We start from the raw sequence: 114,065 nt of genomic DNA, 5'->3' as shown, positions 1-114,065 counted from the left end.
GTATTGCCCCAGAACACTGGTGAACGACCAACGATCAGACGGGAAAGCCGAGATGGACGAGAGAGCAGTCAAGCCGACCACGAACCGAAAAGTCATCGGATTGGCCGTCGCCGGCGCCTTCGGCGGCTTTCTCTTCGGCTACGACTCCTCGGTGATCAACGGGGCGGTCGAGGCGATCCAGGGGGAGTTCGACCTCACCGCAGCGGTCACCGGTTTTGCCGTTGCCAGCGCCCTGCTGGGTGCCGCGACCGGCGCCTACCTCGGCGGTCGGCTGGCCGACAGGTTCGGCCGCATCCCGGTGATGATGATCGGCGCGATCGTGTTCTTCGCCAGCTCGGTCGGTTCCGGCTTCGCCTTCAGCGTCGTCGACCTGGTCGTCTGGCGAGTTCTGGGCGGCATCGGCATCGGGCTGGCATCTGTCGTGGCGCCCGCCTACATTGCCGAAATCTCGCCCCGCTTGATCCGCGGCCGGCTGGGCTCCCTGCAGCAGCTGGCCATCACCATCGGTATCTTCGCCGCGCTGCTCTCGGACGCGATCTTCGCCACGTCCGCCGGTGGCGCGAGCGAGGAGTTCTGGTTCGGTCTCGAAGCCTGGCGCTGGATGTTCCTGGTCAGCGCCGTACCCGCCCTGATCTACGGCGTGATCGCGCTGGTGCTGCCGGAGTCGCCGCGTTACCTGGTGCTCCACGACAAGGAGGACAAGGCCCGCGCCGTGCTCACCACGGTGTCGCCGGAGGGTGACATCGACCGGGAGATCCGGGACATGAAGGCCTCGATCGACGAAGATATCAAGGCCAAGCGCACCGGAACCCTGCGTGGCCCGGCCTTCGGCTTCAAGCCCATCGTCTGGATCGGCATCACCCTGTCGGTGTTCCAGCAATTCGTGGGCATCAACGTGATCTTCTACTACTCGACCACCCTGTGGAGCGCGGTGGGCTTTCCGGAATCCGCCTCGCTGGCGATCTCGGTGGCGACCTCGGTGACAAACATCCTGGTCACCCTCGTGGCCATCGCCCTGGTCGACCGGGTCGGCCGCCGGCCGATCCTGCTCACCGGCTCCGTGGGCATGACGGTGTCGCTGGCGACCATGGCAATAGCGTTCGGCCAGTCCACCACCGTCGACGGTGAACTCAGCCTGCCCGGCGCCTGGGGGCCGATCGCGCTGGTCGCGGCGAACATCTTCGTGATCTCGTTCGGCGCATCCTGGGGCCCGGTGGTCTGGGTGCTCCTCGGTGAGATCTTCCCCAACACGATCAGGGCCAAGGCGCTCGGCCTGGCCGCGGCCGCGCAGTGGACCGCGAACTTCCTGATCACGGTGTCGTTCCCACCGATGGCGGCCTGGTCGCTGCCGCTCACCTACGGCATGTACGCCCTGTTCGCGGCGCTGTCGTTCCTGTTCGTGTTCACCAAGGTGCCCGAAACCAACGGCATGTCGCTCGACGAGGCCAACACCCTGCTGCCGAACAAGGGCTCGGCCAAGAAGAAAGCGGCGAGGGCCTGATCAGATCAAGCCGCGGAGCAGCTCCTCCGGGCTGACTCCGCTGCCCGTCGCCCGCCGCGTGAGCCGGGCGAGCTCGTCGGAGCTCAGCGCCAGCTGCACGGTGTGCGGGCGGTCCTCTTCGAAGTCGAACAGACCCAGGTCGGCGGATGCCTTCGGCGCCTTCCGCACGGCAGGCGCCGACGCTGCTGCCTTCACCGGAGCGGCTGCCGCGGGTGTCTTTCGCGCCGGCACGGCCGGCGCCGGCCCGCCGGCCACGAAGCCGGGCCCGGACGGGATGGCCGCGTTCCGCTGGTAGGCCTCGGAGACCGCCCGGGCACGGGAATCCGCGGCCTCGTTGAGCGGGTGGTTGGCGTGTCCCTTGACCCATTCGAAACGGTATGTGCGGCCGACCAAGGCCTCGTCGATCTCCTGCAGCAGTTCGAGGTTCATCACGGCCTTGCCGTCGGCCTTGCGCCAGCCTTTGGCCTTCCAGCCGCGCATCCACTTGGTCACGGAGTTGATCACGTACTGGCTGTCGCAGAGCACGAGCAGATCGTCGTCCACGTGCGCGGTGGCCCGGAAGAGCTCGAGCACGGCCTTCAGTTCGCCCTGGTTGTTAGTGGCGTGCTTCCACCCGCCGGCGGCCCAGTTGTTGTCGTCGATGTACCAGGCCCAACCGGCCGGTCCGGGATTGCCGAGGGCGGAACCGTCTGCGGCAGCGGTGATAGTCATGCGCTCCAGTCTGCCAGCTAGCCCTGGATGCACTCGCCCGATGAGACCTGCCCGGTGAGGGCGCCGGCCTGGTCCACGACCGGAGTGACCTCTTCCATCGCCAGTGCGTAGCCCACGTTCTCAGTGGTCGCGGCCTTGGCGAAGATCACACCGGCGACTTGGCCGTCGACGCTGAGCAGCGGGCCGCCCGATTCACCCTGCTGCACATCGGCCGCGAGGGTGTAGACCGACCGCGGCGAGGGCGACTGGCCGTAGATGTCCGCGACGAGCTGGGTGCTCACCGACATCACCCGGGCCGGGTCGGAGTCGAAGGGGCCACCGAACGGGTAGCCGAGGCTCACGGCCTCGCTGTCGACGGCGAGGTTGCCCTGCAGAGCCAGCGGGGCGGCGTCCAGACCGGGCACGTTGATCACGGCGAGGTCGTCGATGGGGTCGAAGTACACGATTTCGCCGGTGAGCGCGCCGGCGCCGGGCACCTCGACCACCGCTTCGGACACGCCGGCGACCACGTGGGCGTTGGTCATCACCCGCTCAGGCGCAATCACAAAGCCCGAACCGGACTGGCTCTGTCCGCACGCCACCGCGTTGCCGGTGATGCGCAGCACGGATGCGGCGGCGGTGTCGAGCGCGGCGCTGTCGAGTTGGGCGTCGGGCAGGGTGGGACTCTGGCCGCCGAACGCATCCGCGATCAGGGGCAAGCCGTCGTCGACGACGGTGGAGCGCAGCTGGGCGAGGAAGCTCTTGACCGGTACCGGGGTGACCGAATCGATGGTGCGCACGACCCCGGAGGACGCGATCGCCGAGCTGAGCAGGGGGATGCCGAGCGCGCCGACGCTGAACGCGACCATCGACATCACGGCGGCGGCCGCGGCCACGCCGATGGCGGCGCCGAAGAGCCTGTCAACGCCGCGCAGCTTGCGCGGGGTGCGGCGGCGCAGGGCGAGCCCGATCGACTCGCCGATGGTGAGGCCGGCGATCACGAGCAGCAGCGCGGCGGCGATGGACGCCGGGGTGCGCCATTCGGCGGCGGGCACCCAGGTGGGCACCTGCGGAACCAGGAAGTAGGCGGCGACAGCGCCGGCCACCAGGCCCAGGATTCCGCTGATGCTGCCGATCAGGCCGCTGCGATAGCCCGCGCCGAGGCTCGCCAGCAGCAACACGACCAGAATCACGTCAAGGACGACCGATCCCTGCATGCACACCCCCGCTCGATGGGCGGACGCCCGCCGATTCTCAGCCTAGGTGGGCGGATGCGGCTTTAGCTGGGAACGTCGTTCGGGCGCCGCAGTTGCACGAAGCTCATGCCGTGCAGGTCGAGGCACACGCTGTCGCCGGTATCCACGAGTCGTAGCAGGATCTCGGTGCAGCCGGGGCAGCGCAGCAGCAGCCCGTGCGAGTTCGGGTAGAGCCGGGCGGTGGCCAGCGCCGCGGTACGGCCGCAATGCGCGCAGCGACCGGTGGCGTCGGTCACGTCGACGGTGAAGAACTCACTGAGCGGGCCGGCGGCAGCGTTGCCATCGAGATAGTCACCGTCCTGCACGTCGCCGACCAGGTCGGCGCCGCCCGGCTGTCCACCGCCCGGGGGGATGGTCATGGTGTCGTCCCCGTGCCGCCGTAGCGTTCGGTTTTGATCCGGTCGGGGGAGTATCCGGCGCGCACCAGCCAGTCGGCCACGGTTTCGACGAAGGCGGTGGCCCCACAGATGAACATGGCCGGGTTGTCCTCGGGCGGCAGCACCGTGGCCAGCAGGGTCGCCGCATCCAGCCGGTGCGGCGGGATGCTGCTGCCCGGGGCCTCGCGGGTGTACACGTAATTCACCGCGAGCAGGGGCGCGGTGGCGAGCTCTTCGAGTTCGGTTGCGTAGTAGGCGGAGCCGGGGCTGCGCACTGAGTAGAGCAGCCGGAACGGCGCGGCATAACCGGGAGCGGTGCCAGTGTCGGTGCCGGTGGCCACGCCGGAGCCGGCAGCGTGCGCCCGGATCATGGCCATTAGCGGTACCACGCCGGAACCGCCGGCAATGAGCTGCACCGGCGACGGGTCGGCCGGGTCCCAGACGAACCACCCGCCGACGGGCCCCCGCACCTCCAGCTGGTCGCCAGCGGAAACAGCGCGCACCAGGTACGGCGACACCTCCCCGTCGGCGAGTTCTTCCACGGTGAGTTCGAGTTCATCGCCGGGGAGCGCGGAGGCCACCGAATAGGAGCGCACGGCGGTGTAGCCATCCGGCGCGGTCAGGCGCACGTCGACGTGCTGGCCGGCCTTGTGGCCGGTGAGGCCGGGCAGGCGCAGACGCAGGGTGCGGGCGGTGCCGGTCTCCTGTCTCACGCTGATCACGTCCGCAATGTTCCAGCCGGTTCTCACCAGTAGCGCTCTTCGCGCCATGGGTCGCCGTACATGTGATAACCGTTGCTCTCCCAGAACCCGGGCTCGTCCTGGCGCAGCATTTCCAGGCCGCGCACCCATTTGGCGCTCTTCCAGAAGTACAGGTGCGGCACCAGCAGGCGAGCGGGGCCGCCGTGCGCCGGCTCGAGAGCCTCACCGTCGAACTCGTGGGCGATCCAGGCCTTGCCGCCGAGCAGGTCGTCGAGCGGAACGTTGGTGGTGTATCCGCCGTAGGAGTGCGCCATGGTGAATTCGAGGTCGGATTCGACGGACTCGAACAGCGTGTCAAGCGAGACGCCGCGCCAGCTGGTGCCCAGCTTCGACCAGCTGGTGACGCAGTGGATGTCGGTGCTCACGTCGTCTTGTTTGAGAGCGAGGAATTCATCCCAGCTCCAGCGGTGCACAGTGCCGGTCTCGGTGGTGATGGTGAATTCCCACTGCTCCGGGGTGATGCGCGGCGTGGGACCGGCGGAGAGCACGGGGAAGCTCTCGGTGAGGTACTGGCCGGGCGGGAGAGCTGGGTCGTCGCGGCGGCGGCGACCGAAAAAGCCGGGGGACACGATTCCCATGGGGTTCCTTTCGGTTGGAGGCAGCCTATTGGAGCCGGAGGCCGGGGTCTACGGTTCACGCCCCGTTCAGCCTGCCAGGCTCGTTCAGTCGGTGTCGGGGGAGTGGGCCTGGTCCATCCACCACTCGGTGAATTCGCGAGCCCGGCCGTCGGGCGCGAAACGGATCAGCCAGAGGTTGCTGTAGACGGGACCCGCGGCGTAAGTGGTGACCCCCTGCACCGCCGATAGCTCGGCGGTGAGTACGACGGGCGCCCACTCGAAGGTGTAGCTCTCGGGCCCGTCGGCGTGTTCCAGCCAGCCATCCACGATGGCCTGATGGCCCACCCACGGGTCCGCGTACGGTTCGGTGAAGTAGGACGCGTCCTCGGTGAAGAGCGCGCTGATGTCCTCCGCCTTGTTCGAAGACCACGCCGTCAGGTAAGCGGTGACCCACCGTTCGGTCATCTGGACGACATCGCCGGGCGCGGTGGAATCGGCGTTCGACGGGTTTGTCTTCTGCTCGGTCATCAACCCGTTCTAGCCTCATCCTCCGGATCCGGCCAGTGCGAACAGCGCAGATTCTCAGAACGGTGGTGGGTCTTCTCTCGTCGGCGACGGAGGTGACGGAGGCGCCGCCGGCGCTCGCCGAGGCGGCGGGCCGATGGGGTTGGCGGGTTCGCGGGTGTAGGTCTTGCCGCCGGGGCTGGTCCAGGTGAGCGCGCCGGTCGGAGATTGTCTCGTGCTGAAGCTGGACTGGTGTTTCAACCGGTGGCAGGCCTTGCACAAATGCACGAGGTTCCCGGTCGCAGTTGGTCCGCCCTTGTTCCACGGGACGGTGTGGTCAATCTCGCTGTTCGTCGCTTTACGGTTGCACCCGATGCCCTGACAGGTTTGATCCCGAATCTCGGTGTACCGCTTCATGTCCGCCGGCGGCGTGTACGAGTCCCGGCCGACGGAGAGCATGCACCCGGTCTCCGGATGGGTGAGGATCCGGTCCCACCTGGGTGCCGTGCCCGCCAGCCGTCGGGCGGTTTCCGGGTCGATGGGCCCGTACCCTTCCAACATGCCGGGTTCGAAGCTCTTCCCCATCAGAGTGAGCACGGGAACGGTGACGTGCACAGTCCCACGGATGCCCCGGCCCAACCCGCCGACGCATTCACCGTCCAGCAGCAGGTCCCGAAATGCGTCAGCCCGGCGTTGATCCATCGTGCGCAGCACCACGTCGCCGGCGGGAGCGGCGCCGTCGGCACCATCGTTGGTGTCGGCGTCGTTGAGGCTCTTCGCGATGCGGGTCAACCGGTCATACCCCGCCTGGGCTTCATCGGCTTTGAGGTACGCGTTCAACCAGGCCATGCCGTCCACGTCCGGCTGCAGCACCACCCGCCGCAGGGTTGCACCGACGTCGGCGCGCTCCTGCAGCGACACGGGATGCAACCGCTCCAGTTCCCGGGCGGCGACCCTGCCGAACTGCGTCGCCGTCAGCTTCTCCGCCTTCGGGAGCACCGCGGCTTCGAGGGCGGTTAGTACGTCGTCGGGGGCGCCGGTGGTGACATCCTGCATTCGCAGCACATGCGCCCAACTGATCCGGCCCTGCGCCAACGCCGTGTGGAAGCCGGGCAGCTTCTCGACCAGGTGGGCGGCGTTGAAGATCATCATCCGCGCGGTCGTGGAGTGCAGTCGCAACGCCCCGGCAACCTCGGTCGCGAGGGTGCGCTCGGCCAGTTCCACGTCGTCCCAGGCCGGGCCGTGTGCGTGGGTGTCGGGGTCGTCCGCGCCGGTCTCGACGGGGTCACCACGCAGCCCGGCGATAATGGCCGGCTGCTCGCCGAGCCGGTGCAGCTCGGCGAGCAGCCGGGCGCGTTCGGCGAACCCGGCCGCGATCACCTTCTCGTTCTCGATCAGCGGATCGATGATCGCAGCGATCGCTGTCGTGGTCGCATCGACGCCCTCAGATCGAGCCGAATCGGGCTCGCCTGGGGCGTCTTCGGGTGTGGCGTTTGAGGTGGCCATGGCTCTATAGAACCACCACCCACCGACACTGCCGATCCCAGTGAATCAGCGGTGTACAAGCCCACAAACAGGCCGCCTGTGGAGGAGCGCCGAATGCGAAAATCAGGCGGCCCTGCCCGGCCTCGCTTCGCGGCCAGCTGCGTCCGAGAGTGCGTCAGTGCCGAGGGTCGGTCAGGCGGTTTCCCGAGCGCAGTCGATGCAGAGTTCGGCAGCGGGGCGGGCCTCCAGCCGATCGCGCCCGATCGGCTCGCCTCGGCGCAGGCACCGGCCGTAACTCCCATCCGCGATACGCAGCAGGGCGGCGTCGATCGCAGCGACGGATGCGGCGAGTTCGGCATGCACTCCCGCCCGCAGCGACCACTCGTCCGAGAGTGTCGGCCCCTCAGGGTCGTGCTCGTCGTCGGCATCCGCTCCGCTCCGGGCGGCGCGCACCTCGGCCAGGGTGGCGCCCTGCCGGCGGAGATCCTGCTCGAGGGCGGCCCGCTGGGCGCGCAGGACCGTCCTGAAATGTGCCAGGTCGGCCTCCGTGAGCGTCGGCTCGAATGCGCCCACGATCAGGACACCGAGACGCCGATCGAGTGCAGCCCGGTCGCACCATCCGGAACCACGTCGGCGGTCTTGCTCGTCTGCACCTCACCGTTGGCGTCGGTCGCGCGCACCCGAAGGGTGTGCGAGCCGCTCGTCGCCGGCCACTCCCAGCGCCACTGCCGCCAGGTGTCGACCGAGATCGCGTCGGCCAGGGTCGCGGTGTTCCAGGTTCCGTCGTCGACCTGCACCTCGACGGCGGAAATGCCCACATGCTGGCTCCAGGCGACCCCGGCAACGGTCACGGTGTCTGCCGCCACCGTTGCGTTCTCCCGCGGCACATCGATGCGGGACGACAGCTTGACCGGGCCTTTCTCCGACCAGCCGCGACTGGTCCAGTAGGCGGTCTCCCGGTCGAACCGGGTGACCACCAGCTCGGTGACCCACTTCGTCGCCGACACATAGCCGTAGAGACCGGGCACCACCATCCGCACCGGGTAGCCGTGCTCCAGGGGCAAGGGCTCGCCGTTCATGCCCACCGCGAGGATCGCGTTGCGCTCGTCGGTGAGAGCCTCGATCGGGGTGCTTGCCGTCCAGCCGTCCTGACTGCGGGAGAGCACCATATCGGCCTCGCTGGTGGGCTTGGCCCGCGCCAGCAGCTCGCGAATCGGGTACCCCAGCCACACGGCATTGCCGATCAGGTCGCCGCCCACGTAGTTGGAGACGCAGGTGAGTGTTGTCGTGCTCTCCTCCAACGGCAGGGCGAGCAGGTCTGCATAACTGATCTGCACCTCGTTCTCGACCAGGCCGCTGATTTTCAGCGTCCAGGTGGACGGGTCGATGCGCGGCACCGAGAGTGCGGTGTCGATGCGGTAGAAGTCGGCGTTGGGGGTGATGATCGGCGAGAGGCCGTCGATGTCGAAGGACGCGCCGGCCGGGATGGCAGTGCCCGGAACGGCCGCGGCGGGCAGGGTGAACAACGCGCGGGCCGCATCCGCTGCCCGGCTGCCGGCCGCCAACAGCTGACCGCCGATGGCCGCGAGCACACCGGCACCCGCCGTCGCCCCGGTGTAGACGAGAAACCGGCGGCGGTCCAGGGCGGCCCGGGCCGCGGCGGCCGGTGTGACGGATGTGGCGCGGCCGGACTGCAGAGACGCCGCGGCCGCCTGCGCTGCCGGTGCGGCGCTCGCTCTCAACCTCTTGATGAGCATGGTGAGCACCAGCGCGGCGACCACCATGGCCAGCACCGGGGGCACGGCGTCGAACGGAGACGCGTCGGCGCGGGTGAGGGCCGCGACGAGGGCCACCAGGCCGGCGGCCACGATCACGAACCGGCCCAGCGGTGCCCGGCGGTATTCGAGGATGCCCGCCAACGCGGCCAGCACGGCCGCTACCAGGGCAATGAACACGATCAGGGCCAGCTTGTCGCCGGTACCGAAGAGGGAGATCACCAGCTCTTTCACCCAGGCGGGTGCCAGGTCGATCAGCAGGGCCCCCACCACGAGCACCGGGCTGGCCCCGGGCGCGATCAGACCGGCCACAAGTTCAGCCAATCCGAATCCGGCCAACACGGCGGCCAGGCCGGCCAGCGCGGCGAGCCCGGTGGGCCGGCCGGCCGGGGAGGGTGTGATGCGCGCGCCGCCGGCCGGTGCCGGTGCCGACGGGGGAGACAGCGGGCTGGACATGGCCCCAGCATAGGTTCGTGCACTGGGAGACGTGCTGGAAAAGCCGATGGATCGGCTTACGAAACCCTTACGGCACGTCGCCCGCCGCCGCCGGTGCGCCGTCCGACCGCCCGGATTACAGCTGTGTTACGAACGGGAGAACGTTAGGGGAACCGCTAGGCCGGTCGGCGGCGCCGGCCGTACGGTGGGAACTTACCTGCCACGACGAACGGTCGAACCCGACCTCCCCGTTCATCGTCTTCGCCGCTCCCTATGGCACCTCGCCGCTCCATCCCCGTCCCGATCCGTTACGGATCCCGATCTCGATAGAACCCGCGACCCACGGACGACGAAGCCCGCTGCCCCTCCGCCAGAGCGCATCCGCTGCCTGCCCGGACGGTCTCCTTCGTGCGCTCCCGGGCCCTGTTGACCTGCTCTTCGAACCAGCTCCTCGGCCCCATCAGTGACCGTTCCCGGCCACGCCAGCGTTCCGCACTAGCACCGCGAACCTCGCCCGAGATCCCGTTCGCGAACCCCGGACCCCAGAATCCGGCACCGAAAAGAGAGACGGATGCCCTCCCTTCACCCCAGCCTCGGCGACCCCACCACCTCCGCATCCCCCACGGAATCCGTGGTGCCGCCCGAGGCCATGCACCGAGTTCCCACCCACAAATTGGCCGCAGCCCAGCCTCCGGTGCGGTCGGCCCCGACGGGGCATGCCCACTCGCCATCCCTGGTGATGCTGGTGTTGATCGCCACGGTCGGCATCCTGGCCTACGCGAATTTTCTGCTCAACCCGGCCAGCCGGGGAGACTGGCTGCCGTACTCGCTGGTGATCGTGGCCGAATCGGTATTGATCTTCCAGGCACTGTTGTCGATGTGGACGATCCTGTCCGGCTCGACCGACCCGCGGGAGTTCAACTTCCACCGGGCCCAGGCGACGCTGGTGCACAGCAGATCCGTGGCCAGGGACGGTCTGGAGAACCAGCCGGAGCGGTGGCCGCTGTACCTGGGCGACCACCCGGCCACCGTTGACGTGTTCGTCACCACGTACGGTGAGGACCTCGACGTGATCCGCACCACGGTCACGGCGGTGCGTCAGATGCACGGCGAGCACCTCACCTGGGTACTCGACGACGGCCGCTCCGATGCGGTGCGGGACCTCGCCGCCGAGCTGGGTGTGCGGTACCTGCGCCGGCTGAGCTCCAACGGCGCCAAGGCGGGGAACGTCAACCACGCGCTCACAGTGAGCACGGCGGAGTACTTCGTGATCTTCGACGCCGACTTCGTGCCCAAACCCGAATTCCTGCTGGAGACCCTGCCGTTCTTCATCGACGACAAGGTCGCCTTCGTGCAGACCCCGCAGGCGTACAGCAACCTGCACAACGTGATCTCCCGGGGCGCCGGCTATATGCAGGCCGTGTTCTACCGGTTCATCCAGCCCGGCCGCAATCGGTTCAACGCCGCCTTCTGTGTCGGCACCAATGTGATCTTCCGCCGGGATGCGATCAACGACATCGACGGCATGTACACCGACTCCAAGTCAGAGGATGTCTGGACCTCGCTCAAGCTGCACGAACGGGGGTGGAAGACCATCTACATCCCCACGGTTCTGGCCACCGGCCACGCGCCAGACACCGTGGAGGCGTACACCAAACAGCAGTTGCGCTGGGCCACCGGCGGCTTCGAGATCCTGCTGCAGAGCAACCCGCTCAGCCCGCGCCGCCGCCTCACCTTCGACCAGCGCCTGCAGTACCTGGTCACGGCATCCTTCTATCTCACCGGGATCGCGCCGTTGCTGCTGCTGCTGGTGCCGCCGCTCGAGATCTACTTCGACCTGCGGCCGATGAACATCTCCACCACGGTGGTCACCTGGCTGCTCTACTACGCGGGCTTCTACCTGATGCAGGTTCTGTTGGCGTTCTACACGATGGGCTCGTTCCGCTGGGAGACGCTGATGCTCGCCACGGCGTCGTTCCCGATCTACGTGGCGGCGTTGATCAATGTGCTGGTCGGAAAGGAACAGCACTGGAGTGCCACCGGTAACCGGTCGAAGGTGCGCTCGCCGTTCAACTTCATGATTCCGCAGGTGCTGTTCTTCGTGTTCCTGCTATTGACCTCGGTCGTGGCGGTGTGGCGAGACGTGACGATCGGCACTCTCACCCTGGCCACCGCGTGGAACGTCACGAACACGCTCATCTTGGGAACGTTCGTGGGCACGGCCCTGCACGAGCAACACGCCACCCGCCGGGCGCGCGTGCTGGCCCGTCGCGCCGCGCTGCGCAGTGCGGCGGAGGCGAGCCCCGCGGCCCTCTCCTCCGCCCCGACCCGAGAGGTGGTGCCCTCATGACCTGGGCCAATCGATTCAAGCTCTTCTTCGGACTCGTCATGGTCCTCGGCATCGTCGCCGTGCTCACCGTCGTCTTCAACCAACGGCAGGCGCAGGTGATGAGCGCCTCGGCGTCGATCCAGGCGGCGGAGTACCCGGTGGGCTCCGACTACGGCGGAACCGTACTGGACCGGCTTGTCGACGAGGGGGAGCAGGTGAAAGCGGGCCAGGCCCTGTTCACCCTGCAGAGCCCGACCCTGCAGGCAGACCTCGCCGAAGGCCTCATCACCGCCGACAACGTGGCGTACTCGGTCGCCGACGACGGTGTGCTCACCCTCACCGCATCCGTCGACGGAACCCTCACCGACATCACTACCGAGCGGGGCTCGTTCGTGCAGGCCGGCCAGGTGCTCGCCGTGATCGACAAGACCGGTTCGCTGTTCGTGTCGGCGGACTTCGTGCTCACCAGCGGCGACTACGCCCGGATCGAACCGGGTGCGGCCGTTGACATCGTGCTGCCCAACCAGACCCGGGTGGCCGGCACCATGGAGACGCTCGACGTGCAGACGGCCGACGGTCAGGCCGAGACCACCGCCAAGGTGGTGAGCCCCGACCTGGTCGACGGCGCCGCGAACGGGCTCATGGCTCCCGGCACACCGGTGACGGCCACCATCGAGCTGCGCGACGACGGCCTGCTCGCCGGCGCCAGCGACGGCCTGTTCGGCTTCCTGCGCACGATTGGCCTGTGAGGGTGCGAGAACAGATGCAGAGAAGACGGAGCACCCTCACCGTGACAGCCGCCCTGGTGCTGGTGACCGCGCTCGCCGCGTGCACCAGCGCGGATGCCGGCACCCCCGCCGGGAACGAGCCGATACCGGGTGCGGCCGTCTTCCCCAGCGCGGAGGTCGCTGAGCTGCTCGATGCTCTGCCGCAACAGACCGTGAAACCGCTGCCCCCGGCGCGCCTTGCCGACGGGTTGATCCCACCGACGAACCGGTGGTTCTCCGGGCTGGTCTTCGGCGACGAGTCGATGCCAGTCTTCCCGCTGCCGCTGACCTTCCAGCTCACCGACACCGGGTTCGCTTTCGGGCTGCCGACGGTGACGGCCGACAGCGCCGTGATCATGGGCGGCTACGCCGGGCAGATCGCGGTGCAGGTCGGGACCACGGATGCCGTACTCGAGCAGCGGGTGACGGCCTACGACGACGCGTCGGTCACCATCGGCCAGTTCGTCGACGAGGCCCTGGTCGGCCGCACCGTGATCGCGGAGGGGTCACCGTTCGTGTCGTTCACCGCGACGGCGGACGTGGCCCTGGCACTGCCCACGGCCTTCACCAGCGCGGACACCGAGGATGACAGTGACGCCTGGACCGTCGAGGTGGCCGGCGACAGCTACGGGCTGGTCAGCAGCGGCACCGTCGACACCGACAACGGTTCGGCCGGTACCGACCTGTCGCTGGCGGCGGGCCAATCCGCCACCTGGTTCGCCCTCCCGGAGGGCGGCGAGCTCGCCGACTTCACGGCTGCCGCCGCCCACCCGGTCAGCGGCACCAGCGTCGAGTACACCTCGGACGCCGACACGGCCGGCACGACCATCTCCTACCAGACCAGTGACGGCGGCGACACCCTGATCGCCGCGCTGCCGCACCAGCAGGCGGGTCTGCCCGCGAACGCGGACTGCACCGCGGGGGAGTACCGCAGCATCTACGGCACTCTCACGGTGTGCCGGGGCCCGGCGCTGAGCTGGTCGGTGCCCAGCGTCGCCCCGAGCGGGGCGCTGGATCTCGGGGCCCTCGCCGACGATCAGCGCGCCCGGCTGGCCGACCAGGTTCGGGCGGATGTCGCGGCCACCCCCACTTTCGCCGCCGACACCTACTTCGGCGGCAAGTCGCTCTACCGGGCGGCCAACCTGCTCGACATCGCCCGGCAGGTGGGCGCCGACGATGCCGTAGCCGCGCTGACCGACCGGCTGAGCAGTGCGTTGGATGACTGGCTGGACCCCGCCGGCTGCGTCGCGCGCACCGAGCGGTGCTTCGTCTACGACCCCGCGGCGAAGGGCATCGTGGGCCTGGCCACCTCGTTCGGCTCCGAGGAATTCAACGACCACCACTTCCACTACGGCTACTTCTTCTACGCCGCCGCGGTGGTGGCGGCGGAGGATCCGGAGCTGGCCGCGCGCTGGGCGCCGGTGCTCAACCTGCTCGCGGCCGACCTGGCCACCAGCGGCGGCAGCGAGTACTTCCCCGATCGACGGGTGTTCGACGCCTACGCCGGGCACTCCTGGGCCAGCGGCACCTCCCCGTTCGGCGACGGCAACAACCAGGAATCCAGCTCAGAGGCCGTGACCGCCTGGAACGGCCTGGCCCTGTGGGCCGGCGTGAGCGAGCAGCCTGCCCTGGCCACCGAAGCCGAGTGGATGCTCTCCAGTGAGGCGGCCTCCTCCCGCGCCTATTGGACCGACTTCGACCTGAGCGACCCGGTGTACGACGGCTTCGACCACACCATCACCTCACTGGTCTGGGGCGGGAAGCGGGACTACGCCACCTGGTTCAGCGCCGAGCCGAGCGCCATGCTCGGCATCCTGGTGTTGCCGATGAGCCCGGTCGCCGACTATCTCGGCGGTGACCCCGACCGGGTGCAGGCCAACCTGGCCGACGCCCTGCCCGCCGGCGGCGACGGAACTCCGAGCTATGACGTCTTGTTCGGCGACTACCTGCTGATGTACTCCGCGCTGGCCGGCCGGGACGCCCCATCCGCCGCCCTCGACGCCGCCAAGGGGCTGCCGGAAGACCGGATCGACGACGGCAACAGCCGCGCCTACCTGCTGGCCTGGCTGATGCAGCACGCCGGCTGAGCGGGCGTCGTCGGTCACCTCCGGCTGGTCGGTGCAGGTGCCGGCCAGTCGGATAGGGCAGGATCGAAGGATCATGGCAACCCTCACCGCCCTTCCGCACGTCACCGATCCCGATGTCCTCTTCGAGGCCTTCGAACTCTGGGCGGCGGATGCGGGCCTCAGCCTCTACCCGGCCCAGGAGGAAGCGGTCATCGAGATCGTCTCCGGGGCGAATCTGATCCTCTCCACCCCCACCGGCACCGGTAAGTCGCTGGTGGCGGTCGGTGCGCACTTCGCAGCGCTCTCCGCCGGCAAGCGCAGCTTCTACACTGCCCCGATCAAGGCGCTGGTGAGCGAGAAGTTCTTCGCCCTGGTGGAGATCTTCGGTGCCGAGAACGTGGGCATGATGACCGGCGACTCCTCGGTGAACTCCGACGCCCCGATCATCTGCTGCACCGCCGAGATCCTGGCCAACCTGGCTCTCCGCAACGGCGAGGACACCCCGGTCGACCAGGTCGTGATGGACGAGTTCCACTTCTACTCCGACCCCGACCGCGGTTGGGCCTGGCAGGTGCCGCTGCTTCTTCTGCCGCGGGTGCAGTTCATCCTGATGTCGGCCACTCTCGGCGACGTCACCGACATCGCTGACGACCTGAGCCGCCGCACCAACCGCGACACCGCCGTGGTCACCGGTGTCGAACGGCCCGTGCCGCTGCACTACTTCTACGAGACCACGCCGGTGCACGAGACCGTGGAGGACCTTCTCAAGACCGGCCAGGCGCCCGTGTACATCGTGCACTTCGCTCAGGCCGCCGCGCTGGAGCGCGCGCAGGCGCTGTCCAGCGTGAAGGTGGTCACCAAGGAACAGAAGGAAGCCATCGCCGAGCTGATCGGCGAATTCAGGTTCACCACCAGCTTCGGCAAGACCTTGTCCCGGCTGATCCGCATGGGCATCGGCGTGCACCACGCCGGCATGCTGCCCAAGTACCGGCGGTTGGTGGAGCAGCTCGCCCAGCGCGGCCTGCTCCGGGTGATCTGCGGAACCGACACCCTCGGCGTCGGCATCAACGTGCCCATCCGCACCGTGCTTTTCACCGCGCTGACCAAGTACGACGGCGTCAAGATGCGCCAGCTCAACGCCCGGGAGTTCCATCAGATCGCCGGCCGCGCCGGCCGGGCCGGCTTCGACACCGCCGGCACCGTGATGATCCAGGCGCCCGACCACGAGACCGAGAACCTCAAGGCCATCGAGAAGGCCGGCGACGACCCGAAGAAACGGCGCAAGATCGTGCGCAAACGGGCTCCGGAGGGCTTCGTCTCCTGGGGCGAACCGTCCTTCCGCCGGTTGGTGGACGCCGAACCGGAAACGCTCACCTCGAGCATGCAGATGACCAGCGCCATGCTGATCAACGTGATCGCCCGCGGTGGCGACGCCTTCGCCAACGTGTATTCACTGGTGTTCGACAACCACGAACCGTGGAAGCGCCAGCTCGCCCACGCCCGCCGGGCCCTGGGCATTTACAAGACCCTGCGCGCGGCCGGCATCGTGGAGCAGGGTGCGGATGGCAGCATCCGTCTGACCGTTGATCTGCAGGCCAACTTCGCGCTCAACCAGCCGCTGTCGCCGTTCGCGCTGGCCGCGTTCGACCTGCTCGACATCGAAGCTCCCACCTACGCGCTCGACATGATCTCGATCCTCGAGTCCACGCTCGACGACCCGCGCCCGGTGCTGATGGGCCAGCAGTTCGCGGCCCGCGGCGAGGCCGTCAACGCCATGAAGAGCGAGGGCATCGAGTACGACCAGCGCATGGAGCTGCTCGAGGAGATCACCTGGCCCAAGCCCCTCGACGAACTGCTCAGCTATGCGTTCGAGACGTACAAGCAGTCCCAGCCCTGGATCGCGGACTTCCCCTTGCGCCCCAAGACCGTGGTGCGCGACATGTACGAGCGGGCGATGTCGTTCGGCGAGTTCGTGGCTTACTACAAGCTCGCGCGCAGCGAGGGCGTGGTGCTGCGGTACCTCTCGGATGCCTACCGGGCCGCCCGGCAGACCATTCCGGATGAAGCCAAGACCGAGGACCTCCTCGACCTGATCGAGTGGCTCGGCGAACTCGTGCGCCAGGTGGACTCCAGCCTGCTCGACGAGTGGGAAGAACTCATCCACCCCGACCTGGCCGCACACGAGGCCACCGCGCACGCCGTGGTGCCGCCCGCGCCGCACCGGCTCACCACCAACACCCGTGCGTTCCGCATCCTGGTGCGCAACGAACTCTTCCGCCGGGTGCAGCTGGCCGCGCTGGAGAACTACGACGCGCTCGGCGACCTCGACCGCGACAGCGGCTTCGGGGCGGATGCCTGGGCCGATGCCATGGACGGCTACTACGAGGAACACGACGAGCTGCTGGCCGGGGCGAACGCCCGTGGCGCCGGGCTGCTCATCTTGGAGGAGGGCCCCATGCTCTGGACCGCCCGGCAGATCTTCGACGACCCGGCCGGCGACCACGACTGGGGCATCAGCGCCACCATCGACCTCGCCGAATCCGACGAGCTCGGCGTGCCCGCCCTCACCGTGACGGGCATCAATCGGCTCTGAAACGTCGGACAGACCTGGATCCCGTCGAATATATTGAGACCAATCGGCGCTTCGTCCGACCAACCTTCGGCGGACAGGACCTTCACGCATGGCGGCACCCAAGAACCGGCTGGCGGTCCCGACCGACACCCTCGACGCCGTCGACCAGGGATAGCTGACCCTGCTCCGCAGCAACGCACGGCTCTCCAACGCCGCCCTCGCGTCCGCGGTCGGCATCGCCGCCTCCACCTGCCTCGAGCGGGTGCGGTCGCTGGTCAGCCGCGGCGTGATCCGGCGGTTCACGGTGGATGTCGACCCGGCCGCGTTGGGCCTGGGCGTGCAGGCGCTGATCAGCATCAACATCCACTCCGGCGCCCGGTCGCAGATCACCCCATTCGCCACCCGCATCCGGGAACTGCCCGAGGTGGTGCAGTTCTTCTTCCTGGGCGGCAACGAGGACTTCCTCGTGCACGTGGCGGTGCGGGACACCGCGGGCCTGCGCCGGTTCGTGGTCGACCACCTCTCGGCTGACCCGGTGGTGGCCGCCACCCGCACGAGCATCATCTTCGACCACGTGGCCCCTGCGCTCTAGTTGTTCTAGCCGCTCCGCCCGCCGCTCGGCCCGGGAAGCGGGAGGGAGGTGGGCGGGGAGGTCAGCGAACCGGCGTAACCTCGGAGCCATGGCCTCTTCAGACATTCAGCCGGAATCCCCGATCAACACGCCGAAGCCGGCACCCAAGCCGGGCCCACGCCCCGGCCCCGGCCCGCAGCACGGCGTCACCGCCGATGCGGCGCCGGTGGCGAGACCGGCTTCGGCCGAGTCGGCGGCTCGGAGCCCCAGGCTGACCGGCCCCATCCGTGCTGCCGTCATCGGCTACGGGCTCTCCGGCCGGGTCTTCCACGCGCCCTTCCTCGCCGCCAACCCCGACTTCGCCCTCACGGCGATCGTGACCGGCGACGCCGAGCGGGGCGCTCGCGCCACCGAGACCTACCCGGGCGTGCGCATCGTTCCCACCGCCGAGGCACTGTTCGCGCAGGCCCTCGACCTCGACCTGGTCGTCATCGGCACCCCGCCGGAAACCCACGTCGCGCTGGCCAACGCCGCTCTCGACGCAGGGCTCGCCGTCGTGATCGACAAGCCGTTCTCGGTCGACTCCGAGCAGGGCTGGGCGCTGCTCAACCGCGCCGACAGCCTGGGGCTGCCGCTCACCGTGTTCCAGAACCGTCGCTGGGACGGCGACTTCCTCACCCTGCAGGCGCTGCTGGCCGAGGGCTCCCTCGGCGAGGTGTACCGGTTCGAGTCCCGATTCGAGTTCTTCAAGCCCGGGCCGCCGCGCAGCTGGAAGGCCGGTGCCACCCCGGCTGACGGCGGCGGTGTGCTGTACGACCTCGGCGCTCACCTGATCGACCAGGCCGTGTTGCTGTTCGGCCCGGTCGACGACTTCACCGCCGAGTTGTCTACCCGCCGGCCCGGCGGCGCGGCCGATGACGACTCGTTCGTCTCGCTGCACCATGGTTCCGGCGTGCGCTCGCACCTCTGGATGAGCTCATTCGCCGCGCAGGCCGGCCCCCGGTTCCGGGTGCTCGGCTCCGCCGCGGGCTACACCAAGTGGGGAGTCGACGGTCAGGAGGCCGCCATCCAGGCCGGCAACCTGCCCAGCGACGCCGACTTCGGCCTCGAACCCGAAGTCACCTGGGGCAGGCTCGGCGCCGACGGCGCCAGCCACGTGGTGCCCACCCAGCGTGGTCGGTACACCGGGTTCTACGAGAGCCTGGCGGATGCGCTGCTGCGCGGGGCGCCGCTGCCGGTCAGTGCCGTCGACTCCGCCCACACCATCGAACTGATCGAACGCATCCACGCGTCGGTGCGCTGAGCGCGCCCGTGGGGCCCGGCGGGAGCTAGTTCGTCTTCGTCCAGTCCAGGTTGATGACCTGACGCAGGTAGATGTCCTCGCCGAGCCCCGTCACTTTGGGGTTCATGCGCAGTAGCTGCTGCATCGGCAGGTCGAAGCGCTGGGCGATGTCGAAGAAGGTGTCGCCCTCGATCACGGTGTAGCTGATCGGGTTGCCGGCTCCGTCGTATCCCGGTGCGGCCTGGGCGCCGGGCCCGGCACCCAGGTCCACAGCGGGGCCCTCCACAACGGCTTCGGCCGGAGGATTCGGGTCGATCGGCACCTCGACCACCGGCGCCTCGGCGACCGGCGGGGGTGTGGGCGTCGGCGTGGGCGTCGGGGTGGGCGTGGGTGTGGGCGTCGGCGTCTGGGTGATCACGACGGTTGCCGTCACCACCGGGGCCGGCTCAGTCGCGCAGCCGGTGAGCGCGAGCGTTCCCAGCAGCAGTGCGGCCGCTCCGAGGCGCATCGCGGCGCGCCGTCGGCCGGCACGCGGCTCCGCTCCGGTGGTTGATGCGGACAGCGGCTGTGAAGACGTGGACTCGTTGATGGTGTACCCCCGAGAACACAGCTTAGGTCAGGGATTCCGTCGGCGCAGCATCCTCCCTGTGCCTAGATCAGGGGGCGGGTCAGCATTCGATGACGTTGACCGCGAGGCCGCCCTCGCTGGTCTCCTTGTACTTCGTCATCATGTCCAGGCCGGTCTGGCGCATGGTCTCGATCACGGTGTCCAGCGACACGAGGTGGGTGCCGTCGCCGTGCAGGGCGAGGCGTGCGGCCGACACCGCGGTGGACGCGGCTATGGCATTGCGTTCGATGCAGGGTACCTGAACGAGGCCGCCGACGGGGTCGCAGGTGAGGCCGAGGTGGTGTTCCATGGCGATCTCGGCCGCGTTCTCCACCTGCCGCGGGGTGCCACCGAGCACGGCGCAGAGCGCGCCGGCGGCCATCGCGCAGGCCGAACCGACCTCGGCCTGGCAGCCGCCCTCCGCGCCGGAGATCGAGGCGTTCGCCTTGACCAGTGATCCGATCGCCACGGCGGTGAGCAGGAACCGGCGGATGCCGGCGGCGCTCGCCCCCGGAACGAAGCGCAGGTAGTAGTGCGCCACGGCCGGGATGATACCGGCGGCGCCGTTGGTGGGCGCGGTGACGACCCGACCGCCAGAGGCGTTCTCTTCGTTCACGGCGAGGGCGAAGGCGTGCAGCCATTCGGTGGAGGTATCACGTTCGCGCTGGTGCTGCCCGTCGTATTCTTCCAGCTGCATACGAATAGCGGAGGCGCGGCGTTTGACGCCGAGGCCACCGGGGAGGGTGCCGTCCACCCGCAGGCCGGCCTCGACGCAGGCGTGCATGGCGGACCAGATCGCGTCCAGCCCGGCATCCAGTCGATCGGCACCGTGAATGGCTTCCTCGTTGGCGCGGGCGACGTCGCAGATGCCGATGCCGTGGGTGTCGCAGAGGTCGAGCAGGGCGGCGCTCGAGGCGTACGGCATCGGCTGGGCCACCATCGTGGCGGGACGAATCGGGTCGCCGTCGCGGCGGATGAATCCGCCCCCGATCGAGTAGAAGGTCTCCTCGAGCAGGGCAGGAGCCGCAGGGTCGTCGCCCCAGGCGGAGAGCGTCATGGCATTGGGGTGGCCGGGCAGCCGGGTGCGCGGTTCGAAGACCACGTCGCTCTTCTGCACCGCCACCGGGTGCGTGCCGCCCAGCTGCAGGGTGGCACCGGGGGCGAGGTCTGCCCAGCGATTGCGCACGTCGTCGGGATCGCAGGCTTCGGGGCGGAGGCCGGCCAATCCGGCCAGGATCGCATCCGGCGTGCCGTGGCCGAGCCCCGTGGAACCGAGCGAACCGTAGAGCGAACAGCGGATGCGGGTCACATCCGGCAGCCGGCCGCTGCCGGCCAGGTGCTCGGCGAAGACCAGGGCGGCCCGCATCGGGCCGACCGTGTGGGAACTGGATGGACCGATTCCGATGGAGAAGAGGTCGAGAGCCGATACATACGCTGTCACTCGCTCCATCGTACGCTGGCCGCTACCGCGCGGCGGCGCGCACCCGATCGGCCTGCGCGCGGAGGAAGGCGAGCACCTCTGCTGGCGCCTCGACGGTGTAGTTCACATCATGGGGAATCCAGAGCAGCGCGGCAGCCAGCCCGGCCAGGTGGTCACTGGCCAGCGGCCACTCGGTCTGGTCGGCACCGCGTGCGGTCGCCTCCTTCGCCCACCAACCGAGAGCCGCCCTGGCGTCGGCCAGCGTCAGGTCGAGCACCACCGTCGCCGTGTAGCTGGTTTCGGTCCAGCTGACGGCTCCCGACACCAGGTCGGCGGCCGCGCGTGGCGAGAGATCCCGCGGCGGGAACATCACCCGGGTCTGCTGCAGGGTGGAGATGCGGTCGAGCCGGAAGGTGCGCCAGTCGGCGCGGTCCCGATCCCAGGCCACGAGGTACCACCGGCGACCGTGCGGCACGAGCATGTGCGGCTCGGTGCTGCGGGTGGATTCCCGGCCGGATGCGGCGGTGTAGCCGAACCGTATGCGTTCACTGTCGCGGCAGCTCAACGCGAGCTGGGCCAGCAGGTCGGCATCGACGGCCGGGCCTTCGCCGGGCGCGACGGTGGTGTGCGACTGCAGCGCCTCGATGCGACGCCGCAGGGTCGGCGGCAGCACCTGCTCGATCTTGGCCAGCGCGCTCAGGGTGGTGTGCTCCGAGCCGCGCAGCCCGGCGGCGGCCTGGGAGCGCAGGCCGACGGCGATCGCCACTCCTTCGTCGTCGGTGAGCAGCAGCGGCGGCAGGCCGGTGCCGGCGACGAGCCGGTAGCCGCCGACAGCTCCGCGCGCCGCGTCGATCTCGTAGCCGAGCTCGCGCAACCGCTCGATGTCGCGGCGCAACGTGCGATCCGTCACCCCGAGCCGGTCGGCCAGCTCCCGGCTCGACCAGTGCCGGTGGCTCTGCAACAGAGACAGCAGATCGAGGGCCCGGGTGGTGGTGTCCGACATGGTTTCAGTATGCCGCGCCATGAGGACAAGAGGTGTCCTAATGGACTTCTAGCATCGGGGCATGACAACCACACAGAACACCCACACCCTGATTCGGGCGCGAGGACTCGGCAAGTCCTTCGCGGCCAAAGGCGGCGACGTCGAGGCCGTGACAGGCCTCGACCTCGACGTGCAGCGCGGCGAGTTGGTGGCATTCCTCGGGCCGAACGGCGCCGGCAAGTCCACCACCCTGCGACTGCTGACCACCTTGCTGGCACCCACCAGCGGAGAAGCCACCGTGGCCGGTTGCGACATCCGCCGCGACCCGGCGGGAGTGCGCCGCCGTATCGGCTACATCGGCCAGGGCAGCTCGGCCGGTCACAACCAGCGGGTGCGCGATGAGCTCCTCAGCCAGGGCGCGTTCTACGGCCTGAGCCGCCGGGAGACCGCGGCCAGGGCCGACGAACTGCTCGAGTCGCTCGACCTCGCGGCTCTCGCCCGCCGGCAGGTGATCGGCCTCTCCGGCGGCCAGAAGCGCCGGCTCGATATCGCGCTCGGCCTGATCCACCGGCCGGAGCTGCTCTTCCTCGACGAACCGTCCACCGGGCTCGACCCGCAGAGCCGGGCCAACCTCTGGCAACACATCGTCGACCTGCGCGATACCGTCGGCACCACCATCTTCCTCACCACCCACTACCTCGACGAAGCCGATCAACTGGCCGAGCGGGTGATGGTGATGGACCACGGCGTCGTGATCGCCGACGACACCCCGACGGCCCTGAAATCCCGGCTGGCCGGTGACCGCATCACGCTGACCTTCGGCTCGGCAGCGGATGCCAGTGCTGCGGCCAGCCACATCGGCGGCGAGTCATCCGGCGCGCTTGTCACTCTCACGGCTGAGGCCGCTTCGGCCGGCGAGAGGGCGGTGCCGGGGTTGGTGCGCTCGCTCGACGCCGCCGGGCTGCCGCCCGTGGCCGTCACCCACCGTCAGCCCACCCTGGACGATGTCTTCCTCGCACTCACCGGCCGGAGCCTGCGTGAGGAAGGCCAGTCCGCATCCGTTTCGACCACTCAGGAGGTGGCAGCATGACCACGCAGACCCCGACCCAGACCCACGCCCCGATCGATACCGCCCACGCACCGCAACGCACCGGCGTGCTCACCGACACCTGGAACGTGCTCGTGCGGGAGCTGCGCCCGGTGCTGCGCGACCCGTTCAGCGCCCTGTTCAGCCTGGTGCAACCGTTGGTGTTCCTCGGCCTGTTCGGTCCACTGCTGGTGGCCTCGTCCGGGCTGCCGGCGGGGGAGACCCTGCAGTGGTTCGTGCCGGGCATCCTGGTGATGGTGGCTCTGTTCGGCACCGCGTCCACCGGGGCGAACCTGCTCGGCGAGATGCAGACCGGATCGCACGAGCGCACCCTGGTGGCCCCGTTGTCGCGGAGCGCTCTACTGATGGGTCGGGCGCTCAAGGAAGTGGTGCCGCTGATCGTGCAGGGCCTGGTGATCTGCCTCGTCGCACTGCCGTTCGGCTTCACGGTGAGCCTGCCGGGTCTCGCGCTCGGATTCGTCTTGCTGGCCGTGTTCGGCATCGGCTTCGGCGCGCTGAGCTACAGCGTCGCGCTTGCCTGTCGCAATCGGGACTGGATGTTCTGGCTCATCCACCAGACCCTGATCTTTCCGCTGATGATTCTCTCGGGCATGCTGCTGCCACTCGACGACGCCCCTGGCTGGATGAAGGTCGGCGCGGCGGTCAACCCGCTCAGCTATGTGGTGCAGGCCGAGCGTGACCTGTTCGCCGGCAGCCTGGGCACACCCGCCGTGCTCGGCGGATTCGCGGCGGCCGCCGTCACCGCGGTGATCGGCCTGTGGGTCGGCATCCGCGCCATGCGCCGAGCCTGACCTCGCTGATCAGTCGCTGATCAGCGGATGGTCTTGCGGGCTGTGATCTGCCCGGTGTCGAAGCCGAGCAGGTGCAGCCCGCCGTGGAACCGGGCGTGCTCGATCTTGATGCATCGATCCATCACGATCGTGAGCCCCTTCGACTCGCCGTATTCCGCGGCCTCCTGGTTCCAGATGCCCAGTTGCACCCACACCGTCTTGGCGCCGACGGCGATCGCGTCGTCGATCACGGACGGGATGTCGGAGGCCTTGCGGAAGACATCCACGATGTCGGGCACCTCCGGCAACGACGCGAGGTCGGGGTAGGCCTTCTCGCCGAGGATGGTGTCGGCGCGCGGGTTGACGAAGTAGACCCGGTAGTCGCTCGACTGCTGCAGGTAGGTGCCCACGAAGTAGCTTGACCGGGCGGGGTTGGGCGAGGCGCCCACGATCGCGATGGACTTGGCCTTACGCAGGATGCCCAGCCGAGCCTTGGCATCGGGGCCCTCCCAGGTGCGCTGGGTGCGCAGCAGCTTGGCCAGCGGGGAGTCGGCGGGAACGCTGCAGCTCAGACCGTTGGTGAGCTGAACGGTCTCGGTGGTCGCAGCGGTGTCGACGGTCTCGGTGCTCATGATGCTCCTCCGGTGCCGGCGGCCTGGGCCAGCGCCTGGTCGAGATCGTAAATGATGTCGTCGACATCCTCAATGCCCACGCTGATGCGCACCAGCCCGGCCAGCACGCCGGCGTCGATGAGCTGCTGCTCGCTGAGCTGGGCGTGCGTGGTGGAGGCGGGATGGATCACCAGGGTCTTGGCGTCGCCGATGTTGGCGAGGTGGCTGGCCAGGTCGACCGATTCGATGAAGGTGCGGCCGGCGTCGCGGCCGCCCTTGACACCGAAGCTGAAGACCGAGCCGGGGCCCTTGGGCAGGTACTTGAGTCCCCGCTCGTAGTGCGGGTGGCTGGGCAGGCCGGCCCAGTTGACGAAGTCGACGCGCGGGTCGGCGTCCAGCCATTCCGCCACGATGCGGGCGTTGTTCACGTGGGCCTGCAGCCGGTAGGGCAGCGTCTCCACACCCTGGGCGAGCAGGAAGGCGGAGTGCGGCGCGAGCACGGGGCCGATGTCGCGCAGCTGTTCGGCGCGGAGGCGGGTGAGGAACGCGTACTCGCCGAAGTTGCCCGACCATTCCAGGCCGCCGTAGCTGGGCACCGGCTGCGCGAACAGCGGGAACTTGTCGCTGTGCCAGTTGAACCGGCCGCTCTCCACGACCACGCCGCCGAGGGTGGTGCCGTGCCCGCCGAGGAACTTGGTGGCCGAGTGGATGACGATGTCGGCGCCCCATTCGATCGGGCGGCAGAGGTAGGGCGTGGCGATGGTGGAGTCGATGATCAGCGGGATGCCGGCGGCGTGCGCGACGGCGGCGAGGCCCTCGATGTCGGCGACCTCACCGGACGGGTTCGCGACGGTCTCGGCGAAGATCAGCTTGGTCTTGTCGGTGATCGCCGCGGCGTAGTCGGCCGGGTCGGCGGACTGCACGAACGTGGTCTCCACCCCGAAGCGGCGCAGCGTGACGTCGAGCTGGGTGATCGAACCGCCGTAGAGATTGGCGCTGGAGACGATGTGGTCGCCCGCGCCGGCCAGGCTGGCGAAGGTGATGTACTGCGCGGCCAGGCCGGAGGCGGTGGCGACGGCGCCCAGGCCGCCCTCGAGGCTGGCGATGCGCTCTTCGAACGCCGCCACGGTGGGGTTCGACAGCCGGGAGTAGACATTGCCGTACTTCTGCAGGGCGAACCGGGCGGCGGCATCCGCGGTGTCATCGAAGACGAACGCGCTGGTCTGGTAGATGGGCAGGGCCCGTGCTCCCGTGACGGCGTCGGGGATATTCCCGGCGTGGATTGCCCTGGTCGTGAAGCCGTACTCGCGATCTGCCATGGGAGTACGCTACCGGCCCGTTTCTCGCTGCCGGGTGCACCGGCGTAACAGAGCGCCACATGGCACCCGCCGGATGCCGGGTTCGGCCGACCAGCTGCTACGGGCTCAGCTGACGAACACGGCGGCCAGCGCCAGCGCGGCGATCAGCAGCCAGGAGGCCAGGCCGACGCCCAGGGCCCGCCCGCCGGTGCGCAGCAGCTCGGTGAGTCGCACCGCGGTGCCGAGCCCGAACAGCGCCATGGCCAGCAGGATGGTCTGCACGAGGTCCGCCGCGTCGAGCAACGCCGCCGGCAGCGGAACGAACGTGCGCACGAGCACCATGGCCAGGAACCCGGCCACGAACAGGGGGAGCACCGGCGGGCGGCGGGCGGCAGCCGGAGTGCCGGGCGTGGCATCGGGGGAGTCGGCCGCGCCGCCGACCGGCCCGACCGCCACGGCTACCCGGCGGCGTTCGTAGAGCGCCACACTCGCCACGATCGGGGCGAGCATCAGCACCCGGGTGAGTTTGACCACCACGGCCACCGCCAGGGCGGCCGTGCCGGCGATCTGGGCGGTGGCGACGACCTGGCCCACGTCGTGCACACCGGCGCCCACCCAGTGCCCGAACTGCAGGTCGGTGAGGCCCAGCGGATGCCAGAGGAGCGGCAGCACGCCGATAGCGAGGGTGCCGCACAGGGTCACCAGCGCCACCGGAGTGGCGGTCTCCTGGTCTTTGGCCTTCACCACTCCGCTCATGGCGCCGATGGCGGAGGCGCCGCAGATGGCGAAGCCGGTGGCGATGAGCAGCGGCTGGTGTCCGGGCAGGCCCACCAGCCGGCCGAGCCACAGGGTGCCGACGAAGGTGAGCAGCACGATCAGCACTGTCGTGGTGATGGTGACCCAACCCAGCCCCGCGATGTCGACCAGGCTGAGCTTCAGGCCGAGCAGAACCACGCCCAGCCGCATCAGCCGTTTGGCGGCCAGGGAGAGACCGGGCTTCAGCGGGCCGGTGACCGCGGGGCGCAGCACGGGGAGTTGCCCGACGACGATGCCGAGCACCACGGCCACGGTGAGCAGCGGGATGCCGGGCACGAGGGTGTGCACGGCCCAGGCCGCGGCTGTCGCGCCGGCGGCAGCCGCAACTCCCCACATCCACATTCCTCCCACCCTACGGCTCGCGAGCCGTGAGAAAAGCCCCAAGAATCTCGGATTCTTGGGGCTTAGCTCACAGTTCGCGGGGCGGGCTAGCGGTGGTGGAAGCGCTGCACCATCGGGCAGTCGAACGGGTCGCGGGCGGCTAGGCCCACCTTGTTGAGGTAGGCGATCACGATGCCGTAGGACTCGAACAGACCGGTCTCGGTGTAGAGGATCTTGTTCGACTCGCAGTATTCCTTGGTGATCTCCTGCGCCTTCTTGAGGTGCGGGCGGGCCATGTTCGGGAACAGGTGGTGCTCGACCTGGTAGTTCAGGCCGCCCATGAAGGTGTCCATGAAGGTGCCGCCGCGGATGTTGCGCGAGGTGAGCACCTGGCGACGCAGGAAGTCGACCTTGCTCTCGTGCGGAAGCTGGGGCATGCCCTTGTGGTTCGGGGCGAAGGAGGCGCCCATGTAGACGCCGAACACGGCCATCTGCACGCCGATGAAGGCGAACGCCATGCCGAGCGGCAGGAAGTAGAAGATCACGGCGAAGTAGACCGCGATGCGGGTGGTGAGCATGGTGATCTCGAGCCAGCGCTTGTCGACCTTGCCCTTGCCGAACACGGTCTTGAAACCGTGGATGTGCAGGTTGAGGCCTTCGAGCGTGAGGAGCGGGAAGAAGAGGTAGCCCTGCTTGCGCGTGATGAAGGAGGTGAGCCAGTTGACCTCTGACGCATCCTTCTCGTTGAAGCGGATCACGTCGGGCTCGATGTCGGGGTCTTTGCCCACGACGTTCGGGTTTGCGTGGTGGCGGCTGTGCTTGGTCATCCACCAGGCGTAGCTGATGCCCACGAAGAGATTGGCGAGGACCCGGCCGGCCCGGTCGTTCGCCGGTCCGGATTCGAAGACCTGGCGGTGCGAGGCCTCGTGCGCCAGGAACGCGAACTGGGTGAGGATGATGCCAAGCACGCCGGCGATGATCAGCTGGTACCAGGAGTCGCCCAGCAGCACGAAGCCGACGCCGAGGCCGACGGTGATGAGGACCAGCGCGGCGAAGACGCCCCAGTAGAAGCCCGTGCGGCGGCCGAGCAGACCGAGGTTCCGCACCGTATGCAGCAGAGCGGAGTACTCGGTGGTGGGGTTCTTGGAGTCGCCACCCTTGCGAGTGCGGACAATACGCACCGTGGGTGCGGCAGATGCTTCCGACATTAGGCCTTTGGTTTGTATCTGGACTTCTCAGTCGGTAATAGAGCAAACACTCGTCAAGCAGATACCGGATATCCTACGGGTCGCACCCCTGAAATCGGCCCGAATTCACACGCAGTTAACAGGGGATGTATTCCAATTTCGGCATACGTCGGAAGATATGCAGAGGGTGCAATGCATGCGGATGTGCCGATCAGCGCCAGCTGGGCAGCCAGATGTGCAGTTGCCAGAAGGCGAACGGCACCTGGGAGCCGGTCCAAAGCGGGTAGAAGAAGGCACTCACCACCGTGGCCAGTACCAGGAAGACCAGCACGATGACGCTGCCAACGGTGGTGTCCCGGTCGGTGACCGTGCCGGCCGTGACCGTGCCAGCCGGAACCGTGCCCGCTGTCGCGGCGTCGGCATCCGGGCCGTAGGGCAGCACCGGGGGAGTACGAACGACGGGCCGCGCACCGACCGTGCCGACTCCCAGCAGCAGGCCGATCGCCAGGGTGAGACCGAGCAGCAGGTAGGGCTCGAACGCGATCGTGTAGAACTGGAACACCGTGCGGTTCAGGTACATCAGCCAAGGCAGGTAGCCGGCGACCATGCCCATCAGGATCAGGCCCACCCGCCACTCCCGGTATCGCGCCAACCGGTAGACCAGGTAGAGGATCGCGGCGCTGCCCGCCCACCAGATCAGCGGGTTGGCGATGCCGGTGATCGCCTCCGAGCACGTGCCGTAGCCGCAGCCGTTCTGGCCCAGTTCGCTGCCCTGGTAGTACATGCTCGTCGGCCGGGTCATGAACAACCATGTCAGCGGGTTGGCCTGGTACGGATGCGGCGTGACGAGGCCCACATGGTAGGAGTACGCGGCCGTCTGGTAGTGCCAGAAACTCTGCACCGCGTGCGGCACCCAGGCGAAGGCGCCCGTCCACGCCTGACCGGCCTGGTCGGCGTAGTCGCGGTAGTAGCCGCCGCGGGTGACGAACCAGCCGGTCCAGGAGAGCAGGAAGGTGAGCACGGCGACGGGCACCATCAGCAGGAAGGTGACCGGGCCCTGCTTGAGGATCGCGCCGCTGATCCAGAACGGCAGCCCGGCGCGGCGTCGGGCGAGGGCATCCACCACCACCAGATAGATGCCGAACGCGGCGAGGAAGTAGGCGCCGGACCACTTCACCGAACAGGCCAGCCCGAAGGCGAGGCCGGCGGCGAACACCCACGGCCGCCACCAGAGCGCCGGGCCCCAGGTAGGTTCGACCTCGTTGTCACGGCGCTCATTCAGCCACGCCGCGAGCCGCACCCGGTGGTGGTCCCGGTCCATCAGCACGGCACCGAAGCCGAGCAGGGCGAAGAACATCACGTAGTTGTCGAGCAGCGCCACCCGGCTCATCACGATGGCGTTGCCGTCGATGGCGAACAGGAAACCGCCGATGGAGGCCAACAGGAGCGAGCCGAACAGCTTGCGGATGATGAGCATCAGCAGCACGACGGCGACCACGCCGATCAGCGCGGTGACGACCCGCCAGGCGAACGGGTTGTCGGCGCCGAAGACCGCCATGCCGAGCGCGATCAGCCACTTGCCCAGCGGAGGGTGCACCACGAACGACGCTCCGGTGCCGAAGATGTTGCTCTGCCCGGCGGCGAAGAGAGCGTCGGCGCCCTCCGGCCAGGTCGACTCGTAGCCGTTGTTGTACAGGCTCCAGGCATCCTTCACATAGAAGGTCTCGTCGAAGACGAGGGTGCCGGGGTGCCCGAGGTTCCAGAGCCGCAGAACGGCGGCCAGAAGCACGACCAGTGCGGGGCCGATGAGTCGGAGCCACCGGTTGGTCAGCAGGGCGGGCCAACGCTGGGTGGCACGGCGGGTGAGGAGCACCTGACCATCGTAGTGAGCCGCTGTGGAGGAGCGGTGATGCGAGACTGGGACCATGATCATTCTGGCTGCCACTCCCATCGGAAACCTCGGGGATGCCTCGACTCGGCTGGTGGAGGCGCTCACCACGAGTACGGTCATCGCGGCCGAGGACACTCGGGTGACCGTGCACCTGCTCAAGGCGCTGGGCATCGAGAACCGGCCACGCCTGATCGCCCTGCACGACCACAATGAGCGCGGCAAGGCCGCCGAACTGGTGGAGCTGGCCCGCGACACCGACCTGCTGGTGCTCAGCGACGCGGGCATGCCCACGGTCTCCGACCCCGGCTTCCACCTGGTGGACGCCGCCGTCGCCGCCGGGGTCGTCGTCACCGCTATTCCCGGCCCGTCGGCCGTGCTCACCGCCCTGGCCGTGTCCGGCCTGCCCACCGACAGGTTCACCTTCGAGGGGTTCCTGCCCCGCAAGCACGGCGAGCGGATGCACGCCCTGCGTGAGGTGGCCGCCGAACGCCGCACCATGGTCTTCTTCGAGTCGCCCAACCGGTTGGCCGCGTCGCTGACCGACCTGGCCGAGGTGCTCGGCGCCGACCGCCGGGTGGTGGTGTGCCGCGAGCTGACCAAGTTCTATGAAGAGGTCAAGCGCGGCACCGCGGCCGAACTTGCCGAGTGGGCCGCCGCCGGGGTGCGCGGCGAGATTTGCATCGTGGTCGCCGGAGCCACGCCCCAGGTGCTCGACCTGGCCACCGGGGTCGACGAGGTGCTCAAGCTGGTCGCGGCCGGAGCGAGGCTCAAGGACGCCGCCGCGGATGTCTCCGCCGCCTCCGGCCTGGGCAAGCGGGATCTCTATGAAGCCGCGCTCACCGGTAAGTCGGCCGGCACCGGGGCGACCCGTACCAAGGCCACTCCGCAGCCGGAATTGCCGCTGCTCTAGACCGCATCCTGCCGCCGGAAGAGGCCGCGCGGCGTAACAGGGTCGGACGTTCGGGCAGGTCCCCATAAGATGTGAGCATGTCCGACGGCTCTTCTTTCTACATCACCACGCCTATTTTCTATGTGAATGATGTCCCGCACATCGGGCACGCCTACACGGAGGTGGCCGCGGATGTCCTTGCCCGCTGGCACCGCCAGCGGGGGGAGGACACCTGGCTGCTCACCGGCACCGACGAGCACGGCCAGAAGATCCTGCGCACCGCCACCGCGAACGGCGTCACCCCCAAGCAGTGGGCCGACCGTCTGGTCGAGACCGCGTGGAAGCCGTTGCTGGCGACCGTCGACATCCGTAATGACGACTTCATCCGCACCACCGACGAGCGCCACGAGGTGAACGCGCAGAAGTTCCTGCAGCACCTCTTCGACGCCGGGCACATCTACACCGGTGAGTACGAGGGCTTCTACTGTGTGGGCTGTGAGGAGTACAAGCAGCCCAGCGACCTCGTCGACGGCACCGGCGAGTACGCCGGCCAGCAGGTCTGCGCCATCCACTCGATCCCGGTCGAACTGCTGCACGAGAAGAACTACTTCTTCCGCATGAGCACCTTCACCGACCAGCTGCTGGCGATGTACGAGGCCAACCCCACCTTCATCCAGCCCGAATCGGCTCGCAACGAGGTCATCTCGTTCGTCAAGCAGGGCCTCTCCGACCTCTCCATCTCCCGGTCGAGCTTCGACTGGGGTATCAAGGTGCCCTGGGACGACAGCCACGTGGTCTACGTCTGGTTCGACGCGCTGCTCAACTACATCACCGCGGCCGGCTACGGCCAGGACGACGAGAAGTTCAGCCGGCTCTGGCCCGCCACGCACATCGTCGGCAAGGACATCCTGCGTTTCCACGCCGTGATCTGGCCCGCCATGCTGCTCGCCGCCGGCCTGCCGGTTCCCACCCAGGTGTTCGGTCACGGCTGGCTGCTGGTGGGCGGCGAGAAGATGAGCAAGTCCAAGCTCACCGGCATCGCCCCGAACCAGATCACCGACACCTTCGGCTCCGACACCTTCCGGTACTACTTCATGCGCGCCATCAGCTTCGGACAGGACGGCTCGTTCTCCTGGGAGGACCTCTCGGCCCGCTACCAGTCCGAGCTCGCGAACGGTTTCGGCAACCTCGCCTCCCGCGTCATCGCCATGGTGGTGCGCTACTGCGACGGGGAGATCCCGGCCGGCGGCGCACCGACCGACGCGGATGCGGCCATCCGCGCCACCGAGATCCGGGTCACCGAAGCCGCCGGCGAGGCCATTAACCGGCTCGCCCTGCACGAGGCACTGGCCTCGGTCTGGGAACTCGTCGACGAACTGAACGGGTACATCACCGCGCAGGAACCGTGGGCGCTGGCCAAGAACCCCGACGACCGCGAACGCCTGGAGACCGTGCTGCACACCGTGGTGCGCGGACTCGGCACGCTCGCCGTGCTGCTCTCCCCGGTGACCCCGCAGGCCACCGCGACGCTGTGGACCGCCCTCGGCGGCACCGGCTCGGTGCAGGACGCGCGCATCGACCGGGCCTGGGAATGGACCGGTGGCACGCATGTCTCCCCGCTCACCGCCCTGTTCCCGCGCATCGAGGCCACGGTTGGCTAACCTGCCACCCGACAGCACCCACATCCGGGCCCGCGAGGCGGGAACCGGACGCGATCTGGTCTACCCGCCCGCTCCCGTGCCCCTGGTCGTCGGCGTGTACGACAACCACACCCACCTCGAAATCTCGGACGGCATCACCCCGCTTTCCGTGGCCGAACAGCTCGACCTGGCCTCCAGCGTGGGCGTGCGTGGCGTGATCCAGGTGGGCACGGATGTCGCCACCTCCCGCTGGTCGGCCGAGCTGGCCGCCCGTGAGCCGCGGATGCTCGCTGCCGTCGCCATCCACCCCAATGACGCGCCAGAGCTCGAAGCGGCCGGCACCCTCGACGAGGGGCTGGCCGTGATCGACGAGCTCGCCGCCCGCCCCCGGGTGGTCGCCGTCGGCGAGACCGGACTGGACTTCTTCCGCACGGGCCCCGAGGGACGCGCGGCGCAGTTCAGGTCGTTCGAGGCGCACATCGAGATCGCGAAACGGCACGGCCTGGCGCTGCAGATCCACGACCGCGACGCCCACGACGAGGTCGTCGAGACCCTGTTGCGGGTGGGAGCCCCCGAACGCACCGTCTTCCACTGCTTCTCCGGCGGCGCCGACCTGGCCCGGCTCTGCGCCGAGCACGGTTGGTACATGTCGTTCGCCGGCCCGGTGAGCTTCAAGAACGCCGCCAGCCTGCGCGAAGCGCTCGACGTGGCGCCGCGTGCGCTGCTGCTGGTGGAAACCGACGCGCCGTACCTCACCCCGACCCCGCACCGGGGCCGCCCCAATGCCCCCTACCTGTTGCCGCACACGCTGCGCGCCATGGCCGACCACCTGCAGACCGACGTCTCGGTGCTCGCCGCCCAGATCACCTCGAACACCGAACTCGTCTACGGCCGGTGGGACGCGGAACCCGTGTCCCTTTCCGAGAGCCACCGTGGCCCAGACACCCGCCCCTCCGGAGGCCTCGCATGACCGAGTACAGCAAATGACCGAGCACGCCAAGGACACCCCGGCGCCCACGCTGCTCGGGCCCGCCGAGATCCGCGACCTGGCCGAGATGCTCGGGGTGAACCCCACCAAGAAGCTCGGCCAGAACTTCGTCATCGACGGCAACACCGTGCGGCGCATCGTCAAGGTCGCCGCCGTGCAGCCCGGCGAGACCGTCGTCGAGGTCGGGCCTGGTCTCGGCTCGCTCACCCTGGGCATCCTCGAAGTGGGCGCTGAGGTCGTGGCCGTCGAAATCGACGACCGCCTCGCCGAACAACTCCCGCTGACCGTGCGGCTCATGCAACCGGCCGCCAAGCTCACGGTCATCCGCGCGGATGCGTTGAAGATCGCCGAGCTCCCCGGCGACCCCACCCGGCTGGTGGCGAACCTGCCCTACAACGTGTCGGTGCCCGTGCTGCTGCACCTGCTCGAACACTTCGCCTCCATCCGCGCCGGCGTTGTGATGGTGCAGGCCGAGGTGGGCGAGCGCCTCGCCGCCCTGCCGGGATCGAAGATCTACGGCAGCCCCAGCGTCAAGGCCGCCTGGTACGGGCATTTCCGCACCGCGGGCAAGGTGAGCCGGCAGGTGTTCTGGCCGGTGCCGAATGTGGACTCGATCCTGATTGCCTTCGAACGGCGCGCCGAGCCGCTCGAATCCGAGGAACTCCGTCTGGCCACTTTCGCGCTGGTCGACGGAGCATTCCAGCAGCGTCGCAAGATGCTGCGCCAGTCGCTGTCCACGGTGCTCGGCGACTCCGCGCAGGCCACTGTCGTGCTCCAGTCCGCCGGGATCGACCCCACCGAACGCGGTGAGCAGCTCACCGTGCACGACTTCCTGGCGATTGCCCGGGCCTGGCTGGCCTAGGTTAGAAACATGACCCACACGGCGACCTCACCGGTTGTGCATGCGCGAGCACCGGGCAAGATCAACGTCTTCCTCAAAGTGGGCGCCGTGATGGACGACGGATACCACGACCTGGCCACCGCGTTCCAGGCCGTCTCCCTCTACGAAGACGTGCGAGCCCGCGCAGCGGACGACTTCCGGGTGGAGTTCACCGGATCTGTCGATTCCTCCGGTCTCGCCGTCGACGGCAGCAACCTCGCCATCAAGGCCGCCAGGGCTCTGGCCCGGGCCACCGGCTATCGCGGTGGAGTGCACCTCACGATCGACAAGAACGTGCCCATCGCCGGCGGCATGGGCGGCGGGTCGGCGGATGCCGCGGCCACGCTGCTCGCCTGCGACGCGCTCTGGGGAACGGAACTGAGCAAGGAGGAGCTGCTGAAGATCGCGGCCACCCTCGGTGCCGACGTTCCCTTCGCGTTCACCGGCGGAACCGCCATCGGCACCGGCCGCGGCGACCAGCTCAGCCCCGCCCTGGCCAAGGGCACGTTCCACTGGGTGCTCGCCCTGGCCGAATTCGGCATGTCGACCCCGTCGGTCTATAGCGAACTCGACCGGCACCGCACCCGCCATGCCCAGGACATCTTTCCCGCCCAGACCCAGCCCACCGTGGATGCCGACGTGTTGCAGGCCCTGCGCGCCGGCGACCCGGCGATGCTCGCGGACACCATGCACAACGACCTGCAGGCGCCGGCCCTCCAGCTGGCCCCTGGGCTCGGCCGGGTGCTCGAACTCGGCGAGGCGAACGGCGCCCTGGCCGGAATCCTCTCCGGCTCCGGACCCACCGTGGCGTTCCTCGTGCCCGACGTCGACAGCGGCCTCGAGCTGCAGGTGGCGCTGAGCGCCGCCCGCCTGCACGTGGTGCGCGCCACCGGCCCGGTGCACGGCGCCCGCATCCTCACCTCCTAGCCGCCCGGGCCCCGCCCGCCCCGCCCCGGCCCCGCGCCCGCCCGACCCGGATGCCGATTCGCGGGTCAGGCGCCGGTGCGCAGGATGCGCGCCACCCGCGAAGCGGCGCCGTACCCGCGTCGCTCCGAGAGGGGCGCCCGGGCAGGGCCTGGGGGAGCGCGGTTCCGGCTCTCAGCTGTGACGGCTAGGCTCGAACCCTATGGCACATTTGCTCGGGGCCGAGTCCCTGCACCTTGAATTTCCCACCCGCGTCATCTTCGACAGCGTCACCGCCGGACTGAACGAGGGTGACCGCATTGGCATCGTCGGCCGTAACGGCGACGGCAAGTCCACCCTCCTGCGCCTGCTCGCCGGCCGCATGGAGCCCGATTCCGGCCGGGTGACCCGCCGACGTGGCGTCACCATCGGCGTGCTCGACCAGTCCGACGACCTCGTCAACGGCCAGACCGTTGGGCACACCATCGTCGGCGGCATCGACGAGCACGTCTGGGCCGGCGACGCGAAGGTCCGCGACGTGATCGCGGGACTCGTGCGCGACATCCCCTGGGACACCCTCGTCGACGACCTCTCCGGTGGCCAGCGCCGCCGGGTGGCCCTCGCCCAGGTGCTCATCGGCGACCACGACGTGGTCTTCCTCGATGAGCCCACCAACCACCTCGACGTGGAAGGCATCGCCTGGCTGGCCGGGCACCTCAAGAACCGGTGGGCACAGAACTCCGGCGGCCTGGTGGTCGTCACCCACGACCGGTGGTTCCTCGACGAGGTCTGCAACATGACCTGGGAGGTGCACGACCGCCTGATCGAACCGTTCGAGGGTGGCTACGCCGCCTACATCCTGCAGCGCGTCGAGCGCGACCGGATGAGCGCCGTGATGGAGGGCAAGCGCCAGAACCTGATGAAGAAGGAACTGGCGTGGCTGCGCCGCGGCGCCCCGGCCCGCACCGCCAAGCCCAAGTTCCGCATCGACGCCGCCAACGAACTGATCGAGAACGAGCCGCCGCCCCGCGACACCGTGTCGATGCAGTCGATGGCCATGCAGCGCCTCGGCAAGGATGTCGTCGACCTGGTCGACGTCTCCGTCAGCTTCGGCGAGAAGACCGTGCTCAACAACATCACCTGGCTGATCGCGCCGGGCGAGCGCACGGGCATCCTGGGTGTCAACGGCGCCGGCAAGTCGACCCTGCTCAACCTGGTCGCCGGCACCCTCGCCCCCGACACCGGCAAGGTCAAGCGCGGCAAGACCATCAAGGTGGCCGTGCTGACCCAGCAGCTGTTCGAACTCGACGACATCCGCAACGACCGGGTGAGCGACGTCATCGCCCGCCAGCGCACCTCGTACATGGCCGGCGGCAAGGAGATCACCCCCGGCCAGATGCTCGAGCGCATGGGGTTCATGAGCGCCCAGCTCTCCACCCAGGTCAAGGACCTCTCCGGTGGCCAGAAGCGCCGCCTGCAGTTGCTGCTGATCGTGCTGGACGAGCCGAACGTGCTCATCCTCGACGAGCCCACCAACGACCTGGACACCGACATGCTCGCGGCCATGGAAGACCTGCTCGACTCCTTCCCCGGCACGCTGCTCGTGGTCTCGCACGACCGGTACCTGATCGAGCGCGTGACCGACAACCAGTACGCGGTGTCAGAGGGCGGCTTCCACCACCTGCCCGGCGGCGTCGACCAGTACCTCGAACTGCGCAAGCGCCAGGTCGCCGGCGGCTCCTTCACGGCGGATGCGGCCTCGCCGACGTCGGCCACCGTCAAGGGCTCCGGCAAGCCGGCCCTCGGCGGCGCTGAGCTGCGCAACGCGCAGAAGGAACTCGCCTCGATCGACCGCAAGGTGGCCAAGCAGCAGGCCAAGATCAAGGAACTGCACAACACCCTCGCGGCGCACGACCAGAGCGACTACGCGGGTCTGGGCAAGCTCACCGCCGAGGTCTCCGCGGCTGAGGATGCCGTGGCCGGCTTCGAAACCCGGTGGGTGGAACTTTCGGTGCTGCTCGAAAAGTGAGTCAGCTGTTTCACCGGTGAACACGCGTTCATCCGACCCGCCGCTCAGTTCGCAGATTCTGTGACTGGGCGGCGGTTCTCGCATTTCCTGTGACGTTCTGTGTCCGCACGGCTGACGCGCCGCGTTAACTGCGGCTACCGTAGGAGAGTGCCACGCGATGCAGCGGCGCAGACCCCCACCTGTTGTGACCCGTGGATACGTTGCGCCTGAAACATTTGTGCCGGGTGGCGCACTTCGCTTGCACCGAAGTACACATACAGCAAACACAACGTGGAGATCATCATGACGCGCACCCTCACATCCAAGAAGAACCTCTGGGCGGCCCTGGCCGTCGTTCCGATCGTTGCCCTACTTGCCGGCTGCGCCGGGGGAGCCGGAGACGCCGAAGACGAGACCGTGAAGATCGGCGTCGTCGGGGCCAGCGACCCGTACTGGGCCGAGTACACCGCCGCGGCTGCCGAAGAGGGCATCACCGTCGAGGTCGTCGACTTCGCCGAGTACACCCAGCCCAACCCGGCCCTCACCAACGGTGACATCGACATCAACCAGTTCCAGCACCTGGTCTACCTCGCCGACTACAACGTCTCCTCCGGCGAAGACCTCACGCCCATCGGCGCCACCGCGATCTACCCGCTCGGCCTCTACTCCACCAAAGTCACCGACCTGGCCGACCTGAAGAAGGGCGACACCGTCGCCATTCCGAACGACGCCAGCAACCTGGCCCGCGCCCTGCTCGTGCTGCAGAGCGCCGACCTGGTCGTGCTCAAGGACGGCGGCTCGATCTTCACCACCCTCGACGACGTCGACACCGACAAGTCCAAGGTCACCGTCACCGCGCTCGAGGCCTCGCTCACCGCGACCTCCCTGCCCGACGTTGACGCCGCGGTCATCAACAACGACTTCGTCGAGAAGGCCGGACTCAAGTTCGAAGACGCCCTGACCAAGGACGACGCCTCCGACGAATCCGCCCTGCCGTACGTGAACGTGTTCGCGGTGCGCGCAGAGGACAAGGACAACAAGACCTACGCCAAGCTCGTCGACATCTTCCAGAACACCAAGGCCGTCACCGACGGTGTGCTCGAGGTCTCCGGCGGATCGGCCGTGCTCGCGACCACGCCGCCGGCAGACCTGCAGGCCGCCCTCGCCACCGTCGAGGAAGACACCGCAGCACAGAAGTAAGCAGCACCGCACGGCCGGTCGGAACGCACCTCGCGTTCCGACCGGCTTTCCCCGTTTCAACCGAAGGATCTGCATGTCCGCACCCACCCCCCTCGTCGAGCTGAGAAACGTCAGCAAGGTGTACCCGGCAACCGTCAAGGGCGCACCGGATGTCACCGCCATCGACGACGTCAGCCTCACCATCGACGCCGGCGACGTGTACGGCATTATCGGCTACTCCGGTGCGGGCAAGAGCACCCTGGTGCGCCTGGTCAACGTGCTCGAGCGTTCCACCGCCGGTGAGATCTTCATCGACGGCCGCGACGTGGCCCGCCTGCCCGAGCGCGAACTGCGACCCGTGCGGCTGGGCATCGGCATGATCTTCCAGCAGTTCAACCTGCTGAACTCCCGCACCGTCGCGCGGAACGTGGCCTACCCACTTGAGGTCGCCGGCCGCGACAAGCCCGGCCGTGCCACCCGCGTAGCCGAGATGCTCGACTTCGTCGGTCTGGCCGACAAGGCCGGCGCCTACCCCGACCAGCTCTCCGGCGGCCAGAAGCAGCGCGTGGGCATCGCCCGCGCCCTGGCGACCTCACCCGCGATCCTGCTGGCCGATGAGGCCACCAGCGCGCTGGACCCCGAGACCACCCACGAGGTCCTCGACCTGCTGGGCAGGGTCAACAAGGAGTTCGGCGTCACCATCATCGTCATCACCCACGAGATGGATGTCATCCAGACGCTCGCGACCAAGGTGGCCGTGATGGACCAGGGCCGGGTGATCGAACGCGGCGATGTCTTCGACGTGTTCTCCAACCCGCAGCAGGCGGCATCCGCCAAGTTCGTCTCGACCGTGGTCAAGGGCGTGCCGTCGGCACCCGAACTAGCGGTGCTGCGCGCCAGGCACCGCGGCCGCATCGTCACCCTCGGCTTCCGCGACGACAGCGTCGATCAGTCCCAGGTGTTCGGCGACCTGTCCCGCGACGGGGTCGCGTTCCAGGTCGTCTACGGCGGCATCAACGAAATCCAGGGCCGCCCCTTCGGCCACCTCACCCTCGCGCTGACCGGAGAGGACGCGACCATCGACGCCGCGCTCGACCGGGTACGTGCGTTCACGACCGTCACCGAGGTGCGCTGATGTTCGACTCTCTCATCGACCTGCTGCCCGAGTTCTGGAAGGCCGCCTTCGAGACTCTCTACATCGTGGGCCTCACCCTGTTCTTCGGCGGACTCGGCGGCCTGATCGTCGGGCTGGGCCTCTACCTCACCCGGGCCGGCAGCATCCTCGCCAACCGGGGCGTGTTCGGGGTTCTGAACGTGCTCGTCAACACCATTCGGCCCATCCCGTTCATCATCTTCCTGGCGGCCGTGCAACCCCTCACCCGCGCTGTGGTGGGCACCGGTATCGGCAACAACGCGATGATCTTCACCATCGCCCTGGCGGCGATGTTCGCGATGGCGCGCATCGTGGAGCAGAATCTGCTCACGGTGACACCCGGCGTGATCGAAGCGGCGCGCAGCGTGGGCGCTGGGCCCGTGCGGATCATCTTCACGGTGCTGCTGCCCGAGGCGCTCGGCCCGCTGATCCTGGGCTTCACGTTCATCTTCGTGGCGCTGGTGGACATGTCGGCCGTGGCCGGGTACGTCGGCGGTGGCGGCCTGGGCGCGTTCGCGCTGCTCTACGGCTGGCGCCAATTCGACCCGGTCGTCACCTGGGCGGCGGTGCTGCTGATCATCGTCTTTGTGCAGCTCGTCCAGTTCCTCGGCAACTGGCTCGCCCGCAAGGCCCTGCGCCGCTGACCCGCGAACCGTGAGTAAAGCCCCAGAAGTCGCGGATTTTGGGTGCTCAGGTCACAGCTCGCGAGGGGGAAGTCAGTCGAAGTCCAGGCTGAGCTTGCGCAGCAGCGCGGCGAGGTGTTCCTGGTCGGCCACGGGCAGGCTCTCCAGCAGGGCGGCCTCGGCGTCGACCAGACGGGTGATGGCGGCATCCACCCGGGTGAGGCCGCCGGCGGTCATGCCCACGAAGATGCCGCGGCCGTCGTTGGGGTCGGTGCGCCGGGTGACCAGGCCGCGTTCCACCAGCCGGTCGATGCGATTGGTCATGGTGCCGCTGGAGACCAGGGTCTGCTGCAACAACAGCTTCGGGCTCAGTTCGTAGGGTGCGCCGGCGCGACGAAGGGCAGACAACACGTCGAATTCCCAGGAGTCCAGCTCAGACCGGGAGAATGCCGTGCGCCTTGCGCGGTCGAGATGCTTGCTCAGCCGGGCCACGCGGGAGAACACCTGCAGTGGCGCGAAGTCCAGGTCGGGACGCTCGCGCAGCCAGGCATCAACGATCCGGTCGACTTCGTCATTCGCAGGCATCCCTCCATTATCCGGTTTCCGGCCCGGCGTTTGCGCGGGCGACGCAGGAAGGCTGCGCATCTGGCAGACTTGTGTGCGTTGCCCGGCCCCGAGCCGGAGCAATCCGCCGTGGTGTAATGGCAGCACGACAGCCTTTGGAGCTGTTAGGTCTAGGTTCGAGTCCTGGCGGCGGAGCGTGCACAGTGCTCGCAGTTGAGAGGAAACCCGTGACCGATTCCCGTCTGGCCATCATCGTTCTCGCCGCAGGGCAGGGCACCCGCATGAAGTCCAGCCTGCCCAAGCTCATGCATCCGCTGGCCGGCCTGCCCATCATCAGCCACGTGCTCGCCACCGCGCGGGCATTGGATGCCGCGCACGTGATCACGGTGCTGCGGCACGAACGGGAGCGCCTGGCCGAGCTCGTGGCCCTGGACCTGCCGGAGAGCCTGCTCGTGGAGCAGGACGAGATCCCCGGCACCGGCCGCGCCGTGGAGCAGGCCGTCGCCGCACTGCCCGCCGACTTCGACGGTGACGTGCTCGTGGTCAGCGGCGACGTGCCGCTGCTGAACGCGGCCACCCTCACCAACTTCATCGCCGCGCACCGCGAACGCGCCGCAGCCGCCACCGTGCTCTCCGCCTTCCCGACCGATGTGACCGGCTACGGCCGCATCATCCGCTCGGAGGACGGCACCTTCGACCGCATCGTGGAGCACAAGGACGCCTCCGACGACGAGCTGGCCGTGGATGAGACCAACGCCGGCGTCTACCTCTTCGGCCTGAACGAGCTGCGTGACCAGCTCGCCCAGGTGACCACGGACAACGTGCAGGGCGAGAAGTACCTCACCGACGTGATCGGGCTGCTGCGTGCCGCGGGTTCAGAGGTGCGTGCCGTACCGGTGGCGGATGCCTGGCTGGTCGCCGGCATCAACGACCGGGCGCAGCTCAGCGACACCGCCGCCAAGCTCAACGCGGTGATCGTGCGCGGCTGGCAGCTGGCCGGCGTGACCGTGCAGGACCCGGCCACCACTTGGATCGACCTCAAGGCCACCCTCGCCAGCGACGTGACGGTGCTGCCGGGCACGCAGATTCTCGGCTCCACCACCATCGCCACCGGAGCGATCATCGGGCCGGACACCACCCTGCTCGATTGCGAGATCGGCGAGGGCGCCACCGTCAAGCGCAGCGACGCGACCCTCGCGGTGATCGGCGACGGCGCCACCGTCGGCCCGTTCTCGTACCTGCGGCCGGGCACCTGGCTGGGCGCCGACGGCAAGATCGGCACCTTCGTCGAGACCAAGAACGCGGTCATCGGCGAGGGCAGCAAGGTGCCGCACCTGAGCTATGTGGGGGATGCCACCGTCGGTGTGCACTCCAACATCGGCGCCGGCACGATCTTCGCCAATTACGACGGAGTCAACAAGAACCCGTCCGTGATCGGGTCGCATGTGCGCACTGGGTCGCACAACGTGTTCGTCGCGCCGATTAGAATTGGCGACGGAGCCTACACGGGCGCCGGCACGGTCGTCCGGAAAGACGTTCCCGCCGGTGCGCTCGCGATCAACGTGGCTCCGCAACGCAATATGGTCGGTTGGGTAGAGACCAACCGACCGGGAACAGATGCGGCGACAGCCGCGTCACAGAGCGGAGACTAGGTGCCTGGAATCAAGAGCAGCGGCGAGAAGAAATTGGTGCTCATCTCGGGGCGAGCGCACCCTCAACTCGCGATCGACATCGCTGCGGAGCTTGATTCGGAGCTGATCCCCACCGACGCACGCACCTTCGCGAACGGCGAGATCTACGCCCGTTTCGACGAGAGCGTGCGCGGAGCGGATGCCTTCGTCATTCAGTCGCACACCAACCCGATCAACGAGTGGCTGATGGAACAGCTCATCATGGTCGACGCCCTCAAGCGGGCCTCCGCCAAGCGGATCACCGTGGTCGCCCCGTTCTACCCGTACGCGCGTCAGGACAAGAAGGGCCGCGGTCGCGAGCCGATCTCCGCCCGTCTCGTCGCCGACCTGTTCAAGGTGGCCGGCGCCGACCGCATCATGTCGGTCGACCTGCACGCCGCTCAGATCCAGGGTTTCTTCGACGGCCCCGTCGACCACCTCTTCGCCATGCCCGTGCTCCTCGAGCACTTCCGCGCCAAGCTCGACCCGTCGACCCTCACCATCGTGTCGCCCGACATGGGCCGCGTGCGCGTCGCCGACATCTGGAGCGACAAGCTCGGCGCGCCGCTGGCGATCATCCACAAGCGCCGCGACCCGCTGGTGCCCAACCAGATCACCGTCCACGAGATCGTCGGTGAGGTCAAGGGCCGCGTCTGCCTGATCGTCGACGACCTGATCGACACCGGCCGCACCATCGTGCAGGCCGCCGAGGCGCTGCGCGCCGCCGGCGCCATCGGCGTTGTCGTGGCCGCCACGCACGCCGTGTTCAGCCCGCCCGCGCTCGACCTGCTGCAGAACGAGGCCATCCAGGAGGTCGTCGTCACCGACACCCTGCCGATCCCCGCCGACAAGCGCTTCCCCACCCTGACCGTGCTGCCGATCGCCCCGCTGCTGGCTCGCGCCATCCACGAGGTCTTCGACGAGGGCTCCGTCACCTCGATGTTCGAGGGCGCTGCGTAAGCATCCGCTCGTCTGCTCCGCCGGCCGGTCCCGTTCTCGGGACCGGCCGGCGCTGTTTCACAGCACCAACTCGATGGTGACCGCGACCGTGTCGCCCACCTCGATGCCCTCGGCCTGGCGAATGGCCTTCTTCACCGGCAGCAGGAACCGACCAGTGGCGCTCTCCGGGAAAATCGACGTGGCCCAGGCGGAGTCGTTGATACTCACGCGCACCCGAACGGAACCGAAACCGCGCCGCAGGCCCTCGGTGAGCTCCCGGATGACCTCCGACTCATCGACCGGTACCGAGACGAACACGTACGCGTTCATGCTCTCGGGGTGGAAGAGCGTCGACGTGAAAATAAGGTGGGCCCCATCGGTTGCCTCTCTGCTCGCCCGGCTAGGACACGCTGGTGGCCGGCGGCCGGAACGGTCCGGGGATGATGCCGAGCGGCAGCACGAAGGTCTGGCGCTCGTTCTGGTCGATCGCGTAGCACTGCCAACCGAAGCCGCCGGCTCCGCTCAGTTCGAACCGGGCGTCGATGCCCTCGGAGAGCGGGTAGTAGCGGGCCACGGCCTGGGTGCACGCCCGTACCGCGGTGGCCGAGGCGATGCTCAGGCTGGTCAGCACCCCGGGCACCACCAACGCCACGAGGCCCAGGACCACCACGATGCGCATGAGCAGCACCATCCGCCGGCCGCGCAGGGGACGGGAGGAGTCGTACGGCTCGTAGCCGGAGAGTTCGGGGTGTTCGTTGCTCATGGGTGCCATCCAGTAAATCAGAACCGCGCGCCGGGAACTGTTTCCCGTGCGGACATTTGCGGCCGGTGCGCCGGACGCAGAAGTCCGCAGCGGCGACAGTTGTGGCGCGCAGATGGCGCGCATTCGATGGATGCCTGCCGTTCACCTGGCCTGCCTACGCTGGTGGGGTGAGCGGCCGAAACGAACCGGAGAACACGCCTGCGCTTCGGCGGCACCTGGGCACGGGGAGCGCGATCGTCGTCGGCCTGGCCGCGATGATCGGCGCCGGGGTCTTCTACGTCTGGGTGCCGGCGGCGGCCGCGGCCGGATCCGGCGTGCTCATCGGGCTTGTGCTGGCCGGGCTCATCGCGTCGCTGAATGCCCTGAGCTCCGCGCAACTGGCGATGAGCCATCCGGTCTCGGGCGGGGCGTACGCCTTCGGCCGGGCGACCCTCGGTCCGTGGTGGGGGTTCTCGGCCGGTTGGTTGTTCCTGGCCGGCAAGACGGCCTCGGCCGGCGCCATCGCCCTGATCCTGGGCGGCTACCTGTGGCCGGAGCAGGCCAGGCTCGTGGCCGTGCTCGCCCTGCTCGTGCTGGGCGCCGTGAACCTGGCCGGCATCCGCAGCACGGCCAGGCTCAGCGCCGTGGTGGTCTTCCTGGTGCTCGGCGGCCTGGCCGTGTTGGTGCTCGTGGTCGGCGCCGGCCTCGTCGGCGGATCCCGCCCGGCCGTCTTCGACCCCGGCACGCTGCTCGATGCCGGCTGGTCGGGCATCCTGCAGTCGGCCGGCCTGCTGTTCTTCGCCTTCGCGGGTTACGCGCGCATGGCCACGCTGGGGGAGGAGGTGCGTGATCCCCGCCGCAGTCTGCCCCGGGCGATCGTGATTGCACTGGGCCTCGCCCTGCTGGTGTACGGGGTGATCGGCTGGCTCTGCATCATCGTGCTCGGACCGGCCGCCCTCGCCACCTCCGCCTCGCCGCTGGCCGATCTGGTCGGTGGGGCCGAGCCGTGGAGCAGTATCATCAGGATGCTCGCCGCCCTGGCCTGCCTGGGCTCGCTCGCCGGCATCCTGGCCGGGCTCAGCCGCACCGGGCTGGCGATGGCGCGGGAGGGCGACCTGCCCGGCGCGCTCAGCCGCATCTCGCCGACCCGGCAGACACCGGTGGCGGCCGAGGTGAGCGTGGGCCTCGTCGCGATCCTCGGCGTGCTGGTGCTCGACCCGGCTCAGCTGGTGGGCTTCTCGGCCTGCGCCGTGCTCGTTTACTACGCGATCGCGCACCTGGCCGCCCTGCGCCAGCCGCGTGAGGAGCGCTGGTTGCCCCGGCTGCTGCAGTGGCTGGGCATCACCGGCTGCCTGCTCCTCGCGGTGACCCTGCCCTGGCCCGGCGTGCTCGCCGCGGTGGCCTGGCTCGCCCTCGGCCTGCTCGGCCGCGCCCTGCGCCTGGCCCGCGCCGCCCGCCGCCCCTGAGGGCGCCTGCGGTCTCGGCGAGCTATCTGTTCCCCGGGCGGACTTCTGCGTCCCGCGCACCGGGCGCAAAAGTCCGCTTCGGCAACAGGAGTGGGCTCTACCGAGCGCGTGGGCAGGTCCTCGGCGGAGGCGACGCTCGACCGCCACACGAGGATGGCCTGGCCTCCACACTGGTGTCGGCGGCGCGGTTGTGCACAGCCTGCAGGTGCTTCCGTAGGTCTTGGGCGGCGGATGCCACGTTTCCGTCATGACTGTCAACCGGTTGGACCCAGAGACGGGGTTGTTCCTCGTGAAGAAGATCGGCGTGAGCGACACCGATGCCAGGCAGGTGCGGCGAGAGGTCGACCTCGGCGCAGCCACACGGCTGCGGCGGGGTGTGTTCACCACGGCGGAGCGCTGGGGCAGGCTCGACCCTGATCAGAAGTACTTGGACCGCATCCGGGCGGTGGTCGAGACCAGGAAGCACGACCCGGTGATCAGCCATGAATCTGCTGCCGCGCTCTGGGGCATCCCCCTCGGCGGCGGCACGCCACGGGCCGTGCACGTTCTTGCGCGGCCGGCGTCACATGCGCGCAGTAAGAACGGGGTCTTCGTGCACCGCACCGAATTCGACTGGGCAGAGATCGTGGAACTCGACGGTGTGCTCGTCACCAGCCCGGCACGCACCCTGATCGACCTCGCCAGGACAGTGCCGTTCGGGGATGCCGTTGTGGCGCTCGACCACGCGCTCAACCCGGATCGAGTGGGTCCTCGAGCGCTCGTATACGCTGACGAACTGTCCGAGGCGCTGGCGAGGGTGGGCTCGGCACGTGGGCTGGCCCGGGCGCAGCGGGCCATCGAATTCGCGCGCCCGAACGCAGCCAACCCGGGGGAGTCACTGAGCCGGGTGACGATCTTCGAGTTGGGCTTTCCCGACCCTGAGCTGCAGTGCCGGCACCGGAATCCTCGCGGCGGCTCATATTTCACTGACCACGAGTGGGAGGAGTACCTGGTGATCGGTGAGTTCGACGGCAAGGGAAAGTATCTGAAGGAGGAGTACCTGCGCGGGAGAACCCCCGGGGACGTCGTCTACGAGGAGAAGATCCGCGAGGACCACCTGCGCGCAGAGGGCTTCACGGTGGTGCGCTGGGGATGGGCCGAGCTGGCCGATCGGGCGATGTTGCGGCGCATCCTCGTTGGTGCCGGGTTGCCGGTCATCCGTTGATCGGCACCACGCCCGGATGCCCAGACAACTGTTGCCCGTTCGGACTTCTGCGGCCGGCGTACCGGGCGCAAATGTCCGCACGGGCAACAGTTGCCGGGCGGGTGGTGCGGGCGAGGAACCTCCGGGCGAGGAACCTCTAGTGCGAGGAGCCCTCGGTGGCGATCTCGGAACGGTCGCCGGACCACAGGGTGTGGAAGACGCCCTCCATGTCGACGCGCTTGTAGGTGTGTGCGCCGAAGAAGTCGCGCTGGCCCTGGGTGAGGGCCGCGGGGAGGCGGTCGGCACGCAGGCTGTCGTAGTACGCCAGCGACGACGCGAACACCGGCGCGGGGATGCCGGCGTGGGCGGCGTCGGCGACCACGTTGCGCCAGGAGTCCTGGGCGGTGGCGACGACATCCGTGAAGAACGGGGCGGTGACGAGCGAGACGAGTCCCGGGTTCTCGGCGTAGGCCTCGGTGATGCGGTTGAGGAAGCGGGCGCGGATGATGCAGCCGCCGCGCCAGATCTTCGCGATGTCACCCTTCTTGATGTCCCAGTTGTACTGCTCGGCGCCGGCGACGATGGCGTCGAAGCCCTGCGAGTACGCGATGATCTTCGAGGCGTAGAGCGCCTGGCGCACACCCTCGATGAAGCCGTCCACGTCTTCGACCGGGCTCGCGGTCGGGCCGGGAAGGGCGGCGGCCGCTGCGCGCTGCGCGGGCTTGGAGGAGACGGAGCGGGCGAACACGGCCTCGGCGATGCCGGACACGGGGATGCCGAGGTCCAGTGCGGTCTGCACGGTCCAGACGCCGGTGCCCTTGCTGCCGGCCTGGTCGAGGATGACGTCGACGAGCGGGAGCCCGGTCTTGGCGTCCACCTGCTTGAGGACCTCAGCGGTGATCTCGATGAGGTAGCTCTCGAGGTCGCCCTTGTTCCACTCGGTGAAGATCTCGGAGATCTCGGCCGGGGTCTTGCCGGTTCCGCGGCGGATAAGGTCGTAGGCCTCGCCAATGAGCTGCATGTCGGCGTACTCGATGCCGTTGTGGATCATCTTGACGAAGTGGCCGGCGCCGTCGGTGCCGACGTGGGTGACGCAAGGCACACCGTCGACGACGGCGGCGATGGATTCGAGGATCGGGCCGAGCGTGACGTACGCCTCGGCGGAGCCGCCGGGCATGATGCTCGGGCCCTTGAGCGCGCCCTCTTCACCACCGGAGATACCGGCGCCGACGAAGTTGATGCCGGTCTCGCGCACGGCCTTTTCCCGACGGATGGTGTCGGTGAACAGGGCGTTGCCGCCGTCGACGATGATGTCGCCGGGTTCGAAGAGCTCGGTCAGCTGGCTGATCACGGCGTCGGTGCCGCGGCCGGCCTGCACCATGATGATCGCGGTGCGCGGGGTCTTCAGCGACGCGACGAAGTCTTCGATCGCCTCGGAGGCGACGAATCCAGCCTCGGGGTGCTCATCGAGAAGCAGGCGGGTGCGCTCGGGGGAGCGGTTGTAGACGGCAACGGTGTTGCCCTCACGGCTGGCGAGGTTGCGGGCCAGATTGGAGCCCATCACCGCCAGTCCGACCACGCCGATGTTTGCTGAACCGATTACTGACACGTGTTCTCCTTCGGGTCTGGAAAAAGCGACCAAGATCAAGATTAGTGGCTCGCGGTGCCAATGTAATCATCTTTATTGGTCTCGTCGGTATTCGTCCAGGTTGGCTGCACCTCGGCGTAGGTGCGGCGCATGATGAGTTCCATCGCCTCCCGGGCGCCGGCGGGACGCCCGGCCGCCACGGCCTCGGCGACGTCGGCGTGCAGCTGCAGGGTGTTCTGGTGCGGGTGGTCCGGCATCAGGCCCAGGTCGGTGCGGCCGGCCAGAACCGCGGCGATCGGCTCGTCGAGCTTGGCGAACATCTCGTTGCCCGAACCCTGCAGCACCAGCCGGTGAAAGCGGATGTCGAGCTCGAGGAACTGGGACAGGTCGCCGGACTGCCCGGCCGTGCGCATCAACAGCGCCACGTCGGTCAGCTCGGCCGAGACCTCCGGCGCCGCATGCCGCGCAGCGAGGTCGGCGGCCATCGGCTCCACCGCCGAACGCAGCTCGGTGAGCGAGCGCAGCTGGTCGCCCTTGCCGGGCCCCAGCAGGCGCCAGCGGATGAGGGTGGGGTCGTACACGTTCCACCGGCTCGGCGGTAGAACCCGGATGCCCACCCGCTTGACCGCTTCCACGAGTCCCATCGAGCCCAGTACCCGGATGGCCTCCCGGATGACGGACCGGCTGACCCCCTGGCGGCGTTCGATCTCATCGGAGAGCAGTACGGTGCCCGCCGGAACGGTTTTGTCGACGATGGAGCGGCCGACGTCTTCGGTCACTCTGGTGTGCAGGCTGGGCGGCATGAGGGTCACTGTATCGCCCCGTGGGACAGCGGTCGTGCGCCGGCCCGGCGCACCCGCTAGACTCTTGAGTTGAACTTCGGCGAGGGATTCGCCGCCACCGGGAAACCGGCGGCAACGAAATCCGTAATCGACGCGGCGAAAAGTCCACCCCGGCCTTTCCTCACGCTGACATGCGTTCGAGTTGAACCAGCATCCGTACCGCGGGCTTTCTGCCCGCGACACCAATCCGGGCACACCAGGCCCGCAAGGAGACATCATGGCCGAGGCCAAGAACAACAACAACAAGATTTCCGCTGACGCCCGCGTCAGCTTCGGCAAGGGCGCTGCCCGCAAGCTGCGCGTGCTGGGCAAGATCCCCGCCGTCATCTACGGCCACGGCACCGACCCCGTGCACGTCGCCCTGCCGGCCCACGAGATCGCCCTGCTGCTGCGCCGCGCGAACGCCGTGCTCGAGCTCGACGTCGAAGGCACGACCCACCTGACCCTGGTCAAGGACGTGCAGAAGGACCCGGTACGCCAGATCATCGAGCACCTCGACCTCATCGTCATCCGCAAGGGTGAGAAGGTCCAGGTCGAGGTCGCCGTGCACGTCACCGGTGAGCCCGCCGCCGGCACCACCGCGGACCTGGACGCCAAGACCCTGCTGCTCGAGGTCGAAGCCACCAACATCCCGCAGAGCGTCAGCGTCGATGTCGAGGGCCTGGAAGACGGCACCCTCATCCACGCCAGCGAGATCACCCTGCCCGAGGGCGCATCGCTCATCTCCGACCCCGAGATGGTTGTCATCGGCGTGCACCTGCCGGCCGAGGAAGAGGAAGAGGAGACCGCCGCCGAGGAGGCTCCCGCCGAAGACGCTGCCGCCGAGTAGCACTTCTTCACCCGCTTCACCCATCCGGACAGATTGACTGCGTAAAGGAACCCCCTGGACGAGAATCTCTGGCTCGTAGTCGGGCTCGGTAACCCCGGGCCCGGCTACGCCGGTAACCGCCACAACGTCGGCCACATGGTCACCGCCGTGCTCGCCGACCGGATGCGCGCGAACTTCAAGAACCACAAGGCGAACGCCTCCGTCGCCGAAGGCCGGAGCTTTCCCGGCGGCCCCAAGCTGATCCTGGCCAAGCCGAACAGCTTCATGAACCTCTCCGGCGGCCCCGTCGCCGGCCTGCTGCGGTTCTACTCGATCGACGTCTCCCGCCTGATCGTCGTCCATGACGAACTCGACCTGCCGTTCGACACCTTGAAGATCAAGGTGGGCGGCGGCCACGGCGGCCACAACGGCGTGCGCGACATCATCTCCGCAGCAGGCAGCAACGAGTTCACCCGCATCCGCATGGGCATCGGTCGGCCGCCCGGCCGGCAGAACGCCGCCGACTTCGTGCTGCACGACTTCTCCAGCACCGAGCGCACCACCCTGCCGATCATGCTCGAGGATGCCGCCGACGCGATCGAGATGATCGCCGCTGAGGGCGTCACCGCCGCCCAGCAGAAGTTCCACGCCCCGCCCGCCTAGCGTGTCGGTGGAAACCCGTAGACTTGTGCGGTGATTCTTCAGGGCTTGATTCCGGCGCTTTCCCGCGCCTCCACGTTCGACAACGCCCTCGCCTTCGCGGCCCGTGACGCCGACTTCTCACTCACCGAGGGCCTGCGCGCCCCGCTGCTGGCCGCCCTCATTGAGCAGCGGAACCGGCTGGACAAGGGCCGGGCACTGCTCGTCATCACGGCGACCGGCCGCGAGTCCGAGGCGCTGCGGGAGAACCTGGGCTGCTTCTCCGACGACGCCGAGATCGTCGAGTTCCCGGCCTGGGAGACCCTGCCGCACGAGCGGCTCAGCCCCAGCGCCGAGATCGTGGGCCGCCGGCTCTACGCGCTCCGCCGCATGCGCGACTGGGAGAACGCGGATGCCGCCACTCGCCGCCCGCTCATCGTGGTCGCCTCGGTGCGTGCCGCCCTGCAGCCCGTCGCCGACAACCTCACCGACTTCGACCCGCTCGAACTCACCGCCGGCGCCCGCGGCCACGACCTGGCCGCCATCGCGGTCGACCTCGTCAACGTGGCCTACGCCCGGGTGGACATGGTCACCCGGCGTGGTGAGTTCGCTGTGCGCGGCGGCATCCTGGACGTGTTCCCGCCGATGGCGGCGCATCCGTACCGGATCGAGTTCTTCGGCGACGAGGTCGAGCAGATTCGCGCCTTCGCGGTCTCCGACCAGCGCTCGATGCCCGAACCGGTCGAGTCGGTGAGCCTGCCGCCGAGCCGGGAACTGCTGCTCAGTCCCGCCGTGCGGCAACGCGCCCGCGAGATGCAGCACGAGTTCCCCAGCCTCGCCGGCCTCCTCGCCAAGGTGGCGGAGGGCATCCCGGTCGAGGGCATGGAGAGCCTCGCGCCCGCCCTGGTCGACCGGCTCGTGCCCGTCACCCACTACCTGCCCCGGCAGGCCGCCGTCGCCGTGATCTCGCCCGAACGGGTCGCCTCCCGCGCGATCAGCCTGGCCGAGACCAACCGGGAGTTCCTCTCCGCCGCCTGGAACGCCGCCACCGCCGGCGCCGAGGCGCCGATCGACCTGGCCAGCGGTGACTTCCTCACCCTGGGCACGCTGCGCGACGCCGTGCGCTACAGCGCCCCCGGCGCGCCCGCCACCGAACGGGTGTGGTGGACGATGAGCTCGTTCCAGGCCGCGCCGACCGACATCGAGGTGTTGCCGGAGCACCGCGAGATCGACGAACTGCTCACCATCCGCATCGAGGGCGACGCCGTGCCGAGCTTCGCCGGCAGCGTCGAGGGCGCCGTCGGCCACCTCGGCAGCCGGATGAAGGCCGGCTGGACCGTCGCGGTCGTCGCCCAGGGCGCCGGTCTCGTCGACCGCGCCGCCGACGTGCTCGCCGGCGCCGAACTGCCCGCCCGCATCGTCGAGGAATTCCCGGCGAACCCCGAACCCGGCATCGCCTACCTGCTCAAGGCCTCGATCGCCCACGGCTTCGAGATCCCCGAGATCAAGCTGACCCTGGTGAGCGAGAGCGAGTTCTACGGCCGCACCGTCGGCTACGACGCCCGCCAGATCAAGAAGCTCGCCAGCCGGCGGAAGAACGTCGTCGACCCGCTGCAGCTCAAGACCGGCGACCACGTCGTGCACCAGACCCACGGCATCGGCCGGTTCCTCGAACTCACCCAGCGTGAGGTGTCCAGCGGCGGCCGCAACCCAGTCAAGACCACCCGCGAATACCTGGTGCTGGAGTACGCCGCGTCCAAGCGCGGCCACGGCGGCGACAAGCTCTACGTGCCCACCGACCAGCTCGACCTGGTCTCCCGCTACGTCGGCGGCGAGGCGCCGGCCCTCTCCAAGATGGGCGGCAGCGACTGGTCGGCCGCGAAGACCAAGGCCCGCCGTGCGGTGCGGGACATCGCCGTCGAACTCGTCAAGCTGTACTCGGCCCGGATGGCCAGCAAGGGTCACGCCTTCGGCCCCGACACCCCGTGGCAGCGCGAGCTCGAGGAGGCGTTCCCGTTCGCGGAGACACCCGACCAGCTCACCACCATCGAAGAGGTCAAGGCCGACATGGAGCGGCCCATCCCGATGGACCGGCTGCTCTCCGGCGACGTCGGCTTCGGCAAGACCGAGGTGGCGGTGCGCGCCGCGTTCAAGGCCATCCAGGACGGCAAGCAGGTGGCCATGCTCGTGCCCACCACCCTGCTCGTGCGCCAGCACATGGAGACCTTCCAGGAACGCTTCGCCGGTTTCCCCATCCACCTGCGCGCTCTCAGCCGGTTCCAGACCGACAAGGAATCCCGTGAGACCGTGGCCGGCATGCTCGACGGCACCGTCGACATGGTGATCGGCACGCACCGGCTGCTCTCGGAGAACACCATCTTCAAGGACCTCGGCCTGGTGATCATCGACGAGGAACAGCGCTTCGGTGTGGAGCACAAGGACGCGCTGAAGAAGCTCAAGACCAACGTCGACATCCTCGCGATGAGCGCAACGCCCATCCCGCGCACGCTGGAGATGGCCGTGACCGGCATCCGGGAGATGTCCACCCTGGCGACCCCGCCAGAGGACCGGCACCCGATCCTCACCTTCGTCGGGCCGTATTCCGACCGCCAGGTGGCCGCCGCCATCCGCCGGGAACTGCTGCGCGAGGGCCAGATCTTCTTCGTGCACAACCGGGTGTCCAGCATCAACCGGGTGGCCGCACAGCTGGCCGAGCTGGTGCCGGAGGCCCGGGTCGCCGTGGCCCACGGGCAGCTGCCCGAGGCGCAGCTGGAGCAGGTGGTGGTGGACTTCTGGGAGAACAAGTTCGACATCCTGGTCTCCACCACCATCATCGAGACCGGCCTCGACATCGCCAACGCGAACACCATCATCATCGACCGGGCCGACAAGTACGGCCTCAGCCAGCTGCACCAGCTGCGCGGCCGGGTCGGCCGGGCCCGCGAACGCGCCTACGCATACTTCCTCTACGACGAGAACAAGCCGCTCAGCGAGATCGCACACGACCGGTTGGCCACCATCGCGGCCAACAACGAGCTCGGCGCCGGCATGCAGGTGGCGCTGAAAGACCTGGAGATCCGCGGTGCGGGCAACCTGCTCGGCGGCGAGCAGGCCGGCCATATCGCCGGCGTCGGCTTCGACCTGTACCTGCGCATGATCGGCGAGGCGGTGTCGACCTTCCGTGGTGACGTCGCCGAGGGGCAGACCGAGCTGCGGCTCGAACTGCCCGTCGACGCCCACATCCCCGAGGAATACGTCGACAGCGAGCGGCTGCGCCTGGAGGCCTACCAGAAGCTCTCCGGTGCGAGCTCGCTCGCGGCCGCCGACGATCAGATCGGGCTGGTGCTCGAGGAGCTCACCGACCGCTACGGTGAACCGCCGGAGGCCGTCACCAACCTCATCGCCGTCTCCCGGCTGCGCCGCCACGCCCAGCAGGCCGGGCTCGGCGAGGTCGTGGCGATGGGCTCGAACTTGCGGGTCGCGCCGGTCGACCTGGCCGACTCGATGCAGGTGCGGGTGCAGCGGATGTACCCGGGCGCGAAATATTCGGCCGCGGCCGGCTCGATGATCGTGCCGCTCCCGCGCTTGAACGGCGAGCCGCTGGCCGACGCCGCGCTTATCGCGTGGACGGGTGCGCTACTGGATGCCGTGTTCCCGCGGCCCGTCGATACTGCCGTGCCCGCACGCTGACGACGGCCGCCGAGACGACGATCGCGACCCCCGAGCCGAGCAACACGGCGAGGGTCGCTTCGTCGACCACCTCGACGTCACCGGCGAAGGCGAGCGCGCCCATCAGCAGCGACACCGTGAAGCCGATGCCGCCCAGGCACGCGACCATCACGATGTCGGCAAGCTTGAGACCCGTCTTCGAGCCGCCCGGCCGCCGGGAGATCAGGCTGCCGAGCGCTCCGGCCAGGGTGATGCCCAGGAGTTTGCCCACCGGCAGGGCCACGAGGATGCCCCAGAACGCCGGGCTGAGTTCGCTGAGCCGCACCTGGGGGATCGCGACCAGCGCCGCGGTGAAGGCGAAAAGCGGCAGCACGATGGCATTCGAGTAGGGCTCGAGCATGTGGTGGGTGCGGCCCGCGGGGATGCGGGCCATCACCAGGCCGAGGATGACGCCGGCGATGGTGGCGTGCACACCGGACAGATAGGTGAAGTACCAGGTGGCCAGTCCGAGCACGATCAGGGCGATCGCGACCGGCCAGGTGGGCTTGCGGCCCAGTATCCACGGCGAGCGGGGCTTGAGCAGCCGGCTGGTCACCCCGAACAGGGTCGCGGTGATGGCGGCGAAGCCGATGAACTGCAGCTGCGGGTCCGAGGTGAAGAAGAACGCGATGATCAGGATCGCCACGAGGTCGTCGAGCACCGCCAGGGCGAGCAGGAACACGCGCACCCGGGTGGGAATGCCCCGCCCGAAGACGGCCAGCACCCCGAGGGCGAAGGCGATGTCGGTGGCCGTGGGCACGGGCCAGCCGGCTGCCAGGCCGGAGCCCTGGGTGAGCAGCAGGTAGATACCGGCCGGCACGACGACCCCGCCGAGGGCGGCGAGGGCCGGCAGGGCGGCCTTGCCGAAACTGTTGAGGTCACCGATCACGAGTTCGCGTTTGAGTTCGATAGCGATGAGGAAGAAGAACACCGCCAGCAGGCCGTCGCTGATCCAGTGCTTGGCCGACAGGTCGAGCCCGAAGATGCCGGTGTTCAGATGTTCATTCGCGGCCGTGATCAGGTCGGGGCCGACCGGGAGGTTCGCGATGAGCAGGCCGAGGACTCCCGCGAGGAGGAGGAACCCGGCGGCGTAACGCTCGGAGCGGATAAAGGTCATGTCAGTCCTGTCCACCCCCGGCTGCACATGCGCCAGGGGTCGGTCAAAAGTCGAGAGCGAAACACTTCGCCCGCCGACCAGACTTCCCGGCACACCTGCAACGAGTTTAGCCGGGAGCCTACGATGGGGTGTGACCGATTCCCCGCAGCCCAGCCCCTCTTCCGTCGACGACCTCGTGGCCACGGTCGCCCGGCTGCGTGCGCCCGGCGGCTGCCCCTGGGACGCCGAGCAGACCCACGAGTCGCTCGTGCAGTACCTCACCGAGGAAACCCACGAACTGATCGAAGCCATCGAGAGCGGAAGCAGCGACGACCTGCTCGAGGAACTCGGCGACGTGCTCTACCAGGTGGTGTTCCACGCGTCGATCGCCGCCGAGACCCCGGGGGAGGGGTTCGATATCCAGGATGTCGCGGCCCGGATGACCCAGAAGATGGTCGGCCGGCATCCGCACGTCTTCGGCGACGCGGCCGAGCAGAGCCTCGAGGCGGTCGTGGCCGGCTGGGACGACGTGAAGGCGGTCGAGAAGCCGCACCGCACGAGCGTGCTCGACGGCATCCCACAGGGCATGCCGGCGCTGGCGCTGGCCGACAAGGTGCTCGGCCGGGCCCAGAAGATCGGCCTACTCGAGACCGACGCACCCGCCCTGCTGCCGATCGACAGCGAGGCCGAGCTCGGCCCGATCCTGCTGGCGATCGTGTCGGCGGCCAAGGCGCAGGGGCTCGACTCCGAGCGGGCGCTGCGCACCGCGCTCCGCGACCTGCAGAAGGAGATCCGGGCCGCCGAGCAGGGCGAGGCAGACGGCTCATTCACCGAGGGCGACCAGCCGTGGGATGACGACGCGTCCGACGCCGGAATCATCGGTCTGCCCCGCGTTTAGGTGTCGTCTGGCGCGTCGCCCGCACTGTTCGCTAACGTCGGATCATGACCGAAACATCTTTCAACGCCCTCCTGACCCAGCAAATCGGCAACGAGTTCGGGGCGTCGCAGCAGTACATCGCAATCGCCACCTGGTTCGACAGCCAGGACCTGCCTCAGCTGGCCGCCCATTTCTACCGCCAGTCCGTTGAAGAGCGTAACCACGCCATGATGCTCATCCAGTACCGGCTCGACCGCGGCCTCGAGGTCGTCATTCCCGGTGTGCCGCCGGTGATCAACGGCTTCGCCAACATCGTGGAGCCGATCGCCCTGGCGCTCGCCCAGGAACAGCAGGTCACCGGCCAGATCGAGGCCCTGTTCCGCGCGGCTCGGCAGGACGGCGACGCCCTCGGCGAGCAGGCCATGCTCTGGTTCCTCAAGGAGCAGGTCGAGGAGGTCGCCTCGATGTCGACCCTGCTGACCATCGCCAAGCGGGCCAAAGACAACCTCTTCGACATCGAGAACTTCATCGCCCGCGAGCAGGTCGGCGACGCCGGCGTCGACGCGGATGCGCCCGGCGCGGCCGGCGGCGCGCTGTAACGGCAGGGCGGGTGCGGGGGACCTGACAGAATTGGGCACATGGCAACAGCAGTGACCCCTCCCCGCGGCATGCGCGACTTCCTCCCGGCCGACAAGGCCACCCGCGAGAGGGCGCTGGGCATCATCCGGGGCAGCTTCGCCGCACACGGCTTCGACGAGATCGAAACCCCCGTGATGGAAGACACCGCGCGGCTGCACTCCGGCCTCGGCGGCGACAACGAGAAGCTCGGCTTCGCGGTGCTCAAGCGCGGCCTCGCCCCGGCCGACCTCACCGCGGCCGCGGAGGCCGACGACCTGCTCTCCCTGGCCGACCTCGGCCTGCGCTTCGACCTCACCGTGCCGCTGGCCCGGTTCTACGCCAGCCACCGCGCCGAACTGCCCGCCGTGTTCCGGTCCATCCAGATCGCCCCCGTCTGGCGCGCCGAACGCCCGCAGAAGGGCCGTTACCGCCAGTTCGTGCAGTGTGACATCGACATCATCGGCGAGGCCGGCCCGCTGGCCGAGATCGAGCTGATCACTGCCACCGCGGCGGCGCTGGACAACCTCGGCCTCACCGGCTGCACCGTGCGCATCAACGACCGGCGCATCCTGAGCACGATGCTGGCCACCTGGGGAGTGGAGGCGAGCCTCACCGAACGCGCCCTGATCACCCTCGACAAGCTCGACAAGATCGGCGTCGACGGCGTCGTGGCCGAACTCGGCGACCTGGGCATCACCACCGAGGGACTGGCCGACACCCTCACCGGGTTCGCCGGCTTGGCCTGGCCAGACCCTGCGGATGCGCCGGCCTGGCTCGACCCCGCCGCCTACACCGACCTGCTCGCGCTCCGCGCCGCCCTGCCCGGTGTTCCGCTCGAGTTCGACCCCACCCTGGTGCGCGGCATGGGCTATTACACCGGCACCATCTTCGAGATCGCGCACCCCGACCTGGGCTACTCGCTCGGCGGCGGCGGCCGCTACGACGGCATGATCGGCCGGTTCCTCGGCACCGACGTGCCCGCCTGCGGGTTCTCGATCGGCTTCGAACGCATCGTCGACCTCCTCGCCGGCGCCGACGACGACGCCTCCAGCGCCGTCGTGCTGGTGCACGAGAAAGACGCGAACCCCGCCGCCCTGGTGGCGCTGAAGACCGCGCTCGTGGGCCAGGGCCTGCGGGTGCGGTTGGACAAGCGCACCAAGAACCTCAAGGCGCTCCTGGAGCGGGCCGGTGCCGCCGGCTACGGCCGGTTCGCCTTCGTGACCGACGACACCGACCCGGCCGACCTCGTCTTCAAACCGCTGGGCGACTGAACGATCGGTGAACGCTGGGGCGACGGGACTTCAGTCCTAAAGCGGCCCGCGCGCTCGATCACTAGACTGTTCTCGGACTGGAACACAGCGACGTCTTCCTCAAAATCCACTCGGACTAAGAAATCCAAAAATAGATCGACAGACAAACAGGAGATAGTTGTGGCTCTTATTGACGCAGTTGTTGCACGCGAAATCCTCGACTCTCGGGGCAACCCGACCGTCGAGGTCGAGGTTCTTCTCGAGGACGGCACGCTGAGCCGTGCCGCCGTTCCCTCAGGCGCCTCGACCGGTGCCTTCGAGGCCTACGAGCTGCACGACGGTGACAAGAAGCGTTACCTCGGCAAGGGCGTGCTCAAGGCCGTCGGTTCCGTCACCGACGAGCTCGGCCCGGCCGTTGAAGACCTCGACGCCGCTGACCAGCGCATCATCGACATGGTCCTCAACGAGACCGACGGCACCGTCAACAAGGAGCGCGTCGGCGCGAACGCCATCCTCGGCGTGAGCCTGGCCGTCGCCAAGGCCGCAGCCGCCTCGGCCGACCTGCCCCTCTTCCGCTACCTCGGTGGCCCGAACGCCCACACCCTGCCGGTGCCGATGATGAACATCATCAACGGCGGCTCGCACGCTGACAACGACGTCGACATCCAGGAATTCATGGTTGTCCCGCTCGGCGCACCGTCCTTCAGCGAGGGCCTGCGCTGGGGCGTTGAGGTCTACCACGCCCTCAAGGGCCTGCTGAAGAGCAAGGGCCTGGCAACCGGCCTCGGCGACGAGGGTGGCTTCGCCCCCAACCTGCCCAGCAACCGTGCGGCCCTCGACCTCATCGTCGAAGCCATCACGCTGGCCGGTTACACCCCCGGCACCGACATCGGCCTGGCGCTCGACTGTGCCGCCACCGAGTTCTTCAAGGATGGCGTCTACCACTTCGAGGGCAAGGAACTCACCTCCACCGAGATCGTCGCGTACTACGCCGAGCTCCTCGAGGCGTACCCGCTCGTCTCCATCGAAGACCCGCTGGAAGAAGAGGACTGGGACGGCTACGTCCACCTCACCGCTCAGCTCGGGGATCGGGTGCAGATCGTCGGAGACGACCTGTTCGTCACCAACCCGATCCGCCTGGCCAAGGGCCTGGAGCTCGGCGCCGCCAACTCCATCCTGATCAAGGTCAACCAGATCGGCACCCTGACCGAGACGATGGATGCCGTCGCCCTCGCCCAGCGCGCCGGCTACAAGGCCGTCATCTCCCACCGCTCCGGTGAGACCGAAGACACCTTCATCGCCGACCTCGCCGTCGCGACCGACGCCGGACAGATCAAGACCGGTGCCCCGGCCCGCAGCGAGCGCGTTGCCAAGTACAACCAGCTCCTGCGCATCGAAGAAGAGCTCGGCGAGGCCGCGGTTTACGCCGGCCGCTCCGCGTTCCCGCGCTTCAAGGCGTAATCGCTCACCCGAGCAGAACACGAGAGGACCCCAGCCCTGCGGCTGGGGTCCTTTTGCATGGCAAGGATGCGCGGTCCGGGCCTGCGGATCTGCTCAGGATCCAGGGCTGACCGCCCGTGTCGACCTGTGGGTGAGAAAAGATCTGGCAGTCTAGAAGAGGCGTGGTCTGCGTATCAGGCACGTCGCCAGCGGAGAGGAAGCATCGTGACCACTCACGGTTCGGGAATGACCCCGCCCCGCCTGCCGGGGCCGCGCAAGCCCGCCGCCCGTGCCACCACGCCGACGGGCAGCACCAAGGCTGCCAGCAGCAAGCCGTCGAGCACCAAGTCGTCGAGCAGCAAGGCCAAGCCCGCCGGCAGCACGACCACGCTGCCCGCCCGCAAACCGCGCACCGACACCCGCCCTGCCCAATTCCCGACCGACGAGACTGCCGTCGGCAGCTGGCTGCGCGGCCTGCGCCTGTCGGGGTTCTCCTTCGTGATGCTGGGCATCCTCGTGCTCGCCGTGGTCGTGCTGGCCCCGAGCGTGCGCACCTACGCCGAACAACGCCAGCAGATCGACGCGCTCAGTGCCACCGTCGCCGAGCAGGAAGCCGCCGTCGACGCCCAGAAGGCCGAACGGGAACGCTGGAACGACCGCACCTTCGTAACCACCCAGGCCAGGGAACGGCTCTCCTACGTCATGCCCGGCGACATCAGCTTCCTCGTGATCAACGACACCGGAACCGCCGTCGACGCCGACGCCGACACGGCACCGATCAGCACAGCCATCCAGGACACCGAGATCGACTGGGTCGACTCGGTGTTCCGATCGGTGATGACCGCAGGACTCGCCCCACAGGAGGCAGCACAATGACCCGACCGCCCTTCGACCCCGCCACCGAGGCCGACGTCGCCACAGTCACCGCCCAGCTCGGCCGACCCGCCCGCAACGTGATCGGCATCGCCGCCCGGTGCGTCTGCGGCGCACCCACCGTGGTGGCCACCGCACCGCGGTTGGAGGACGGCACCCCGTTCCCCACCCTGTACTACCTTTCCCACCCTGCCGCCACCGCCGCGCTCTCCTTCCTCGAGGCCACCCAGGTGATGAACGAGTACAACCAGATGCTCGCCGACGACGACGACCTGCGTGCCCACTACCAGGCCGCGCACGAGAGCTTCCTCGCCGACCGCGAGCTGGTCGGCAGTGTTCCCGAGATCGCCGGCATCTCTTCGGGCGGAATGCCCGTGCGGGTGAAGTGCCTGCACGCCCTCGCCGCGCACTCCCTGGCCGCCGGCCCGGGGGTCAACCCGATCGGCGACCTGGCCCTGCTGCGGGCGGCCTGGTCGCCCCAGGTCTGCGAGTGCCTGGACTACGCCCCGCCGGCGGTTCCGCCGGCCGAAGCGTGACCGGCTCCGGCCGCCGCATCCTCACCGGCTTCGCGGTTCTCGTCGCTGCCGTGCTCGCGGTCGGCGGTGTTGTCGTCGACACCCCCGGCGCGCGCGCCGACCAGGTGCGCGACCTGGAGTACTGGCTGAACGACTATGGCTTCAGCCAGGCCTGGACCACCAGCAGGGGCGCCGGCGTGACGGTGGCCGTGATCGACACCGGCGTCGACGGCACCGTCGCCGAACTCAGCGGCGCCGTCGTGGGTGGTACGGATGTCTCCGGGCTGGGTTCGTCCGACGGCCAGACCCCGGTCGGCGCCGAGAACGAGCACGGCACCCTGGTGGCATCCCTCCTGGCCGGCCGGGGCACGCCAGCCGGTGGCGGCCTGATCGGGGTGGCCCCGGCCGCGTCGATCCTCAGCGTCTCGGTGGCCTTCGGCACCAGCGACGCGGAGTTGAGCAACGACGACCAGATCGCGGAGGCCATCCGTTGGGCCGTCGACAACGGCGCCGACGTGATCAACATGTCGCTCACCCGCAACACCCTGGACTGGCCCACCAGCTGGGACGACGCGTTCATGTACGCGTTCGAGAACGACGTCGTCGTTGTCGCCGCGGCCGGCAACCGGGGCAGCGGCACGACGGAGGTCGGAGCGCCGGCCACCATCCCCGGCGTGCTCACCGTCGCCGGCGTCGACCGCACCAAGGAAGCCAGCTTCGACGCCTCCTCCCAGGGCATCACCATCGCCGTCGCCGCACCCAGCGAGAAGCTCGTCGGGGTGGCACCCGGCGGCGGGTACCTGCAGTGGGACGGTACCAGTGCCGCCGCGCCGATCGTGTCCGGCCTGGTCGCGCTGGTGCGGAGCGCCTATCCGAAGCTGGATGCCGCGGAGGTCATCAACCGGGTGATCGAGACCGCGAACCCGAACGGCCACACCGTGCCGAGCCCGATCTACGGCAACGGCCTGATCGACGCGGCCGCGGCCGTGTCGGCCTACGTGCCCAAACCCACGACGGCCACCCCCGCCGAACTGCTGCAGGCCTGGATCACGCTGCACCGCCGCGCCGACACGGCGCCGGTCACCCCCACGGAGCCGAGCACGATGGCGCCCGTCGTACCCGATGCCGACCCGGCCCTGCCCGAGCGGGATACCGCCGCGGCCTGGCTGCCCAGCCCGCTCACCCTCACCTATGTCAGCCTGCCGCTCGCCGTGCTGATTGGGTTTGGTATCCTTGTAACGCTGTTCGGCATTGGGGCCACGCGGCATTTCAAGCGAATTCGTTCCAAGCTCTAAATTTCGCGCATCCAAATCCTGTAGGAGGCCTTCTAATCGTGCCCAAAATTCTCATCGTCGGTGGTGGCTACGCGGGGTTCTATACCGCCTGGAAGCTCGAGAAGTGGTTGCGTCCCGGCGAAGCCGAGGTCACCATGGTCGACCCGCTGCCGTACATGACGTACCAGCCGTTCCTCCCGGAGGTGGCGGCCGGGTCGATCGACCCCCGTCACTCCGTTGTTGCGCACCGTCGTCACCTGAAGAAGACCAACGTGCTCACCGCGAAGGTCACCAACGTGAACCACGCCGAGAAGAAGGCCACCATCACGCCGCCCGTCGGCGAGCCGTGGGTGTTCGACTACGACATCGTCGTGGTCACCGCCGGCGCCGTGTCGCGCACCTTCCCGATCCCGGGTGTCGCCGACCAGGCCATCGGCCTCAAGACCGTCGAAGAAGCCGTCGCCATCCGCGACAAGGTGCTCACTAACTTCGACAAGGCAGCCCAGCTGCCCGCCGGCCCCGAGCGCGACCGCCTGTTGACCTTCGTGGTCGTCGGTGGCGGGTTCGCCGGTATCGAGGTGTTCGCCGAGCTGCGTTCGTTCGCCAGCTCGCTGCTGCCGAAGTACCCGCAGATCGCCTTCGAGGACACCCACTTCCACCTCATCGAGGCGATGGGTCGCATCATGCCCGAGGTCTCCGAGAAGACCGCTGGCTGGGTCATCAAGAACCTCGCCTCGCGCGGCGCCGAGGTGCACCTCAACACGCAGCTCACCTCCGCCGTCGACGGCAAGATCGAGCTGTCCACCGGTGAGTCCTTCGAGACCGACCTGATCGTCTGGACCGCCGGCGTGATGGCGAACCCCGGCATCGTGCGCAACACCGACCTGCCGATCGAAGAGCGTGGCCGCCTGAAGGTGCGCACCGACCTGCGCGTCGGCACTGAAGACGAGATCATCGCGGATGCCTGGGGCGCCGGTGACATCACCGCCGTTCCCGACCTGTCCGGTGGCGGCGTCGGCGGCTTCTGCGTTCCGAACGCCCAGCACGCTGTGCGCCAGGGCAAGCTCATGGCCAAGAACATCGTCGCGGTCCTCCGCGGCGAAGGCACGACGGAATACAACCACAAGAACCTCGGAGCCGTCGCCGGTCTCGGTGTCGGCGTCGGTGCGTTCCAGTCCGGCAAGTTCGGCCTCACCGGCCCCCTCGCCTGGATCGCGCACCGTGGCTACCACGGCCTGGCGATGCCGAGCTGGGAGCGCAAGATCCGCGTCGTCGCCGGCTGGGTGCTGAACTTCTTCCTGGGCCGGGACATCGTCTCGCTCGAGGCCGTGCAGACGCCCCGCGCCGTGTTCGAAGAGTTCGCCTCCCGCCCGAAGCCGCCGGCAGCTGCACCCGCAGCCGCCCCGGCCGAGGCCGTCAAGCCGCCGCGTGCCCCGCGCAAGGCACCGGTCAAGAAGCCCGTCGTCGCGCCCACCGAATCGGCTGCCGCCCCGGCCGCCGCGGTCGTATCCGACGCTGAAACCGTCGCAGCACCGTAAGCAGCACCGTAGAGTCACAGGTGGATGCCGCTCTGGCGGCATCCACTCGTGACGCCCGGCTTGCCGGGCGTGCCCCCGTAGCCCAACCGGCAGAGGCAGGCGACTTAAAATCGTCACAGTCTGGGTTCGAATCCCAGCGGGGGCACCACAGAACGACCCGTGGCATCATGTAGGCATCATGGGCACCGTCGAAGCGAACATCTCGATGTCGTTGGACGGGTTCGTCACCGGACCCGACCTCGAGCGTTACCCGGGCCTGGGCCGGGGCGGCGAAATCCTGCACGCCTGGACCGGAGAGCGGCGGGCGATGGATCTCGCGATGGGGGAGGAACGCCAGATCGCCGGATCGGTCATCACCAGCCGCCGGATCTTCGACGACACCGACGGGTGGGCGGCGGAGAACGGTTTCTTCAAACTGCCCGTTTTCGTGCTCACCCACCGCGCCCATCCGGTGGTCGTCACCGGCGAGACCACGTTCACCTTCGTCACCGGGGGCATCCGGGAGGCCGTCGATGCGGCCCAGGCCGCCGCAGGGCACCGGGTGGTGCACATCATGGGCGGGGCCGGGGTCATCCAGCAGGCCCTCGCGGCGGGGCTGGTCGACGAGCTGTTCCTGCACGTCGCCCCGGTGCTCCTGGGCGGGGGCACCAGGCTGTTCGAGCACCTCGACCGGGTGATCTCCCTCGAGCGGGCCGAGGTGGTGGAGTCACGGTACTCCACCCATCTGCGCTACCGGGTCTTGCGCTAGCTGCACAGCAGAGCGGGCTAGCGGGTCAGCGGAGCGCGGGCACCACCCAGCGCTGCCACGCCCACACCGCCACGCTCACCGCGGCGAAGGCGGCCGCGACCAGCCAGAGCAGCGTCACGGTGCCGTCGCCCTGCCAGCGGGGCAGCATCGGCGAGAGCAGCACGAACAGGGTGAGGAACGCGGGCACGGCCAAGGCCGCCCAGATCGGCGGTGACCAGGCCAGGATGCTGCGCCCGCTGGTGCTGCCGACCGGAATGAGTACGAGCACGGCCGAGCCGATCGACGCCAGCACGATGGTGTTGGCGAACTCGGCAGCCAAGGCGCTCACGAAGGTGTCCGCCGGCGGGAGCACTCCCACCAGCAGCAGGGCCACCAGCCCGAGCGCGAGCAGACTGCCGGCACGGATGGCAGCGAGGCGGCCGCGCTGACCCGCCACCGGTCCCTGAGTCACCACCACGCTGCCGAGCAGGCCGAAGAGCAGCGCCGGGTGCAGGTCGAACGCGCGCGAGCCCAGCGCCGTGACCGCGACGAGCAGCAGGTACCGCGGCAGGAAAGTGACATCGACCTCGACGTGCAGCGCCCGGGATCCCCACCATTGCGGCAGCAGGGTCGCCACAGCGTTCACCACACTGAGCGCGAGCACCACGGCCAGAAACAGCCGCAGGTAGGCCGGGGCGCTGGTGACGGGTCCGGAGAGGAGCACCAGTGCCGCGGCGGCCAAGATGGCGCCGCCACCCACCACCCACCTGTTCAGGCGTACCGTCGGTGCCACCTCGAATTCTTCGCCGGCCCGGTTGCGGCCGGAGAACCGGTGCCGGTTGAACAGCGGCCTTCCGTTCCGGGCGCGAGCGACGGTGCCGGCGAGCAGACGGGCGGGCACCACCAGCAACCCGAGCGCCCCGAGGGTGAGCAGCGACGCCTGTAGCCAGGGGAATTGCGCCACGGTCCAGGGCACGATCACGGCGGTGCTGAACGGGGTGGGGTCATTCCAGCCGCCCGGCACGGTCAGCTCCGGCGGCAGCGCCGTGGCCGGGTCATCGGGATCGGTCGGTGCCGGTACGGCCGGAGTAGGCGTCGCCGACGGGGTTCCCGGGGCGGCGGGCGTCGGGGTGGCGCTCGGCTGGGGTGTTTTGGTCGGCGACGGCGTCGGTGTCGGGGTGGCCGTGGGGGTGGGGCTTGGGGTACCGGTGCCGTAAGCCACCCGGATAGCGGCGCTGCCGGCACTGACGTTGCCCGCCGCATCCTGCTGCACGGCGCGCAGATCGTAGGCGCCGTCGGCGACCGCGCCACCGGCGCACGACCAGGTTCCGCCGGAGACGACGGTGCTGCAGAGCGAGTAGGCGCCGGCGAAGACCGTGACGGTGGCGCCGTTCTCACCAGAGCCGAAGTACTGCGAGCCCGACAGTGCCAGGGTCGCGCCGGCGACCGGCCCGGCCACGACCGGGGCCGGTGGTGCGTCGACGTCGATCACGAGGGTGACCGGGTTGCTGGCCGGGGAGGACTCCGGCTTGCTGAAACCGGTCTGCTGGGAAGCGGTGATCTGCTCAGAGCCGCTGGTCAGGCCCTGCATCAGGCAGGCCCAGGCGCCGGAGCCATCCACCGTGAACGAGCAGCGCTGGCCGCTGGACAGAGTGGCGGTGACTGTCGCTCCGGGGTAGCCGGTGCCGCGCACCAGGCCGTTCGAGGAGGGCTGGCCGGTGTTGCCGCCCGTGACCGTCGGCGCCTGCAGCACCCGGACGGTGACGGATGCGGCCAGATCGGCGTTTCCGGTGACCACCGCGCGCAGGGTGACGGCCGGGCCGCTCGGCAGGCTCAGGCCGATGCACTTCCAGCTGTTCGTGCCGTTGGGGGCGACGATACAGAGCGGGTCACCGCCGGTGGGGGAGAGCACCTGGATCTCCTGGTCGGGGTCCCGGCTGCCACCAACCGTGGCCGATCCGCTGATGAAGGCATCGGGCGACGGTCCGTCGATCGTGGGCGCGGAGGGCTCCGGGGTCGGCGTGGGCGTCGGGGTGTCGGTGGGCGTGGGCGTCGGTGTCGGCGTTGGCGTTGGCGTGGGCGTCGGGGTCGGGGCGGCCGACGGGGTCGGGGTGGGCGACGGCGTGGCGGACGGCGCGGCAGACGGGGAGGGCGTGACGGACTGTTCAGGAGCGGCGCTCGGCGCGGGAGCGTCGGTCGCCCGGGGCACCGTCGTGCCGGTCGGCGTGGGGGTTGGACTGGGCGTCGGCGTGGGGGTGGGGCTCGGCGTGGCGGTGGCTGCCGCTGCCGGTGCGGCCAGGGCCGGCGCGGGAACGGCCAGGAGCGGCCCGGCAACGAGCAGGCCGGTGAGCACGGCGAAGAGTATCGAGGCGCGCCAGGGACGCCGACGGGATCGTTGGTTCGGCCCGTGCGCGCAGATCTGGTCGTGCGTTTCCATGAACCCCCTCTCACCATTTCAGAGGCCTCGCGGCCGAAAGTCAACGTGACGCGCCTTCGCCCGGCGAATGCGCGGATTCGGCCACGGCGCCGAAATCCGAGCGAGACGGTGCCGTCTGCGGCATACTGGCGACTGGGTCATCTGCCCCACTGCACCGGTGCCCCACACCTGTTTCTGCCAGTCCGAGCGAGGTGACCATGACCAGGATGACGGCCGCAGACCGGCGCAGCGCCCTCGTGCTCGCAGCGCTCAGGGTCGTCGCCGACCGGGGAGTGGCGCAGGCCACCACCCGCGCGATCGTCGCCGAGGCGGGCATGTCACTGGCAAGCTTCCACTACGCCTTCGCGAGCCGCGACGAGCTGATGACCGAGCTGATCCGGCACGTCATGCGCGCCGAGACCACCGCCATCCTGCCCGACCCGGCCGAGGAGTTGGATGGCCCGACCGGCCCGGCGGCGCTGCGCGTGCTGCTGCGGCACGGCCTCGGCCGGTACGCCGAGCACCTGCGCCAGGACCCGTTACGGGAGAAGGCGATGCTCGAACTCACCCAGTACGCCCTGCGCTCGGCCGAGATGCAGCCGCTGGCGCGGGAGCAATACGAGGGCTACCACGCCCTCGCGGCGCTCGCCCTGACCAGCGCGGCCGAACAGAGCGGGTCGGTCTGGCTCCGGCCCGTCGACGAGGTGGCGCGGCTGCTCATTGCCCTCACCGACGGCCTCACCATCGCCTGGCTGGTCGATCGCGACGACCCGGCCACCGAGGCCCTGCTCGACACCATCGCCGACGCGGTGGCCGCCCTGGGGCGGCCGGCGTGAGCGCCCCAGCGGTTCCGGCCGTCTTCGCCGAGCCCACCCGCCGGGTGCCCGCCCGCTGGATCGCCGCGTTCGCGACGGCCTGGCTGGGCATCTGGATGGCGCAACTCACGCCGGTGCAGTTGCTGCTGCCCGCCCAGATCGACCGGCGCCTGCAGCCGGAGAACTGGGTCGACAGTGTGGTCGCGTTCGGCATCATCTCCGGCATCGCCGGCCTCTGCGCGATCGTGGCCTATCCGCTCACCGGCGCCCTCTCCGACCGCACCACGTCACGGTTCGGGCGGCGCCGGCCGTGGATCGCCGGCGGGGCCGTGCTCTTCGCCGCCGCGCTGGTGCTGCTCGGCGCGCAAACCAGCCTGCTGGGCATCGGCGTCTTCTGGTCGTTGGCCCTCACCGGCTTCTGCGTGCTCACGGCCGCGCTCACCGCCACCATCTCCGACCAGGTGCCCACCGGCCAGCGCGGGTACGTCTCCGGCTGGCTGTCCGCGCCGCAGGCGATCGGCACCATCCTCGGCTTGCTGCTGGTGACCCTGCTGTTCACCGGCCAGTTCGCCGGCTACGCCGCGGTGGCGGTGCTGCTCCTGGTGCTCTGCCTGCCCTTCCTGCTGTTGCCGGATGCCGTGCTCTCGCCGGAACAGCGCCAACCGATGTCCCTGGCCGGGGTGATCGACAGCCTGTGGATCAGCCCGCGGGAGAACCCGGACTTCGCCTGGACCCTCACCAGCCGGGTCCTGGTGAGCTTCGGCAACGCCTTCGGCACCACCCTGCTGCTGTACTTCCTGATGTTCGGCCTGAACGACGCCAACGCCGAAGACGACCTGATCCTGCTCACCCTGGTGTACATGGTGTTCGTGATCGTTGCGGCACTCGGCTTCGGCCGGCTCAGCGACAGGCTCGCCCGGCGCAAGGTCTTCGTTTTCGTCGCCTCGGCCCTGCAGGGTGTGGCGGCCCTGATGCTGGCCTTTCTGCCCGACCTCACGGTGGCCATGGTGGCCGCCGGCATCCTCGGCCTCGGCTACGGGTGTTTCCTCTCGGTCGACCAGGCCCTGGCCACCCAGGTGCTGCCGGATCCGGCCTCCCGCGGCAAGGACCTGGGCATCATGAACATCGCCACGGCAGTGCCCCAGGCGATCGCACCACTGATCGGTGCGGGCGTCGTCGCCCTCGCCGGCGGCTTCCAGGGCCTGTTCCTGACGGCCGGACTGTTTGCCTTCACCGGGGCCCTCGCGGTGACACGAGTGAAAGCTGTGCGCTCATGAGCCTCAACCTCGCCCACGACCTGGCCGTTCAGACGGCTGCGACCCATCCGGATGCGGCGCCGTGGCTCACCCCCGCGAGCTACTGGCCCGCGCTCACCGCGGCCACCGCCGATCTGCCCACCCCGGTCGGTGCCCTGCACCTCGGCGCCCTGCGGCACAACACCCACGACATGCTCGCCCGGGCCGCGGGCACGCCCATTCGGGTGGCCAGCAAGTCCCTGCGGGTGCGCGGGGTGCTCGAGGCCGTCCTCGCCCTGCCGGGCTACAGCGGCGTGCTCGCCTATACCCTGGCTGAGGCCCTGTGGCTGGCCGAGACCATCGACGACATCGTGGTCGGCTACCCGACGGCAGACTGGGACGCGATCCGCACCCTGGCCGGCTCCGCCGCTGCCGCCCGCCAGGTGACCCTCATGGTCGACTCGCTCGACCAACTGGACTTCATCGACTCTGTGGTCGCGCCCGGCCGGCGGGAGACCATCCGGCTCTGCCTCGAACTGGACGCGTCCTGGAACGCCCCGGTGCTCGGGCACCTGGGCGTGTGGCGCTCACCGGTGCACTCGGTCGATCAGGCGCGGGCGCTGGCGCTGGCCATCGTCTCCCGGCCCGGCTTCGCCCTGGTGGGCATGATGGCCTACGAGGCGCAGGTCGCGGGCCTCGGCGACCGGCCCGCCGGACATCCGGTGCAGGGCGGCCTGAACCGGTGGGTGCGGAATCGGTCGATCGTCGACATCAGCGCGAGGCGCGCGGCCGCGGTGGCCGCGGTGCGGCAGGTCGCCGAGCTCGAGTTCGTGAACGGCGGCGGGACCGGGTCGTTGGAGAGCACGCACGCCGATCCCTCTGTGACCGATATCGCGGCCGGCAGCGGTTTCTTCGGCGGCCACCTGTTCGACACCTACTCCGGGTTCACCCCGGCGCCGGCGGCCGCGTTCGCGCTGTCGGTGGTGCGGAAGCCCACCCCGGCCTCCGCCACCCTGCTCGGCGGCGGCTGGATCGCCTCGGGCCCGCCCGGGGCCGACCGGTCGCCGAGGCTGGTCTGGCCGGAGGGTCTCCGCCTGGTGCCCCGGGAGATGGCCGGCGAGGTGCAGTCGCCCGTCACCGGCGCCGCGGCCCAGACGCTTGGGGTCGGTGACCGGGTGTGGCTGCGGCACACCAAGTCCGGTGAGCTCAGCGAGCACCTGAATGAATTCGCCGTCGTCGACAACGGGCAGGTGGTGGACATGCTGCCCACCTACCGCGGCGAGGGGAAGGCGTTCCTGTGACGGCCTCCGGTGCCCGCTGGCAGAACTGGTCCCGCAGCGAATCGGTGGTGCCCGCCCGGGTGGAGCGGCCCACCAGCGCCGGCGCCGTGCAGCGCGCCGTGCTCGCCGCGGGTCGCGCCGGCATGCGCATCAAGGCCGTCGGCGCCGGCCATAGCTTCTCGGGCATCGCCCTGAGCCCCGGCGTGCAACTCGACCTGGCGTTCAGCGGCGTGATCGACGTCGACGAAGCCCGCGGCCGGGTCACCCTGGCCGCCGGCACCCACCTGCACCAGCTGCCGTCGCTGCTGAAACCATACGGTCTGGCGCTGGAGAACATGGGCGACGTCGACCGGCAGACTCTCGCCGGTGCCACCTCCACCGGCACGCACGGCACCGGGGCCGCCTTCCGCGGCCTGACCGACCAGATCGTGGGGGTCACCCTCGTCACCGGCGACGGCAGCCTGCTCCGCGTCTCCGCGACCGAGAACGCCGAGTTGCTGCCCGCTGTGCGGCTCGGCCTCGGCGCGCTCGGCATCCTGGTCGACCTCACCCTGCAGTGCGTGCCCGCCTACCTGCTGCACGCCGTGGAGACCCCCGAACCGCTCGATGCCGTGCTGGCCGCGTTCGGCGAACGCAGCGCCGCCGTCGACCACTTCGAGTTCTACTGGTTTCCACACACCGACACCGCCCTGACCAAGACCAACACCCGGTTGCCCGCCGACGCCGCCCGGCAGCCTCTCGGCCGGTTCAGCCGATGGGTCGACGACGAACTGCTCGCCAACGGTGTCTACCGGGTCACCTGCGCCGCCGGCACCGTGCTGCGGCCGCTGGTGCCGCCGGTGAACCGCCTCGCCGACAGGCTGACCAGCCACCGCGACTTCACCGACCTCTCCCACCGGGTGTTCGTCACGCACCGCACGGTGCGGTTCCACGAGATGGAATATGCCCTGCCGCTGGAGCAGGTGCCGGAAGCCCTCCGCGAGGTGCGCGCACTGATCGACAAACGCGGCTGGCGCATCTCCTTCCCGCTCGAGGTGCGCTCGGCCGCGGCCGACGACATCTGGCTCTCCACCGGCCAGGGCCGCGCCACCGGGTACATCGCCGTGCACAAGTACTACCGGGAGAACCCGCGCGAGTACTTCGCCGCCGTGGAGGCGATTATGCGTGCGCACGACGGTCGCCCACACTGGGGGAAGATGCACAATCTCGACGCCGACTCCCTCCGGGCGGTCTACCCGCACTTCGACGACTTCCTCGCCGTGCGGGACCGGCTCGATCCCGAGCGTCGCTTCGCCAACCGTTACCTGGAAAGAGTCCTCGGCCGATGAGCAGCAACACCCCAGCGTCCCGCGCCTGGCAGCACCGGGCGGGGGAGCTGGGCGACCGGCTGCCCACCGGATTCCGGATCGGCACCGCCACCTCGGCCTTCCAGATCGAGGGCGGCGCTCGCGACGGCGGCCGCGGTGAATCGACGTGGGATGCCTTCACCCGGCAGAAGGGCCGCATCCTGGACGGCCAGAACGCCTCGGTGTCGACCGACCACGTCGGCAAGCTGAGCGAAGACGTCACCCTGCTCCGCGAACTCGGCGCCGACATCTACCGGTTCTCCTTCGCCTGGCCGCGCCTGCAGCCCGACGGTCGCGGTTCGCTCAACCGCGCCGGGGTGGCCTTCTACGATCGGTTGCTCGACGAGTTGCTCGGCAACGGCATCAGCCCGATGGCGACCCTGCACCACTGGGACACCCCGGTGGCGCTGCGCGGCCAGTGGCTGAACCGCGACACCGCGCAACGGTTCGGCGATTACGCGAACCAGATGGGCGAGGTCTTCGGCGACCGTATCGACGCCTGGGTCACCGTGAACGAACCGGCCACGGTCACCTTCAACGGATACGCCCTCGGCATCCACGCGCCGGGGGAGACCCTTTTGTTCGACGCGCTGCCGGCGGCGCACCACCAACTCCTCGGCCACGGCCTGGCCGTGCAGGCCCTGCGAGCGGCGGATGTGCGCGGCCAGATCGGCCTGGCGAACGTGCACTCCCCGGTGCAGCCGGCCACCGACCGGGAGGCCGACCGAGACGCGGCCGCCCTCTACGACCTGCTGCACAACCGGCTCTTCGCCGACCCGGTGCTGCTCGGCCGGTACCCGGACCCGGCAGGCGTGTTCGAGAACGAGTTGCGCTTCCTGCACGAGATCGAACCCGACGACCTCCGCACCATCCACCAGAGCCTGGACTTCTACGGCCTGAACTACTACCAGCCCACCCGCGTGGCGGCAGGTGCCGGCGGCCCGGTCAGCCCGGATGGGAGCAGCCCGGCCATGAACCGGCTCCCGTTCCACTTCGAGCCGTTCCGCGAACATCCGGTGACCGGGTTCGGCTGGCCGAACGCACCGGAATACCTGCTCGTGGTGCTGACCGAGCTGCGGGACCGCTACGCCGAGGCCCTGCCGCCGGTGTACATCACCGAGGGCGGCGCCAGCTTCCCCGACCGGGCCGACCGGGACGGCACCGTCACCGACCTCGCCCGGATCGACTACCTCGCCGAACACCTGCTCGCCGCTGTGGAGGCCGTCGCCCCCGGCGGCCCGGCCGAGGGCGTCGACCTGCGCGGCTACATCATCTGGTCCCTGCTGGACAACTTCGAGTGGGCCGCCGGCTACACCCAGCGCTTCGGCCTGGTGTACGTCGACTTCACCGACCCGTCCCGCCCGCGCACCCCCAAGCAAAGTTTCTCCTGGCTCCAGCACGTCCTGAGCTCCCGGTAGACCCGCGACCCGTGACCTAAGCCCCGAAAACGTGCCCGGATGGGTGCTTTACTCACGGCTCGCGGGCCGGATCAGGGGGTGCGGCGGCGCAACGTGATCGAGCCCAGGATGACCGCGCCCACGATCCAGGCCAGGATGATCGAGAGTTCGCCGAGAACGTAGGCCGCGTCCTCGCTGCCGGTGGCGACGGCGTTCAGCGCGTCGACGGCGTGCGAGAGCGGCAACCAGTCGCTGATCACCCGCAGCACCTCAGGCAGCTGGTCGCGGGGCAGGAAGATGCCGCCGAGCAGGATCTGCGGGAACACGATCACCGGCATGAACTGCACCACCTGGAATTCGGTGCGAGCGAACGCGCTGGCCAGGAGGCCCAGGGTGGTGCCGAGGACCGCGTCGGCCACCGCCACGGTCACCAGCAGCCACACCGACCCCTCCACCTCGAGGCCGCAGACCGTCACCGCGAAGAGCACCGCGATGCTGGACTGCAGTACCGCGAGCAGTCCGAACGCCAGCGTGTAGCCCAGGATCAGGTCGCCCCGGCCCAGCGGCATCGACAACAGCCGCTCCAGGGTGCCGGTGCGCCGTTCCCGCAGCGTGGTGATGCTGGTGACCAGGAACATCACGATGAACGGGAACAACGCGATCATCGCCGGGCCGACTGAGTCGAACACCGTGGTGTCGGAGAAGATCCAGGCGACCAGCCCGATGAGGAGGCTCGGCACCAGCAGCAGCAGCGCCACCGTGCGCGGGTCGTGCCGCACCTGGCTGAGCACGCGGCCGGTGGTGGCGAGGGTGCGGGACGGTTTCATCGCGCATCCCCCTGGCCGGTGCCGATGAGGCCGAGGAACGCGGTCTCGATGTCGGTCGTGCCCGTCACCTGGAGCAACCCGGCCGGGGTGTCGTCGGCGAGGATCTCGCCGGCGCGCATCAGCAGCAGCCGGTCGCAGCGGGCGGCCTCGTCCATCACGTGGCTGGAGACCAGGATGCTGGTGCCGGCGGCCGCCAGACGGTGGAAGAGCGCCCACAGGTCGCGCCGCAGCACCGGATCCAGGCCCACCGTGGGCTCATCGAGCACCAACAGCTCCGGCCGGCCCAGCAGGGCCACGGCCAGTGACACCCGGCTGCGCTGACCGCCGGAGAGCGAGCCGACCAGTTGTCGGGCGTTGGCACCGAGATCGGTCTCCTCGATCACCCGGTCCACATCCGCCCGGGTCACACCCAGCACGGCCCGGAAGTAGTCCAGGTTCTGCCGCACACTCAGGTCGGTGTACACGCTCGCATCCTGGGTGACGTAACCCACCCGGCGGCGGAGCGAGTCGGTGCCGGCCGGTTCGCCCAGCACGGTGACGGTGCCGGACTGCACCACCTGAACTCCGACGATGGCGCGCATCAGGGTGGTCTTGCCCGACCCGCTCGGACCGATCAGTCCCACCACGATGCCACGCGGCACGGTGAGGTCGAGCCCGTGCAGCACGGACTGCGGCCCCCGCCGCACGCGCAGGCCCCGCACCTCGACCGCCTGCACGGCACCGATCCCGGTCTGTTGCTCCATGCCTTGAATTATTCGCCGGTCAGCCCGCAAAGTCACGCCCCCGGAACGGCCGGTCCGAAGCGCACTTCCTTGGAGTGTGATGGGAAGAGCATGGGAGCCCCAGCGGGCTTCGTTATGATTGCTGCAATCGCACACATGCTGCGGGGGGCCGCCACGTGCGGCCCGTCGCGCGCAGGTTCAATCGCAAGGAGACGCTGCCATGGAATGGCTCATCCCGGTCCTCATCGTTGTCGTACTCGTTGCGATCGCGGGTATCTACCTGTGGGCGACCTACAACTCGCTCATCACCCTCAAGGTGCGGGTGGATGAAGCGTGGAGCGACATCACGGTGCAGCTGAAGCGTCGTGCCGACCTGATCCCCAACCTGATCGAAACGGTCAAGGGCTATGCGGCACACGAGAAGGCCGTCTTCGAGAACGTCACCAAGGCCCGCGCCGAGACTCTCTCCGCTCAGGGCCCGGTTGACGCCGCTGCCGCCGAGAACCACATGCAGACCGCGCTGAAGAGCATCTTCGCCGTCGCCGAGGCGTACCCGCAGCTGCAGGCCAGCCAGAACTACCTGCAGTTGCAGGGCGAGCTGGTCGACACCGAAGACAAGATCCAGGCGTCCCGCCGGTTCTACAACGGTGGCGTGCGCGAACTGAACACCAAGATCCAGGTCTTCCCGAACCACCTGTTCGCCAAGAACCTCGGCTTCACCCAGCGCGACTTCTTCGAGGTCACCGACTCGGCGGCCATCGCCGAGCCGCCGCGCGTGCAGTTCTAACCGTCACTGGCTTCCGGCCCCACCCCGTGCTCCACGTCCCCGTGCTCGCAGTACTGAAGAGGATCCATGTATAGCGCGATTGCGCGAAACAAGCGCAACACCGTCATTATCATCGTGTTGTTCCTGCTGATCATTTCAGCACTCGGCTGGCTGGCCGGCCTGGCCTACGGTGTGCAGGGCCCCGGCGTGCTCATCATGACCCTCGTGATCGCCGGCGGCTACGCGCTGATCCAGTACTTCGCCGCCGGGCGGCAGTCGATCGCGATGAGCGGCGGCATCCGGGTGAACAGCGTCACCGACCACCCCCGGCTCTGGCGCATCGTGGAGAACCTCTCGATCACAACCGGCACGCCCATGCCAGAGGTCTACATCATCAACGACCCGGCTCCGAACGCCTTCGCCACCGGGCGTGACCCCAAGCACGCCATCGTCGCGGCCACCACGGGCCTGCTCGACATCATGGACGACGCCGAACTCGAGGGCGTCATGGCGCACGAGATCGGGCACGTTCGTAACTACGACATCCGGGTGTCGATGATCGTCTTCGGCCTCGTCGTGGCCGTCGGCTTCATTTCCGACATCTTCCTGCGGATGGCGTTCTTCGGCCGTAACAACAACAGCAACGGCAACCCGGTGGTGCTGGTCTTCGGCCTGGTGGCCATGATCGTGGCCCCGCTGATCGCCTCGATCGTTCAGCTCGCGGTCTCCCGGCAGCGCGAATACCTCGCCGACGCCACCGGCGCCCTCACCACCCGGCAGCCGGATGCGCTCGCCAGCGCCCTGGCCAAGCTCGGCGAATACGGCCGCCCGATGCGCAAGCAGAACACCTCGATGGCGCACCTCTGGATCGCCGACCCGCTCAAGCCCGGCGTGATGGACAAGCTCTTCGCCACCCACCCGCCGCTGAACGAGCGCATCGAGCGCCTGCACGCGATGGGCAGCAAGTTCTAACGAACTGACCCGCGGGGAGCTAGGCGAGCTCGGCGGCTAGTGCGGGCGCGAGGGTGCCGCGCGGCACCACCTCGATCTCGGCCAGGCCCTGCCAGGCGGCGGTGCTCCGCAGCACGTCGGCCAAGCGCTCGGCGGTATCGGCGGGCGCGCCGGGTTCCGCCCAGCTGGCCTGCACCCGCAGCACCCCGTTCTGGCGGTCGTTCTTCAGGTCGACCCGGCCCACGATGGCATCGCCCAGCAGCACCGGCAGCACGTAGTACCCGAACTGCCGCTTCTCCTTGGGCGTGTAGATCTCGATCCGGTAGTGGAAGCCGAACATCCGCTCGGCGCGGGCCCGCTCCCAGACCACCGGGTCGAACGGGCTGAGCACCGCCGCCGCGTCCAACCGGCGCGGCAGACGGGCGTCCCGGTGCAACCAGGCGGCCCCGGGTGCGCCGTTCCGGCCCCAGCCGGGCACCTGTACCGGAATCAGCTCGCCGGACTCCTCGAGCTCGGTGATGGCGACCCGCGTGGGCGCGGTGGCCAGCCGGAAGTAGTCGGCCAGGTCGCTGACGGTGCCGATGCCGTGCGCCCGGGCGGACTGTGCGATCAGCGCGCGATGGGCGTCGCCGGCCGGCACGTGGCGGTCCAGCAGCTCGCTGCTGAAGACCTGCTCGGGCAACGCGTAGACCCGTTCGAACCGCTCCCGGCCGCCGCTGACCACGTCGCCCCAGCGGAACAGGGTCTCCAGGCCGATCTTCACGTCGGACCAGCCCCACCAGGGGCCGCTGCGCTTGTTGGCGTCGTGCTCGATGGCGCTCGCGCGCATCGGGCCGTTCGCGGCCAGTTCGTCGAGCAGCCAGGCCAGCATCGGGGCGTTCTGCTGCGACCAGTGCGCGTCGTCGGTGGCGGCGCGGTCTCGGAAGGCCTGCATCCGCCAGCGGAACAGCGGCCAGTCGTCGACCGGGATCAGCGACGCCTCGTGTACCCAGTACTCGGTCAGCCGGGGTTTCGCTCCGCTGCTCAGCCGGTCGAGCTGCGCCTTGTCGTAAGGGCCGAGCCGGCTGAAGGCCGGCACGTAGTGGCTGCGTTCGAAGACATTCACCGAGTCGATCTGCAACAGCCCGAGCCTTTCCACCAGCGCCCCGAGCTGGCGGATGCCCGGTGCGGCCGGGAGCAAACCCGCGGGCGCGGCCGGGCGGCCGAAGCCCTGAGCGGCGAGGGCGATGCGGCGGGCAAGGGCGGGGGAGATCGTCTGGACCACGACTCGACCCTACCGATGCCCGGTGACACACGACGTTCACGCGCCGTTCAGGAGCTGGGCGGCACCAGGACATTCCCCGCTTCTAGCCTCTCAGCGACCGGTTATCCGGCACCCGAATTGTTCACAACGGAGGAACCCTTGCCTACCACCCGCACCCTGGCAGCCACCATCGCGGCGACCGCAATCGTCGCGCTCACCCTCACCGGATGCTCCGGCGCCGCTGACGCGTCCGGCACCGCCGGCGCCGTCGACGCCGCCACCGCCACCGACGTCTCCGCCTTCGGCGACCTGGCCGGCCTCGAGGCCGCCGCGATCGAGGAGGGTGCCCTGAACGTCATCGCCCTGCCGCGCGACTGGGCCAACTACGGCGCCGTGCTCGACCTCTTTGCCGAGAAGTACCCCGAGATCACCATCACCGAGGCCGCGCCCGACGGCTCCAGCGCCGAGGAGATCCAGGCGGCTGAGAACCTGGCCGGCCAGGACACCGCCCCCGACGTCTTCGACCTCGGCCTGGCCGTGGCGCTGTCCAGCACCGACCAGTTCGCCCCGTACCAGGTCGCCAGCTGGTCCGACATCCCCGACGCCCTGAAGGAAGAGAGCGGCCTGTTCGTGGGCGACTACGGCGGATACATGGCCGTCGGTTACGACCCCGACGCCGTGCCGGCCCCGAAGGAGCTCAGCGACCTGCTCGGCGACGAGTACAAGGGCAAGGTCGCCATCAACGGTGACCCGACCCAGGCCGGCGCTGCCTTCGCCGCGGTCGGCATGGCCGCCGTGCAGAACGACGGCTCCGTGGACGACTTCCAGGCCGGCATCGACTTCTTCAGCGAGCTCAACGCCGCCGGTAACTTCGTGAAGATCGACCCGACACCCGCCACCATCGCCTCCGGTGAGACGCCCGTCGTCTTCGACTGGGACTACCTCAACGTGGGCTACGGCACCCAGCTGGAGGGTGAGCGCAACTGGGAGGTCGTGGTCTTCCCCGGCACCGGCTACGCCGGTTACTACAACCAGGCGATCAACAAGGACGCGCCGCACCCCGCGGCCGCCCGCCTCTGGCAGGAGTTCCTCTACAGCGACGACGCCCAGAACCTGTGGCTCGCCGGTGGCGCCCGCCCCGTGCTCGCCGAGGCCATGGCCGAGGCCGGCACCATCGACACCGACCTGTTCGATGCCCTGCCCGTCGTGCCCGACGAGACCGTCGTTCCCACGGCCGACCAGAGCGAAGCCGCCGCGACGCTCCTCGGCGAGAAGTGGGCAGCGGCTGTCCAGTAGGTTCCGTGTTCCGGCAGCAGCCTTCGGGCTGCTGCCGTTCGCGGTCTACGTGCTGCTCTTCCTCGCCCTGCCCACCCTGATCGCCGTCGGCACCGGGTTCGTCGGCGCGGACGGCGGATTCACCCTCGACACCGTCGGCGCCCTCGCCGACCCGGTTGTGCTCTCCGCCTTCGGCAGCTCGATCTGGTTGTCGGCGCTGACCGCGGTGATCGGCGCCATCGTCGGCGCCCTGGTCTGTTATGCCCTCCTCGGCGCACCCGCCGACGGTCCGCTCCGCTCCACCATCGACTCGCTCAGCAGTGTGCTGGCCCAGTTCGGCGGCGTGATGCTGGCGTTCGCGTTCGTCGCGACCATCGGCATCCAGGGCATGATCACGGTGCTGCTGCGCGACAGCTTCGGCATCGACATCTACGCGGATGGCGTGTGGCTCTACGAGCTGCCGGGCCTTGTGCTGCCCTACATCTACTTTCAGGTGCCCCTCATGGTGATCACGTTCATGCCCGCCCTGGTCTCGTTGAAGACCACCTGGGCCGAAGCCAACGCCACCCTCGGAGGCACTGCCCGCAGCTACTGGCTGCGGATCGCGCTGCCGGTGCTGGCGCCGTCGTTCCTCGGCAGCCTGCTGCTCCTGTTCGCCAACGCGTTCTCGTCGTACGCGACCGCGGCCGCCCTCACCAGCCAGGGTTCGCAGATCGTGCCGCTGCAGATCCGGTCGGCGCTGACCAGCGAGACCATGCTCGGCCGGGAGAACCTGGCCGGGGCGCTGGCGCTGGGCATGATCCTGGTGATGGCCGTCGTGATGGTCGGGTACTCGGTGCTGCAGTCCCGTGCGGCGAGGTGGCAGCGATGAGCGGCGACATCAGGGTCGCGCACGCGCCCAACCGTCTCACCCGCGGCCTGATCCTCGGCGTCGTCGGGCTGGTGTTCGCGGTACCGATCCTGGCCATGGTCGAGTTCACCCTGCGCCGCGGACTCGAGGGCGGTTACGACCTGCACCGCTGGACCGACCTGTTCCAGGGCGGCCTGACCGGCGAATACAAGCCCGTTCTGGTGGCACTGGGCAACTCCGTGGGCCTGGCGATCGGCACCGTCGCGATCATCCTGCTGCTGCTGGTGCCCACCATGCTGCTCGTGCACATCCGGTTCCCGCAGCTGCGCCGGGTACTCGAGATTCTCTGCATCCTGCCGATCTCCATTCCGGCCATCGTGCTCGTGGTCGGCCTGGCGCCGGTGTTCTCCGTCGTCGCCCAGCTCGTGGGCAGCGGCGTGTGGACCCTCGCGTTCGCGTACGGCATCACCGTGCTGCCGTTCGCTTACCGGGCCATCCAGTCCAATCTCGATGGCGTCGACGTGCGCACCCTGAGCGAAGCGGCCCGCACCCTCGGCGCCGGTTGGGGCAGCGTGTTGCTGCGCGTGCTGGTGCCGAACCTGCGCCGCGGCATCCTGGCCGGGGCGTTCATCGCCGTGGCCGTGGTGCTCGGCGAATTCACCATCGCGTCGCTGCTCAACCGGGTGAACCTGCAGACCGCCCTGGTGGTGGTGAGCAAGAACGACCCGTACACCGCCGTCATCCTGTCGCTGATCGCCCTGTCCGTGGCGTTCCTGCTGCTGCTGGCGATCGGCCGGCTCGGCACGGTGCGCCGCCCCCGCGCACAGACCGCCCGCACGCCGGTTTCCGCGGCATCCCCGACCTCCACCCCGACCCCGACCGGAGCCCGACCGTGAGCCAGAAGACCGTGAGCCCAAAGACCACCAGCCCCACGACAACCAGCCCGGCCCGGACCGGTTCCGTGGTCGAATTCGCCGGGGTGGTCAAGCGGTTCGGCACCCACCTGGCCCTGTCCGAGTTCGCCCTGACCCTGCACGCCGGCGAGCTCGTGGCCCTGCTCGGCCCGAGCGGCAGCGGCAAGACCACGGCACTCCGCGTACTCGCCGGCCTGGAATCGACCGACGGCGGCCGCATCCTGATCAACGGCGACGACGTCTCCGGCGTCCCCACCAGCCGCCGCGACATGGGCATGGTCTTCCAGTCCTACTCGCTCTTCCCGCACCTGAGTGCGGGGGAGAACGTCGAGTTCGGCCTGCGGATGCGCCGCGTGCCGGCCGCCGAGCGCCGCAGTCGCGCGGCGGAGGCGCTGGACCTCGTGGGCCTGGACACCCACTACGACAGGTTCGCGCACCAGCTCTCCGGCGGCCAGCAGCAGAGGGTGGCGCTGGCCCGGGCCCTGGTCACCCGTCCGCGGGTACTCCTGCTCGACGAACCGCTCTCCGCCCTCGACGCCAAGGTACGGGTGTCGCTGCGGGAACAGATCCGGCGCATCCAGACCGAGCTGGGCATCACCACGCTGTTCGTCACCCACGACCAGGACGAGGCCCTCGCCGTGGCCGACCGGGTCGCCGTGATGCAGGGCGGCCGGATCGAGCAGGTCGGCACGCCCGAGGAGCTCTACACCCGGCCGGCCACACCGTTCATCGCCGACTTCGTTGGCCTCTCCAACCGTCTTCCCGGGCTGGTGCGGCACGGCTTCGCCGAGGTGCACGGGGTGACCCTGCCGTTGGTGGACCCGTCGCAGCCGGATGGCCCCGTTCGGGTGTTCGTGCGGCCGGAAGACCTGACGCTCGGCACCATCGACGACCAGCCCGGCACCGGACTGCCGGGAACCGTGCTGCTGTCGAGCTTCCTGGGCTCGCTGCGGCGCACCAGCGTACGGCTCGATGTGGGCGGCACGGTGGTGCTGCAGCACGATGTGCGGCTGCATCCCACGGTGGGGGAGTCCGTGCTGGTGCGCTTCTCCGGGGCACCGGTTCCGGTCGAGGCGCACATTCCGGTAGAGGCACAGACCCCGTCCTAGACTGTTCCGGTGAGCACATCCACGGGAAGATCCGGTTGGTTCGGCCGAAAGCGGCAACAGCGCACAGACCCGGGCACGGTCACCGCCGTGCTCGCTCCGGTGGAGCCGGTGCCGAACGGGGTCGATGAGAATGTGCCGGCCGGCATCCGCCTGGCCGGCGCCTGGTCCTGGCGGCTGCTCGTGATCGCCGCGGCGATCGCGGTGGTGCTTTTCCTGATCGTGCAGCTGCGCCTGATCGTCATCCCGGTGCTCGTGGCCGTGCTGGTCTCCGCCCTGCTGGTGCCGCTGGTCTCCTTCCTGGTGCGACACCGCTGGCCCAAGGGCCTGGCCGTCACCTTCGCGCTGATCGGCACCCTGGCCGTGGTGGCCGGCCTGGTCACCCTGGCCGTCACCCAGATCGCGGCGGGTTCGGTGGGACTCAGCGACCGGTTCGCCGCGTCGTACGCCAACCTCAAAGAGGTTCTGGCCGCCTCGCCCCTGGCACTCAGCGACGCCGAGATCAACGGTTACCTCAGCCAGGCGGCGGATGCCCTGCAGGCCGACAGTCAGATCTTCATCACCGGCGCGCTCTCGGTCGGCTCCTCGCTCGGCCACCTGGCCACGGGCCTGCTGCTCACCCTGTTCAGCCTGCTGTTCATCCTGATCGACGGCACCGGCATCTGGAACTGGATCGTGAAGATCTTTCCTCGCCGGGCCCGCCCGGCGATCGCCGGTGCGGGTGCGGCCGGCTGGACCACGCTCGGCAACTTCGCCCGGGTGCAGATCCTGGTCGCCACCATCGACGCCATCGGCATCGGCGCCGGTGCGGCCATCCTGGGCGTGCCCATGGCCATCCCGATCGGCGTCCTGGTGTTCCTGGGCTCCTTCATCCCGATCGTGGGCGCCGTGGCCACCGGCGCCGTCGCCGTGCTGATCGCGCTCGTGTTCAACGACTGGTGGGTCGCCCTGCTGATGCTCGGGGTGGTGCTGCTGGTGCAGCAGATCGAGGGGCACGTACTGCAGCCGCTGATCATGGGCACCGCCGTGAAGGTGCACCCGCTCGGCGTCGTGCTCGTCGTGGCCGCCGGCGCGCTGCTGGCCGGCATCCCCGGCGCCCTGTTCGCCGTACCCGTCGCCGCCGTCCTGAACGTTATGATCAGCTACATCCATAGCGGCGCCTGGCGGGGGGATGTGCCACCAGCGGGCGTGACAGGCGGATCCGTGCTGTGGCAAACCATCCCGCAGCGCCCGGGTTTCCGCCCGTCGCGGCGCCTCGACACCGTAGAGACCGACCGAGCCCGAGAGACCCGTCCATGACAGACACCCACACCGATCAGACGGCGCCGGTAGCGGCCGCGCCCGTGCTGGCAGGCCCCACCCTGGCCGATTTCGAAGCGGCCCGCGCCGTCGTCTCCCGGGTGGCCGACGTCACCCCGATGGAGAGCTCGCGCTACCTGGCCACCATTCTGGGCGCCCCGGTCTTCCTCAAGTGCGAGAACCTGCAGCGCACCGGGTCGTACAAGATCCGGGGGGCCTACAACCGGCTGTCCAAGCTCACCGACGAGGAGAAGGCCCGCGGCGTCGTGGCCGCCTCGGCCGGCAACCATGCCCAGGGCGTGGCCTTCGCCGCGCGGGAGCTCGGCATCGACGCCACCATCTTCATGCCCATCGGCGTCGCCCTGCCCAAGCTCCAGGCCACGCGCGACTACGGCGCACAGGTGATCCTGCGCGGCCACACCGTGGCAGAGCCGCTGCTGGCCGCCGCCGAGTATGCCCGCGAGACCGGTGCGATCCTGATCCCGCCGTTCGACCACCCGGATGTGGTCGCCGGCGCCGGCACCCTCGGCCTGGAGATCCTCGACCAGGTGCCCGACCTCGAGACGGTGATCGTGCCCATCGGCGGCGGCGGTCTCACCGCCGGCATGGCCAGTGTGCTCAAGCAGTACGCCGCCCGCGAGGGCCGCAGCATCCGGGTGATCGGGGTGCAGTCGGAGAACGCCGCGGCCTACCCGCCCTCCATCGCAGCCGGTGAGGTGCTCGCGATCGACATCACACCCACCATGGCCGACGGCATCGCCGTGGCCAAGCCGGGTCTGCTGAACTTCGAGATCATCCGCGACGCCGTCGACGAGATCGTCACGGTGAGTGAAGACGACATGGCCCGGGCGCTGCTGGTGCTGCTCGAACGGGCCAAGCTCGTCGTCGAACCCGCCGGCGCCGTCTCGGTGGCCGCCATCCTGGCCGGCAAGATCACCGCCACCGGACCCACGGTGGCAATGCTCTCCGGCGGCAACATCGACCCGTTGCTGATGCAGCGGGTGATCAGCCATGGCCTCTCCGCCAGCGGCCGGTACCTCACCCTGCGCATCATGCTGCCCGACCGCCCCGGCCAGCTCGCCCGCATCTCCGAACTGCTCGCCGAGGCGCACGCCAACGTGATCGAGGTGCTGCACACCCGGCACGGGGTGGGCATCCAGATCAGTGAGGTCGAGATCGACATCAGCGTCGAGACCCGTGGCCCCGAGCACCGCCAGCACGTGGTCGACACCCTGCGCGCGGCCGGTTACGACCCGCGCACCGACTAAACCCGCACACGAAAAACGGCCGGCTGCATCCGCAGTCGGCCGTTTCGTCGTTCGGGGGCAGTTAGCCGGTGAAGGTTTCCACGCTGTGGATCTCGACCGCGATCTGCTTGCCGTTGGGGGTCTCGTAGCTGGTCGTCGCGCCGACCTTGAGGCCGATGATGGCCTCGCCCAGGGGGCTCTTCTCGCTGTAGACGTCGAGGTCGCTGTCGCCGGCGATCTCGCGGCTGCCGATCAGGAACCGGGTCTCGTCACCGGCGATGGTGGCCGTGATGACGGTGCCGGGCTCGACGACGCCCTTGCTCTCGGGTGCGTGGCCCACCTCGGCGGTGCGCAGCAGCAGGGTGAGGGTGCGGATGCGCGCCTCCATCTTGCCCTGCTCTTCCTTGGCCGCGTGGTAGCCGGCGTTCTCCTTGAGGTCGCCCTCGGAGCGTGCGGATTCGATCTTGTTGGCGATATCCACCCGGGCAGCGCCGCTGAGAGTCTCCAACTCCAGAGCGAGGCGGTCGTAGGCCTCCTGGGTCAGCCAGGTGACCGAAGTTTCGGTAGTCATGGTTCTCTCCTTCTCGTGCTGATCGGTGATGCGCCGGCAGATAGTGCGCCGATGGTGCCGCCACGGTGGCGGCCGTTCGTCGCTGAGACGGCCGGAGGCCGGGTGCAGCGCTGTGGTACTGAGGTGGCCGCTCTCCAGATACCCGGAAGGAGCCACGTCATACAGCGGACGCCCCGACTATTGCCAGGGCGAATACGTCAGTCTAGGTCAACCAACAACGGTAAATCAATCCGGTGTTGCTCAGCTCGGTTGTGTGCACGACCTCGGTGAACGACCTGGTGTACTCGGGCGACGGCGGCAGGTCGACGATCTTCCAGCCCACCACGGTGAAGGTCTCGTTGAGGGCCTGCACCGCGCAACTGGACGCCGTGTCGGTGGGCAGCGACACCTCGAACGTGACGCTGATGCTGTTGTCGTCGATGATCTGGTGCCGGGTGTCCCTGGCCTCGATCGATGGCCCGGCGCCATCCAGGCCTGCCCAGACCACCCAGCCGGTGAGGATCAGCGCGAACACGCCGGCGACGATCCACTGCACCCGACGGTCACGCAATCGGCTGCTGGAGGTTCGCCCATAGCGTTCGTCGAGGTTGCTGCTGAGCGCCACTGAGACTCCACACTTGATATTCAACGATTAGGCTTGACCCAAGGTTAGCTGGCATTTCTGAGGAGTTTCATGACGCTGCGGCTCTTGGCAGTGCACGCCCATCCCGACGACGAGTCGAGCAAGGGTGCGGCAACGTACGCGTACTACCGGAGCCTCGGCGCCGAGGTCATGGTGGTCAGTTGCACCGGCGGTGAGCGCGGCAGCATCCTCAACGAAGACCTTGCGAACAAGTCCATGGCCGAGCGGGATCTCTCCGGGCTCCGCCGGCTCGAGATGAAGGCGGCCCAGGAGGCCCTCGGCATCCAGCACCGGTGGCTGGGTTATCAGGACTCCGGCATGCAGGACGACGGCGGGGTGCCCAAGAACTCCTTCGCCGACGTTCCGCTGGAGATCTCGGCGGAGCCGCTGGTGCGGATCGTGCGCGAGTTCCGCCCGCAGGTGCTCATCACCTACGACGAGAACGGCGGCTACCCTCACCCCGACCACATCCGTTGCCACGAGGTCTCCCTCGAGGCGTTCCGCGCCGCCGCCGACGCCGACAGGTACCCGGATGCCGGCGAGCCGTGGCAGATCGACAAGCTCTACTACGACCGCATCTTCAACCTCGAACGCATGGACGCCATGTACCTCGAGCTGAGCGTCGCCGAACCCGATTCCGACCTGCTCGAGCCCCTCGCCGGCGCCCGCGAACGCCTCAGCGAATACCCCAACCTCGCCACCACCCACGTGCCCATCGGCGACTTCCTCGAGGTGCGGGACACCGCCCTCAAGTCCCACGCCAGCCAGGTGTCGCCCACCAGCAGCTTCTTCTTCTGGCCCAACGACATGGTGCGGAAGGCCTGGCCCTACGAGGACTTCCAGCTCGTCGAATCGAAAGTTGACTCCGTCATGCCCGAATCAGATCTCTTCGCCGGCGTCACCGAGTCAGTGCGAGACGACGCATGAATGTCGTTCACTTCATCCTGTCGAACACCCCGCCGCCGGAGTTCAACCCCGACACCGTGACCCCGGGCCCGTGGGGTTTCTTCGCGATCTTCTTCGTCGCCGCGGTCACGCTGCTGCTCGGCATGGACCTGGCCCGGCGCATCCGCCGCACCAACTACCGCGCCGAGATGCAGGAACGCCTGCAGGCCGAGGTCGCCGCACGAGACGCCGCTGCCGCCGAAGCCGAGCAGAAGAAGCCCGACGCGAGCTGACTCACGGCGACCTGAGTCACGGCGAGCTGAGTCACGGGTAGAGCGGATGCGTCGCGATGATCAGGATCGCGACCCAGTGGCAGAGGAACGCCACCACGGTGAGCGCGTGGAAGATCTCGTGGAAGCCGAACACCCCGGGTACCGGGTTCGGTTTCTTGAGCCCGTAGACCACGGCACCCACTGAGTAGCACAGCCCGCCGACCATGATCAGGGTCATCATCACGGCATTGGCCTGGAAGAAGTCGACGATGAACATCAGCGCGCCCCAGCCCAACGCCAGGTAGAGCGGCACGTACAGCCAGCGCGGGGCGTTGATCCAGAACACCCGGAACGCGATGCCCAGCAGCGCGCCGCCCCAGACCAGCGACAAAAGCAGCACCGACTTGTCCGGCGGCAGGGCCAGCACCGCGATGGGCGTGTACGAGCCGGCGATGAGCAGGAAGATGTTGGCGTGGTCGATGCGCTTGAAGATCATCTTGGTGCGCGGCTGCCAGTTGATGCGGTGGTACAGCGCCGAATTGCCGAACAGGAGCATGGAACTGGCCACGAAGACAGCCGAACTCCAGGTGGCGGCCGGTCCGTCGGCGGCCACCAGCAGGATGATGCCGGCCACGATCGTGACCGGGAACGTGCCCGCGTGGATCCAGCCCCGCCAGAGCGGTTTCTCGGGGATGACCTGCTCGATTTCGTCTTCGAGCAGGGGCAGATTCGGGATGTCGTCCTCGGGGGCCATGCTGTCAGGATACGGCAGCGCCGGTCGGTCGCGGCGCGGACGCCAGCCGGATTGGGCTAGCGTAACTGTGTGCAGAAGCGGAAGTTTTCCCTCGGACGCGGGCTCCTTTACCGGGTCTACCAGCGTCGGCTTCGTCGCGGGCTGTCCGCGGCAGTCCTCCCCAACCACGTCGCCATGATCATCGACGGCAACCGCCGCTGGGCCAAGCAGCTCGGCTACGATTCCGCCGCGCACGGCCACCGGGCCGGGGCCGCCAAGATGCGCGAATTCCTGGAGTGGTGCGACGACCTCGGCATCTCGGTGGTCACCCTGTACCTGCTGTCGGCCGACAACCTGACCCAACGGCCCACCGAAGAACTCAACGCCCTGTTCGAGATCATCGCCGATCTGGCCGAGGATCTCTCGCACTACCGCGACTGGAAGGTGCAGCAGGTCGGCTCGAAGAAGTGCCTGCCCGGGCCGCTGGAAGCCGCCCTGGGTGCCGCGGAGGCCCGCACGATGGCCAACCAAGGCCTGCACGTGAACCTCGCCGTCGGCTACGGCGGTCGCACCGAGATCACCGACGCCATGCGCAGCATCGTCGCCACCCACCACGCCCACGGCGGCACCCTCGAAGACCTCGCCGAGACCCTCACCCCCGAGCTGATCGGCCAGCACCTCTACACCGGCGGCCAGCCGGACCCCGACCTGGTCATCCGCACCTCGGGGGAGCAGCGGCTGAGTGACTTCATGCTCTGGCAGAGCGCGCACAGCGAGTTCTACTTCGTCGAGGCGCTCGGCCCCGACCTCCGCCAGGTCGACTTCCTGCGGGCGCTGCGCGACTTCGCCAAGCGGCACCGCAGGTTCGGCGGATGAGCGTGCTGCCGAGCGCTGTTACCGGCGCCCTGGCCGACTACCTGGCCGGTTTCACCGAAGACCCCGGTTACCTCGACTACGGCCGGATCGGCCCGGTGTCCGCCGCCGTCGCCGCCGAGACCCTCGGCCAGACCGAGATCCTCGGCCGGGCCAGGTTCGGCAGCCTCGACCATTTCGGCCAGCAGGACCAGCGCATGCGCGAGGCCGTGGCCGCCGTCACCGGGTTCGCCCCAGACCAGATCGCCGCGCAGCCGAACACCAGCATGGGCCTCATGCACGCCATGTTCGGCCTGACCGGAGACGTGCTGCTCTCGCCGGCCGACTTCCCCAGTGTTCCGTTCGCCGCCATGCGCGCCGCCGAGGCCCTGCACGTGGCCACCCCGCAGTGGCTGGTGGCCGCCGAAAGCTCCGACACCGTCGGCCAGGTCACCCCAGGCCAGGTGCGCGACCAGCTGACACCGTCCACCGTCGCGGTGGCGGTCAGCCTGGTCGACTCCCGCACGGGCTTCCGCGCCGACCTCGACGGCATCCGCCAGGTGATCGGCGACAGGCTCCTGCTCGTCGACGCCATCCAGGGCTTCGGCGTGCTGGATGCCGACTACACGGCGGCGGATGTCGTCGCCACCGGCGGCCAGAAGTGGGTGCGGGCGGGTTGGGGCACCGGCTTCCTCGCCCTGAGCGACCGGGCGATCGAACGGCTCACCCCGGTGGTGTCAGGGTTCGTCGGCACGGGCGCCGACGACGTCGTGCCGTGGGATGACGTGCCGCCGCCCGTGCGCGCCGCCTCGGCGTTCCGGGTGAGCAACGCCGATGGAGTGGCCCAGGCCCGCTTCGCCACCGCGCTCGAGGAAATCGGCCGGGTGGGTGTGGCCGCCATCGAATCGTTCGTCACCACCAACACCGACCGGGTGATCGACCTGGCCGACGAGTTCGCCCTTCCGGTGGTGTCGGCGCGGGATCCCAGGGACCGCGCGGGGCTGATTGTGCTGCAGCCGCCCGCGGAGCGTTTGACCGCACTCACCGCCGCGCTGCACAACCACGGAATCACCGCCACGATCAGGCAAAACGAGGTGCGGTTGAGCGTGCACGCAGCGCTGGCCGACGAGACGGTTGACATGCTGCGTGGTGCGTTCAGCACCTACGCGGCCTCCGCCCGCTACTGAGCCGCATCCGCTGCTCGACCGGGTGCCGTGCGTTCTGCCACTCGGATTAACGTCTGATGTCGCCCGGCGTGTCGTTTTTCCTATTCCCAGCCAATCGACGTACGTTCAACTCATCAGGTACGGCACCTGATCGAGACGGCCACATAAGTACGGCTCGAGAAAAAAGCTTGTGGTCGCTCGCCAAAGAATCCGCACCCGGAAGGGTGTGGGGTGGGAGTGGTTGTGACCGCTAATCGAACCGACTACCTGGACTCGTCTGCAGAGAAGACAGGGGTCGACCAATCCGAGCGCACCTTCGTACTGGACACTTCGGTACTGCTCTCTGATCCAAAGGCCATCTTCCGGTTCGCCGAACATTCGGTCGTTCTTCCGGTAGTGGTGATCACCGAACTCGAGTCCAAGCGCAATGACCCTGAGATCGGCTACTTCGCCCGGCAAGCGCTGCGCTATCTCGACGAGTTGCGGGTGAAGCACGAACGGCTCGACTTCGCCATCCCGGTGGGGGAGGGCGGGAGCCTTCGGGTCGAACTCAACCACTCCAACATGTCGGTGCTGCCCAGCGGGCTGCAGCTGGGAGACAATGACTCGCGCATTCTCGCCGTGGCCATGAACCTCGCCAACGACGGGCTCGCGGTCACCGTGGTGTCCAAGGACCTGCCGTTGCGCGTCAAGGCCGCCTCGATCGGCCTGGCTGCCGACGAGTACCGGCACGAACTCGCCGTGGACTCCGGCTGGACCGGCATGGACGAGATCACCCTGAGCGCCGAGCAGGTGAACGACCTCTACGACAAGGAGTCGCTGCAGACCCGCCTGGTGCAGGACATGCCGGTGAACACCGGCCTGGTGATCCACTCCGATCGCGGTTCGGCGCTCGGCCGGGTCACCGGTCGGGGTGAGCTGCGCCTGGTGCGCGGCGATCGCGACCTGTTCGGCCTGCACGGCCGGTCGGCCGAGCAGCGCCTGGCGATCGACCTGCTGCTCGACCCGGAAATCGGGATCCTGTCGTTGGGAGGTCGAGCGGGGACGGGGAAGTCGGCGCTCGCCCTCTGCGCGGGCCTGGAAGCCGTGCTGGAGCGTCAGCAGCACCGCAAGATCATGGTGTTCCGGCCGCTCTACGCGGTGGGCGGCCAGGAGCTCGGCTACCTGCCCGGTGACGCGCAGGAGAAGATGGGCCCCTGGGGCCAGGCGGTCTTCGACACCCTCGGTGCCCTGGTCAGCGAGAACGTGCTCGAGGAGGTGGTGGAACGCGGCATCCTCGAGGTGCTGCCGCTCACCCACATCCGCGGCCGGAGCCTGCACGACGCCTTCGTGATCGTGGACGAGGCGCAGTCGCTGGAGCGGAACGTGCTGCTGACGGTGCTGAGCCGCATCGGGCAGAACTCCCGCGTGGTGCTCACCCACGATGTTGCCCAGCGCGACAACCTGCGGGTGGGCCGGTTCGACGGGGTCGCCTCGGTCATCGAGACCCTCAAGGGTCACCCGCTGTTCGCGCACATGACCCTCACCCGGTCCGAGCGCAGCGCCATCGCCGCCCTGGTCACCGAGATGCTGGAGGGCAACGAGCTGGCCTAAACCTGCGAAAGCGGCGAAACGGTTGCCTCAGCCCAGCTGAAGCAACCGTTTCGCCGCTTTCGCGTGACGGGTTAGCGCGCTTGCGGCGGCCTCGTCATGCTCAGCACGTCGAGCGCCACATCGAGCTGCTCGAGCGTGACCTCGCCGCGCTCCACGAAGCCGAGGTCGATCACCGACTCCCGCACCGTGAGGCCCTGGGCCACGGAGTGCTTGGCTACCTTGGCGGCGGCCTCGTAGCCGATCACCCGGTTGAGCGGGGTGACGATCGACGGCGACGACTCGGCCAGCGCGCGGGCACGGTCGAGGTTGGCTTCCAGGCCGTCCACGGTCTTGTCGGCCAGCACCCGGGCGCCGTTGGTGAGCAGGCGGATCGATTCGAGCAGCGCGGTGCCCATCACCGGGATGGCCACGTTGAGCTCGAAGGCACCGGAGGCGCCGGACCAGGCGATGGTGGCGTCGTTGCCGATCACCCGGGAGCAGACCATGAGCACGGCCTCGGGGATCACCGGGTTGACCTTGCCGGGCATGATCGAGGAGCCGGGCTGCAGGTCGGGGATGCTGAGCTCGCCGATGCCGGTGTTCGGGCCGGATCCCATCCAGCGCAGGTCGTTGCAGATCTTGGTGAGGCCGACGGCGATGGTGCGGAGCGCCCCGGAGGCGTCGACCAGCCCGTCGCGGTTGGCCTGCGCCTCGAAGTGGTCGACGGCCTCGGTGATCGGCAGCTCGGTCTCGAGGGTGAGCAGTTCGATCACCAGCTGCGGGAACCCGGCCGGGGTGTTGATGCCGGTGCCCACGGCGGTGCCGCCGAGCGGGACTTCGGCCACGCGGGGGAGGGCGGTGCGGATGCGTTCGATGCCGAGCCGCATCTGCCGGGCGTACCCGCCGAATTCCTGGCCGAGGGTGACCGGGGTGGCATCCATCAGGTGGGTGCGGCCGGCCTTGACCGCGGTGGCCCAGAGTTCGGCCTTGGCCTCGAAGGCCACGGCGAGGTGGTCGAGGGCCGGGATGAGGTCGTCGATCAGCGCGCTGGTGACGGCGATGTGCACCGACGTGGGGAAGACGTCGTTGGAGGACTGCGACGCGTTGACGTGGTCGTTCGGGTGCACCGGGCTGCCCAGCCGCCGGGTGGCGAGGGTGGCGAGCACCTCGTTCATGTTCATGTTCGAGGAGGTGCCGCTGCCGGTCTGGTACACGTCGATCGGGAATTCACTGTCGTACCGGCCGGTGATGACCTCGTCGGCAGCGGCGGCGATGGCATCGGCGATGGCGGCATCCAGCACCCCGAGCCGGGCGTTGGCGAGGGCGGCGGACTTCTTGATGCGGGCGAGCGCGGCGATCTGGGCGGACTCCAGCACCGACCCTGAGATCGGGAAGTTCTCGACCGCCCGCTGCGTCTGGGCGCCGTACAGGGCGGCGGCGGGAACCCGCACCTCGCCCATCGTGTCGTGCTCGATGCGGAAATCGGTCTCAGTTGAAATGTCCACCACGGTGTGTCATACCTTTCGATTCAAAGCGGGTAACGGGTCTGACGGCACCTAGACGATGCCGACGACGATGTCGGGGTCGGCGCGGCCCTCGAGGAGCCGGTAGTTCGCGCCGACGATAGCCAATGTACCTTCTGCGATGGCGGCGCTGATCATCTCGGAGCGCTGCACCAGCTCGGCCACCGTGTCGCGCAGGTGTTCCCGGCCAACGGCGGATGCGTCGACGGTCTGCGGGTCGAGCGGGCCCGTCGTCGGGCCGCCCACGCGGCGTACCGCTGGCACGATCTTCTCGATGATGTTGTTGATGTGCGGCGGCAGCGGCACGGCGTCTTCGGCCTGCGAGTCGATGGCGGCCAGGACGGCGCCGCAGCGGTCGTGGCCGAGCACCAGGATCAGCGGCACCTTCAGCACGGCCACGGCGTATTCGAGCGAGCCGAGCACGGAGTCGGAGATGACCTGGCCGGCGTTGCGCACCACGAACAGGTCGCCGAGGCCCTTGTCGAAGATGATCTCGGCAGCGAGCCTGGAGTCGCTGCAGCCGAACAGGGCGGCCATCGGGGTCTGCTCGAACGCGGTCTCGGCGCGACGGTCGACATCCTGGCGCGGATGTTGCGGCGTACCGTTGACGAAACGTTCGTTGCCTTCGGCGAGGTCGTTCCAGACGGTGGCCGGAGAGAGTTCTGTGGTCATGTGTTGTCCTCGGCCTGGTTGGCGGTGATTTGGTCGGAGAGCGCGCCGGCGAGCACGGTGAGTTCCTGATCGGAGGCCGTGCCGATGAGCAGATAGGTGCTGTCGCCGGCATCGGTGACGAGAGCGGATTCGAAGTTGCCCTGGTCGGCGGCGGGCGCGGGGTTGCGGTAGACGTCCCACTCCACGCCATCGATGGTGATGGTGTCGCTGGCGGCCACCTTGTCCAGCTGTTCGGCCAGCCAGGTGGGGTTGGCGTCGACGGCCTGAGTAAGCCCGATGAATTCGTTCTCAGGGGTGATCAAGCCGATGTACCAGCTGGAGACGCCGTCGCTGCCGCCCGCGCGCCACTCGGCGGCGTTGGCGCTCCAGCCCGGCGGCAGGGTCGGGGCAACGAGCGGCTCGTCGACGCCCTGCTGCACCTGTTCGGCGACCGAGCCGAAGTCCACGGCGCGGTCGAGCGGGGTGTCGCTGCGGGGCACGATGAGCACCAGCACGATGACCGCTCCCACCGTGGCCAGCAGGGAGTAGACGAGGTTGTTGATGGTCTTGCGGGAGCGATAGTTGCGGGAGTTCGTGGCCAGCCGGGTGGCCCGCTCTTCCGCCGTTTCCGGCCGGCCCAGCTCCGCGACGACTCGCGGTGGGCGCGGGGCGCGGCTCATTCCGCTGTGGCCGCGCCGCGAGCGGCATCCAGGCGCGCCTTGGCGCCGATCAGCCATTCTTCGCAGCGGGTCGCGAGGGCTTCGCCCCGCTCCCAGAGTGCGAGTGATTCTTCGAGCGTGGCTGCGCCCTGTTCGAGCACCGACACCACCCGGATCAGTTCGTCCCTGGCCTGCTCGTAGCTGAGCGAGTCGACGGCCGGGACGGCTCCGGGGGCGTGCGTGGGCGTTGCAGCGGACGAAGTCATGGGTCCTATTCTATTTCTTCTATTTCGATCTATTTCGAGACGGCGGGCACGGTGCCGACGGCCACGGTGATGCGCAGCTCGGTGCCGGCCGGGGCCTGGTCGCTGGAGCGCATCACGTGTCCGTCGGGCAACTGCACGATGGCGTAGCCGCGATCGAGGGTGCCCTGCGGTGAGAGTGCCCGCAGTTGGCTGCGGAGTTCGGTGACGCCGGAGCCCGCGCGCTCGAGGGCGCGGTGCATCAGCTCGGTGCCGCGGGCGACGTATCGGGTGAGGTCCTGCGAACGGTTGTCGATGATCCAGTCCGAGCCGGCGAGCACCGGCCGGCTGCGCAGCTGTTCGAGCCGGTGGACCTCGGTGGAGAGGATGCCGGTGAGCCGGTTGCTCAGCCGCGCCCGGGCCTGCTGCACCCGGTTGAGTTCGTCGGAGACGTCGGGCACCACCCGTTTGGCGGCGTCGGTGGGGGTGGAGGCGCGCAGGTCGGCGACGTCGTCGAGCAGCGGCCGGTCGGCCTCGTGGCCGATGGCGCTCACCACCGGGGTGGTGCAGGCGGCGACGGCGCGCACGAGCCCCTCGTCGCTGAAGCCGAGCAGATTCTGGAAGTCGCCGCCGCCGCGGGCGACGATGATCACGTCGACCGACGGGTCGGCATCCAGTTTCTTGACGGCGGCGGTGACCTCGCTCACCATGCGGTCGCCCTGAACGGCGGCGTGCACCACACTGAACTCCACGGCCGGCCAACGCAGCTGGGCGTTGCGCAGCACGTCTTTCTCGGCGTCAGAGTCCTTGCCGGTGACCAGGCCGATGCGGTGCGGAAGGAATGGCAGCGCGCGTTTGCGGGAGGCGTCGAAGAGGCCCTCTGCCTTGAGCTGGGCGCGCAGGCGCTCCAGGCGCTCGAGCAGGTCGCCCAGGCCCACGTGCCGCAGCTCATAGACCTGCATGGTCAGCGTGCCGCCCTTGACCCAGTAGTTCGGCTTCACCAGGGCGATCACCCGGTCGCCCTGCTTGAAGTCGCTGGTGAGGCGGGCCTTGACCGACGACCACACGGTGAAGCTCACGGAGGCGTCCACCGTGAGGTCCTTGAGCTTGCCGTAGACGTTGCCGCCGCTGGTGCCCCACTGCACGATCTCACCCTCGACCCAGGCGGTGCCGAGGCGTTCGATGTAGCCGCGGATCTTGTTCGACAGCACTGCCACGGGCCAGGGCGCGTCGAGAGTGGGCGGCTCGTCGCCTGCTGCGGGCATGCTGACTGCGTTCATCGCTCTCCTACCTCGGGGTGTTGCACCGGCCGGCCCGGGAATGTGCGGGGTGTCTGTACAGATACGCCCGCTTAGACTGTTCAGGTGAGTACCAGTACCCCCGCGCCCGTGATCGGCCTTGGCATGCCTAGAATTCCGAGCCTGCGCAACAGGCTCAAGGATACCCCGGTGGATGGCCTGAAACGGGTGCTGCTGGCAGCCCCGCGCGGCTACTGCGCCGGCGTCGACCGGGCTGTCATCGCGGTGGAGAAGGCGCTCGAACTGTACGGCGCCCCGGTGTATGTGCGCAAGCAGATCGTGCACAACACCCACGTCGTGAGCGAACTGGAGAAGCTCGGCGCCATCTTCGTCGAAGAAGTGGATGAGGTTCCCAGCGGTTCGCACATCGTCTTCAGCGCGCACGGCGTGTCTCCGGCCGTCGTGAACGCCGCCGCCGACCGTGGCCTCATGGCCATCGACGCCACCTGCCCACTGGTGACCAAGGTGCACCGCGAAGCCGTGCGCTTCGCCCGGGACGACTTCGAGATCTTGCTGATCGGCCACGAGGGCCACGAAGAGGTCGAGGGCACCGCCGGCGAGGCGCCGGAGCACACCACGCTCGTCGGCAGCCCCGACGAAGCCGACACCATCGTGGTGAAGGACCCGAACAAGGTGGTCTGGCTGTCACAGACCACGCTGAGCGTCGACGAGACCATGGAGACCGTGCGGCGCCTCCGCGCCCGGTTCCCGAACCTGCAGGATCCGCCCAGCGACGACATCTGCTACGCCACCCAGAACCGTCAGGTGGCCATCAAGAAGGTCGCCCGCGACTCCGACCTGGTGATCGTGGTGGGTTCGGCGAACTCGTCCAACTCGGTGCGCCTGGTCGAGGTCGCCCTGGAATACGGCGCCAAGGCCGCTTACCGGGTGGACTACGCCAGCGAAGTGAAGCAGGAATGGCTGGACGGCGTGAACACCGTCGGCGTGACCAGCGGCGCATCCGTGCCGGAAGAGCTTGTCGAGGAGTTGCTGCGCGACCTGGCCGGCGCCGGTTACGGCGACGTTGAGCAGATCAAGACGGCCGAGGAAGACCTGCTCTTCTCCCTGCCCAAGGAACTGCGCAAGGACCTGCAGGGCAAGACGGATGCGCGTGCGCTCGGCGGGCGAGTCAACCGGCCCGAGTAGTTGCGGCTGGGCCGGCCGGTTACGGCCGGCTGCCGGTTACGGCTGGCTGAAGTAGTCGAGCAGGGCGGTGTCGCCCGCGAGCACCACGGCCATGGTGGCCACGAGCAGCACGAAGGCCACGACTCCGCCGATCAGCGGCACATAGAACGCGCGCTTCGACTTGATCACCAGCAGCACCGAGCTGACGGCGGTGGCCAGCCAGACGACGGCCTGGCCGATGCTGCCGGCCAGGATCAGCGGGGCGACGGATGCGGCGGGGCTGTAGTCGCCGAGCTCGGCCTGTGTATAGAGCATCTGCAGTGCTTCGGGCAGAGAGCCGAGCATCGAGATCGTGAAGAAGGTGCCCAACAGGCCCAGGAACAGCAGGCTGATGGTCAGCGGGCGGTCCCAGCTGGGCGCCGCCTTGCCGGTCGCCGTGCCGGTGCCGGTGGCGGAGACCGATGCCGCGTCCCGCTGGGCTGAGCCCAGCGGGAGCGCGGTGGGTGGATCGACGGGGGCAGAGGCCGCCGGGGACTGTTCGTCCTGCGGCGGGGTCCAGGTCCAGCCTTCCGGAGCCAGTTCGCCGTAGCGGGGCTGGGGTCGGTAGTCCACCGGCGGGGTCGCCGCCGGCGTCTGGTCTGGAGCGTTCTCTGCCATCGTCATCCGGTTGTTTCTGATCTAGCTGTTCGAGTGTCCGGCGGAACCGAGCTGACGGGTCGCCTGCGCGACGCGGGCGGCCATGGCCGTCTCGGCCACCTTGCCCCAGGCACGCGGGTCGTACAGCTTCTTGTTTCCGACTTCACCGTCGACCTTGAGCACGCCGTCGTAGTTCTTCAGCATGTAGTCGGCGATGGCGCGGGTGAACGCGTACTGGGTGTCGGTGTCGACGTTCATCTTCACGACGCCGTTCTTGACGGCTTCCGCGATCTCGGCGTCGGTCGAGCCTGAGCCGCCGTGGAAGACGAGGTCGAGCGGCAGGCCGGAGGTGGCGTACTTGGCGGCGACGCTGGCCTGGATCTCCGCGAGGAGCTCCGGACGCAGCTTGACGTTGCCGGGCTTGTAGACGCCGTGCACGTTGCCGAAGGTGAGGGCGGCCATGTAGCGGCCCTGCTCGCCGAGGCCGAGGGCCTCGATCATCTTGACGGTGTCGTCGAAGGTCGTGTAGAGGTTGTCGTTGATGTCGCCCTCAACGCCGTCTTCTTCGCCGCCGACGGCGCCGATCTCGACCTCGAGAATGGCGTTGATCGCCTTGGTGCGCTTGATGATGGTCTTCGCGATCTCGAGGTTCTCGTCGAGGGCGATCGCCGAGCCGTCCCACATGTGGGACTGGAAGATCGGGTTGAAGCCGTCGGCCACAGCGGTCTCCGACGCGGAGATCAGGGGCAGGACGAAGTCGTCCAGTGCGCCCTTGGGGCAGTGGTCGGTGTGCAGGGCGACGGTGACCGGGTAGTTCTCGGCAACGACGTGCGCGAACTTGGCGAAGGCCAGGGCGCCGGCGGCGCGGTTCTTGACGGTGTGGCCGGCGAAGTAGTCGGCGCCACCGGTGGTTACCTGGATGATGCCGTCAGAGCCGGCTTCGGTCAGGCCCTGGAGGACGGCGTTGATCGACTGCGAGGAAGAGACGTTGAATGCGGGGTACGCGAACCCCTTCGACTTGGCCTTGTTCAGCATTTCGGCGTATTGGTCTGGGGTTGCGATGGGCATTGCGTCTCCTCGAAAGTGAGCTGGGGTGTCCGTCAAGTGTAGCGAGAGCGGATGTGCGAGCGCTCAGCCGGTCGCGGGTAGAAGGTCCTGCCCCAAAACGGGGGCTGGGTAAGCTGGGCCGCAGACCGGCCGAGAGCCGGCGAGTCCGTCAGCAACCCACATATGACCTCGAAGGACGACTACCCATGGTGAATACCGAACACGCTTCGCTCTATCTGCACCCCGACCGCAACCTCGGCATGGAGCTGGTGCGGGCCACCGAGGCCGCCGCCATCCGTGCCGTACCGTTCATCGGCCGGGGTGACAAGAATGCCGCCGACGGCGCGGCCGTCGACGCGATGCGCAAGTTCCTCGGCACTGTCGATTTCGACGGCGTTGTTGTCATCGGCGAGGGCGAGAAGGACGACGCCCCCATGCTCTACAACGGCGAGCACGTCGGCAGCGGCCGCGGGCCGTCTTGCGACATCGCGGTCGACCCGATCGACGGCACCTCACTCACCGCCAACGGCCGCCAGAACGCGCTCAGCATGATCGCCGTCGCCGACCGGGGCAGCATGTACGACCCCAGCGCCGTGTTCTACATGGACAAGATCGTCACCGGCTGGGAGGGCCACGGCGTCGTGGACCTGCGCCTGCCGATCGGCGAGAACGTTCGTGCGCTGGCCAAGGCCAAGGGCAAGGACGTCGCCGACATGACCATCGCCATCCTCGACCGGCCGCGGCACGTCGGCCTGATCGAAGAGGTGCGCGCCGCGGGCGCCGGAACCCGGCTGATGCTGGACGGCGACGTGGCCGGCGGCATCAACGCGGCGATCACGGAGACCCGCATCGACTTGTGCGTGGGTATCGGCGGCACCCCGGAGGGCATCATCACCGCGTGTGCGCTCAAGGCGCTCGGCGGCTTCATCCAGGCCAGGCTGCACCCCAAGGACGACGAGGAGGCGCAGAAGGCCATCGACGCCGGCCATGACCTCGACCGCATCCTGGGCGTGAACGACCTGGTCACCAGCGACAACACCTACTTCGTCGCCACCGGCGTCACCGACGGCCAGCTGGTCGGCGGCGTGCGCAAGATGGGCCCGAAGATCCGCACGGAGTCGATCGTGTTGCGCGGAAAGTCGGGCACCATCCGCCGGGTCGTGGCCGAACACCTCGCCGAGAAGTGGCTCTAGCCTGACCCGTGGGCCGCGCGCCCGGCTACTCCACCAGGATGCCGAGGTGCGCGGCCAGCAGCGGCGCAAGCATCGATAACTGAGCGTCGTCGATGGTGGCGCCCTTGAGGCCCTCGAGGCTGTGAATGGCCGAGAACTCGGTGGAGCGCAGGTCGACGTCGGTGAGGCGGGCGCCGGCCACGTCGAGGGTGCCGATCCGGCAGTCGCGCAGTTCCAGCCGCTGCACGACGGTGCTGGAGATATCCAGTTCGTCGATGATGCAGTTGCTGATCAGCACGTCGGTGAGGGTGGCGTTGCGCAGGTTCACGAAGTCCAGCTTCGAACCGTCGATCTGCACGCTGCGCAGGTTCGCGTCGTACATCTCCACCGAGCCGAGCCGGGAGTGCTCGATGCGCACATCGCGCCAGCTCGAGCGGGGTGCGCTGAACACCGCGGCGTGCAGTTCGGTGGCGACGCACTCCGACCAGCTGGTGCCGCGGAGCACGGTGGTGTTGAAGTCCACGGCGTGCAGTTCGCACTCGGTGAAGCTGGTGCTGGTGAGGTCGCGGCCGGAGAAGTCGACCCGGCTGAACCGCTCGGCCTCGCGGTCGTCGCCCCGGCCGACCAGGGCGCCGTCGTTGTCCAGCAGGTTGTCCAGCACGATCCGGTCGAGCTGCGGACCCCGCTTCTTGGTGCGCGCCACTAGGCGATGGGCTCGAGCAGGAACACCGGAATGATCCGGTCGGTCTTCTTCTGGTAATCGGCGTACGGGGGATAGGCGGCGACGGCGCGCTCCCACCAGACCGCCTTCTCGTCGCCGGTGATCTCGCGGGCGGTCATGTCCTGGCGCACCGGGCCGTCCTGCACCTCGACCAGGGGATGCGCGACGACGTTGGCATACCAGACCGGGTTCTTGGGGCTGCCGCCGAGGGAGGCGACGGCCAGGTAGCTGCCGTCGTGTTCGACGCGCATCAGCGGGGCCTTGCGGACCTTGCCTGACTTGGCGCCGAGGGTGGTCAGGACTATCACGGGCATCCCGCGCAGGGTGGTGCCCTTGGTGCCGCCGGAGGTCTCGTACAGGTCGACCTGGTCGCGCACCCACTTCTCGGGGCTGGGTTCGTATTCGCCGTGCAGGGGCATGCTTGCTACCTTCTTCTCGGGCTGGTGGGGTTCGTCGGAGTGAGCCGGGGGTGCCGCGGTGCATACCGCGGGATGTATCGCCACAGCAGGCCGGCGCCGACGAGGCCGACGACGCCCAGCGTGCCACTGGCCACCGACAACGACACCAGTGCCGTGATGCCGGCCACGGCCAGGGGAGCGGCGGCACTGCCGAAGTCGGCCGTGAAGCGCCACGCGCCCAGGAACGGAGCTGGTCCGGTCTGCGGGGCGAGGTCGGCGCCGAGGGTCATCAGCAGGCCGCTGCCGATGCCGTTGGCCAGGGACAGGAACATCGCCACGGCGATGAACCACTGCGCGTTGGCGGGCAGGTCGTGGGTGAAGGCGAGGGCGATCAAGCCCAGCGAGAGACCGATCATCGACGGGATGGCGGTCCACATGCGGCCGAAGCGGTCCATGATTTGGCCGCTGGCGTAGAACAGCGCGAAGTCGATGCCGCCGGCGATGCCGATGATCAGGGCGGTGTCGGGTTCGTTGATCCCGATGCTCACCGCCCAGAGCGGCAGCATCACCGTGCGGGTGGCGCGCATCGCCCCGACCAGCCCGGCCCCGGTGCCGAGCCGGAGGAGCACGCCGCGGTACTGCCAGATGGTGGCGAACAGTCCCGCGGTCTCTGCCGCGGCGAGATCCTCGCCGGCGGTGCGCACCGGCTTGTCGGCGCCGGCGCCGGACTGCGCACTCGCGAACGTGCTCGACGGGTCGGGCAGCAACAAGAGCACCAAAGCGGCCGCGAGGCAGCAGACGATGAAGATCCAGAAGACCGCCGTGGTGCCACCGGTGAGGTGGATCACGCCGGCGGCGAGAAACGGCCCGACGAACCAGCCGGCCCGGAAGACTCCGCCGAGGGTGGACAGCGCCCTGGCCCGGTAGGCGACCGGCACATAACTGGTCATGAACGCGTGCCGCGCGAGCGCGAACACCGCGGTGGCCAGGCCGATCAGAAAGATGCCGACCGCGAGCACGATGGGGTTCGGGGCGATGATGCAGACCAACACGGCGAGGATCGCCAGCACCGACGCACCGATCATGGAGTTGCGTTCGCCGAACCTGGACACCACCGCGCCGCTGGGGATGTCGCCGATCAGCTCGCCGACCATCACCATCGCGGCGATGAACCCGGCGAAGGCGAGTGAGGCGCCGAGGCCGTCGGCCACCAGGGGGATGAGGGGGATCATCGCGCCCTCGCCGATCGAGAACAACATCGTGGGCAGGAACGCTGCCAGCGCCACCCCTCTCAGGCTGAAGGGGCGCTCGGTGCTCATCGAATCGATGTTACGCGCTCCCCAGGCACCGGTCACCGCGCCGGGAGGCCCGGTAGGCTGGATTACACAATGATTGAGCTGGATTTCTCTGAGCAGATCGCCGCGCTGCGGGCCACGTTTGACGACATCCGGTCGGTGATCGACATCGACCGTCTGAAACTTGACATCGCCGAGTTGAACGACCAAGCGGGCGCCCCCGACCTGTGGAACGACTCCGAGCACGCCCAAAAGGTGACCAGCGAACTGAGCCACCGCCAGAGCGAGCTCAAGCGCATCGAGAGCATCGAGTCCCGGTTGGACGACCTCGAGGTGCTGGTGGAACTCGCCAACGCCGAGGGTGACCAGGAATCGGCCGATGAGGCCACCGCTGAGCTGGCGAGCGTGAAGAAGGTGCTCGGCGACCTCGAGGTGCAGACCCTGCTGAACGGCGAGTTCGATCCGAACCCGGCCGTGATCACCATCCGTGCCGGGGCCGGTGGCGTCGACGCCGCCGACTTCGCCGAGATGCTGCTGCGCATGTACCTGCGCTGGGCCGAGCAGCACAACTACTCCACCAACGTGCTCGACGTGAGCTACGCCGAAGAGGCCGGCATCAAGTCCGCCACGTTCGAGGTGAACGCTCCGTACGCCTTCGGCACCCTGAGCGTCGAGGCCGGCACCCACCGCCTGGTGCGGATGAGCCCGTTCAACTCGGCGGGCAAGCGCCAGACCTCCTTCGCCGCGGTCGAGGTCGTGCCGCTGATCGAGCAGGCCGAGGCCGTGGAGATCCCGGACAACGACATCCGCGTCGACGTCTTCCGTTCCAGCGGCCCCGGTGGCCAGTCGGTCAACACCACCGACTCCGCCGTGCGCATCACCCACCTGCCGACCGGACTGGTGGTGAGCTGCCAGAACGAGAAGAGCCAGATCCAGAACCGGGCGGCCGCGATGCGGGTGCTCGCATCCCGACTTCTGTTGTTGCAGCGGGAGCAGGAAGCGGCAACGAAGAAGGAATTCGCCGGCATCATCACCGCCAGCTGGGGTGACCAGATGCGCAGCTACGTGCTCGCGCCGTATCAAATGGTCAAGGACCTGCGTACCGAATACGAGGTCAACAACCCGTCCAACGTGTTCGACGGCGACCTCGACGGCTTCATCGCCGCGGGCATCCGCTGGCGCAAGACCCCCACGGACTAGGGACATTCCCAGCTGGCTAGTTGCCCATCTGGGTATGTCGCAATAGGAAAATCGCGGATGCCTGCCTAGGCTCGAAACGCCATGATCCGATTTGATCACATCACCAAGAAATATCCCGGTACGAACCGACCGGCCCTGAACTCAATCGACGTCGAGATTCTTCGCGGCGAGTTTGTCTTCCTGGTCGGCGCTTCGGGCTCGGGAAAGTCGAGCTGCCTTCGCCTGATGTTGAAGGAGGAGAAGCCGTCCAGCGGAAGCATTCACGTGCTCGGCCAGGACCTGCGCTCCATCTCCAACCGCAAGGTGCCCTACTTCCGCCGCAATCTCGGAGTGGTCTTCCAGGACTTCCGCCTGCTGCCGAACAAGAGCGTGTACGACAACGTCGCGTTCAGCCTCCAGGTGATCGGCAAGTCCCGTGGCTACATCCAGGAAGCCGTTCCGGACACCCTGCAGATGGTGGGCCTGGCCGAGAAGGCCCAGCGCCTGCCCCACGAACTCTCCGGCGGTGAGCAGCAGCGGGTGGCCATCGCCCGCGCGATCGTGAACAAGCCCCAGATCGTGCTCGCTGACGAGCCCACCGGAAACCTCGACCCCACCACCAGTGCTGAGATCATGTCGCTGCTGGCACGGATCAACGCCGGCGGTACCACCGTGATCATGGCAACCCACGAGGCCGGCATCGTCGACAAGATGAAGCGCCGCGTGATCGAACTCTCCGCCGGCCAGATCGTGCGTGACGAACGTCAGGGTGGCTACGCCACCGCGGCCATCCCCATGGTTCTGCCTGCCGGCGAACGCGCGGCCTCGCGGTCGTCGCGCATGCCGACCACGACGGCAGCATCGGCCGAACCCCTCACCTATCCGTCACCGGAGGTACTGCCGCAGGAGGTGGCATCGGCCGAGGTCGAGGCTGCCGCCGTTGCGGTGAGCACGGCTCCGCCGGCGTCTTCGGAGCACGGTGACCGCACGCCGCTCGAGACCGAGATCGTGCCGCCCGCGGCTGTTCCCGTCGCCGAGTCCGCGCCGGCACCCCGGGACGAGCCCGAGCAGAACGCCGTTCCGGCGACTCCGCCCGCACCATTCGCACCTGCTGTGCCTGGTGCACCTGCGCCCGCGCCTCTGGCGCCCCCGGTTGCCGAAAGCCCCGCAGAGGTCGACGCCCAGCCGGACACCCCGGTTGAGCCCCCCACCTCCACGATGTCCCGACCGGTACTCCCGGTCACCCAGCACGATGAACCAGAACAGCTCACGCTGGCCGAGAAACTGGGCCTGCGGGCGCCGGGCGAGAAGCCCGACCCCACAGTTGAGCAGAACGTAGGACCCACCCGATGAGACTCGGACTCGTGCTTTCCGAAGCATCCCACGGCTTGCGCCGCAACGCCTCGATGGTCGTCTCCGTCGTTCTCGTGACCTTCATCTCGCTCACCTTCGTGGGTGCGGCGATCCTGATGCAGATGCAGATCGGCCAGATGAAGAACTTCTGGTACGACCGTGCGCAGGTGGGTATTTACATGTGCACCTCGATCTCGCCGGGGGAGACCTGCACCGCGGGTGAGGCCACCCAGGAGCAGATCGACGCCGTTCAGGCCCAGCTGGACTCGCCGACCCTGGCGACGTTCATCGACAAGTACTACTTCGAGACCCACGAGCAGGCGTTCGAGAACTTCAAGACGCAGTTCGCCGGCAATCCGGTTGCCGACTACGTGACTCCTGAGCAGCTCAACCAGACCTTCTGGGTCAACCTGAACAACCCGGAGGACTCCGATGTTCTGGTGGAGAGCCTCTCCGGTGTGGCGGGGGTGGAGAACGTGGCCGACCAACGCAAGTACCTCGACCAGATCTTCTCGGTGCTCAACGTGGCCAGTTACACGGCCATCGGCATCGCCTCGCTGATGCTGGTGGCGGCCGCGCTGCTGATCGCCACGACTATCCGGCTGTCGGCGTTCTCCCGCCGGAAGGAACTGGGCATCATGCGCCTGGTGGGAGCGTCGAACCGGTTCATCCAAACGCCGTTTATTCTCGAGGGCGTGTTCGCGGCCTTGCTGGGTTCGTTGCTTGCTGGTGGTGCGATCGTTGCGATCGTGAAGTTCTTCGTGCAGGACTACCTGGGCGCCAGTCTGAGCGGTTTTGCGCTGGTGGGACTGGATGATGCGCTCACAGTGGTGCCGATCCTGCTGGCCCTGGGAGCCGCGTTGGCGGCCGCCTCGGCCAACTTCGCCATCACCCGCTATCTGAAGGTGTAGCCGGCCTCCGACGGATGCGTGGTCCGCTAGACTGATGGGCTGCCTGGCGGATGCCGGGCTCCACCACCGAATCGATCGAGGAGAATGCCGTGCCCAGGGAAAAAGGCGAGAAGGTCGTCGCGACCAATCGCAAGGCGCGCCACGATTACCTCATCGAGGACACGTACGAGGCCGGAATGGTGCTCAGCGGCACCGAAGTGAAGTCCCTCCGGGCCGGACGGGCGTCGCTTGTCGACGGATATGCCTTCATCGAATCCGGTGAAGCCTGGCTGGATGCCGTGCACATTCCCGAGTACACCGCCGGCACCTGGACCAACCACCCGCCGCGTCGCAAGCGCAAGCTCCTGCTGCACAAGCAGGAGATCATCAAGATCAGCCACAAGACCAAAGAGGGCGGTTACACGCTCATTCCGCTGAAGATCTACTTCAGCGACGGCAAGGCCAAGGTCGAGATCGCGGTGGCCAAGGGCAAGAAGGAATTCGACAAGCGTCAGACCCTGCGCGAACGCCAGGACAAGCGCGAGTCCGACCGCGCCATCTCGGCCCGCCGCAACCTCGGCGACTAACCGACTGGCCCCACCTGTCGACGTCGGCAGCCCGTACCCCGTCGCCGGTCGAGCTTGTCGAGACCGCGCGAGCCGGCCTGCGGTGCTCACCCCGTCGTTGGTCGAGCCTGTCGAGACCCCGGGATTCATCCGGGTGGTCTTCGCGTTTTTGGGTCGTGCGCCCGGTGCGTGTCGGGGGTGCGCCACTTCTCGGTGGGGTCGACCCAGTGGGGTGCTTTCACTTGGGGTACACCTCTGACCATGCGGATTTTCCAGCCGGTGCTGCTGGTGATGGTGTGGTGGTGATACCAACACAGCAACACCCCGTTGTCCACGTGCGTTGTGCCGCCGTATTGCCATTCTTCGACGTGGTGCACTTCGCACCACTGCGGTGGACAGGCACAGCCCGGGATGATGCAGCCGCCATCCCTCGCGGTGATCGCCTTGCGTTGCAACGGGGAGAAGCACCGGGCCTTGGAGCCCAAACCGAGGACGGCGCCGTTTCCGCCGAAGAAGATGGGTTGCATGCCGCCGTTGTCGATCATCTGGTTGATGCTCTTCATCGAGATCGGCCCGTCCACCCCGTCGATCCAGCCCACGCCGGAGTTCTTAAGCAGGTCGGTGGCATTCACGTGCACCATCACGGTCGGGGGCATGCCGCCCATCGTCGGGGTGCGGGGGTCTTGGGCGACCTGGGTGAGAATGCCCCGCAGAATGTCGGCTCGTTTCTCCCCGCCGGTGCGTTCGTCCAGGATTTCCCCGGGGATCAGTTCGCCGGCCTCGATGCGCTGCTGGTCCTCGGCGGAGGGGAACTTCACGGCGGTGCGGGCGGACTGGTAGGTGTTGAACAGGTTCTGCATCACCCCTTTGAGATCCGGGGTGACGCCGCCGCGGAGGGGGTAGAGGCCGTCGCGGAATTTGCCGAAGGAGAACGACGACTTCGCTTCGAGCAGCGGCGCGTTCGGGGCCGCCCCGTCGGGATTCAGGAACGCCTGCCAGGCCGGCGTCATGGCCTGAATATGGTCGGCGCCGACAGCGACCAGGTCGGAGTCACCCACCCGGCAGACCGGGCCAGTCCCGGTCCCGGCTCCAGCCTCGTCTGCCCCGCCGTCAGTAGCGCCCCCATCAGTATCGCTATCGGTGGTGGCATGGCCGTAGCGGGAGCCGGTGGCGTTTTCGACCAGCTTCGCCTCCGCGAAGCGCACCTGGGCCTGGTCGGCGTACAACCGGCCGTGCACGGTGTAATCGCCGAGCGCTTTGACAATGACCGCCGCGGCCTCCACCCCGAGTTCCCCCGCGGTCAGAGCGGCGGCCACGATCGGGAACACCGGTTCCTGCGCCCCCATCGTGCTCATCCGCGGGCAGACCTTCTCGCCCAGGGTGATGCGGCGTTTCATTTCCGCATCCGAGCAGCGCGTCAACCGGGTCAGTAAGTCCAGGTCGCGGGTGGCACCTAACCGCCAGGCCAGCGACTCCCGGCCCAAGGACCGGCGGGCCCGGTACGCGACCACGGTCGCGGTAATGACCCGGGCCGCATCCACCGGCCGGCCCACCTCCTCCACCACCTGCGTCAACGCGACCAGTTCGGCATCGTTGACCGTGTCCACGTCGATCGACGCCATCACCGCCCGAATCGTGCGAGCCGCGTCCCTCAGAACACCGACCTTCTCCCCGAACGACCCGGCCAGCACCCGTTGCACGGCGGGCAACTCGGCGGGCTCTTGCCACACCGGCTGCGACTTACCGCGCCCGGCACCGGCATCGCCGACCCCCGACCCGCTCCCGTCCGGCGCCGCATCCGCCGTGCTGGGCGACGCGTCCGTGCCGGCGGCGGTGCTGACAGAGGTGGCCGCTACGGTCGACGTGAGCGGCGCCGTTATCTCGGGTGCCGGGCCGACCAGGCTGGTGTTCCAGTCCAACGCGCTCTGGCCGTCGGAGCTCTGGCCGCTGGAGCCCCGGCCATGCGACTTCTGCCCGGTGGGAGTGTCTCCCATCGGTGGGGTGGAGCCTTTCTGGAGCTCTTCATCCATACCCCCATTTTGCCACGAATCGGCTTCCTTGCGAGAAAATGTCATGTTTTCCACAGGGCAATATCGAAAATGTCTTCGCAAAAAAAGAGACGTGCAATCCACTCTCGGTGGCATCCCAGAGCGAGCACCAGAGCACCGCTACCGCGGCACAGGCAAAGTGATGTATCCTGAAAGGCCGTGGTGGTGGGCTGATGCTTGCCACTACGGTTTTGGAAACTCAACAGCGTGTGACAACAACCGCCTCTGCTTCGGCAGACGGTGACCATGGGGATGATCGGTTTCGACATTGCCTGCGTAACTGTGAGAAGCGGGTCGAGGATGCAGGGTTATCTCGTTAACGATCTCTGCAAAACAATAAGTGCCAATTCAAACCGCACTGTCTCGCGTTCCGCTTTCGCCCTCGCGGCCTAAGTAGAACCACATTGAGACCGTCAGACCGGGAATGCTCTCTACTCGGACCCTGACGTCATTTAGAGAGATTGCTCCTATCCTGAGCCTCGGGGTATAGGGGGACTTAAACGAGGGCTGGGCTCGTCGGAGTAGGTGCCAGTGGCAAATTCCGGAGCCGAGTAAAACGTCTTCACTGGATACACCCGTAGAAGAAACATGACCACAGCAATGGACCGGGGTTCAATTCCCCGCATCTCCACCATTGGGTTGTTGCCACACGCTGCTGAATCGGCCCACAGGCCGACCACACGAAACGCCACTCCATCGGGGTGGCGTTTCGTGTTTCCGGGTGCAGGCTCAGGCGGCCAGGAACGGCTGGTGCCGATAGCCGTCGCCGTCCAGGGTCACGGCAGTCGACTCCGGCACCTCCACGAACACCCCCGGCAGGTCGTTGAGCGGTTCGGAGACCACCACCTTCGCGTTGTCGCTGAACGTCGCCAGACGCTCCACTGTGGGATACATCTCCCGCAGGGTGGGGACGTCGGTGGAATGGAACAGCGACCGCGTGCGCCCAGAGGTCGAGTACCGGAACGCCCACATCGTCGCCCCATCCGACACCGCCACGGTGCCCTGCCACGGAAACTGCACGTTGTGGGCATGCCCGACCGTCTCCACCGTGCGGATCGCCTGCCCGATCGCTTTGATCGGGTCATCACGCAACCCCAGGGTGAGCGCGAGGTGAAAAAGCACCTCGGAGTCGGTGGTGCCGAGAACCTGCGGGTAGAGCGACGGATCGATCGCCACGGTCAGGTCGCGCCGCAACTCGGGCCAGCTGGCGATGGCCCCGTTATGCATGAACATCCAGTTCTCATACCGAAACGGATGGCAGTTGGTCTGCTGGATCGGCGGGCCGGATGCTGCTCGCACGTGCGTGAAGAACAGCGGGCTCTCCACGGCGCGGGTGATCTCGCGCAGGTTCTGGTTGTTCCACGCCGGCTCGATGCTGTGGAACACCGCCGGTTCGGTGGTCGGGGTGGCGTCGGAGGGATACCACCCGAATCCGAAGCCGTCACCGTTCACGGTCTCCGCTCCGAGCGGCGAATCCAGCGACTGGGCCACGATCGAATGTTTGGCATCGAGCACGATCGTCGACGCCCGCAACGGTTCACCCATATATGCGAGCCACCTGCACATCTGTCCTTCTCCCATCCGGCGCCATCGCCTGAGGCGCATACGCGACCAGTGTGCACCCAGTTGCCGCCTTTGGTTCGTGCTCTTGACCACCGCTGGCGGAGAGTTCACAATTTGCATGAACGGCTATACCGCTCGGGAGACCCGAGGCGACGAAAGAGGTCACCGTGGCTACGTTCGGAATCGAAGAAGAATTCCAGTTTCTGGATCCTGTGACGCTGCGACCAGCGGATGTCGGCCCGCAGGTCTATGACCGTCTCCGGGCGATGCCGCAGTGGCACGACGTCACCCATCCGGAATTCCTGGCCTCTCAAGTGGAGCATGCGTCGACGGTGTTCGACCGCATGGACGATGCCCGGAGAGCCCTGGTCGGCTTCCGAGCCGCGGTCGCCGACCTCGCGGCTGAATTCGGCGTGGTCGTGGCCAGCGTCGGCACGCCGCCGGACACGACCTCGTTCCCCTCGATCACCCAGGTCGACCGCTACCAGCGCATTGTGAGCACCATGGACGGTGTCATCGCCGACCACCAGGTGAGCGGCCTGCACGTGCACGTCGGCATTCCGAGCCGGGAGGCCGGGGTGATCGTGCTCAACGCGGTGCGCCCCTGGCTGCCCCTGCTTACTGCGATGTCGGCCAACTCGCCGCTCTGGCGCGGCCAGGACACCGGCCATGACAGCTGGCGCACGGTGCTGCTGCGCCGATGGACGACCTCGGGATGCCCGCCCGCGTTCGTCGACGCCGCCGACTACGACCGGCGTATCAAGCGGCTGCTCGGCATCGGCGGCACTGTGGACCTGGGCGTGATCATGTGGGACGTGCGGTTGTCGGAGCACCTGCCCACCGTGGAGTTCCGCATGGCTGACGCCCAGCTCGATGCCCACACGACCCTGTTGGTCGCGGCGCTGTGCCGGGCGTTTGTCACCCACTCGCTCTCGGTTCCCGCTGCGCAGAGCACAGCAGTGGCGGCGTCTGCCGCGGTGCCGTCTGAGCTGTTGTCGGCCGCGCTGCTGCACTCCGCACACCACGGCATGCGCCACCACGTCTTCGACCCCGTCATCGGCGCTCTCGCTCCGGCGCACGACTGCTTGAGCGGTCTCGTGCGGATGCTCGAGGCCGAGCTGGTGGAATCGGGCGATGTGGCCCCGGTGCGGGATGCGGTCGCCCGGCTCGCGGTGGACGGCACCGGCGCAGAGCGTCAGCGTGCCGCGTTCCGGCACGGCGGCATCCAGGGTGTGCGCCGTACCCTCAGCACCTCGATCACATCGACCCGGGCGACGTGGGCTCCAGCGGAGGCGACGGTGCCGCTGGGGGCCGACACCGTTATGCGGTAAGGCCGCCGGCCGGCCCACGCCGGGTCAGTGCGTGGGAACCAGCCTCAGCCCTGCCGCGGTCACGATCGCTTCACGCTGGCCGCCGGAGTGCACGATGTCGGTGCCGTGCACCGTGAGTTGGCTCGCGTGCGCGCGCAGGGCATCCGTCACCACCGCCAGGCGGTGCGGAAGGTCGAACCATTCAGCGCCGTCGGCAGGCGTCTCGAGCACCTCGGCGAACGGCGTGCCGGTGGAGCGACTGGCCGCCAGCGCTGCCTCGTGGGCGCGCACATGGTCGGGGTGGCCATAGCCGCCGCCGTCGTCGTAACTCACCACCAGCGCGGGGCGCAGGCGCACGATGAGCGCGGCGATATCCCCGGCGACCTCGGCCAGCGGGGCCACCGACAAGGCATCGGCCGCGGCATCATCCGCCGGCCCGGCCAGGCCGGGGCGAATCCAGACCATACCGGAGTCCCGGTACCGGCGGGGGGAGAGCCCGGCGGCCCGAGCCGGCGGCTCGCCGAGCCAGAACTTCGAGTGCACGCCCAGGATGCCGGTGGCGCGCTCCAGTTCGAGTTCGCGTTCCCGGGCCAGTTCGATGGTTCCCGCCAGGGCAGTGAGGGGGCCGGCAACCACCTCGCCGCGCTCTCCACGCGAGCAGGTGAGCAGAAACACCCGGCTCCCGCGTGCGACGCACTCGGCGATCAGGGCGCCGGTGGAGATTGTCTCATCGTCGGGGTGCGCGTGTACGAACAGCACCGACCGCTGGTCGTCGAGCAGGCTCACGCGCAGACCGGCACCTGCAGGAGGCTGCCGTAGACGGAGATCAGCGCGCCGGCCGACCGCGGCCAGTCGAGCAGCTCTGCGCGGGCGCGGGCGGCCACCGACAGTCGGCGGGCCAGATCGGGGTTCGACAGCACCTCGGTGAGGGCGGCAGCCCACACCAGCGGGTCCCGGGATTCGATCACGAGGCCGGTGTCGCCGGAGAGTACGGCTTCGCGCAGGCCGCCGGTGCCCTGGGCGACCACGGGAACACCGCTCGCCGCGGCCTCCAAGGCCACCAGGCCGAAGGTCTCGGAGTGCGAGGGCACAAGCACGACCCGCGCACCGCGCAGCAGGGCGGCGAGGTCCACCCGGGAGCGCGGGCCGACAAAGCGAACGAGGTCGGCGATGCCGTGCTTCTCAGCCAGACTGCCCAGTTCGTCGATGTAGCCGTCGAAGTCGGCGGAGGTGTCACCGGCGATCACCAGTTCGGGGCGCAGATGCTCCGGCACGGCCGCGAGCGCCTCGATGGCGAGGTCGAGGCCCTTGAGCGGCTGCAGGCGCCCGGCGACCACGGCGTAGCCCCGGTCGGTGCTGGGGTGTGCCCGTTCCGGGGCGGGGTGGAAGAGATGTCCGTCGACACCGGGCAGCACGATGCTCACCCGCTCGGGCGAGCCGCCGAGACGCTCCACCACGGTCTCGGCCTCTGCGGCGCTCACGGCCACGATGGCATCGGACTCGCGGGCCAGCAACGCCTCGCCGGCCATCCGGCCGGTGGACTCCGGTCGTTCGCCGTCGGAGAGCGGCGTGGCCGCGTCCGCTGCGATGGAGTGGAAACTCTGTACGTGGGGCACACCGAGTTCGCGGGCGAGGGGCAGCATCGCCATGCCGGAGAACCAGTGGTGCGAGTGGATGATGTCGTACGGGCCGAGCGCGCGTGCCCGTTCCCGGAACTCGTCGATGAAACCCTCGTGGTCGCCCTTGGGCACCGATTTCAGCGGCCCGGCGTCGAGGTAGCGTAGCGTCACGCCGGCGCCGAGACGGCGGGCGGCGGGCATGTCTTTCGACGAGCGCCGGGTGAGGATCTCGACCTGGTGGCCCAGTGCGGCCATGGCCTCGGCCTGGTGCCGCACGACCACGTTCATGCCGCCGGCATCCCCGGATCCGGGCTCGGCACCGGGGGAGGTGTGCAGGGAGACGAGGGCAATGCGCAGGGGATCGCTGACAGGAGACACTTCAGAATCTTAGGACATGACTGGATGCGTAAGATGAGAGTCGGTTGGTTGTATGCAATGACGCACCCGGCCGCGCCTGCACACCAACGTCAGACAGGGGGGTCGTGCGAGAGTTCTTCCGCTGGCTCATGGTTCCGGCAATGCGCGTCTGGGTTTCCGTCGTCGAGCGCCGATTTGTGCGCATCCCCGTTCCCACGGATGCCCCGCAGGCGCATTCTCTCGGCTTGGATAGCGACCGCATCCTGATCGTGGGCGGCGGCCCCGCCGTCGGCTGGGGTGTTCTCAGCCACGCTGTCGCATTGCCCGGTGCCCTGGCGCGGGCACTGACCGCCCGAACCGGCCGGGGCGCCGATGTGGATGTCACGGCGAGGTCGGGCATGACCGCCCGCAGCGCACCGTCGCACATCGACTTCGTCAACCTTTGGCGCTACGACGCGGTCGTGCTCACCCTCGGCATCGGCGATGCCGGGCGCCTGACGTCGATGCGCGCCTGGCGATCCGACCTGAACCGCCTGCTCGGGCAGATCGAGGCGGCGAGCTCGGTGGGCACCGAGATCTTCCTGGCCGGCATCGTGCCGCTGGCCTCGATGCCCGTGTTCCGCAGCCCGCTGGGCACGATGGCCGGTGCGCAGGCCGCGGCCATCAACGCGGCCAGCGCGGCGTTCTGCGCCGGCGACGACCGGGTCACCTTCGTGCCGCTCCCGGTGACCGTGGCCGCGGTGTCCGGCCGGTTCAGGTCGGCCAGCGACTACGACACCTGGGCCGCGGTGCTGGCGGAGCGGATGGCCCGCACCCTCGACCCCCAGCGACGCACCGCCGACGGGCCGATGTATCCCGAAGCGCAGAACCGTACCGTCGACGAGATCGAGGAGGCGCGGCATCGTGCCGTGATGGCTCTGAGCCTGCTCGACACGGAGCCAGAGGAGCGGTTCGACCGGATCGTGGCCCTGGCCAGCTCGACGCTGGGCACGACCGCCGCGGCATTCACCGTGCTCGACGGCGACCGGCAGTGGAACAAGTCGATCGTGGGGCTGCGGGTGGCGGAGATTCCGCGGAGCAGTTCCTTCTGCACCGTGACCGTGCTCGAACCGGTCGCCCTCGTCGTTCCCGATGCCCTGCTCGACCCGCGGTTCCGCGACAACCCCCTGGTCGTCTCCGGCCCGCACCTGCGGTTCTACGCCGGCTTCCCGATCGAGTCGCCGTCAGGCGAGCGTATCGGAGCGTTGTGCGTCTACGATCGGGAACCGCGTTCGGAGGAGGGCGTCGACGTCGTGCTGCTGCGGGAGCTGGCCCTGCTGTTGCAGAACGAACTCTGGCAGTCCACCGAGCAGCGGGCCGCCGACGACGGCTCGGAGCGTGCCGGCCAGGGCAGCTGAGCCAGCTCAGCCAGCGGCGGCGGCGGATGCGCCGGCGCCGGCGAGCGACCCCGTCACCTGGCCGTTCATGTCTCCGATCAGGCACGACACCAGGT

105 protein-coding genes, 2 tRNA genes and 1 other RNA gene (1 of these 108 cut by a window edge) are annotated in these 114,065 nt (G+C 68.7%); 63 read left to right on the top strand and 45 right to left on the bottom strand.

The window, feature by feature from the left end; translation table 11 throughout:
* Positions 1-52 precede the first annotated feature (52 nt).
* Positions 53-1,501: a sugar porter family MFS transporter gene (locus tag CTB96_RS16080; RefSeq protein WP_110127810.1), complete on the top strand. Its 1,449-nt coding sequence runs from the start codon at positions 53-55 to the stop codon at positions 1,499-1,501.
* On the opposite strand, the gene CTB96_RS16075 is transcribed toward CTB96_RS16080, so the two are convergent.
* From CTB96_RS16075 to CTB96_RS16035, 9 genes are all read right to left on the bottom strand, one after another.
* Positions 1,502-2,212 carry an RNase H family protein gene (locus CTB96_RS16075; protein ID WP_110127809.1) on the bottom strand — a complete coding sequence of 237 codons (711 nt, stop codon included), beginning with the start codon at positions 2,210-2,212 and terminating at the stop codon, positions 1,502-1,504.
* A gap of 17 nt (positions 2,213-2,229) precedes the next feature.
* Positions 2,230-3,408, bottom strand: a complete 1,179-nt coding sequence (locus CTB96_RS16070) for a MarP family serine protease (protein ID WP_110127808.1) — start codon at positions 3,406-3,408, stop codon at positions 2,230-2,232.
* 62 nt (positions 3,409-3,470) lie between these two features.
* Complete coding sequence (locus tag CTB96_RS16065) at positions 3,471-3,806, bottom strand: DUF6510 family protein (protein ID WP_219993271.1); 336 nt, start codon at positions 3,804-3,806, stop codon at positions 3,471-3,473.
* Positions 3,803-4,546: an FAD-binding oxidoreductase gene (locus tag CTB96_RS16060; RefSeq protein ID WP_345788786.1), complete on the bottom strand. Its 744-nt coding sequence runs from the start codon at positions 4,544-4,546 to the stop codon at positions 3,803-3,805. The genes CTB96_RS16065 and CTB96_RS16060 overlap by 4 nt, the downstream gene beginning before the upstream one ends.
* A 23-nt stretch (positions 4,547-4,569) precedes the next feature.
* Complete coding sequence (locus tag CTB96_RS16055; protein ID WP_181397293.1) at positions 4,570-5,163, bottom strand: sulfite oxidase-like oxidoreductase; 594 nt, start codon at positions 5,161-5,163, stop codon at positions 4,570-4,572.
* 84 nt (positions 5,164-5,247) lie between these two features.
* Positions 5,248-5,670 carry a nuclear transport factor 2 family protein gene (locus CTB96_RS16050; RefSeq protein WP_345788785.1) on the bottom strand — a complete coding sequence of 141 codons (423 nt, stop codon included), beginning with the start codon at positions 5,668-5,670 and terminating at the stop codon, positions 5,248-5,250.
* A gap of 54 nt (positions 5,671-5,724) precedes the next feature.
* On the bottom strand, positions 5,725-7,152 hold the full coding sequence (locus CTB96_RS16045) for an HNH endonuclease signature motif containing protein (RefSeq protein ID WP_110127807.1): 1,428 nt from the start codon (positions 7,150-7,152) through the stop codon (positions 5,725-5,727).
* A gap of 171 nt (positions 7,153-7,323) precedes the next feature.
* On the bottom strand, positions 7,324-7,704 hold the full coding sequence (locus CTB96_RS16040; protein ID WP_248283412.1) for a TraR/DksA family transcriptional regulator: 381 nt from the start codon (positions 7,702-7,704) through the stop codon (positions 7,324-7,326).
* 2 nt (positions 7,705-7,706) lie between these two features.
* Positions 7,707-9,362, bottom strand: coding sequence for a molybdopterin-dependent oxidoreductase (locus tag CTB96_RS16035; protein WP_110127806.1), 1,656 nt, complete (start codon positions 9,360-9,362; stop codon positions 7,707-7,709).
* Between the two features lie 550 nt (positions 9,363-9,912).
* Between CTB96_RS16035 and CTB96_RS16030 the strand changes: the two genes are divergently transcribed.
* The 6 genes from CTB96_RS16030 to CTB96_RS16005 all read left to right on the top strand — a co-directional run bounded on the left by CTB96_RS16030 (position 9,913) and on the right by CTB96_RS16005 (position 18,949).
* Positions 9,913-11,691 carry a glycosyltransferase family 2 protein gene (locus tag CTB96_RS16030; protein WP_248283411.1) on the top strand — a complete coding sequence of 593 codons (1,779 nt, stop codon included), beginning with the start codon at positions 9,913-9,915 and terminating at the stop codon, positions 11,689-11,691.
* A complete protein-coding gene (locus tag CTB96_RS16025) occupies positions 11,688-12,419 on the top strand; it encodes an efflux RND transporter periplasmic adaptor subunit (protein WP_110127805.1) in 732 nt (243 codons plus the stop codon). The genes CTB96_RS16030 and CTB96_RS16025 overlap by 4 nt, the downstream gene beginning before the upstream one ends.
* 14 nt (positions 12,420-12,433) lie before the next feature.
* Positions 12,434-14,524, top strand: a complete 2,091-nt coding sequence (locus CTB96_RS16020; RefSeq protein ID WP_146215835.1) for a glycosyl hydrolase — start codon at positions 12,434-12,436, stop codon at positions 14,522-14,524.
* Between the two features lie 73 nt (positions 14,525-14,597).
* Positions 14,598-17,096, top strand: coding sequence for a DEAD/DEAH box helicase (locus CTB96_RS16015; protein ID WP_110127803.1), 2,499 nt, complete (start codon positions 14,598-14,600; stop codon positions 17,094-17,096).
* Between the two features lie 154 nt (positions 17,097-17,250).
* Positions 17,251-17,667 (top strand): Lrp/AsnC family transcriptional regulator, encoded by a 417-nt coding sequence (locus CTB96_RS16010; RefSeq protein WP_248283497.1) that lies wholly within the window; start codon positions 17,251-17,253, stop codon positions 17,665-17,667.
* A gap of 88 nt (positions 17,668-17,755) precedes the next feature.
* Positions 17,756-18,949: a Gfo/Idh/MocA family protein gene (locus tag CTB96_RS16005; protein WP_110127802.1), complete on the top strand. Its 1,194-nt coding sequence runs from the start codon at positions 17,756-17,758 to the stop codon at positions 18,947-18,949.
* Positions 18,950-18,974: 25 nt separating this feature from the next.
* Here the strand turns inward: CTB96_RS16005 and CTB96_RS16000 are convergent, their stop codons facing one another.
* The 3 genes from CTB96_RS16000 to CTB96_RS15990 form a co-directional block, all read right to left on the bottom strand.
* On the bottom strand, positions 18,975-19,436 hold the full coding sequence (locus tag CTB96_RS16000; protein WP_110127801.1) for a LysM peptidoglycan-binding domain-containing protein: 462 nt from the start codon (positions 19,434-19,436) through the stop codon (positions 18,975-18,977).
* 160 nt (positions 19,437-19,596) lie between these two features.
* Positions 19,597-20,976: an L-serine ammonia-lyase gene (locus tag CTB96_RS15995; protein WP_110127800.1), complete on the bottom strand. Its 1,380-nt coding sequence runs from the start codon at positions 20,974-20,976 to the stop codon at positions 19,597-19,599.
* A gap of 22 nt (positions 20,977-20,998) precedes the next feature.
* On the bottom strand, positions 20,999-21,958 hold the full coding sequence (locus tag CTB96_RS15990) for a helix-turn-helix transcriptional regulator (protein ID WP_110127799.1): 960 nt from the start codon (positions 21,956-21,958) through the stop codon (positions 20,999-21,001).
* A 61-nt stretch (positions 21,959-22,019) separates the two neighbouring features.
* Here CTB96_RS15990 and CTB96_RS15985 point away from each other — a divergent pair, with 61 nt between their 5' ends.
* A complete protein-coding gene (locus tag CTB96_RS15985; RefSeq protein ID WP_110127798.1) occupies positions 22,020-23,027 on the top strand; it encodes an ATP-binding cassette domain-containing protein in 1,008 nt (335 codons plus the stop codon).
* Entirely contained in the window at positions 23,024-23,836 is an 813-nt protein-coding gene (locus tag CTB96_RS15980) for an ABC transporter permease (protein WP_110127797.1), read from the top strand. Before CTB96_RS15985 ends, CTB96_RS15980 begins: the two co-directional genes overlap by 4 nt.
* Positions 23,837-23,856: 20 nt before the next feature.
* Here the strand turns inward: CTB96_RS15980 and CTB96_RS15975 are convergent, their stop codons facing one another.
* The 5 genes from CTB96_RS15975 to CTB96_RS15955 all read right to left on the bottom strand — a co-directional run bounded on the left by CTB96_RS15975 (position 23,857) and on the right by CTB96_RS15955 (position 29,921).
* Positions 23,857-24,447, bottom strand: a complete 591-nt coding sequence (locus CTB96_RS15975) for a CoA-binding protein (RefSeq protein ID WP_110127796.1) — start codon at positions 24,445-24,447, stop codon at positions 23,857-23,859.
* On the bottom strand, positions 24,444-25,745 hold the full coding sequence (locus tag CTB96_RS15970) for an O-acetylhomoserine aminocarboxypropyltransferase/cysteine synthase family protein (protein ID WP_110127795.1): 1,302 nt from the start codon (positions 25,743-25,745) through the stop codon (positions 24,444-24,446). Before CTB96_RS15970 ends, CTB96_RS15975 begins: the two co-directional genes overlap by 4 nt.
* A gap of 105 nt (positions 25,746-25,850) precedes the next feature.
* Positions 25,851-26,876 (bottom strand): YeiH family protein, encoded by a 1,026-nt coding sequence (locus CTB96_RS15965; protein ID WP_219993270.1) that lies wholly within the window; start codon positions 26,874-26,876, stop codon positions 25,851-25,853.
* A gap of 92 nt (positions 26,877-26,968) precedes the next feature.
* Complete coding sequence (locus CTB96_RS15960) at positions 26,969-28,069, bottom strand: fatty acid desaturase family protein (RefSeq protein WP_110127793.1); 1,101 nt, start codon at positions 28,067-28,069, stop codon at positions 26,969-26,971.
* 190 nt (positions 28,070-28,259) lie between these two features.
* A complete protein-coding gene (locus tag CTB96_RS15955; protein ID WP_219993269.1) occupies positions 28,260-29,921 on the bottom strand; it encodes a dolichyl-phosphate-mannose--protein mannosyltransferase in 1,662 nt (553 codons plus the stop codon).
* Between the two features lie 52 nt (positions 29,922-29,973).
* On the opposite strand from CTB96_RS15955, the gene rsmI reads away from it, so the two are divergent.
* The 9 genes from rsmI to CTB96_RS15910 all read left to right on the top strand — a co-directional run bounded on the left by rsmI (position 29,974) and on the right by CTB96_RS15910 (position 40,223).
* Positions 29,974-30,849 (top strand): 16S rRNA (cytidine(1402)-2'-O)-methyltransferase, encoded by an 876-nt coding sequence (gene rsmI / locus CTB96_RS15950; protein ID WP_110127791.1) that lies wholly within the window; start codon positions 29,974-29,976, stop codon positions 30,847-30,849.
* 77 nt (positions 30,850-30,926) lie between these two features.
* Positions 30,927-32,489 (top strand): methionine--tRNA ligase, encoded by a 1,563-nt coding sequence (gene metG / locus CTB96_RS15945; protein WP_110127790.1) that lies wholly within the window; start codon positions 30,927-30,929, stop codon positions 32,487-32,489.
* The gene (locus CTB96_RS15940) at positions 32,482-33,438 is read left to right on the top strand and encodes a TatD family hydrolase (protein ID WP_427846493.1); all 957 of its coding nucleotides are present in this window, start codon (positions 32,482-32,484) and stop codon (positions 33,436-33,438) included. Before metG ends, CTB96_RS15940 begins: the two co-directional genes overlap by 8 nt.
* A gap of 13 nt (positions 33,439-33,451) precedes the next feature.
* On the top strand, positions 33,452-34,318 hold the full coding sequence (gene rsmA, locus CTB96_RS15935) for a 16S rRNA (adenine(1518)-N(6)/adenine(1519)-N(6))-dimethyltransferase RsmA (RefSeq protein ID WP_110127788.1): 867 nt from the start codon (positions 33,452-33,454) through the stop codon (positions 34,316-34,318).
* A gap of 9 nt (positions 34,319-34,327) precedes the next feature.
* Positions 34,328-35,263 (top strand): 4-(cytidine 5'-diphospho)-2-C-methyl-D-erythritol kinase, encoded by a 936-nt coding sequence (locus tag CTB96_RS15930; RefSeq protein ID WP_110127787.1) that lies wholly within the window; start codon positions 34,328-34,330, stop codon positions 35,261-35,263.
* A 199-nt stretch (positions 35,264-35,462) separates the two neighbouring features.
* Complete coding sequence (locus CTB96_RS15925) at positions 35,463-37,268, top strand: ABC-F family ATP-binding cassette domain-containing protein (RefSeq protein WP_110127786.1); 1,806 nt, start codon at positions 35,463-35,465, stop codon at positions 37,266-37,268.
* A 282-nt stretch (positions 37,269-37,550) separates the two neighbouring features.
* Entirely contained in the window at positions 37,551-38,447 is an 897-nt protein-coding gene (locus CTB96_RS15920) for a MetQ/NlpA family ABC transporter substrate-binding protein (protein WP_110128537.1), read from the top strand.
* Positions 38,448-38,520: 73 nt separating this feature from the next.
* Entirely contained in the window at positions 38,521-39,561 is a 1,041-nt protein-coding gene (locus CTB96_RS15915; RefSeq protein ID WP_110127785.1) for a methionine ABC transporter ATP-binding protein, read from the top strand.
* Positions 39,561-40,223: a methionine ABC transporter permease gene (locus tag CTB96_RS15910; RefSeq protein ID WP_110127784.1), complete on the top strand. Its 663-nt coding sequence runs from the start codon at positions 39,561-39,563 to the stop codon at positions 40,221-40,223. Before CTB96_RS15915 ends, CTB96_RS15910 begins: the two co-directional genes overlap by 1 nt.
* A gap of 72 nt (positions 40,224-40,295) precedes the next feature.
* Here CTB96_RS15910 and CTB96_RS15905 read toward each other — a convergent pair whose 3' ends face one another.
* Positions 40,296-40,787, bottom strand: a complete 492-nt coding sequence (locus CTB96_RS15905; RefSeq protein WP_110127783.1) for a MarR family winged helix-turn-helix transcriptional regulator — start codon at positions 40,785-40,787, stop codon at positions 40,296-40,298.
* Between the two features lie 102 nt (positions 40,788-40,889).
* Between CTB96_RS15905 and CTB96_RS15900 the strand changes: the two genes are divergently transcribed.
* The 3 genes from CTB96_RS15900 to CTB96_RS20570 all read left to right on the top strand — a co-directional run bounded on the left by CTB96_RS15900 (position 40,890) and on the right by CTB96_RS20570 (position 43,396).
* Positions 40,890-40,961: transfer RNA gene (locus tag CTB96_RS15900), tRNA-Gln, on the top strand.
* A 32-nt stretch (positions 40,962-40,993) separates the two neighbouring features.
* On the top strand, positions 40,994-42,418 hold the full coding sequence (gene glmU / locus CTB96_RS20575) for a bifunctional UDP-N-acetylglucosamine diphosphorylase/glucosamine-1-phosphate N-acetyltransferase GlmU (protein ID WP_181397290.1): 1,425 nt from the start codon (positions 40,994-40,996) through the stop codon (positions 42,416-42,418).
* Positions 42,419-43,396 (top strand): ribose-phosphate diphosphokinase, encoded by a 978-nt coding sequence (locus tag CTB96_RS20570; protein WP_181397289.1) that lies wholly within the window; start codon positions 42,419-42,421, stop codon positions 43,394-43,396.
* A 57-nt stretch (positions 43,397-43,453) separates the two neighbouring features.
* Here the strand turns inward: CTB96_RS20570 and CTB96_RS15890 are convergent, their stop codons facing one another.
* Positions 43,454-43,738 carry a DUF1905 domain-containing protein gene (locus CTB96_RS15890; protein ID WP_282433155.1) on the bottom strand — a complete coding sequence of 95 codons (285 nt, stop codon included), beginning with the start codon at positions 43,736-43,738 and terminating at the stop codon, positions 43,454-43,456.
* Between the two features lie 37 nt (positions 43,739-43,775).
* Positions 43,776-44,138, bottom strand: a complete 363-nt coding sequence (locus CTB96_RS15885) for a hypothetical protein (RefSeq protein ID WP_110127781.1) — start codon at positions 44,136-44,138, stop codon at positions 43,776-43,778.
* Between the two features lie 167 nt (positions 44,139-44,305).
* Here CTB96_RS15885 and CTB96_RS15880 point away from each other — a divergent pair, with 167 nt between their 5' ends.
* Positions 44,306-45,583: an APC family permease gene (locus CTB96_RS15880; protein ID WP_248283410.1), complete on the top strand. Its 1,278-nt coding sequence runs from the start codon at positions 44,306-44,308 to the stop codon at positions 45,581-45,583.
* A gap of 247 nt (positions 45,584-45,830) precedes the next feature.
* On the top strand, positions 45,831-46,787 hold the full coding sequence (locus CTB96_RS15875) for a type IV toxin-antitoxin system AbiEi family antitoxin domain-containing protein (RefSeq protein ID WP_110127780.1): 957 nt from the start codon (positions 45,831-45,833) through the stop codon (positions 46,785-46,787).
* Between the two features lie 136 nt (positions 46,788-46,923).
* Here the strand turns inward: CTB96_RS15875 and gndA are convergent, their stop codons facing one another.
* Positions 46,924-48,327: an NADP-dependent phosphogluconate dehydrogenase gene (gene gndA, locus CTB96_RS15870; RefSeq protein ID WP_248283495.1), complete on the bottom strand. Its 1,404-nt coding sequence runs from the start codon at positions 48,325-48,327 to the stop codon at positions 46,924-46,926.
* An 89-nt stretch (positions 48,328-48,416) separates the two neighbouring features.
* Positions 48,417-49,157: a FadR/GntR family transcriptional regulator gene (locus tag CTB96_RS15865; RefSeq protein ID WP_110128535.1), complete on the bottom strand. Its 741-nt coding sequence runs from the start codon at positions 49,155-49,157 to the stop codon at positions 48,417-48,419.
* Positions 49,158-49,413: 256 nt separating this feature from the next.
* Between CTB96_RS15865 and CTB96_RS15860 the strand changes: the two genes are divergently transcribed.
* The 3 genes from CTB96_RS15860 to mfd are packed head-to-tail and all read left to right on the top strand — an operon-like array spanning position 49,414 to position 54,333.
* Positions 49,414-50,025 (top strand): 50S ribosomal protein L25/general stress protein Ctc, encoded by a 612-nt coding sequence (locus tag CTB96_RS15860; RefSeq protein ID WP_110127778.1) that lies wholly within the window; start codon positions 49,414-49,416, stop codon positions 50,023-50,025.
* A 54-nt stretch (positions 50,026-50,079) separates the two neighbouring features.
* On the top strand, positions 50,080-50,667 hold the full coding sequence (gene pth, locus CTB96_RS15855; protein WP_110127777.1) for an aminoacyl-tRNA hydrolase: 588 nt from the start codon (positions 50,080-50,082) through the stop codon (positions 50,665-50,667).
* 30 nt (positions 50,668-50,697) lie between these two features.
* Positions 50,698-54,333, top strand: a complete 3,636-nt coding sequence (mfd, locus tag CTB96_RS15850) for a transcription-repair coupling factor (protein WP_110127776.1) — start codon at positions 50,698-50,700, stop codon at positions 54,331-54,333.
* Here the strand turns inward: mfd and CTB96_RS15845 are convergent.
* Positions 54,260-55,468, bottom strand: a complete 1,209-nt coding sequence (locus tag CTB96_RS15845) for a Na+/H+ antiporter NhaA (RefSeq protein WP_110127775.1) — start codon at positions 55,466-55,468, stop codon at positions 54,260-54,262. The genes mfd and CTB96_RS15845 overlap by 74 nt on opposite strands.
* Positions 55,469-55,598: 130 nt before the next feature.
* On the opposite strand from CTB96_RS15845, the gene CTB96_RS15840 reads away from it, so the two are divergent.
* The 10 genes from CTB96_RS15840 to CTB96_RS15795 all read left to right on the top strand — a co-directional run bounded on the left by CTB96_RS15840 (position 55,599) and on the right by CTB96_RS15795 (position 64,580).
* Complete coding sequence (locus tag CTB96_RS15840) at positions 55,599-56,345, top strand: nucleoside triphosphate pyrophosphohydrolase (RefSeq protein WP_248283409.1); 747 nt, start codon at positions 55,599-55,601, stop codon at positions 56,343-56,345.
* 44 nt (positions 56,346-56,389) lie between these two features.
* Positions 56,390-56,923: a ferritin gene (locus CTB96_RS15835; RefSeq protein ID WP_110127773.1), complete on the top strand. Its 534-nt coding sequence runs from the start codon at positions 56,390-56,392 to the stop codon at positions 56,921-56,923.
* A gap of 39 nt (positions 56,924-56,962) precedes the next feature.
* Positions 56,963-58,213 carry a histidine--tRNA ligase gene (gene hisS / locus CTB96_RS15830; RefSeq protein ID WP_110127772.1) on the top strand — a complete coding sequence of 417 codons (1,251 nt, stop codon included), beginning with the start codon at positions 56,963-56,965 and terminating at the stop codon, positions 58,211-58,213.
* Positions 58,214-58,372: 159 nt separating this feature from the next.
* Positions 58,373-59,653 carry a phosphopyruvate hydratase gene (gene eno / locus CTB96_RS15825; protein ID WP_110127771.1) on the top strand — a complete coding sequence of 427 codons (1,281 nt, stop codon included), beginning with the start codon at positions 58,373-58,375 and terminating at the stop codon, positions 59,651-59,653.
* Positions 59,654-59,857: 204 nt separating this feature from the next.
* Complete coding sequence (locus tag CTB96_RS15820) at positions 59,858-60,508, top strand: FtsB family cell division protein (protein ID WP_181397288.1); 651 nt, start codon at positions 59,858-59,860, stop codon at positions 60,506-60,508.
* Entirely contained in the window at positions 60,505-61,041 is a 537-nt protein-coding gene (locus CTB96_RS15815; protein ID WP_110127769.1) for a DUF501 domain-containing protein, read from the top strand. Before CTB96_RS15820 ends, CTB96_RS15815 begins: the two co-directional genes overlap by 4 nt.
* Positions 61,038-62,315: a S8 family serine peptidase gene (locus tag CTB96_RS15810; RefSeq protein ID WP_248283494.1), complete on the top strand. Its 1,278-nt coding sequence runs from the start codon at positions 61,038-61,040 to the stop codon at positions 62,313-62,315. Before CTB96_RS15815 ends, CTB96_RS15810 begins: the two co-directional genes overlap by 4 nt.
* Positions 62,316-62,353: 38 nt before the next feature.
* On the top strand, positions 62,354-63,832 hold the full coding sequence (locus tag CTB96_RS15805; protein ID WP_110127768.1) for an NAD(P)/FAD-dependent oxidoreductase: 1,479 nt from the start codon (positions 62,354-62,356) through the stop codon (positions 63,830-63,832).
* Between the two features lie 71 nt (positions 63,833-63,903).
* A tRNA-Leu gene (locus CTB96_RS15800) sits at positions 63,904-63,980 on the top strand.
* 30 nt (positions 63,981-64,010) lie between these two features.
* On the top strand, positions 64,011-64,580 hold the full coding sequence (locus CTB96_RS15795; protein ID WP_110127767.1) for a dihydrofolate reductase family protein: 570 nt from the start codon (positions 64,011-64,013) through the stop codon (positions 64,578-64,580).
* A 25-nt stretch (positions 64,581-64,605) separates the two neighbouring features.
* Here CTB96_RS15795 and CTB96_RS20565 read toward each other — a convergent pair whose 3' ends face one another.
* Positions 64,606-66,996, bottom strand: a complete 2,391-nt coding sequence (locus CTB96_RS20565; protein ID WP_181397287.1) for an Ig-like domain-containing protein — start codon at positions 66,994-66,996, stop codon at positions 64,606-64,608.
* A 197-nt stretch (positions 66,997-67,193) separates the two neighbouring features.
* On the opposite strand from CTB96_RS20565, the gene CTB96_RS15780 reads away from it, so the two are divergent.
* Genes CTB96_RS15780 through CTB96_RS15760 form a run of 5 tightly spaced genes read left to right on the top strand, consistent with a single transcriptional unit; the run spans position 67,194 to position 73,069 of the window.
* Positions 67,194-67,811 (top strand): TetR/AcrR family transcriptional regulator, encoded by a 618-nt coding sequence (locus CTB96_RS15780; RefSeq protein ID WP_110127765.1) that lies wholly within the window; start codon positions 67,194-67,196, stop codon positions 67,809-67,811.
* Entirely contained in the window at positions 67,808-69,067 is a 1,260-nt protein-coding gene (locus tag CTB96_RS15775; RefSeq protein WP_248283408.1) for an MFS transporter, read from the top strand. Before CTB96_RS15780 ends, CTB96_RS15775 begins: the two co-directional genes overlap by 4 nt.
* Positions 69,064-70,326 (top strand): alanine racemase, encoded by a 1,263-nt coding sequence (locus tag CTB96_RS15770; protein ID WP_248283407.1) that lies wholly within the window; start codon positions 69,064-69,066, stop codon positions 70,324-70,326. Before CTB96_RS15775 ends, CTB96_RS15770 begins: the two co-directional genes overlap by 4 nt.
* Complete coding sequence (locus tag CTB96_RS15765) at positions 70,323-71,633, top strand: D-arabinono-1,4-lactone oxidase (RefSeq protein ID WP_110127764.1); 1,311 nt, start codon at positions 70,323-70,325, stop codon at positions 71,631-71,633. The genes CTB96_RS15770 and CTB96_RS15765 overlap by 4 nt, the downstream gene beginning before the upstream one ends.
* Positions 71,630-73,069 carry a glycoside hydrolase family 1 protein gene (locus CTB96_RS15760; RefSeq protein WP_110127763.1) on the top strand — a complete coding sequence of 480 codons (1,440 nt, stop codon included), beginning with the start codon at positions 71,630-71,632 and terminating at the stop codon, positions 73,067-73,069. The genes CTB96_RS15765 and CTB96_RS15760 overlap by 4 nt, the downstream gene beginning before the upstream one ends.
* A 71-nt stretch (positions 73,070-73,140) precedes the next feature.
* Here the strand turns inward: CTB96_RS15760 and CTB96_RS15755 are convergent, their stop codons facing one another.
* A complete protein-coding gene (locus CTB96_RS15755) occupies positions 73,141-73,875 on the bottom strand; it encodes an ABC transporter permease (protein WP_110127762.1) in 735 nt (244 codons plus the stop codon).
* Positions 73,872-74,618, bottom strand: coding sequence for an ABC transporter ATP-binding protein (locus tag CTB96_RS15750; RefSeq protein WP_110127761.1), 747 nt, complete (start codon positions 74,616-74,618; stop codon positions 73,872-73,874). The genes CTB96_RS15755 and CTB96_RS15750 overlap by 4 nt, the downstream gene beginning before the upstream one ends.
* A 199-nt stretch (positions 74,619-74,817) precedes the next feature.
* On the opposite strand from CTB96_RS15750, the gene CTB96_RS15745 reads away from it, so the two are divergent.
* Positions 74,818-75,384, top strand: coding sequence for a LemA family protein (locus CTB96_RS15745; protein WP_110127760.1), 567 nt, complete (start codon positions 74,818-74,820; stop codon positions 75,382-75,384).
* 66 nt (positions 75,385-75,450) lie between these two features.
* Complete coding sequence (locus CTB96_RS15740; RefSeq protein ID WP_110127759.1) at positions 75,451-76,335, top strand: M48 family metalloprotease; 885 nt, start codon at positions 75,451-75,453, stop codon at positions 76,333-76,335.
* 19 nt (positions 76,336-76,354) lie between these two features.
* On the opposite strand, the gene CTB96_RS15735 is transcribed toward CTB96_RS15740, so the two are convergent.
* The gene (locus CTB96_RS15735; RefSeq protein ID WP_110127758.1) at positions 76,355-77,578 is read right to left on the bottom strand and encodes a winged helix-turn-helix domain-containing protein; all 1,224 of its coding nucleotides are present in this window, start codon (positions 77,576-77,578) and stop codon (positions 76,355-76,357) included.
* A 138-nt stretch (positions 77,579-77,716) separates the two neighbouring features.
* Between CTB96_RS15735 and CTB96_RS15730 the strand changes: the two genes are divergently transcribed.
* The 6 genes from CTB96_RS15730 to ilvA are packed head-to-tail and all read left to right on the top strand — an operon-like array spanning position 77,717 to position 84,269.
* On the top strand, positions 77,717-78,853 hold the full coding sequence (locus CTB96_RS15730) for an ABC transporter substrate-binding protein (protein ID WP_248283406.1): 1,137 nt from the start codon (positions 77,717-77,719) through the stop codon (positions 78,851-78,853).
* A complete protein-coding gene (locus tag CTB96_RS15725) occupies positions 78,750-79,703 on the top strand; it encodes an ABC transporter permease (RefSeq protein WP_427846492.1) in 954 nt (317 codons plus the stop codon). The genes CTB96_RS15730 and CTB96_RS15725 overlap by 104 nt, the downstream gene beginning before the upstream one ends.
* Positions 79,700-80,578, top strand: a complete 879-nt coding sequence (locus CTB96_RS15720) for an ABC transporter permease (protein WP_110127756.1) — start codon at positions 79,700-79,702, stop codon at positions 80,576-80,578. Before CTB96_RS15725 ends, CTB96_RS15720 begins: the two co-directional genes overlap by 4 nt.
* A complete protein-coding gene (locus CTB96_RS15715; RefSeq protein WP_248283405.1) occupies positions 80,575-81,705 on the top strand; it encodes an ABC transporter ATP-binding protein in 1,131 nt (376 codons plus the stop codon). The genes CTB96_RS15720 and CTB96_RS15715 overlap by 4 nt, the downstream gene beginning before the upstream one ends.
* A gap of 9 nt (positions 81,706-81,714) precedes the next feature.
* The gene (locus CTB96_RS15710; protein ID WP_248283404.1) at positions 81,715-83,001 is read left to right on the top strand and encodes an AI-2E family transporter; all 1,287 of its coding nucleotides are present in this window, start codon (positions 81,715-81,717) and stop codon (positions 82,999-83,001) included.
* Positions 82,998-84,269 carry a threonine ammonia-lyase gene (gene ilvA / locus CTB96_RS15705; protein ID WP_110127755.1) on the top strand — a complete coding sequence of 424 codons (1,272 nt, stop codon included), beginning with the start codon at positions 82,998-83,000 and terminating at the stop codon, positions 84,267-84,269. The genes CTB96_RS15710 and ilvA overlap by 4 nt, the downstream gene beginning before the upstream one ends.
* A gap of 61 nt (positions 84,270-84,330) precedes the next feature.
* On the opposite strand, the gene greA is transcribed toward ilvA, so the two are convergent.
* Positions 84,331-84,819 carry a transcription elongation factor GreA gene (gene greA, locus CTB96_RS15700; protein ID WP_110127754.1) on the bottom strand — a complete coding sequence of 163 codons (489 nt, stop codon included), beginning with the start codon at positions 84,817-84,819 and terminating at the stop codon, positions 84,331-84,333.
* Between the two features lie 202 nt (positions 84,820-85,021).
* Positions 85,022-85,423, bottom strand: coding sequence for a DUF4307 domain-containing protein (locus CTB96_RS15695; RefSeq protein WP_181397286.1), 402 nt, complete (start codon positions 85,421-85,423; stop codon positions 85,022-85,024).
* A gap of 69 nt (positions 85,424-85,492) precedes the next feature.
* Here CTB96_RS15695 and mca point away from each other — a divergent pair, with 69 nt between their 5' ends.
* Both mca and CTB96_RS15685 read left to right on the top strand, forming a co-directional pair.
* Positions 85,493-86,368, top strand: coding sequence for a mycothiol conjugate amidase Mca (gene mca, locus CTB96_RS15690; protein ID WP_181397285.1), 876 nt, complete (start codon positions 85,493-85,495; stop codon positions 86,366-86,368).
* On the top strand, positions 86,365-86,619 hold the full coding sequence (locus CTB96_RS15685) for a hypothetical protein (RefSeq protein ID WP_110127752.1): 255 nt from the start codon (positions 86,365-86,367) through the stop codon (positions 86,617-86,619). Before mca ends, CTB96_RS15685 begins: the two co-directional genes overlap by 4 nt.
* A gap of 31 nt (positions 86,620-86,650) precedes the next feature.
* Here CTB96_RS15685 and trhA read toward each other — a convergent pair whose 3' ends face one another.
* Positions 86,651-87,352 carry a PAQR family membrane homeostasis protein TrhA gene (trhA, locus tag CTB96_RS15680; protein WP_110127751.1) on the bottom strand — a complete coding sequence of 234 codons (702 nt, stop codon included), beginning with the start codon at positions 87,350-87,352 and terminating at the stop codon, positions 86,651-86,653.
* 69 nt (positions 87,353-87,421) lie between these two features.
* Between trhA and CTB96_RS15675 the strand changes: the two genes are divergently transcribed.
* From CTB96_RS15675 to phoH2, 3 genes are all read left to right on the top strand, one after another.
* Positions 87,422-88,207 (top strand): isoprenyl transferase, encoded by a 786-nt coding sequence (locus tag CTB96_RS15675; RefSeq protein ID WP_110127750.1) that lies wholly within the window; start codon positions 87,422-87,424, stop codon positions 88,205-88,207.
* Positions 88,204-89,370, top strand: a complete 1,167-nt coding sequence (locus tag CTB96_RS15670) for an aminotransferase class V-fold PLP-dependent enzyme (RefSeq protein ID WP_110127749.1) — start codon at positions 88,204-88,206, stop codon at positions 89,368-89,370. Before CTB96_RS15675 ends, CTB96_RS15670 begins: the two co-directional genes overlap by 4 nt.
* 222 nt (positions 89,371-89,592) lie before the next feature.
* The gene (gene phoH2, locus CTB96_RS15665) at positions 89,593-90,942 is read left to right on the top strand and encodes an RNA 5'-3' helicase PhoH2 (RefSeq protein ID WP_427846491.1); all 1,350 of its coding nucleotides are present in this window, start codon (positions 89,593-89,595) and stop codon (positions 90,940-90,942) included.
* A 71-nt stretch (positions 90,943-91,013) separates the two neighbouring features.
* Here phoH2 and CTB96_RS15660 read toward each other — a convergent pair whose 3' ends face one another.
* The 5 genes from CTB96_RS15660 to xseA are packed head-to-tail and all read right to left on the bottom strand — an operon-like array spanning position 91,014 to position 95,276.
* Positions 91,014-92,426 carry a class II fumarate hydratase gene (locus CTB96_RS15660; protein WP_427846490.1) on the bottom strand — a complete coding sequence of 471 codons (1,413 nt, stop codon included), beginning with the start codon at positions 92,424-92,426 and terminating at the stop codon, positions 91,014-91,016.
* A 51-nt stretch (positions 92,427-92,477) separates the two neighbouring features.
* Positions 92,478-93,116 (bottom strand): carbonic anhydrase, encoded by a 639-nt coding sequence (locus CTB96_RS15655; RefSeq protein WP_110127747.1) that lies wholly within the window; start codon positions 93,114-93,116, stop codon positions 92,478-92,480.
* Positions 93,113-93,775, bottom strand: coding sequence for a DUF4245 domain-containing protein (locus CTB96_RS15650; RefSeq protein WP_110127746.1), 663 nt, complete (start codon positions 93,773-93,775; stop codon positions 93,113-93,115). Before CTB96_RS15650 ends, CTB96_RS15655 begins: the two co-directional genes overlap by 4 nt.
* A complete protein-coding gene (locus CTB96_RS15645; RefSeq protein WP_110127745.1) occupies positions 93,772-94,020 on the bottom strand; it encodes an exodeoxyribonuclease VII small subunit in 249 nt (82 codons plus the stop codon). Before CTB96_RS15645 ends, CTB96_RS15650 begins: the two co-directional genes overlap by 4 nt.
* A gap of 29 nt (positions 94,021-94,049) precedes the next feature.
* On the bottom strand, positions 94,050-95,276 hold the full coding sequence (gene xseA / locus CTB96_RS15640) for an exodeoxyribonuclease VII large subunit (RefSeq protein ID WP_248283403.1): 1,227 nt from the start codon (positions 95,274-95,276) through the stop codon (positions 94,050-94,052).
* 123 nt (positions 95,277-95,399) lie between these two features.
* Here xseA and CTB96_RS15635 point away from each other — a divergent pair, with 123 nt between their 5' ends.
* Complete coding sequence (locus CTB96_RS15635) at positions 95,400-96,440, top strand: 4-hydroxy-3-methylbut-2-enyl diphosphate reductase (RefSeq protein ID WP_110128525.1); 1,041 nt, start codon at positions 95,400-95,402, stop codon at positions 96,438-96,440.
* A gap of 36 nt (positions 96,441-96,476) precedes the next feature.
* Here CTB96_RS15635 and CTB96_RS15630 read toward each other — a convergent pair whose 3' ends face one another.
* Positions 96,477-97,082, bottom strand: a complete 606-nt coding sequence (locus CTB96_RS15630; RefSeq protein ID WP_110127744.1) for a DUF6264 family protein — start codon at positions 97,080-97,082, stop codon at positions 96,477-96,479.
* Positions 97,083-97,097: 15 nt separating this feature from the next.
* Positions 97,098-98,123: a class II fructose-bisphosphate aldolase gene (gene fbaA, locus CTB96_RS15625; protein ID WP_110127743.1), complete on the bottom strand. Its 1,026-nt coding sequence runs from the start codon at positions 98,121-98,123 to the stop codon at positions 97,098-97,100.
* Between the two features lie 185 nt (positions 98,124-98,308).
* Here fbaA and glpX point away from each other — a divergent pair, with 185 nt between their 5' ends.
* On the top strand, positions 98,309-99,295 hold the full coding sequence (glpX, locus tag CTB96_RS15620; protein WP_110127742.1) for a class II fructose-bisphosphatase: 987 nt from the start codon (positions 98,309-98,311) through the stop codon (positions 99,293-99,295).
* Positions 99,296-99,320: 25 nt separating this feature from the next.
* On the opposite strand, the gene CTB96_RS15615 is transcribed toward glpX, so the two are convergent.
* Genes CTB96_RS15615 through CTB96_RS15605 form a run of 3 tightly spaced genes read right to left on the bottom strand, consistent with a single transcriptional unit; the run spans position 99,321 to position 101,712 of the window.
* Positions 99,321-99,977, bottom strand: coding sequence for a pentapeptide repeat-containing protein (locus CTB96_RS15615; protein WP_110127741.1), 657 nt, complete (start codon positions 99,975-99,977; stop codon positions 99,321-99,323).
* Positions 99,977-100,414, bottom strand: coding sequence for a nitroreductase family deazaflavin-dependent oxidoreductase (locus CTB96_RS15610; protein ID WP_110127740.1), 438 nt, complete (start codon positions 100,412-100,414; stop codon positions 99,977-99,979). Before CTB96_RS15610 ends, CTB96_RS15615 begins: the two co-directional genes overlap by 1 nt.
* A 5-nt stretch (positions 100,415-100,419) precedes the next feature.
* Positions 100,420-101,712, bottom strand: a complete 1,293-nt coding sequence (locus tag CTB96_RS15605; RefSeq protein WP_110127739.1) for an MFS transporter — start codon at positions 101,710-101,712, stop codon at positions 100,420-100,422.
* Positions 101,713-101,781: 69 nt separating this feature from the next.
* Here CTB96_RS15605 and prfB point away from each other — a divergent pair, with 69 nt between their 5' ends.
* The 4 genes from prfB (at position 101,782) to smpB (ending at position 105,697) form a co-directional block, all read left to right on the top strand.
* Entirely contained in the window at positions 101,782-102,888 is a 1,107-nt protein-coding gene (gene prfB / locus CTB96_RS15600) for a peptide chain release factor 2 (protein ID WP_110127738.1), read from the top strand.
* Positions 102,889-102,969: 81 nt separating this feature from the next.
* Positions 102,970-104,220 carry a cell division ATP-binding protein FtsE gene (ftsE, locus tag CTB96_RS15595; protein ID WP_110127737.1) on the top strand — a complete coding sequence of 417 codons (1,251 nt, stop codon included), beginning with the start codon at positions 102,970-102,972 and terminating at the stop codon, positions 104,218-104,220.
* Positions 104,217-105,131, top strand: coding sequence for a permease-like cell division protein FtsX (gene ftsX / locus CTB96_RS15590; protein WP_110127736.1), 915 nt, complete (start codon positions 104,217-104,219; stop codon positions 105,129-105,131). Before ftsE ends, ftsX begins: the two co-directional genes overlap by 4 nt.
* Before the next feature lie 89 nt (positions 105,132-105,220).
* Complete coding sequence (gene smpB / locus CTB96_RS15585) at positions 105,221-105,697, top strand: SsrA-binding protein SmpB (RefSeq protein WP_066599783.1); 477 nt, start codon at positions 105,221-105,223, stop codon at positions 105,695-105,697.
* 125 nt (positions 105,698-105,822) lie between these two features.
* Here smpB and CTB96_RS15580 read toward each other — a convergent pair whose 3' ends face one another.
* Positions 105,823-107,706, bottom strand: a complete 1,884-nt coding sequence (locus CTB96_RS15580; protein WP_181397283.1) for an HNH endonuclease signature motif containing protein — start codon at positions 107,704-107,706, stop codon at positions 105,823-105,825.
* A gap of 266 nt (positions 107,707-107,972) precedes the next feature.
* Between CTB96_RS15580 and ssrA the strand changes: the two genes are divergently transcribed.
* Positions 107,973-108,358: a transfer-messenger RNA gene (gene ssrA, locus CTB96_RS15575) on the top strand.
* A 95-nt stretch (positions 108,359-108,453) separates the two neighbouring features.
* On the opposite strand, the gene CTB96_RS15570 is transcribed toward ssrA, so the two are convergent.
* The gene (locus CTB96_RS15570) at positions 108,454-109,269 is read right to left on the bottom strand and encodes a class II glutamine amidotransferase (protein ID WP_248283402.1); all 816 of its coding nucleotides are present in this window, start codon (positions 109,267-109,269) and stop codon (positions 108,454-108,456) included.
* A 185-nt stretch (positions 109,270-109,454) separates the two neighbouring features.
* Between CTB96_RS15570 and CTB96_RS15565 the strand changes: the two genes are divergently transcribed.
* Positions 109,455-110,618, top strand: coding sequence for a carboxylate-amine ligase (locus CTB96_RS15565; protein ID WP_181397282.1), 1,164 nt, complete (start codon positions 109,455-109,457; stop codon positions 110,616-110,618).
* Positions 110,619-110,642: 24 nt separating this feature from the next.
* On the opposite strand, the gene CTB96_RS15560 is transcribed toward CTB96_RS15565, so the two are convergent.
* A complete protein-coding gene (locus CTB96_RS15560) occupies positions 110,643-111,383 on the bottom strand; it encodes a PIG-L family deacetylase (protein WP_248283401.1) in 741 nt (246 codons plus the stop codon).
* Entirely contained in the window at positions 111,380-112,594 is a 1,215-nt protein-coding gene (locus tag CTB96_RS15555) for a glycosyltransferase (protein ID WP_110127732.1), read from the bottom strand. The genes CTB96_RS15560 and CTB96_RS15555 overlap by 4 nt, the downstream gene beginning before the upstream one ends.
* A 140-nt stretch (positions 112,595-112,734) precedes the next feature.
* Here CTB96_RS15555 and CTB96_RS15550 point away from each other — a divergent pair, with 140 nt between their 5' ends.
* On the top strand, positions 112,735-113,970 hold the full coding sequence (locus tag CTB96_RS15550; protein WP_181397281.1) for a GAF domain-containing protein: 1,236 nt from the start codon (positions 112,735-112,737) through the stop codon (positions 113,968-113,970).
* A gap of 6 nt (positions 113,971-113,976) precedes the next feature.
* Here the strand turns inward: CTB96_RS15550 and CTB96_RS15545 are convergent, their stop codons facing one another.
* On the bottom strand, positions 113,977-114,065 hold the final stretch of the coding sequence (locus CTB96_RS15545; RefSeq protein ID WP_110127730.1) for a hypothetical protein. The gene runs 421 nt beyond the window's last position; 89 of the gene's 510 nt are visible here — the last part of the coding sequence; its start codon lies beyond the right edge, outside the window; the stop codon is at positions 113,977-113,979.

It is taken from the genome of Cryobacterium arcticum (genome assembly GCF_003185895.1).
Taxonomy (GTDB): domain Bacteria; phylum Actinomycetota; class Actinomycetes; order Actinomycetales; family Microbacteriaceae; genus Cryobacterium; species Cryobacterium arcticum.
Note: the sequence above shows the minus strand (reverse complement) of the source record. Positions and strands in the feature narration are given on the sequence as shown.

Coding starts and splice junctions, on each gene's coding strand:
- CTB96_RS15635 (WP_110128525.1), top strand. CDS start 95,400: ATGCCTAGAATTCCGAGCCTGCGCAACAGGCTCAAGGATACCCCGGTG.
- CTB96_RS15965 (WP_219993270.1), bottom strand. CDS start 26,876: ATGTGGGGAGTTGCGGCTGCCGCCGGCGCGACAGCCGCGGCCTGGGCC.
- fbaA (WP_110127743.1), bottom strand. CDS start 98,123: ATGCCCATCGCAACCCCAGACCAATACGCCGAAATGCTGAACAAGGCC.
- CTB96_RS15985 (WP_110127798.1), top strand. CDS start 22,020: ATGACAACCACACAGAACACCCACACCCTGATTCGGGCGCGAGGACTC.
- CTB96_RS15915 (WP_110127785.1), top strand. CDS start 38,521: ATGTCCGCACCCACCCCCCTCGTCGAGCTGAGAAACGTCAGCAAGGTG.
- CTB96_RS15795 (WP_110127767.1), top strand. CDS start 64,011: ATGGGCACCGTCGAAGCGAACATCTCGATGTCGTTGGACGGGTTCGTC.
- CTB96_RS15980 (WP_110127797.1), top strand. CDS start 23,024: ATGACCACGCAGACCCCGACCCAGACCCACGCCCCGATCGATACCGCC.
- CTB96_RS16055 (WP_181397293.1), bottom strand. CDS start 5,163: ATGGGAATCGTGTCCCCCGGCTTTTTCGGTCGCCGCCGCCGCGACGAC.
- CTB96_RS15990 (WP_110127799.1), bottom strand. CDS start 21,958: ATGTCGGACACCACCACCCGGGCCCTCGATCTGCTGTCTCTGTTGCAG.
- CTB96_RS15920 (WP_110128537.1), top strand. CDS start 37,551: ATGACGCGCACCCTCACATCCAAGAAGAACCTCTGGGCGGCCCTGGCC.
- xseA (WP_248283403.1), bottom strand. CDS start 95,276: ATGAACGCAGTCAGCATGCCCGCAGCAGGCGACGAGCCGCCCACTCTC.
- CTB96_RS15645 (WP_110127745.1), bottom strand. CDS start 94,020: ATGACTTCGTCCGCTGCAACGCCCACGCACGCCCCCGGAGCCGTCCCG.
- glpX (WP_110127742.1), top strand. CDS start 98,309: ATGGTGAATACCGAACACGCTTCGCTCTATCTGCACCCCGACCGCAAC.
- CTB96_RS15750 (WP_110127761.1), bottom strand. CDS start 74,618: ATGGAGCAACAGACCGGGATCGGTGCCGTGCAGGCGGTCGAGGTGCGG.
- gndA (WP_248283495.1), bottom strand. CDS start 48,327: ATGGGCTCCAATCTGGCCCGCAACCTCGCCAGCCGTGAGGGCAACACC.
- CTB96_RS20565 (WP_181397287.1), bottom strand. CDS start 66,996: ATGGAAACGCACGACCAGATCTGCGCGCACGGGCCGAACCAACGATCC.
- CTB96_RS15580 (WP_181397283.1), bottom strand. CDS start 107,706: ATGGATGAAGAGCTCCAGAAAGGCTCCACCCCACCGATGGGAGACACT.
- CTB96_RS15745 (WP_110127760.1), top strand. CDS start 74,818: ATGGAATGGCTCATCCCGGTCCTCATCGTTGTCGTACTCGTTGCGATC.
- CTB96_RS15910 (WP_110127784.1), top strand. CDS start 39,561: ATGTTCGACTCTCTCATCGACCTGCTGCCCGAGTTCTGGAAGGCCGCC.
- CTB96_RS15605 (WP_110127739.1), bottom strand. CDS start 101,712: ATGAGCACCGAGCGCCCCTTCAGCCTGAGAGGGGTGGCGCTGGCAGCG.
- CTB96_RS15975 (WP_110127796.1), bottom strand. CDS start 24,447: ATGAGCACCGAGACCGTCGACACCGCTGCGACCACCGAGACCGTTCAG.
- CTB96_RS16045 (WP_110127807.1), bottom strand. CDS start 7,152: ATGGCCACCTCAAACGCCACACCCGAAGACGCCCCAGGCGAGCCCGAT.
- CTB96_RS15685 (WP_110127752.1), top strand. CDS start 86,365: ATGAATGTCGTTCACTTCATCCTGTCGAACACCCCGCCGCCGGAGTTC.
- ftsE (WP_110127737.1), top strand. CDS start 102,970: ATGATCCGATTTGATCACATCACCAAGAAATATCCCGGTACGAACCGA.
- CTB96_RS16030 (WP_248283411.1), top strand. CDS start 9,913: ATGCCCTCCCTTCACCCCAGCCTCGGCGACCCCACCACCTCCGCATCC.
- CTB96_RS16075 (WP_110127809.1), bottom strand. CDS start 2,212: ATGACTATCACCGCTGCCGCAGACGGTTCCGCCCTCGGCAATCCCGGA.
- CTB96_RS15770 (WP_248283407.1), top strand. CDS start 69,064: ATGAGCCTCAACCTCGCCCACGACCTGGCCGTTCAGACGGCTGCGACC.
- CTB96_RS15930 (WP_110127787.1), top strand. CDS start 34,328: ATGACCCACACGGCGACCTCACCGGTTGTGCATGCGCGAGCACCGGGC.
- CTB96_RS15570 (WP_248283402.1), bottom strand. CDS start 109,269: ATGGGTGAACCGTTGCGGGCGTCGACGATCGTGCTCGATGCCAAACAT.
- CTB96_RS16005 (WP_110127802.1), top strand. CDS start 17,756: ATGGCCTCTTCAGACATTCAGCCGGAATCCCCGATCAACACGCCGAAG.
- CTB96_RS16000 (WP_110127801.1), bottom strand. CDS start 19,436: ATGCGCCTCGGAGCGGCCGCACTGCTGCTGGGAACGCTCGCGCTCACC.
- CTB96_RS15720 (WP_110127756.1), top strand. CDS start 79,700: ATGAGCGGCGACATCAGGGTCGCGCACGCGCCCAACCGTCTCACCCGC.
- CTB96_RS15630 (WP_110127744.1), bottom strand. CDS start 97,082: ATGACGATGGCAGAGAACGCTCCAGACCAGACGCCGGCGGCGACCCCG.
- trhA (WP_110127751.1), bottom strand. CDS start 87,352: ATGGCCCCCGAGGACGACATCCCGAATCTGCCCCTGCTCGAAGACGAA.
- CTB96_RS16070 (WP_110127808.1), bottom strand. CDS start 3,408: ATGCAGGGATCGGTCGTCCTTGACGTGATTCTGGTCGTGTTGCTGCTG.
- ilvA (WP_110127755.1), top strand. CDS start 82,998: ATGACAGACACCCACACCGATCAGACGGCGCCGGTAGCGGCCGCGCCC.
- CTB96_RS15885 (WP_110127781.1), bottom strand. CDS start 44,138: ATGAGCAACGAACACCCCGAACTCTCCGGCTACGAGCCGTACGACTCC.
- prfB (WP_110127738.1), top strand. CDS start 101,782: ATGATTGAGCTGGATTTCTCTGAGCAGATCGCCGCGCTGCGGGCCACG.
- CTB96_RS15905 (WP_110127783.1), bottom strand. CDS start 40,787: ATGCCTGCGAATGACGAAGTCGACCGGATCGTTGATGCCTGGCTGCGC.
- CTB96_RS15760 (WP_110127763.1), top strand. CDS start 71,630: ATGAGCAGCAACACCCCAGCGTCCCGCGCCTGGCAGCACCGGGCGGGG.
- CTB96_RS16025 (WP_110127805.1), top strand. CDS start 11,688: ATGACCTGGGCCAATCGATTCAAGCTCTTCTTCGGACTCGTCATGGTC.
- ftsX (WP_110127736.1), top strand. CDS start 104,217: ATGAGACTCGGACTCGTGCTTTCCGAAGCATCCCACGGCTTGCGCCGC.
- CTB96_RS15865 (WP_110128535.1), bottom strand. CDS start 49,157: ATGCCGCCCAGCCTGCACACCAGAGTGACCGAAGACGTCGGCCGCTCC.
- rsmA (WP_110127788.1), top strand. CDS start 33,452: ATGACCGAGCACGCCAAGGACACCCCGGCGCCCACGCTGCTCGGGCCC.
- CTB96_RS16065 (WP_219993271.1), bottom strand. CDS start 3,806: ATGACCATCCCCCCGGGCGGTGGACAGCCGGGCGGCGCCGACCTGGTC.
- CTB96_RS16015 (WP_110127803.1), top strand. CDS start 14,598: ATGGCAACCCTCACCGCCCTTCCGCACGTCACCGATCCCGATGTCCTC.
- CTB96_RS16020 (WP_146215835.1), top strand. CDS start 12,434: ATGCAGAGAAGACGGAGCACCCTCACCGTGACAGCCGCCCTGGTGCTG.
- CTB96_RS15725 (WP_427846492.1), top strand. CDS start 78,750: ATGCCCTGCCCGTCGTGCCCGACGAGACCGTCGTTCCCACGGCCGACC.
- CTB96_RS15845 (WP_110127775.1), bottom strand. CDS start 55,468: ATGACCTTTATCCGCTCCGAGCGTTACGCCGCCGGGTTCCTCCTCCTC.
- CTB96_RS15835 (WP_110127773.1), top strand. CDS start 56,390: ATGACCGAAACATCTTTCAACGCCCTCCTGACCCAGCAAATCGGCAAC.
- hisS (WP_110127772.1), top strand. CDS start 56,963: ATGGCAACAGCAGTGACCCCTCCCCGCGGCATGCGCGACTTCCTCCCG.
- CTB96_RS15755 (WP_110127762.1), bottom strand. CDS start 73,875: ATGAAACCGTCCCGCACCCTCGCCACCACCGGCCGCGTGCTCAGCCAG.
- greA (WP_110127754.1), bottom strand. CDS start 84,819: ATGACTACCGAAACTTCGGTCACCTGGCTGACCCAGGAGGCCTACGAC.
- CTB96_RS15780 (WP_110127765.1), top strand. CDS start 67,194: ATGACCAGGATGACGGCCGCAGACCGGCGCAGCGCCCTCGTGCTCGCA.
- CTB96_RS16050 (WP_345788785.1), bottom strand. CDS start 5,670: ATGACCGAGCAGAAGACAAACCCGTCGAACGCCGATTCCACCGCGCCC.
- CTB96_RS15610 (WP_110127740.1), bottom strand. CDS start 100,414: ATGCCCCTGCACGGCGAATACGAACCCAGCCCCGAGAAGTGGGTGCGC.
- CTB96_RS15670 (WP_110127749.1), top strand. CDS start 88,204: ATGAGCGTGCTGCCGAGCGCTGTTACCGGCGCCCTGGCCGACTACCTG.
- CTB96_RS16080 (WP_110127810.1), top strand. CDS start 53: ATGGACGAGAGAGCAGTCAAGCCGACCACGAACCGAAAAGTCATCGGA.
- CTB96_RS15550 (WP_181397281.1), top strand. CDS start 112,735: ATGCGCGTCTGGGTTTCCGTCGTCGAGCGCCGATTTGTGCGCATCCCC.
- CTB96_RS15925 (WP_110127786.1), top strand. CDS start 35,463: ATGGCACATTTGCTCGGGGCCGAGTCCCTGCACCTTGAATTTCCCACC.
- CTB96_RS15655 (WP_110127747.1), bottom strand. CDS start 93,116: ATGACCACAGAACTCTCTCCGGCCACCGTCTGGAACGACCTCGCCGAA.
- CTB96_RS15860 (WP_110127778.1), top strand. CDS start 49,414: ATGGCCGAGGCCAAGAACAACAACAACAAGATTTCCGCTGACGCCCGC.
- CTB96_RS16035 (WP_110127806.1), bottom strand. CDS start 9,362: ATGTCCAGCCCGCTGTCTCCCCCGTCGGCACCGGCACCGGCCGGCGGC.
- CTB96_RS15970 (WP_110127795.1), bottom strand. CDS start 25,745: ATGGCAGATCGCGAGTACGGCTTCACGACCAGGGCAATCCACGCCGGG.
- rsmI (WP_110127791.1), top strand. CDS start 29,974: ATGATCATTCTGGCTGCCACTCCCATCGGAAACCTCGGGGATGCCTCG.
- CTB96_RS15650 (WP_110127746.1), bottom strand. CDS start 93,775: ATGAGCCGCGCCCCGCGCCCACCGCGAGTCGTCGCGGAGCTGGGCCGG.
- metG (WP_110127790.1), top strand. CDS start 30,927: ATGTCCGACGGCTCTTCTTTCTACATCACCACGCCTATTTTCTATGTG.
- CTB96_RS15875 (WP_110127780.1), top strand. CDS start 45,831: ATGACTGTCAACCGGTTGGACCCAGAGACGGGGTTGTTCCTCGTGAAG.
- CTB96_RS15740 (WP_110127759.1), top strand. CDS start 75,451: ATGTATAGCGCGATTGCGCGAAACAAGCGCAACACCGTCATTATCATC.
- mca (WP_181397285.1), top strand. CDS start 85,493: ATGACGCTGCGGCTCTTGGCAGTGCACGCCCATCCCGACGACGAGTCG.
- CTB96_RS15815 (WP_110127769.1), top strand. CDS start 60,505: ATGACCCGACCGCCCTTCGACCCCGCCACCGAGGCCGACGTCGCCACA.
- CTB96_RS15960 (WP_110127793.1), bottom strand. CDS start 28,069: ATGTCGGAAGCATCTGCCGCACCCACGGTGCGTATTGTCCGCACTCGC.